Genomic DNA, 112,740 nt, shown 5'->3' on the forward strand with positions numbered 1-112,740 from the left:
GAAAGGCGGCAATAATGCAATTGAATTTGGCGATGGGTGCGGTGGCTCACGGGGACCGCGCACCGAAAGCATGCGATGCAGTTTGCAATGATGCGGCAGGAGACAAACCGGACATGAAGCACGACGCGCTGTTTGAACGTTTTAGCGCGCGGCTGAAGGCACAGGTCGGTCCGGAAGTTTACGCAAGCTGGTTCGCCCGGCTGAAGCTCCATTCGGTGTCGAAGAGCGTGGTGCGCTTTACGGTTCCGACGACGTTTCTGAAATCCTGGATCAACAACCGTTACATCGATCTCATCACGACGCTCGTACAGAGCGAGGATGCCGATGTTCTCAAGGTTGAGATACTTGTGCGTTCCGCAAGCCGCCCGGTTCGCCCGGTACAGTCGGAAGAGCGTGCGCAGCCGGTGAGCCAGGACAATGGCACATCCGCGCAAAGGGCAAAGCCGTTCCTCCCGCCGCAGCCCGCAACTGCCATGCAGACAGCGAGCGCGCCGGTCTCTGCATCATCGACACAGCGTCATTCCGGCTCCGGCCCGCTGTTCGGCTCTCCGCTCGACAGCCGCTTCACCTTTGACACCTTTGTCGAAGGCGCGTCCAACCGCGTAGCGCTCGCGGCTGCAAAGACCATTGCGGAGGCAGGTGCTGGCGCCGTGCGTTTCAACCCGCTCTTCATCCATGCGGGTGTAGGCCTCGGCAAGACGCATCTTCTGCAGGCGATTGCCAATGCGGCAATCGACAGCCCGCGCAACCCGCGTGTGGTTTACCTGACAGCTGAATATTTCATGTGGCGCTTCGCAACCGCGATCCGAGACAATGATGCGCTGACGCTGAAAGACACGCTACGCAACATCGACCTCCTGGTCATCGACGACATGCAGTTTCTGCAGGGCAAGATGATCCAGCATGAATTCTGCCATCTCCTGAACATGCTGCTCGACAGCGCAAAGCAGGTGGTCGTGGCCGCGGATCGTGCACCATGGGAACTGGAATCGCTCGACCCGCGCGTTCGTTCGCGTCTTCAGGGCGGCATGGCCATCGAAATCGAAGGCCCGGACTACGACATGCGCCACGAAATGCTGACCCAGCGCATCGCGACGGCCCGTCAGGAAGATCCGAGCTTCGAGATTTCCGAAGAGATCGTATCGCATGTTGCCCGCAGCATTACCGCCAGCGGTCGTGAACTTGAAGGTGCTTTCAACCAGCTGATCTTCCGCCGCTCCTTCGAGCCGAACCTCTCGGTCGAGCGCGTGGACGAGTTGCTGGCGCATCTCGTCGGTGCCGGTGAAGCAAAGCGCGTTCGCATCGAGGATATTCAGCGCATCGTCGCCAGACATTATAATGTCTCGCGCCAGGAACTGGTCTCCAACCGCCGCACCCGCGTCATCGTCAAGCCGCGCCAGGTGGCCATGTATCTCTCGAAGATGCTGACCCCACGCTCCTTCCCGGAAATCGGCCGCCGCTTCGGCGGGCGCGATCACACAACGGTATTGCATGCCGTGCGCAAGATCGAGGAACTGATCGGCGGCGACACGAAGCTCGGCCATGAGGTGGAGCTCTTGAAGCGCCTGATCAACGAGAATAATGCGTAAAAAAGAAAACGGTCAGGGCAACCTGACCGTTTTTTGATTGGGTAAGATGAAAGCGCTTGCCAGCCTCGTTGCAAGGTTTGCGCCTTCTATTGTGATTTCAATTCCACTTAAACGATCTCGTCGCCGCGCGGGCGCTTGCAGCTTTTTCATTTAAAAAGAAAACGCTTTAACGAACCGCGCGCCTCATGACCACATTATCCTCACCGTTGGCATGGTCGCGTCCAATCGTCTGCCACCCGAGTTTACGGTAATAGTCTTCCTGATCGGGTGTGTAGAGATGGAGTTCGGTAATGCCGATGGTGGAGGCATAGGCGATAGTGGCGTGCATCATCAACGTGCCGATACCTTTGCCTCGCTGGTCGGTGGCGACTATTACATCGCCGATCCAGAATCCCGCCTCTGGATAATCGGAAAGCTCGTTCAACGTGATACTGATGCTGCCCACAAGCCTGTTTCCATGTAAAGCGATAAGGGTGAGAGGCGGTGTACCCGTCTGCAATCGCGCGCTTATCTCTTTTGACAACGTAACCTGATCACTCCAAGCGGCAAGCGCTCCCCATTCAGCGTGTAGCATTTCGACCAAGTGTTCAACCTGGTGCGGATGCTCTGAAAGCGGCACTATTATGATGTCACCCATGGGCCTCATCCTGCTTGCGTGACTGAAGATTGACGATGGTTTGCCGGAGCTTCGCTATCAGTTCCACATACTCTTGGCTGGATGATTTGGGCGCGTCTCCCCAGGAATATCCCATGCAAGCAGGACGATGGCGCTTTTCCGCAGCTTCGGACGCGTATCTCGGCATGATGTGGGCGTGAAGGGCGGGCTCGGCATTCCCCCAGATTTCATAGTTCACACGGTCGCATCCGGTCACATCGAGAAGCGCATCACCCACGAGCGCCATGTCGGCGAGAAAGGCTACACGGCCCTGCGGTGTCAGATGGTTGAGGCTTGGAACAACCGGGTCTGCGAGCAACAGGCAATAGCCGGGGAGAGGCTGCACATCGCCGATCACGAGCCAACCGGAGGTCATGCGGGAGATGACAAACGGGTTCTTGCCTGCCCGCGCCATTTCTACGCGCTCTTCGATAAGATTCATGCTGGAATTCCACAATTTCGACGTCGTCTGTACTACGCTTTTTAATCTAGGAAGGCGTCAAACTAGCTTCGCCTGCCAAGGCCTCATTCCGCTGTCTGCGGATTGCAATCCACAGATGGGTAACTGGTATCAGAAGTGTACCGCCACCGATTGCCGCAAAGGGAAGACCTTGCCAACCAACGTCACTAACAGCAATTGCCCCCATGCAAATAGTGGTAAAAACGAGTGGGGCCAGGCCCCACATAAACCCTTTAACGAAATCCTTTCGATGCCTCGATAGCTCTTCTGGTCCTTTGAACAAATAAATGCGTGAGAGTTTTCCAAGTTTCCACAGCGCTACAGACCCACTTACTGAGAGTGCCGCAGCAAAAATAACCATGAAGCTTACAAGCAATACTGGCTCGATCTCGCCATTCGCATCAAGCAGATAAGCTGAAATCCAAACTGGACTCACCATAATCAACAAGCCTGCATAGGGAACGGCGATAAAGGCCAGCATACCGTAAGTCAGGTAGAAAGGGAGGGCGAAGACGAGGATTTCAAGAGCGTACAGCATTCGGCCAGCCTTCTGCGTAGATTGGGTCAGGTGCATGCTCAGGCCTCCTTGTTATGGGCGGAGGCATAGCCGAGTCGACGCCAGTTTCGTGAAGCATATCGATGGGCTTGCTTCAAAGCCAACCAAAGCGCCAGCGTCTTCATGAATGTAAACGGTCCGCGTGTGGAAAATGTGCTGTGTCGCTTCAAAATTGTGATATTTTCACCGGGCGGGACGAGAACAAATTCGTCCTCAAGATAGCCGATCCAGTTCTTGCACCAGACATTGCTATCTATCATCCTATAGCGGAGCCGCCGGTTGGATTGATAATCGAGAATAGTTTGATCGATCGTACCGCGATCGGTCGTACACTGGCGCGTGTTTCCGACCGCACCTTCCCCTTCAAGAACCTTGCAACTCACGGGTTTTGGAACGCCAAGACGAAACAGAAGCGGCTTCGACGTGTCCATTCTCGCGTGCAGGAAATGCGGCCAGATGTGATGTGGCGCACAATTGAATACCCATTTCGATTGAATGTTCATATCAAACCCCATTCCTCATTTATACATTTAGGTAATCAACGAATTGTATCGCTGTCAACAGTTAGTTGATTGTCTAAATGATTAATGGTAGAAAGTTCCATGTCCATTCAGTTGATCTTTGAGGCTTTGGCCTCTCCGGTACGTCGCAAGATTCTGGCCTATGTCGCCCACCAAGAAATGAACGCGGGTGATATTGCTGCACGTTTCGACATGTCCAAACCGTCTATATCCCAGCATCTGCAATTACTTGAGCATGCAGGTCTCGTCTCGTCGGAAAAACGAGGCAAGTACGTCTATTACCGACAGATTCCTGATACGCTGGCTAATAGCTTGACCGGTTTCGTGCAGGATATTTGTCCAATTGGGCGCCCGTTGCGCCAAGAGAGCGCCGAGAATGCAAGAAGGGCTAAGGAGCACGAGGAGTCAGCCGTCCCAGAGTAACTTTTGTCGTCGTCTGCGCGTTTCACGCCAGATCGGCAACCACCGAGTCCAATATCAACATACCCGATGGCGTGCAGCGCAGGCGGGAGTTTCCTAGTCGCTCGACGAAGCCGTGTTCCAGTAAAAAGGCTTCGCGGTCCGGGTCTAGATCGCGGCCGGAAAGGTTGCTCCAGCGGGCGAGGTCAACGCCTTCGCGAAGACGCAAGCCCATCAGCAGCAGTTCGTCTGCCTGTTCGTCCACGCCTAAAACTTCCTGATCCACCATGCCGTGGCCGTCACGCTCCACGGCTTGCAGCCATGTTTCCGGGTGGCGCTCGGTGGCGGTGGCGAGTTTTGAGCCGCCTTTGGTGATGCGGCCATGTGCTCCGGGGCCGATGCCTACGTAATCGCCATAACGCCAGTAGGTGAGGTTATGGCGGCTTTCTGCGCCGGGAACGGCGTGGTTGGAAACCTCGTAAGCGGGCATGCCGTGGCGCGCAGTGATGTCCTGCGTCGCCTCGTAAAGCACCGCTGACTGTTCGCCATCCGGCACGATCAGCTTGCCCGCCTTGTGCAGGCCGAAAAAGGCGGTGCCTTCCTCGATGGTCAGCTGATAGAGCGAGAGGTGATCGACCGCATAGGAAATCGCTTCCTCAAGCTCTTTTTCCCACTCCTCCACCGTCTGGTTCGGGCGGGCATAGATGAGGTCGAAGGACATGCGCGGGAATATTTCGCGGGCAAGCTTGATGGCTTTCAGCGCATCGGCCACATCATGCAGACGACCGAGGAACTTCAGGTCTTTGTCGTTGAGCGCCTGCACGCCCATCGACACGCGGTTGACGCCAGCGGCCCGGTAGCCACGAAAACGTGTCGCCTCGACGCTGGAAGGATTGGCTTCCATGGTGATTTCGATACCATCCGGCACATGCCAGAAGCGGGCAATGCCATCCAGAATGGCGCCGACTGTCTGCGGGTCCATCAATGATGGCGTGCCGCCGCCCATGAAGATGCTAGTGACGACCTTTGCGCCGGAGAGCTGCCGCATCGTTTCCATCTCCCGCAGGAAGGCGGCGACGAAACGGTCCTGATCCACCGGCTGGTGGCGGACATGGCTGTTGAAATCGCAATAGGGGCATTTGGCCGCGCAGAAGGGCCAATGCACATAAATGCCAAAACCCGGATCGCCCGTGTCCGGCAACATCGTGTCATTGGGGGCAGGGGAGAACCTGCTCCCAAGGTCGGTCATCATGGAGTAAGACAGGCTTCTACGAATTTCTTGAAGGCGCGGGCGCGGTGGGACAGAGCGAATGCGTCGCCGGGCTTCCAGCCATGCTTCTCGTCTGAGGTCATCTCGCCGAAGGTGGTTTCGTAACCTTCCGGCTGGAAGACGGGATCGTAACCGAAGCCGCTGGTGCCGCGTGGCGGCCATGCGACGGTGCCTTCGATTTCGCCCCGGAAAAATTCCGTATGACCATCCGGCCATGCAAGGCACAACACGCTGACGAAACGGGCGGTGCGGGCCTTGGGATCGGTCGCGCCGCGTTCCTGAAGCGCGTCTTCGACCTTCTTCATCGCCATGTCGAAATCGCGGGTGCCGTCTTCCGTTTCCGCCCAGTTGGCGGTGTAGACGCCGGGTGCGCCATCCAGCGCATCGATGACCAGACCGCTGTCGTCGGAGAGCGCGGGCAGACCGGAAGCCCTGGCCGAAGCCAGCGCCTTGATGGCCGCATTTTCCTCGAAGGTCGTGCCGGTTTCATCCGGCTCTTCGAAGTTCAGTTCGGCAGCCGACTTGGCGGAAAAGCCGAATGGGCTGATCAGATCGGCAATCTCGGCAATCTTGCCCTTGTTATGGCTGGCAACAACGATGGTTCTGGTATCGAGCTTGCGCATGGTGTCTATCCTCAGGCAATCGCCTGCTTCTGCATCTCGACCAGTTCTGCGCAGCCGGTCTTGGCAAGGCCGAGCAGCGTCAGGAATTCCTCTTCCGAGAACGGCTTGCCCTCGGCAGTTCCCTGAATTTCAACGATGCCGCCTGAGCCGGTGATGACGAAGTTGGCGTCGGTTTCTGCCGAGGAGTCTTCGAGGTAATCCAGGTCGATAACTGGCTGCGAAGCGAAAATGCCGCATGAAATCGCGGCGATGTGGTCTTTCAGAACCTTCTCGACCTTGATCATGTTGCGGCCTTCCATCCACTTCAGGCAATCGTGCAGGGCAATCCATGCGCCGGTAATGGAGGCGGTACGAGTGCCGCCGTCTGCCTGAATGACATCGCAGTCGATGCTGATCTGGCGTTCGCCCAGCGCCTGAAGATCGACGACCGCACGCAAAGAGCGGCCGATGAGACGCTGGATTTCCTGCGTGCGTCCACCCTGCTTGCCGGAAGACGCTTCGCGCTTCATACGCTCGTGGGTAGAGCGCGGCAACATGCCGTATTCGGCTGTCACCCAGCCCTTGCCGCTGTTACGCAACCATGGCGGCGTCTTTTCTTCAAGGCTTGCGGTGACGAGAACATGCGTATCCCCGAACTTTACCAGACAGGAGCCTTCGGCATGTTTGGAAAAATTGCGCTCGAAGGAAACCTTGCGCATCTGGTCGGTTTTTCTGCCTGAAGGCCGCATCTTGTTTGTCTCCGTGTTTATTCCTGCCTTCTAAGGTCCCGATGATGGTTTTGCAAAGGAAAAGCGGATTGAGCCACTGCCAAGGCGAATTTCCGTTTTTACTTGCAAACCGAAGTGATTATATTCGGTGTATTAAACAGGTTAGGAAGAACGGGCGGCATGAGCATCACTCCCCCCATCGGTAAAGAGCCGGGAGCGCTTCTGGATGATCGCTCACGTGAGATATTCCGGCGCATCGTGGAAGGTTATCTAGACAGGGGCGAACCGCTCGGTTCGCGCAATCTATCGCGTTTGCTGCCCATGTCTCTTTCGCCCGCTTCCGTGCGTAATGTGATGAGCGATCTGGAAGAGCTGGGGCTGATCTATTCGCCGCATGTGAGCGCCGGGCGCCTGCCCACGCAGACGGGCCTGCGCTTCTTCGTGGATGCCTTCATGCAGGTGGGCGAGCTGCCGGAAGCCGAGCGCGCCAACATCGACCGGCAGATTGCGCCGCTCCCGGGACGTGAGCAATCGCTGGAAGGCTTGCTCAACGAGGCAAGCAGCATGCTTTCGGGCATGTCGCGGGGAGCGGGGCTGGTGCTGACCGCCAAGAACGACACCGTGCTGAAGCATGTGGAATTCATTCGATTGGAGCCGACCAAGGGACTGGCCATTCTGGTCGGCGATCATAATCAGGTCGAAAACCGCATTATCGAATTGCCAGCCGGTATAACGTCCTCGCAGCTGACGGAAGCGGCGAATTTCATCAACGCGCATCTTTCCGGACAAACCCTGCCCGAACTGCGCAGCCAGATATCGCGCCAGAAGAGCGAGCTTCACAGCGCACTCAGCACGCTGGCGCAGGATCTGGTAGAGCGGGGTTTGGCTGTCTGGTCCGGCGATAACGAGGAAGGCAAGCTCGGTCGCCTGATAGTGCGCGGGCGGTCCAATCTTCTGGAGGGGCTGGCAGGCGAAGAAGATATCGACCGCGTTCGGCTGCTCTTCGACGATCTGGAGCGTAAGGAAAACCTCATCGAAATTCTCAATCTGGCAGAGACCGGATCGGGGGTCAGGATTTTCATCGGTTCGGAAAACAAGTTGTTTTCGCTGTCCGGCTCGTCGCTGATCGTGGCGCCTTACAAGGATGAAGAGAACCGTATCGTCGGTGCGGTCGGCGTCATAGGGCCAACTCGGCTTAACTACTCCCGTATAGTGCCGATGGTGGATTATACCGCGCAGATCATTGCCCGACTTTCTGGCAAGCGGCGTTAAACTTCTCATTATCGAAAAATCGCTGCTTTTGCCTGCAAGCCTTGATTTTTGTCTGGCAAAGCTCGATATCGGGCGCAACCCCGAACACAAGCTTAGCGATACATATAAATCTGGAGACAGTCATGACTGATGACACCAACAAGACCGGACCTGATGCGGGCGTTGCCGATGAGGCGATCGAGGCTGCGACGGCGGAAAATGCGGTGCCTGAGCAGGCCGAACCCGATCCGGTTGACGTACTGAAAGCCGAAAACGCCGATCTTCGCGATAAATTCCTGCGGCTTGCTGCCGAGATGGACAATTTGCGTCGCCGTACCGAACGCGATGTGAAGGACGCCAAGTCTTATTCCGTTGCAGGCTTCGCGCGCGACATGCTGGCCGTGTCCGACAATCTTCGCCGCGCACTGGAAACCATTCCCGAAGACGTCAAGGCGGGCGCTGAGGCCAATATCAAGGCCCTGATCGAAGGCGTGGACATGACCGAGCGCTCAATGCTGTCAGCGCTGGAGCGCCACGGCGTGCGCAAGATTGACGCCGAAGGCGAAAAGTTCGACCCGAACTTCCATCAGGCCATGTTCGAAATTCCGAATACGGCAGTGCCTAACAATACGGTCGTGCAGGTGGTTCAGGCCGGTTTCACCATCGGCGACCGCGTTCTGCGCCCTGCTATGGTCGGTGTTGCCAAGGGCGGCCCGAAAGCTGAAGCGCCTGCTGCCGCAGAGCCGGGCACAAGCGGCTTGAATGAGAAGGATGCTTGAGAGGTTAGTGGGCGGGTATCGGACCCCTCACTTGCAATTTTTAACACTTAGCTGACGCTAAGATGTTGAAATTGCTTTCTCTCCCACAGGGGGAGAGATAAACCCAGCCGCACCCTCACAGCTTTTTCTACAGTTATTTGGCATCGAAGCGGTGCGGTCTTTTCCTCTCCCCCTGCGGGAGAGGATAGAAAACCTCGATCTTCGCAACGCGAAGTCATAGGTTTTCTTGGTGAGGGGTAATGCTGCGTTTCGGATGCGCTCACCTCCCAAACCACCCATCCAGCCAGTCGAACGCATAATCCTGCTGCGCCGCCTCAAACACATGGCCACACGGCCAGAATTTGCTCTCGAAGCGATCAGCTGCACCCCACGCATTCCACACGCTCTGCATCTTGCCGAAAGCTTCCTCCACTGACGGCGCTGGAAAAAGCGCATCTTCGCTTCCCGCGAAAATCAGCATCGGATTGGGCGCTGCAAGGCTTGCAACATCGGGGTAGTCCATCACCTGAATGAGTCCGGGATGGATCATGTGCCATGCCGAGCCGCCGCGGAGCTGGTTGTTTCCCGGCACCATCAGACCGTTCGCGGTTGCCATCCAGTTGACGGCGACGGTTGCCTTGATGGCGTCGCTGAGCGCCGCTGCCTGCCAAGCCCGGAATGCGCCCATGGAAAAGCCGATGGCGGCGACGCGGGCAGGGTCCACCTGTGGCAACGTCGAAAGGAATGCGGCGGCGCGGGTGTCTTCGAGCGCCATTAGTCCGGCAAGTGAGCTTCCCATATTGGCGAAGTTTGCGGCGAGTGCTTGCTGGCCCTCGTAAGTCAGCGGGCCGCGATCTCCCCACCCGAGCGCATCCACCGCCAGCACCACGTAGCCACGCCGCGCAAGTTCATCGCCGGGGAAACGACCTGAGAAGAACTTGGCCGCCCATTCCTGCGATGATCGCAGCTTCGCATCGTCACCCCATGTCTCGATCAGCTTTTCCTTGCCGATGTCAAAGCGGGAGCCGTGATCGTGATAAAAGACAGCTGCCGGGAAAGGGCCGTCGCCTTTCGGAACCAGAACTAGCGCAAAAACACGGCTGTCCTGCGTGATGTTGAAAGCAACCTTGCGGGCGGTGTAGCTGCCGCGATCCATCTCATCGATGAGTTCAGGATTGAACGCGGTCTCATCGGGGCTCTGGAGCGTCAGTTCCCAGAACTTTGCCCGGGCTGTCTTCTTCCACGCGGAAAGGTTACCGGTCTGTCTCGACCAAGCCAAGGGAAAGGCAAGCCGCTGTTTCAGCGCGTCCGCGAAAACGGGGAGGTGATCGGCGGTCACGCCATGGGTCTGATGGGTTTCATCATCTGCCACGGCGACACCTTTGCCATGCAGCCATAATCAGGCCGCGTTTGCCTGTTCCTGATTGAGGAACGTATAAATCGCCGTGTCGGAATCCGTGGCGCGCAGCTTGGCTACCAACTCAGGATCGCGCAGGACGCGGGCAATTCTTGACAGTGCCTTCAGGTGGTCGGCTCCGGCACCTTCTGGTGCAAGCAGAAGAAAGACGAGATCGACGGGCTGGTCGTCCAGCGCTTCGAAATCGACGGGCGTTTCAAGGCGGGCGAAGACACCGGTGATGGTGGAAATGCTGCCAAGCTTTCCATGGGGAATGGCAATGCCGTGACCGACGCCGGTGGAACCGAGCCGTTCGCGCTGCAAGATGACGTCGAATACTTCGCGCTCAGGCACGCCGGTAATGCGGGATGCCTTGGCTGCCAGTTCCTGGAGGAGTTGCTTCTTGGAATTGACTTTTAGAGCGGGAATAATCGCATCCTGTTGCAGCAAATCTGCCAATGCCATTCTCTTTTTTCCTTCATGCCATCGAGACGAGCCGGAGAGCGCCCAACCGAGCGCTCTCCGGGTCTTTTCAGACGTTTCAGTTCTTGATCGTCGCCGCGTCGATCCAGCCGATGTTGCCATCGTTGCGACGATAGACGATGTTTAGTTCCTTCGATGGGCTGCGGAACACCAGGACAGGCTCATCTGTCATATCGAGAGCCATGACCGCGCTTGCAACCGTCATCGTTCTTACCTGCTTGGAAGTTTCGGCCACGATGGTGGGTGCGAAATCTTCCGGTACTTCATCTTCCTCATCGGGAACGGCACCCACCACCGCATAAGGAAACTCCTCGTTAATGCCGTTGGCGGAAGCGCCGTTATGATGATCCTTCAACTTCCGCTTATAACGGCGCAGACGCTTTTCGATGCGCTCTGCCGCTGCATCGAAACTTGCCTGCGGGTCATTCGCCTCGCCTGCCGCATGCAGAACGATCCCGGTATCGAGATGGATCTTGCAATCGGAAGCGTAACGTTGACTGGACTTGGTCACAGTCACCTGACCAGAATACCCTCCATCAAAGTATTTGGTAACAGCCAGGCTGATATTGTCCTCAATCTTTTGACGGAAAGACTCGCCCACATCCATATGTTTACCAGATACACGCACACTCATGGAATTTTTCCTTTTTCAGTGATTTGCGTATACCAGCTTACGTCAAGCTGCGCGCTCATCCAAGCATTTCGCGACCGCTTTCGGCATCATTGCCTTTTTGCGGGTCGAGCTCTTGAAAACGAACCCGTCCTCAGGCCCCCTGCCTGCTGTGCGGCGAGCTTCTAGCCTTGGTGCCGTTAAGAGTCAATTAGGAATATTAAGTATTTGGAAACTAAGATAAATTGCGTCAGCCAGCCGCAACCCGGGCGAGTGCTTTCTTCTCGCGGCGCCTTTGCACAGATGACGGAATGTTCATCGCTTCACGATATTTTGCGACGGTGCGCCGCGCCAGATCGACACCATTTTTCTTAAGAATTTCGACGATATCATCGTCTGAAAGTACCGCTTCAGGCGCTTCCAGCGCGATCATGGTGCGAATGCGATGGCGCACGGCTTCCGCCGAGTGATTGTCTCCGCCTTCAACCGAGCCGATGGAGACGCTGAAGAAATATTTCAGCTCGAAAACGCCACGCGGTGTCAGCATGTATTTCTTCGATGTGACACGGCTGACGGTCGATTCGTGCATCTTGATGGCGTCGGCAACCTGTTTGAGATTGAGCGGGCGCAGATGATCGACGCCGTGCAGCAGAAACGCATCCTGCTGGCGCACGATCTCGGTCGCCACCTTCATGATGGTCTTGGCCCGTTGGTCGAGGCTGCGGGTCAACCAGTTGGCCGTCTGCATGCATTCGGTGAGGAACTCGCCGTCCTCGCCCGCGCGGGTCTTCAATTTCGAAACCTCGGCGAAATAGGTCTGGTTCACCAGCACGCGCGGCAGTGTTTCCGGGTTGAGTTCGATCAGCCAGCCGCCATCGCTGGATGGCCGCACAATGATGTCCGGGACGATGGTTTCGGAAACGCCGCCTTCGAAGCCTGCACCGGGACGCGGGTTCAGAGTGCGGATTTCCGCCAGCATGTCGAGAAGGTCTTCCTCATCCACGCCACATAGCTTTTTAAGCGTTGCGAAGTCGCGCTTGGCCAAAAGCTCCAGATGGGCGACGAAGGCCTGCATGGCTGGGTCCAGACGGTCTTTCTGCGCAAGCTGGATGGACAGGCATTCGCTGAGCGAGCGGGCAAAGACACCGGGTGGATCAAAGCCCTGCAAAACGCATAGAATGCGTTCTGCATCCTGTTCGGCAACGGCCAGCCGCCCGGAGATATCGGACACGGCATGACAGTCGATGTAGCCGGTGTCGTCCAGATGATCGATCAATGCATCCGCAATCACCCTTTCCTGAGGGGAGGAAACGGCAAAGGGAAGCTGCTGGAGAATATGGTCACGCAACGACGGCTTGCCCGCCACGAAATCGTCCAGGTCATAGCCTTCCGAGGCGTCGCCGCCGGGCATGGACTTCCACTGACCAAGAAGCTCTGGAGCATCCGCCTTGCGCTCTGCGCCATCATCCTGAAACACATTTTCGAAATTCGTGTCCAGCCGCTCGTTCAAAGCAGGTGCATCGTCGCCGTACCAATCGTCACGCTCTGATGCTGGTATCGCAGGTAAAAGTTCTCCCGCAACGTCCGCGAGATCGCTGCTGCCTTCGCCTGACGGAACGGCGCCGCCTAATTCGCTGTCGTTTGCCGCTATTTCAAGCAGCGGGTTTTTTTCGACTTCCTGCGCGATGAATTGTGTCAGCTCGATATGCGTCATCTGAAGCAGCTGGATGGACTGCATCAGCTGTGGTGTCATCACAAGAGATTGGTTTTGACGCAGCAAAAGGCTGGCTGACAAGGCCATGGCGGACGCTAAACTCCCAAAAAATCCCTTCATCGCCGATTATTTTCACTTTTACGGCAGGATGAAGAGAACTTGGCCCAAAAATTGCTTTTTATTTTTGTTTGGTCAAGCGCAACAATGGCGCCAAGCGAAGAATCTTCGCTTTGGCACCCTCAGAAAGCGTGTTTCTGAGACGGATGAGCGTCACAGGCTGAAATTGTCACCCAAATAAAGACGGCGAACATCAGCATTATTGACGATTTCGTTCGCGCGACCATGGGTAAGAACTTCACCCGCGTGGATGATGTAGGCGCGGTCGATCAGGCCCAGCGTTTCACGCACATTGTGGTCGGTGATCAAAACGCCAATGCCGCGTGCCGTCAGATGGCGCACGAGGTTCTGGATATCGCTGACGGAAATCGGATCGACGCCCGCGAATGGTTCGTCGAGCAGCATGAATGTCGGGTCGGTTGCCAGGGCGCGGGCAATTTCCAGACGGCGGCGCTCACCACCGGACAGCGCAACGGCCGGAGACTTGCGCAGCTGGGAGATATGAAACTCTTCCAGAAGCTCGTCGAGCTTGCGGTTACGCTTCGCCTCATCCTTCTCATGAACTTCCAGAACGGCGCGGATATTCTCTTCCACCGTCAACCCGCGAAAAATAGACGCTTCCTGCGGAAGGTAACCGACGCCGAGGCGCGCACGGCGATACATGGGCATCCCGGTCACGTCATTGCCGTTGATGGCGATCTTTCCGCTATCGACCGGCACGAGGCCCGTGATCATGTAGAAACAGGTGGTCTTGCCCGCGCCATTCGGCCCGAGCAGGCCGACGGCCTCACCGCGGCGAACCACCAGCGACACGCCATTGACGACGCGGCGGGTGTTGTAGGTCTTCGTCAGGCCATGCGCAATCAGCGTGCCTTCGTAACGTGCCTTGTCCGCAAGCGCTGCATCGCTTTCAGCAACGCGCGGGGAGCCTGCGCCAATCAGCTTTGAGATAATGGGTATCGTCACGAGATGCGGCTTACTGCGTTTTCTGCGATTTTGGGTCGAGCATGATGCGCACCGGTCCGCCACAGCTTTCCAGCTTTGCCTCGCCTGTGTTCATCAGAACCGTCAGCTTGCAACCGGTAAACACGTTCTTGTCCTGCGACAAGACGACCTGCTTACCGGAAAGCGTGAAGGTCTGCGAGGTCATGTCGAACTCACCCTTGTCGGCGGTTGCCTTCTGCGTACCGGAAACCAGGTACACGGAATTGTCGACGAAAATCTTGTCGATATCGGCGTTGCCGCTGGTGATCGAGTTGCCTTGCCCTTCGGCGCCGCCCTTATAAAGCACCGTCATCTTGCCAGCCTGAAGTGTCGTCGTTCCCTGAACCACCTTCACGTTACCGGTAAAGTAGGCCTTCTTCTCCTGGTCGCGTACTTCCAGCTGGTCGCTTTCGATGGCGATCGGCTGGTCGTTGGAAAGCTTGAGACCTTCCATGCTGCTGGTTGTGTTCTGGGCGTTGGCGGGAGCGGCGAGACAGGCCAGAAGAATGGCGGCTGCGATGCCTGGGACAAAACGTTCGGGGCGCGTGATCTGCGTCATATGGTTCGGGCTCTCAATTGCCTGCGTTCTTGATGGTGGATGCAGCGATACGAGCTCGTACCTGCCCCGAGAATGTAATTGTGCGGCCATTATCCGCTATAGAAAGACTTTCTGCAACAATCGAACCTTCCTTGGTGGTGATGGAGACAGGGTCTTTGCTGTCCATCGTTCCTGCCTTCAGGTCGACATCGGCAGATTGAAACTGCGCTTTCAGGCCGTTACTCAGATTGATGTCAAAAGGCGCGGTCATTTTCAACCGATTTGTAGCACGGTCGAAAATACCTTCCTGCGCCACAACCTGCGCGACGATATCGTTCATCGGTACTGCGGCCAAGACTTTTTCCAGCGTCATCAGGTTGGGGCTGGTGATATCCTGCAACGCCCGCTCGGCATTCATGGAATAGTCGAAGCCCTTGTTGTTGCGTCCTGCGAGCGCGGGCTTCTCCATGACGATCTTGCCATCCTCGATGGTGGCGCTTTCGAGTGAAACCTCATCCGGCATCCATGTGCGGACCAGAGAAACGCCGATGAAGACGAAAGAGATCAGTGCGGCAGCAACAGGCAGCGCCACTTTCAGCTTTTTTACGCGCGCGGAATGCCGCCGTGCCAGATCATAGGCATTGGGCAATTTGTCCGGCAGCGGAAAGCCGGGCGCTGGTTGGCTAAATCTATCGAGCATTCGTCGGGTCCGGAGGCGTTGCGCACATCTTCAGGTCGTGCACGAAGGCCGCTACGTGTTCATCTCAAGTGTTTGGCACGATGGCCTTGCCCTGCCAATATGGTTTTTCTCTGAAAGAGCGCAAGAGCATCATTATTTTTAGCAAAACGGGTGTTTGGCCGTTCTTGTTCTTGCAGAAGCGCGCTACAACGCTCATATGCGCCAGGCAAAACCGGCAGGGCGAAGGATGATGCCCCCGACCTCTCAGCGTAGTTTGAACAAGGTAGACCCATGGATCAGATGGCAATCGCAGACCGCCGACAGTTGCGCCGCAAGCTTACCTTCTGGCGCGTGGCGGTGGTTCTTCTGCTGGTGGTGGGCCTGTTCGCGCTGTATCGCTTTGCCTTTTCCGCGCCTTCGCAGAGTGCGCTGCCGCACATCGCAAGGGTGGAAATCAGCGGTCTCATTCAGGAAGATACCGAGCTTCTGGAACGTTTGCAGAAGATAGCAGAGAGCGATGCCGCCAAGGGCGTGATCGTTTCCATTTCCTCGCCCGGCGGCACGACCTATGGCGGAGAGCGCATCTTCAAGGCGATCCGCACCATTGCTGAAAAGAAGCCGGTCGTTTCAGATGTACGCACGCTGGCTGCTTCCGCCGGTTACATGATTGCGGCCGCAGGCGATACCATCGTTGCGGGCGATACCTCGATTACCGGCTCCATCGGCGTCATTTTCCAGTATCCGCAGGTCGGTCCGCTTCTCGACAAGCTGGGCGTTTCCCTGCAGGAAATCAAATCCTCACCGATGAAGGCAGAGCCTTCGCCCTTCCACGAGCCGCCGGAAGAATCCAAGACCATGATCCGCAATATGGTCATGGACAGCTACAACTGGTTCGTCGACCTTGTAGCGGATCGTCGCAAACTTCCGCGCGAAGAGGTGCTGAAGCTCTCGGATGGATCGATCTTCACCGGCCGTCAGGCCGTCGCGGCAAAGCTGATAGATACACTTGGCGGCGAAAAGGAAATCCGCGCCTATTTCGAAACGCGCGGCGTGAATAAGGATCTGCCCATCGTCGAGTGGACGGCACCTTCGAAGCGCTCGCCCTTTTCGCTCTTTAGTGTTGCAGGAATCGCTAAAATACTCGGTTTCGATGAGTTTCTGCCGTTTGATGCCCCTCGCCAACTGGGAGCCGACAAGTTGTTTCTTGACGGTCTTGTTTCGGTTTGGCAGGTTGGTGAACAATAAAAGCCTAGTTTTTTCAGGGGGCAACTGTGATTAAGTCCGAACTGGTGCAGATCGTTGCTGCGCGTAATCCGCATCTTTACCACCGTGACGTGGAAAATATCGTCAACGCCGTTCTCGATGAGATCACGGATGCGCTGGCGGCGGGTAATCGCGTTGAGCTGCGCGGTTTCGGTGCGTTTTCGGTCAAGAACCGCCCCTCGCGTTCCGGACGGAACCCGCGCACGGGTGAGTCTGTTTTTGTCGAGGAAAAATGGGTCCCATTCTTCAAGACCGGCAAGGAACTTCGTGAGAGACTGAACCCCGGCATGGGTGACGAGGAAGACGAAGACTAAGCGCAGGGTTGAGCGAGAGCGTTCAATATCCATGTGACGTTCACGCTGGTTGTCTGAAGGCCCCTAAGACGGAGTATCGTTGAATGTCGAAGAAGATCGTCAACCTGTTGATTCTTGTGCCGCTGGCCATCGTCCTGATTATCCTGTGTGTGGCAAACCGGCAGTCGGTCACGCTGGCGCTCAATCCATTCGAGCCTTCCGACACGGTGATGGCTTTCACCGCACCGTTCTTCGTATTCCTGTTTCTCGCCGTCATCTTCGGCGTGTTTCTCGGCTCTTTCGCGACATGGGTTTCTCAAGGCAAGCATCGCAAGCGTGCGCGTACGGAAGCAAGGGAAGCCATTCGCTGGCATGATGAGGCTACGAAACAGAAAGCCGCTGCCAATGCGGTCACCGGCTCGCAGGCGTCAAACCAGATTGCTGCGCAATAAGCCACAAACTGTTCATCGCGCATTGCTCGCAGACCTTTGATAATCTTGTCGCTTGGTGATATGCGCTGATCGCAGAAGCATTGTTGCGCTCAGAAAGATTTCCGTTGAAGAAAAAAGATAGCCGTGTGGGGGGCAAGTCCCGCGCCGGACAGGATAACCGGCAAAAGACTACGGCGAGACCCGCTCGCCAAAAGGATGCAGCGCCGAAAAACCGCGCGCCGGATTACGTGCGCCCTGCCGCAAACGCGACGCCCAAGGAAAAGGTGAAGGCCAGTGCGCCCGCTATGGAGCAGGTGCCGCCACGCCCGCTGAAAACCCGAGAGGGTGCGCTGCCGACAGAACAGGTTCCGGTCATTCTGGAGTCGCTCGGTGCCGGAGATTTCCACCTGATCGACAGCGGCAATGGCTTGAAGCTGGAGCAGTACGGCGAATACCGGATCGTGCGGCCCGAGGCGCAGGCGCTGTGGCGTCCAAGTCTTGCCGAGCGGGTGTGGGAAAATGCCGACGCCCTTTTCACCGGTGATACTGACGAGGAGGGTAGTGGCCGCTGGCGCTTTCCCAAGCAGGCGCTCGGCGAAACATGGCCACTCTCGTTGCTCGGTGTCGATTTCCTTGGACGATTCACGTCCTTCCGACATGTCGGCGTGTTTCCTGAACAGATCGTTCATTGGGAATGGCTGAAGCAGACCATCGAGAAAGCTGATCGCCCCCTCAAGGTTCTCAATCTCTTCGGCTACACCGGCGTTGCCTCTCTGGTGGCCGCTGCGGCTGGTGCTGAAGTGACGCATGTGGATGCGTCCAAGAAAGCCATCGGCTGGGCGCGGGAAAACCAGCAGCTTGCCGGGCTTGACAGTGCGCCGATCCGCTGGATTTGCGAAGACGCGATGAAATTCATCCTGCGTGAAGAGCGGCGCGGCAATAGTTACGACATCGTCCTCACCGATCCGCCGAAGTTCGGTCGCGGTACCCACGGCGAGGTTTGGGATCTCTACGATCACCTACCGCTGATGCTGGACGTGTGCCGCGAAATTCTCTCTCCGAAAGCGCTCGGTTTCGTACTGACGGCCTATTCGATCCGCGCCAGCTTCTATTCGATGCATGAGCTGATGCGCGAAACCATGCGCGGGATGAGCGGCGAAGTCGCGTCCGGCGAACTGGTGATCCGCGAAGCGGGGCTCGATGGCAAAACGCCGGGCCGCGTGCTTTCAACCTCTCTCTTTTCCCGCTGGGTGCCGAAATGATCGATGATCGCCGCGAAAACAGACCGGGCCGGGTGGGGCAGGTCAAAGAGGTAACGAGCCTCGCAAACCCCATCATCAAGGACATCAAGAACCTGACGCAAAAGAAGGGCCGTGAAGAGAGCGGCACCTTCATGGCCGAAGGTCTGAAGCTCGTCATCGACGCTCTTGAACTGGGTTGGACGATCCGGACACTGGTCTATGCAAAAAGTGCCAAGGGCAAACCGCTGGTCGAACAGGTCGCGACAAAGACGGTCGCCTCCGGCGGCCTCGTGCTGGAAGTGACGGAGAAGGTTATTTCTTCCATCACCCGTCGCGATAATCCGCAGATGGTTGTCGGCATTTTCGAACAGAAATGGAAGCCGCTGAAGGATATCGTGCCGCAGGATGGCCAGACCTATATTGCGCTGGACCGGGTGCGCGACCCCGGCAATCTCGGTACCATCATTCGCACGGCAGATGCGGCGGGCGCTTCCGGCGTCATTCTGGTGGGCGATTGCACTGACCCGTTTTCGCTGGAAACCGTACGCGCCACCATGGGCTCGGTCTTTGCCATGCCGGTTGCGCGTGCATCGGTCGATGAATTTCTGAGCTGGAAGAAGAACGCGGGCGTCAGCGTCGTCGCCACCCATCTCGCCGGTTCGGTGGATTATCGCACGATCGACTACAAAAAGAAGCCGGTCGTGCTCCTGATGGGCAACGAGCAATCCGGCCTTCCGCCGGAACTGGCATCCAAGGCGGATCAGCTGGCCCGCATTCCGCAACAGGGCAGGGCGGATTCGCTCAATCTGGCGATTGCAAGCGCGGTGATGCTGTTTGAAGCGCGTCGTCACCTTCTCGAACTCGCACCGGTGAAATAATGGCCAAGGCTGCCCTGTTCTCCAAACCCGTTCCGGCCATCGCTTTCATTCTTCTGGCGCTTTTGACCGATCAGGTCGTCAAGCTTCTGGTGGAAGACTATCTGCCCCTGCAGGAAATGGTGCCGGTCGCGCCGTTTCTGGCGCTCTACCGCACCTATAATTTCGGTGTTGCCTTCTCCATGCTATCCGACATGGAGGGCTGGTTCATCGTCACCATGCGCCTCGTCATCGTCGGTTTCGTCATCTGGCTTTGGCGCAAGACGGATAAGGACCGTACCTTCGCCCATCTTGGCTTCGCGCTGATCATTGCCGGTGCCGCAGGTAATATCTTTGACCGTTTTCTCTATGGCCATGTCGTGGACTACATCCTGTTCCACACATCCACATGGTCGTTCGCCGTCTTCAATCTGGCGGATAGCTTCATAACCGTCGGCGCAGGTTGCGTCATTCTGGACGAGATATTGCAGGCAAGAGCTTCGCGCGGAAAGCCTCGGGCCGAGGAATAAAGCGAAACCGCTAAAATTCTAGCGTTTCAGCCAAGCCATTCAAAACCGCTGCCGTGGTAATGGTTATGGCATGAGCGATCTTGCGAGACTGAAAGACCAGCTTTCCGATGCCTTCGGTTCCACCGAGGCCGTTGACGAAGCTGTGGCTGCCGAGCACATCGACCAGACTTCCAAGCACCTCCCACCGCCGCTTCCATCGCGTCAGCCAGAACCCGCAACATCCAGTCTCCTGCATGGTTTCGCACTGCTTTCGGCTGGCGGCGCCGTCGCCTTTTTCTTTGCGAGCCTGTTGAACTACGATGCGGTCTTCGCGCTTTTATCCGCCTTTACCGGCCTGATCGGGCTGACCGGCTTTGCCCATGCCGCATGGCGCACCTCCGTTTCGCGCGGCAGGGACGTGCTTGAGGCAAAAACACAGGAAGAAAAGCAGAACCGCAACGCCGCCCTGATGGCCGAAATGCACGAGGCAATGGGCGATCTTGTTGTGACCCGTGACATGAACCGGCGCATTACTCACGCCAATGGCGTCTTTCGTGAGATGACGGGTTGTGCCGACCCCGAGGGCAAGGCTTGCGAGGATATCGGGATTGCCTTTCGCCCCGGAGGCAAACTGCATTGCTATGATTTGGAAATAGCCACACCCTTCGGGCAGCGCATTTTTAGCTGGCACGATGTCGTGACGCAGGATGTGTCCAGCAGCAAGCTGGTGATCAGCAGTATCGCGCGCGATGTGACAGACGAACGCGCAGCTCTCGTCAGCCGTGAGGAAGCGCGTGTCAAAGCGGAAAATGCCGATGCAGCCAAAGGGCGGCTTCTGGCGACGGTCAGCCACGAAATCCGTCTGCCGCTATCCGGCATTCTCGGCATGAACCACCTTCTGTCGCAGACCAGGCTCAATCAGGAACAGCGAAATTATCTCGATGGCATGCGCCAGTCGGGGCAGGCGCTGGTCCAGCTCGTCGAAGACCTGCTGGATTATTCGACTATGGAATCCGGACGTTTCCGGCTCAATCCACGTGCTGAGAACCTGCGGCAACTGATCGAGAGCGTCGTAGAGATGCTTGCGCACCGCGCCCATGAAAAAGGCGTCGAGATAGCGTCCTTCGTTTCGCCGGATGTGCCCGATTATCTGGACTTCGATCCCGCGCGGCTGCGGCAGGTGCTGTTCAACCTCATCGGCAATGCGGTGAAATTTACGGCGAATGGCGGTGTGCTGGTGCAGGCGGGAATGCGCGATGGTGAGATTTCCATTGCCGTCGAGGATACCGGCCCCGGCATGAACCGCGCTGAACAGGCCCGCATTTTCGGGGAGTTCGAGCAGGCGGGGTCGGCAAGCCAGCGCCGCGCAGGCACCGGTCTCGGTCTTGCCATTTCGGCCCGCATCGTGCGCGAATTCGGCGGCACACTGACCGTTGACAGCGAGCAGGGCAAGGGCAGCACCTTCGTTCTGAAATTTTGCCCCGAAGGCGCTGGACTGACCCAGCCAACGTCACGAACGGATACGCTGCGACAATCCCGAGTCCTGCTCCTCTCTCCGGCAGGTGTTGCTGCCAATGCGACGCTTAGCGCGATCCGGTCGCTGGGTGGTATCTGCCATCATTTTCCAGACGCGGCGGGTATCGAGCGACTTCTGGCCGAAGGCGCTCTTGCGGGATTGACCGATGTGATCGTGGACCATCGCGTCGCAACGGAGTTCAAGACGTTCCTGAAGGCATTGCCACCTTACCCGGCAACGCCGTTGCGGCGTATATTGCTCGTTAATCCCGAGGAGCGCGCTTCGCAGAAGCAGGACGATTTCGATGCATGGCTGATCCGGCCCTTGCGTGAGAAGTCGCTCGTGGATGTGCTGTGTGGTCGCCTGCGCGGCGTAGAACGGCGCGATGCGATCAACGACAATTATTCCGGTTTCGGATACTCCCCGCCGGTCGCTATACCCCATGATGGTTCAGGCGCCTGCCAACTCGATGTTCTGGTGGCGGAAGACGATCCGGTGAATGCTCGCATTATCCGTGCCGTTCTGGAGAGAGCGGGCTGCAAGGTCCGGCTGGTTTCGGATTTCAATGCGCTGTCGCAGGCGCTTTCGAATAGTGATGACCTCCCCGATCTCGTTATCTCCGACCTCAATATGCCGGGTGGTGAGGGGCTGGAGGTTCTGCCGGACATTTGCGCCTCACTAGCAAAATCCAAACCTGTGCCAGCCATCGTGCTCAGCGCAGATACGGCAGATGAAAGCCGCGCGACGTTGCTTGATTCGGGTATAGAGCTGGTATTGCCGAAGCCTGTAGAGCCGAAACGGCTTATCGAAGAAATATTGCGGCTGTTTCCGCAAAAACGCACGGGCCAGATTTAGCGTTACCCCAGGTCATCCAGGCGGCTAACTGTCACTGTTCTGTCGTCAAGAAGTGATTTATGACAGCCAGATTCAAACGGTGGCGGGGCGATTCTCCATGGTCACGGAAATTCTTGAGCGCGACGTTCGCGAACACACTCTCATCAATAAAGCTTTGCCGGCTGTCAAAAGGCGCGAAGACGACGTTTTCGGCCGCATTGGCTCGATGGAAACGCGTCTCGCCAAAAACGAGCGCGAAGTCGACGCTGCTCAGCAGTTGCGTTTCAAGGTGTTTGTCGAGGAAATGGGTGCAAGGCTGCCGGCAGACGCGATGTGGCGTGGACGGGATATCGATGCCTTCGATGCGATTTGCGATCATCTCCTCGTTCTGGACACCTCCATCGAAGGTGATCCGGAGGATCAGGTCGTCGGCACGTATCGCCTGCTTCGGCAGGACACGGCCTTTGCCAATAACGGTTTCTATTCTGCCAGCGAATTCGATATCGAAGGCCTGATAGCCCGCCATCCGGGCAAGCGCTTCATGGAGCTTGGCCGGTCTTGTGTGCTGCCGGAATACCGCACCAAGCGGACCATCGAGCTTCTCTGGCAAGGCAACTGGGCCTATGCCGTTAAACACAGAATGGACGCCATGATCGGCTGCGCTTCCTTTCCCGGTGTGCAGCCTGAACTCCACGCGCTCGCGCTTTCCTTCCTGCATCACAATTGCACGGTAAAGGGCGAGTGGTCGGCCAAGGCGATGCCGGAACTCTACCGCGAAATGGATTTGATGCCGGTCGAGGCCATCAATCCGCGCAGAGCGCTCAACGCCATGCCGCCGCTCATCAAGGCCTATATGCGCATTGGCGCCATGTTCGGTTCCGGCGCTGTGGTCGATCACGCGTTCAATACCACCGACGTACTGGTGGTGCTGCCGATTTCATCCATTGCCGGTCGCTACATCAATTATTACGGCGGCGAGGCAGAGCGCTTCAACGGGTGATAGTGCCCACGATTTCCGTCATGCTCGCGTTTGTATGGATGCAAAAGCCTTGGTGGACACTCAAACAAAAGCTTCCTGTGGGCAGGCGGGTTCCGTGTGTTGTCCTTATAAGGCAGGCTCTATAGTCTCTGCGCTCGTTTCCCGTAACGCAAAGCAGATACGATCAAGCCATTGACGGACGTTCATTCCACCGCCTCGCTGATTTCCGAAGAGAGCCGCGCATCGGCCACGCCGATGATGGAGCAGTATATCGAGATCAAGGCGAACAACCCCGGTTCGCTGCTGTTCTATCGCATGGGCGATTTCTACGAACTGTTCTTCGATGATGCGGTGGAGGCTTCGCGGGCGCTGGGCATTACGCTGACCAAGCGCGGCCAGCATATGGGGCAGGATATCGCCATGTGCGGTGTGCCGATCCATGCCGCAGATGATTATCTGCAAAAGCTGATCCAGCGCGGATATCGCGTCGCCGTCTGCGAGCAGATGGAGGACCCCTCCGAGGCGAAAAAGCGCGGCTCGAAGTCCGTGGTGCGGCGCGATGTTGTGCGGCTGGTGACGCCCGGCACGCTGACCGAGGAAAAGCTGCTTTCGCCGACGGAATCCAATTACCTCATGGCGCTTGCCCGCATTCGCGGCAGCGGCGATGCGCAATTCGCGCTGGCATGGATCGATATTTCCACCGGCGTTTTTCGCCTCGCCGAAACCACGCTGACGCGGTTGCTGGCCGATATCTGGCGCATCGATCCGCGTGAACTCATCGTTGCTGACAGCCTGTTTCACGATGATGAGTTGCGGCCCACATTCGATGTGCTTGGTCGTGTCGCCGTACCGCAGCCTGCCGTGCTGTTCGATAGCGCCACGGCTGAAGGGCGCATTGCACGCTATTTCAATGTCTCGACGCTGGATGGCTTCGGCACCTTCTCCCGCGTCGAGCTGGCCGCCGCCGCCGCAGCCGTCGCCTACGTGGAAAAGACCCAGATTGCCGAGCGACCGCCTTTGGGCGCGCCGGAGCGGGAAAGCTCCGCCTCCACTCTGTTCATCGACCCCGCCACCCGCGCCAATCTGGAACTGACGAAGACGCTTTCCGGGGAGCGCGATGGATCGCTGCTTCACGCTATCAATCGAACTGTGACAGGCGGCGGCGCACGGCTTCTGGCGGAGCGCTTGATGTCGCCGCTGACCGACCCGGAAAAGATCAATGCGCGGCTGGATGCGGTTGCCTATCTCATCGATGATGTCTCTTTGACCGATGGCCTGCGCGATGCACTGAAACATGTTGCGGACATGCCGCGGGCGCTGTCTCGTCTGGCGCTGGACCGGGGCGGCCCGCGTGATCTGGGTGCGATCCGTCAGGGACTGTCCGCCGCCGCGATGGTGGGCGATCTGCTGGATCAGGGGCTGTTGCCGGATGAACTGGCGAAAGCGCTGGCCGATTTGAAGGCGTTGCCCGTTTCGCTCGAAGCCACGCTGGCCGGGATGCTTGCCGATGAACTGCCTCTGCTGAAGCGCGATGGCGGTTTCGTGCGGGAAGGCTCGGATGCCGATCTGGACGAGGTGCGGGCGTTGCGTGACCAGTCGCGTCGCGTCATTGCCGGGCTGCAACTGCAATATTCCGAAGAGACCGGCATCAAATCGCTGAAGATCAAGCATAACAATGTGCTGGGATATTTCATCGAAGTGACGGCGGGTAATGCCGATGTGATGACGACGGGTGATGAGGCGAAGGCCCGCTTCATCCACCGCCAGACCATGGCGGGCGCGATGCGTTTCACGACGACCGAGCTTGCCGATCTGGAAAGCCGCATCGCCAATGCCGCATCGCAGGCGCTGACCATTGAGCTGCGTGCATTCGATGACATGGTGAAGGCCGTGGTGTCCCATGCGGAAGCCATCAAGGCAGGCGCACTGGCGCTTGCTGCGATCGATGTCGCAACCAGCCTTGCCTATCTCGCCGCCGAGCAGGCCTATTGCCGCCCAGCAGTGGATGGCTCGATGAGTTTCGCCATCAAGGGTGGACGGCACCCGGTGGTGGAACAGGCCCTGCGCCGCCAGTCCACCGGCCCGTTCATCGCCAATGATTGCAATCTATCCGCAGCGGGTGGCAACAAGAATGGCGCAATCTGGATGCTGACCGGCCCGAACATGGGTGGTAAATCGACCTTCCTGCGCCAGAACGCGCTGATCGCCATCCTTGCCCAGATCGGCTCGTTCGTGCCAGCTGAAACGGCGCATATCGGCATCGTGGACCGGCTGTTTTCCCGCGTCGGCGCGTCCGACGATCTGGCGCGCGGGCGCTCCACCTTCATGGTGGAGATGGTCGAGACGGCTGCGATCCTCAATCAGGCGACGGATCGCTCGCTCGTCATTCTGGACGAAATCGGCCGAGGCACGGCGACCTTCGATGGTCTTTCCATCGCTTGGGCAACGGTCGAACATCTGCATGAAGCGAACCGTTGCCGCGGTCTCTTCGCCACCCATTTCCACGAACTGACCGTGCTCTCCGAAAAGCTCGGGCGTCTTTCCAACGTCACCATGAAAGTGCGTGAATGGGAGGGAGACGTGATCTTCCTGCATGAAGTCGGTCCCGGTGCGGCCGATCGTTCCTACGGTATTCAGGTCGCGAAGCTCGCCGGTCTGCCTGCCGCCGTGGTGGAGCGGGCGCGTGAGGTTCTGAACCAGCTGGAAGATGCGGACCGGAAGAACCCGGCCAGCCAGTTGATCGACGATCTGCCTCTGTTTCAGGTGGCGGTGCGACGGGAAGAAGCGCGGTCTAACGGTAACTCAAAGGTAGATGAAGCACTAAAGGCGCTGAACCCGGACGAGATGACGCCACGTGAGGCGCTGGATGCGCTTTATGCGCTCAAGAAACAACTTGGCAACGCTTGAGCATTAGAGTTCTGTCCAGACCGCCTCAAAATCGCTATAGGGCTGTGACCAAGGCATGTTGCGCAAGGCCATATAACGGTTTTGCGATGAATACAGGCGGTTGGTTAGTGTAAAAGCCCGCACGGAATGGATATCGGCATCAATGGCTTCCAAGGATCTGAATTTTTCCGCACTCCTGAATGTCGCGGCATTGAAGCAGGAATGCGACCTTGTTTTTCAAGGTGACGGAAAGCGTGTCCTTGATGCGCGCTCGGAATTGTTGCCGATCTTCAAGAAGGCGAGTGCCCAAGGGCGTGAAAAGGCCCGCGAGCTGCTGGATTCCGAAGGTGGCGGCATCGACTGCGCGCGGCGGATTTCCTGGCTTCAAGATCGTCTGATAGAAGTTCTCTACGATCTTTCCTGCCAGCATGCCTATCCGAACGACGCGCCGCAGATCGCCATCACCGCTGTCGGCGGTTACGGTCGCGGGACGCTGGCTCCCGGTTCGGATATCGATCTTCTGTTCTTGCTGCCGGTGAAGAACACGCCGGAGATGCATAAGGCCATCGAATTCGTGCTTTATCTGTTGTGGGATGTCGGCTTCAAGGTCGGTCACGCCACCCGCACCGTGGATGAGTGCATAAAGCTTTCCAAGGCGGATATGACGATCCGCACCGCGATCCTCGAAATGCGCCACATTTGCGGCAAGCAGACCTTGGCGGACGAGCTGGAGCGCCGCTTCGAGGCAGAGGTCGTGACCAGCAGCAGCGGCCCGGAATTCATTGCCGCCAAGCTGGGCGAACGCGACCAGCGCCACCGCAAGGCGGGCGACACGCGCTATCTGGTGGAGCCGAACGTCAAGGAAGGCAAGGGCGGGCTTCGCGACCTGCACACGCTGTTCTGGATCGCCAAATATTATTACCATGTGCGCGATACCGCCGAACTGGTGAAGCTCGGCGTTCTGTCCCGCAGTGAATTGAAGCTATTCGAGAAGGCCGATGATTTTCTCTGGGCGGTACGCTGCCAGATGCATTTCATTACCGGCAAGGCGGAAGAGCGCCTGTCCTTCGATATCCAGCGGGAAATTGCCTCTGCCCTGAATTACCAGCCACGCCCCGGCCTTTCCGCCGTCGAGCGCTTCATGAAGCACTACTTCCTCGTCGCAAAGGACGTCGGCGATCTGACGCGCATTCTCTGCGCTGCACTCGAAGACCGGCAGGCGAAGGACGTGCCCGGCCTTTCCGGCGTACTCAGCCGCTTTGCCCACCGCCTGCGCAAAATCCCCGGTTCCTCGGAATTCGTGGAAGACCGTGGCCGCATCGCGCTTGCCAATGCCGATGTGTTCCGCAACGATCCCGTCAGCCTCATCCGCCTGTTCCATGTGGCCGATATCAACAATCTCGAACTGCACCCGGATGCACTGCGCGTCGTTACGCGGTCGCTGAGCCTGATCAATCACGAACTGCGCGAGAATGAGGAGGCCAACCGGCTTTTCATTGCCATCCTCACCTCCAAGCGCGATCCGGCGCTGACACTGCGGCGGATGAACGAGGCGGGTGTGCTTGGCAAGTTCATCCCCGATTTCGGCAAGATCGTCTCGATGATGCAGTTCAACATGTATCACCACTACACGGTGGATGAGCATCTGATCCGCTCCGTTGCGGTCCTTTCCGAGATCGAAAAGGGGCAGGCGGTCGACACACACCCGCTGGTCAATCAGCTGATGCCCGCCATCGAGGACCGGGAGGCGCTCTATGTGGCCGTGCTGCTGCACGATGTCGCCAAGGGCCGTCAGGAGGATCACTCCATTGCCGGTGCGCGTGTCGCGCGAAAGCTCTGCCAGCGTTTTCGCCTGTCCAGCAAGCAGACCGAGACGGTGATGTGGCTGATCGAGCAGCATCTCTTGATGTCGATGGTGGCACAGACCCGCGATCTGCACGACCGCAAGACGATCACGGACTTTGCCGACAAGGTACAGTCTATGGAGCGACTTAAGATGCTCCTGATCCTCACCGTCTGCGATATCCGCGCCGTTGGCCCGGATGTGTGGAACGGCTGGAAGGGGCAGTTGCTGCGCACGCTCTATTACGAAACCGAACTGCTGCTTTCCGGCGGTTTCTCGGAAAGCTCCCGCAAGGAGCGCGCCAAGATTGCCCGTCAGCGTCTCTATGATGCGCTTGAGGATTGGGGCCAGAAGGCACGGCGCAAGTACAGCAACCTGCATTACGATGCCTACCTCCTGTCGGTGGATTTGCAGGACCAGATCCGCCACACCCGTTTCCTGCGCGAAGCGGACAAGCAGGAAAAGGCGCTGGCGACCATGGTGCGCACGCATTCCTTCCACGCCATAACGGAGATTACCGTTCTCGCCCCGGACCATCCGCGCCTGCTGTCCATCATCACCGGCGCATGTTCTGCGGCGGGCGCGAACATTGCGGATGCGCAAATCTTCACCACGTCTGATGGGCGTGCGCTGGACACCATCCTCATCAACCGTGAATTCCCGATCGATGAGGATGAGACGCGCCGTGCCAACAACATCGGCAAGGTGATCGAGGAGGTTCTGGCGGGTAAGAAGCGGCTGCCGGAAATCATCGCCACGCGGACGAAAAGCCGCAAGAAGAGCAAGACCTTTAATATTCCGCCCTCCGTCACCATTTCCAACGGGCTGTCCAACAAGTTTACGGTTATCGAAGTGGAGTGCCTTGACCGGCCCGGGCTGCTCGCGGACATGACGGCGGTGCTGGCCGATCTGTCCCTGGACATCACGTCTGCCCGCATCACCACCTTCGGCGAGAAGGTGATCGATACCTTCTACGTGACCGACCTCTTCGGCCAGAAGGTGATGACCGAAAACCGCCAATCCAACATCGCCATGCGGCTAAAAGCGGTTATGGCAGAGCAGGAAGACGAACTGCGGGACCGTATGCCCTCTGGCATCATCGCGCATCCCGATGTTGCAGCACTTCCGGCTGCGCGTACCGCGAAGGCTTGAGAGCAGCATGGGTCTGATTGCAAAATTCGCAACCGTCGGCTCCGCGACGCTTGGAAGCCGCCTGTTCGGCTTCATGCGTGAAATGCTGATGGCCGCTGCCGTAGGCACAGGGCCGGTGGCGGATGCGTTCAACGCTGCCTTCCGCTTTCCCAATACCTTCCGCCGCCTGTTTGCCGAAGGGGCGTTCAACTCCGCCTTCGTGCCGCTATTTGCAAAGGAAATCGAGGCCAATGGCATGGAGGGCGCTCGCCGGTTCTCCGAGGAAGTTTTCGGCGTTCTCTTCACCGTGCTGATGGCGTTGACGATCCTGATGGAACTGTCGATGCCGTTTCTGGTGCGCACCGTGATTGCGCCCGGCTTCGTGGATGATCCGACCAAGTTTGAGAACACGGTTCACCTCGCCACCATCATGTTCCCTTATCTCGCATGTATGTCGCTGGCCGCGATGATGGGTGGCATGCTGAATTCACTTCACCGTTATTTTGCGGCGGCGATCGCGCCGGTGTTCCTGAACATCATCCTCATCGGCGTCCTGGGCTGGGCATGGTGGCAGAGCTACGATCCGCTTCAGGTCGGATACGCTCTGTCCTGGGGTGTCATGGCGGCAGGCTTCGTGCAGCTTGCCATCGTATGGGTCGCGGTGCGTCACGCAGGCATAAAGATCGGTTTTCGTCGCCCTAAATTGACGCCCAATGTCAAGCGGTTGCTGGTCCTTGCACTGCCTGCAGCCATCACCGGCGGCATCACGCAGATCAACCTCTTGATCAATACCAATATCGCTTCGGGCGGTGAGGGCGTCATTTCCTCGTTAGCCTATGCAGACCGTATCTATCAGCTACCCCTCGGTGTGGTGGGGATTGCGGTCGCCACTGTGCTGCTGCCGGAGTTGGCTCGCGCTTTGCGTGGTGGCCATCAGGTGGAAGCGGCAAATCTACAAAACCGCTCAGTAGAGTTTGTGTTATTCCTGACGCTGCCTGCCGCTGCGGCGTTGCTGGTGATGGCGGAGCCAATCGTCCGTTTTCTATACGAGCGGGGCAACTTTTCGCCGTCCGCGACGATCACCGTCGCACAAATCCTCGGCATTTACGGCCTTGGCCTTCCGGCGTTCGTGCTTATCAAGGCTTTTATTCCCGGCTTCTTTGCTCGGGAAGACACCCGCACGCCGATGATCTTCGCCGCGATTTCGGTCGTTGTGAATGTCACTTTGGCGCTCACCTTGTTTCCATCCTATGGCGGGCCGGGCATTGCAACAGCAGAAATCACAGCCGGTTGGGTCAACGCCGCCCTGCTATTCGGAATGCTTCTGTGGCGCGGTCACTGGACGATCGACATTCCGCTTTTAACACGCATTCCGCGCCTCATCCTGGCAGCAGGCATCATGGCGGTGGCGATCCACTATGCGCTTGGCTATCTGTCGCATGAACTCTCCTCCGCCTCCAATCTGGCGGTGCGCGCAGGCTCCATCCTAGGGCTCGTGTTCGGCGCGATGGTCATTTATTTTGGCGCAGCTTTTGCATCGGGAGGCGCAAGCCTCGGCATGGTCAAGCGCGGCTTGAAGCGTCGTGGAGCGAAAAAGGAAACTGAGGAAAGCCGTTCGGAAATCCCTTGATTGCAGTGGGTTCCGGGTGCATAAGCCCCTCCAAATCTGACACCCAATTCAACACGCGGGGCAAGGCCCTCCACAAGCCTTTTCGAGGATGATCATGAACGCATTCAAGCCGCTGGTTTTCTCCGGAGTCCAGCCGACCGGAAACCTGCATCTCGGCAACTATCTCGGTGCCATCCGCAAATTCGTGGCCTTGCAGGAAGACAACGACTGCATCTATTGCGTGGTCGATATGCACGCAATCACAGCACAGCTCGTCCATTCGGACCTGAAGGCGCAGACGCGGGCAATCGCCGCAGCCTTCATCGCGTCAGGCATCGATCCGGTCAAGCACATCGTCTTCAACCAGTCCGCCGTTCCGCAGCATGCCGAGCTTGCCTGGGTTTTCAACTGCGTCGCTCGCATCGGCTGGATGGAGCGCATGACCCAGTTCAAGGATAAGTCCGGCAAGAATGCCGAACAGGTTTCTCTGGGACTACTCGCCTATCCGAGCCTGATGGCGGCCGATATTCTTGTCTATCGCGCAACGCACGTACCCGTTGGAGACGACCAGAAGCAGCATCTGGAACTCGCGCGCGATATCGCCCAGAAGTTCAACATGGACTTCAGCGACCATATCCGCAAAGCAGGTCTTGGCCTCGACATCACTGTTGGCGACGAGCCGGTTCACGCCTATTTTCCGATGGTAGAGCCCCTGATCGGCGGCCCCGCACCACGCGTCATGTCGTTGAAGGACGGCACCAAGAAGATGTCGAAGTCCGATCCATCGGACCTGTCGCGCATCAATCTCATGGACGATGTCGATGCGATCTCCAAAAAGATCAAGAAGGCAAAGACCGATCCGGATGCGCTGCCGAGCGAGGTGGACGGCTTGAAAGGCCGCGCGGAAGCTGAAAACCTCGTCGGCATTTATGCTGCACTTTCAGACAAGACGAAAGCGGATGTACTGGCCGAATTCGGTGGCCAGCAGTTCTCCACGTTTAAGCCCGCGCTGGTAGACCTCGCCGTTAACGTACTGGCTCCCATCAACGGCGAAATGCGCCGTCTGCTCGACGATGTTTCTCACATTGACGCCATCCTGAAGGACGGCGGCGAGCGTGCGGGCGCCATCGCGCAAAAAACGATGGACGAAGTACGCGATATAATCGGCTTCCTGCGGTGATCTCTTGCCGCTCCTCCCATCAGAAGGGGCGGTTTTGCATTTCCCGAAATTGCTATAAGCTCCGCCGCGAACCGTCTGGCGCGGCGAAGCCGATCGCTCGAAAAATAGCGGAAACAGGGAGTATCGAATGGTCTCAAAACGGCTGTCGCGCATGGAAGGACACCGCCGGAAATTTCTGGCGGTCATCGATGGAACGCCGGAATGTGAAAAGGCCGTGCATTACGCTGGCCGTCGTGCGAAGAACTCCAATGGTGGTCTGGTCCTTCTGTTCGTGATCCCGGAAGGTGATTTCCAGCAATGGCTGGGCGTCGAGCAGATCATGCGCGCTGAGGCGCAGGAAGAGGCGGAAGCCTCGCTTGCCAAGGTGGCGCAGAAGGTCCGCGAGACGATGGGGATCGAGCCGGAGGCGGTGATCCGAGAAGGCAATGCCGCGGAGCAAATCCACGGCCTGATCGAAGAGGACCGCGATATCGCCATTCTGGTGCTGGCCGCCGGGTCCACCAAGGACGGGCCTGGACCGCTGGTGTCGTCGATTGCAGGTCGCGGTGCTGCCTTCCCTATCCCCGTAACCGTACTGCCGGATACGCTGACAGACGAAGAGATCGACGCACTTTGCTGACAGACCGCTTAGCCTTGTTGAAATTCATGTTCGGCACGGGCTTGGTGGATGAAAGGCAGAGTATCGGATTTCTTGAATGCGTTTATCATGTCAGGGCTTGAAGTCGTTCTTCGTCCGGCATATTTTGGAAGAATTCTAAATTACGAGGCGCCAGACTCTTGACCTCTGGTTAGAGCCTTGAAGGAGATCGAAATGTTCATTCAAACGGAATCCACGCCGAACCCATCGACGTTGAAGTTCCTGCCCGGCAAGGTGGTTCTGGAAAGCGGGACGGCGGAATTCCTGAATGCGCAGCAGGCGCAGGCTTCGCCGCTTGCTGCCGTGCTGTTCGAAATTCCCGGCGTCACCGGCGTCTATTACGGGTTCGATTTCATCACCGTCACCAAGGACGGTGCCGAGTGGCAGCACCTGAAGCCCGCAATCCTCGGCTCGATCATGGAACACTTCATGTCCGGCCGCCCGCTGATGGGCACCGCTGTTCATGCCGAAGTTTCGGATGAAGAAGAGGAGTTCTTCGAAGCAGGCGATGAAACAATCGTCGCGACGATCAAAGAGCTTCTCGAAACCCGCGTTCGTCCCGCCGTTGCGCAGGATGGCGGCGACATCACCTTCCGCGGTTTCCGCGATGGTACGGTGTTCCTCAACATGAAAGGCGCATGCTCCGGCTGCCCGTCTTCCACGGCGACGCTGAAGCACGGCGTGCAGAACCTGCTGCGCCATTTCGTGCCGGAAGTGCAAGAGGTCGAGGCTGTCTGATTTGGCGGGCGCGTTGGCAGTTTGAGCTGACGTATTACGTCGCCTTCGTCATGCTCGGGCTTGTCCCGAGCATCTGCTGCCGTAGCAACTGGCTCGACGTGGGCGGATCCTCGGGTCAAGCCCGAGGATGACGTGGAGTTTGGATTGGCGTTTATCCCTAATTTCCGGCCGCGTTGGCTGGATATGTCGATCCCGCCTCGCTTACATAGAACATGAATGAAATCCGGCTCTCCAAATGATCGTTCTTTCCCTTGATACCTCCGGCGTCGATTGCTCCGCCTGCATCTATGACAGCACGGCAGACACGGTGCTGGGCGAAGTCACCGAAAATATCGGCAAGGGCCATGCTGAACTGCTGATGGGCATCATCGACGGCGCACTTTCGCAAGCGGGGGTCGGGCTCGATGCTGTCGAGCGGATCGCTGTCACCATCGGTCCTGGTTCCTTCACCGGCATTCGCGTCGGCGTTGCTGCCGCCCGAGGCTTTGCGCTTTCTCTCGGCGTCGAGGCCGTGGGGATAACCACGCTGGAAACACTGGCGGCACATTATTTGCTGCAAAACCCCGGTAAAGCCGTAGCGGTTGGCCTCGATGCCAAGCGGGAGGAATGTTACCTCCAGAAATTCGCCGCGGACGGTTTACCTTTGAACGACGCGGCACTTGTTTCGCTGGAAGATGCAAAGTCCATGCTTTCCGGTTTCTATGGCGTAATAATCGGCTCCGCTGCGCCGCTTTTTGCCGGTGAAGAAACCGGCTCCGGCCCGGATCATTTTCCGATCGCCACGGTGGCTCGTGTCGGCGCGAAAAAGCAGACGGGACAGCCCAAGCCTGCCCCGCTTTATCTACGCGGGCCGGATGCCAAGCCGCAGCACGGATTTGCACTGGAACGCCGTCCAATGGCCTGATACGCCGGGTTGATATTCACGGCGGATGATTCCCTTAAAATGTTCGACGACTATCTGAGCTGGAAGCCTTATTTCGAAATCCTGCCCATGGCGCATGAGGATTGCTCGGATGTCTCGGAGCTTCACGGCAACCGCTTTCCACAGCCATGGAATGACGGCGAGTTTAGCGGGCTTCTTTCGCAAAATAGCGTCTTCGGTGCCGTCGCCCGCCAGACCAATGCCTTCTTCAGCAAACCGCTCGGCGGGTTCGTGCTTTCGCGTGAGGCGGGCGGTGAGGCAGAAATATTGACGATTGCGGTCAGCGAGAAATTTGGCCGCGCCGGGCTTGGCTGGCGGCTGATGCAGGCAGCCATGCGCGAAGCACTTATGCGCGGGGCGGAGACCATGTTTCTGGAGGTGGATGGCGCCAACGCATCCGCCATCGGGCTCTATAAGAAGCTGGGCTTCGGGACGGTGGCAGAACGCAAGGCCTATTACACAGCGAAAGATGGGACAAAGTCCACGGCGCTTGTCATGCGGCGCGATCTTCGCTAACTCCCCTATAGTGACAATATCCGGCGTTTAGCACGCCGAACCAACGAAGCATCTGAAGGCCTGATAACGTGGTAGACCTTTCGAAAACGCTTGAAGAATTATGTGCGGAGCGCGGCATGCGCATGACCGACCAGCGGCGCGTGATCGCCCGCGTTCTTCAGGAGTCCGAGGATCATCCTGACGTGGAGGAGCTTTATCGCCGTTCTTCCGCCGTCGATCCGAAAATATCGATTTCAACGGTTTACCGCACCGTCAAACTGTTCGAAGACACCGGTATCATTGAACGTCATGATTTCCGTGACGGTCGTTCGCGCTATGAGACCGTGCCGGAAGAGCACCACGATCACTTGATCGATCTCAAGAACGGCGTCGTCATCGAGTTTCGCTCCGCCGAGATCGAAGCGCTTCAGGAAAAGATCGCCCGCGAACACGGGTTCAGGCTGGTGGACCATAGGCTCGAACTTTACGGCGTTCCGCTGAAACCGGAAGAGCGCTGAAAAAGGCCGGGGTCACGGAGCGAATGATGCGATGATGTGGCTTCGGATCGCCTACCTGCTGCTGGTGCTTTCAGTGCTGACATTGGTGCTGTTGCCGGTGCAGCTTCTGGGTCTTTATTTCGACTGGCCGATCCGTCGCACCTTGCCACGTCTGTGGCACAGGGTCGCCTGCCACACGCTCGGCATCCGCGTGCATGTGCATGGCGAACCGGAGCGTGCCAAGCCGCTGATGCTGGTGTCCAACCACATTTCCTGGAAAGACATCATGGTGCTGGGCAGCGTCGCCGATGTCGCTTTCATTGCCAAGACGGAGGTGCGCGACTGGCCCGTCTTCGGCCTGCTGGCACGGCTTCAGAAGACGATTTTCGTGGCGCGGGAGCAGAGACGTAGTGCAGGGGCGCAGGTCAATGAAATTGCCGAGCGGATGGCGGGCGCTGAGATCGTCGTCCTGTTTCCCGAAGGCACCACCTCGGATGGCAACCGGCTGCTGCCGATGAAATCCTCGCTGTTCGGTGCGGCATCCAGCGCTGCAGATCAGGTGCCGGGCGGCCTTGTCTATGTCCAGCCGGTCGCCATCGCCTATACCGGCATCCACGGCACGGCCATGGGTCGCTTTCACCGGCCCGTGGTGGCATGGCCCGGCAGCATCGAACTGATCCCCTCCCTGATGGGTGTGATGAAGGCGGGCGCTATCGATGTGGACGTGACCTTCGGTGATGCGATCCCCTTCCATAAGGGCGATAATCGCAAGACGCTCAGCCTTGATACGACCATGGCTGTTCGCACCATGCTGAATTTCAGCCTGCGCGGCGGCTGGCGAAAGTCTCGATAAGCCCGCATTTCTCGCATTTTTCTATTTAACTGGGCCTAGAAAATCATTAGATAACGGCCATGACCGACACGATGACCCAAGCCACGCCCGGCCTCGATGCCGCACCGACCGCCGTTTCCCATGGAACGAACAGCCGCAAGGTTTTCATCAAAACCTATGGCTGTCAGATGAACGTCTATGATTCCGTTCGTATGAGCGATGCTCTGGCGAAGGATGGTTACGAGCAGACGGAAGAGATGAGCGAGGCCGATCTGGTTCTGCTCAACACCTGTCATATCCGTGAAAAGGCGGCGGAAAAGGTCTATTCCGCGCTCGGTCGCCTGCGTGACATGAAGAAATCCCGTGAGGAGCAGGGTCGTGAATTCGTGATCGGCGTTGCCGGTTGCGTGGCGCAGGCCGAGGGCGAGGAAATCCTGCGCCGTGCGCCCGCCGTCGATGTCGTCATCGGCCCGCAGACCTATCACCGTCTGCCGCAGGCGCTCGCACGCGTGCGCGGTGGTGAGCGGGTGATCGAGACGGAATATGCCGTCGAAGACAAGTTCGAGCATCTGCCGGTGGCGGAAAAGGCGAAGCTGCGCTCGCGTGGCGTCACCGCGTTTTTGACCGTGCAGGAAGGCTGCGACAAGTTCTGCACCTTCTGCGTGGTGCCTTACACACGCGGCTCCGAGGTGTCGCGTCCGGTTCACCAGATCGTGGACGAGGCAACGAAACTCGTTGATGCTGGTGTGCGGGAAATCACCTTGCTTGGCCAGAACGTCAACGCATGGCGCTCGACCGGCCCGAAAGGCGAACAGCTGGGTCTTGCCGAACTGCTTTACCGTCTGGCGGAAATTCCCGGTCTCGCACGGCTTCGCTACACCACCAGCCATCCGCGTGACATGGATGACAGGCTAATCGAGGCGCATCGTGACCTGCGCATTCTGATGCCGTACCTGCATCTGCCGGTGCAGTCCGGCTCGGATCGCATCCTCAAAGCCATGAACCGCCGCCATACGGGCGAGGAATATATTAGGCTGATCGAAAGAATCCGTGGCGCCCGCCCTGATATTGCCATGTCGGGAGACTTTATTGTCGGTTTCCCCGGCGAGACGGATCAGGATTTCGAAGATACACTCGCCATTGTGGAAACCGTGAAATACGCGCAGGCCTTTTCGTTCAAATATTCGACGCGTCCGGGAACGCCCGGAGCCGATCTGACCGATCAGGTGCCGGAAGACGTGAAGTCGGAACGGCTGGAAAGATTGCAGGCGCTGCTCTTAAAGCAGCAGCATGAATTTGCCGCTTCGCTGGTGGGCAAGACCATGGATGTATTGCTGGAAAAGCCGGGCCGGATGCCTGGACAGTTGATAGGTCGTTCTCCATGGCTGCAATCTGTGAATCTTGATGCAAAGAACATGAAAATCGGTGACATTGTTCATGTACGAATCACCGATACCGGTCCAAACAGCTTGTTTGCCGAGGTGGCATAGAGTTAGAGTTGGGAACCGGAACTGACCTGGGACAGGAGCCTGACCGCTTGAACGCACATGAATTGGTATCACCTTCATCGCGCCAGCCACGCTCAGCCGCGACCGACGCCAATCACTTCGTCCTCACGTTCGAGAATAACAGGATAGCGGGAGAGCTATTCGGTCAGTTCGATCAAAACCTGAAATTGCTGGAGCAGCGGCTCAATATCGACGCCCGCCCACGCGGCAATTCGGTTGCGATTACGGGCGAGCTGGTGGCCACAAATCAGGCTCGCCGCGCGCTGGATTTCCTCTATGAACGCCTGCTGAAAGGCGGCACGGTCGAGCTTTCCGATGTGGAAGGCGCAATCCGCATGGCCGTTGCTGCGGATGACCAGTTGACCCTGCCGACAATGGAGCGCAAAGCCAAAGTGTCGATGGCGCAAATTTCCACCCGCAAGAAAACGATCAATGCCCGCACGCCGACGCAGGACGTCTATATGCGGGCGCTGGAACAGTCGGAACTTGTCTTCGGTGTTGGCCCTGCCGGTACGGGCAAGACCTATCTGGCCGTTGCCCATGCCGCCCAGCTTCTGGAGCGCGGCGCTGTTGATCGCATCATCCTGTCTCGCCCCGCCGTCGAAGCGGGCGAGCGTCTCGGCTTCCTGCCAGGTGACATGAAGGAAAAGGTCGATCCTTACCTTCGTCCGCTTTATGACGCGCTTTACGACATGATGCCGGGTGACAAGGTGGAACGTGCCATTCAGGCAGGCGTCATCGAAATCGCGCCGCTTGCCTTTATGCGCGGACGCACGTTGGCCAACGCCGCCGTCATTCTGGACGAGGCGCAGAACACCACGACGATGCAGATGAAGATGTTTCTGACGCGTCTTGGCGAAAACGGCCGCATGATCGTGACCGGCGACCCAAGCCAGGTGGACTTGCCGCGTGGCGTGAAGTCCGGTCTGGTCGAAGCGTTGCAAATTCTGCCAGAGGTGGAGGGCGTCTCCGTCGTCCGCTTCAAGGACGTGGATGTGGTGCGCCATCCGATGGTTGCCCGCATCGTGCGTGCCTACGAGGCGCATACGGCGGTGCCGGATGAGAGCCTGCCAAGAGGCAATTGACGAGGGAAGTCCTTGGACTTCCGTCATCCTCGGGCTTGTCCCGAGGATCCAACCACGCCGAATAAAATCAAGCCGTTGCAGATCCCCGGAACAAGCCGAGGATGACGGAATACTGGAGAAGTCGTTCTCATCGGGACAGCGACTTCAGAGGAAACTAAAGTACAAGCATGACAGCGCTGGATATTCAGATCAGTGTCGAGGCCGAAAGTTGGCCCTCGGAGGAAGAACTTTTCGCTTTCAGTAGGAAAGTCGTGGATGCGGCGGTGAGCTTTCTCAAGACAGAGGAAGACCAGCCCTTCCCAAAAATGCCGGTGGAACTGTCTCTGGTCTTCACCGACGATGCGGCCATCCGGGAAATAAATGCGGAATGGCGCGATAAGGATAAGGCGACGAATGTCCTTTCTTTTCCGGCATTTCCACTGGAACCGGGCGGCATGCCGGGGCCGATGCTGGGCGATATCGTGATTGCGCGGGAGACAGTAGAGCGGGAAGCTCTTGATCTTGAGAGGAGTTTCGAGGATCATTTGACCCATCTTCTGGTGCATGGCTTCCTGCACCTCTTCGGTTACGACCATCTGGAAACCGATGAGGCGGAGGAAATGGAAGCGCTTGAGACTCGCATTTTGGCCACTCTTGGCCTATCTGATCCCTATGCGGATCAGGATCCGATTTGATCGAACTGTTTGGAACAATGAACGAAAATTCTTCACGACCGCCCCATGAGGGCAAAGACACCGGGGAACAGTCCTCATCGGAGGAGGGCAGTAGTCCGTTACGACAGGACTACAATGCCAAGCCCAAGGCTACCTTCTGGTCAAGGGTATCGCGGCTTTTGAAGCCGTCGCAAGGTGAGCGGCTCCGCGAAGAAATCACCGATGCGCTGATGACCGATACCGAAATCGGCGCGGCCTTTTCGCCCGAAGAACGGGTAATGCTCAACAACATCCTCCGTTTTCGCGAAGTCCGCGTTGAGGACATCATGATTCCCCGCGTCGATATCGAGGGTCTTGATGAAAGCATGACCATCGGCGAGGCGATGATCCTTTTCGAAGAAAGCGGTCGTTCCCGTATGCCGGTTTATGACGATACGCTGGATAATCCAAAGGGTATGATCCATATCCGCGATCTTCTCTCCTATGTGGGGCGGCAGGCCCTCAACAAACGTCGCAACGTCAGTCCGATCGTTGCTGGTGAGGATGGAAAGATGTCGCGTTCCGCACCGGTGAATTTTGATCTGGCGCGGGTCGATCTCGAGAAGACGCTCGCCGAGGCGGGCGTCGTGCGTAAAATCCTCTTCGTTCCCCCATCCATGCTGGCGTCCGACTTGCTCAAGAGCATGCAGGCGCAGCGCACGCAGCTTGCGCTGGTGATCGACGAATATGGCGGCACGGATGGTCTGGTCAGCCACGAGGACATCGTGGAAATGGTGATCGGCGATATCGATGACGAGCATGACAAGGACGAGGCGATGTTCTCGCGTCTCTCGCCCGATGTCGTTATAGCGGATGCGCGCGCGGAACTGGTCGATCTTACAGAGGCCATAGGCCCCGACTTCGACGTTCGTGAACACATCGAGGAAATCGATACTCTTGGCGGACTGATCTTCTTTGCTCTGGGCCGCATCCCGACCAAGGGCGAAGTTGTGCGTGCGGTTCCCGGTTTCGAGTTCCATATTCTCGACGCGGATTCCCGCCGTATCAAGGGCGTTCGGATCGAGCGCAGTCATGCTTCCGAAGGCGAGGACGATCAGGCCCCTGCCGATGCCCGTGCGAACGCACTGATGGCGTTGCCGACGCCTGCCCGCAGCACGGATGGCGCTTCTGTTTGATGGAAAATGATGCGACCGCGAGAGTTTATCTCGCGGTCGCTTTCTCTTCGCCTAGCGCCCTACGGTCGGCGCGGTGGACGCTGCTTTTCTTTTCCGTTAGAGCATTTGCTGTGTTTCGCAGCCTAACTGTGCCCGTCGAGGAGATCGAACATATATGGAGCGACTGGCAGGCAGGGTAATGTTGAGCAGCGGAGCGAGGCGCGCAGTCATCGCTGTTCTGGCTGGCGCAATCGGTGCTTTGGCATTGCCGCCCGTCGGCTTCTTCGCTGCATTGTTCGTCTCTTTTACCCTTCTGGTCTGGCTTCTGGACGGAACCACCGGTCACCCAGACGGGAAGGTTTTTTCGCGCTCAGCGAAAAGTTTCGCCCTTGGATGGCTGTTCGGCCTGGGATACTTCGTCGCCAGCCTGTGGTGGATGGGCAACGCGCTTCTGCTGGAGGCAGAGGAATTTGCGTGGGCCTTGCCGCTTGCAGTTCTAGGATTGCCAGCTTTTCTGGCACTGTTTTATGGCCTGGCCGTGATGCTGGCCAATATGATCTGGTCCGATGGCTGGGGCAGGATCGCAGCCCTTGCGGCAGCCTTCGGCCTTTGTGAGTGGCTGCGCAGTTTTGTTGCCACGGGCTTTCCATGGAACGCCGTCGGTTACGGCATCATGCCCATACCGCTGATGATGCAGACATCTGCCCTCATCGGCATTTTCGGCGTATCGATGCTGGCTGTCTTCGTCTTCTCAAGTCCGGCGCTGTTGGGAACCAAAAAGGGAATGGTGCCCGGCCTGCTGCTGGCCGCAGCCATGCTGTCCTTTCATCTGGGTTTTGGCGCCTACCGTCTGCATGGTGCTGTCGAACCGGCGGAAGGTGATATGTCGGTGCGCATCGTGCAGCCGGGCATCGACCAGTCCCGCAAGATGCTGAATGCGGACCGCGTCGAGATATTCAAAGAGCATCTTCGACTGACTGGCCTGCCGCCATCACCGGGGAAAAAGCGACCCGACATCATCGTCTGGCCGGAGACCTCCGTTCCTTTCATCCTGACGCAAAACCCGGATGCGCTGGCGGAAATTGCCAGCGTGCTGGAGGACGGTCAGATTTTGCTGACCGGCGCTGTGCGCATGGAAGATGCGGGGCCGGGCCATCCCGCACGCTATTATAATTCCGTTTATGCAGTCGACAGCCAGGGTCAGATCATTGGGGCGACGGACAAGGTCCATCTCGTGCCATTCGGCGAATATGTCCCTTTTGAAGACACCCTGCGGCAGTTCGGCATCGAAAACCTCGTCAGCCTTCCCGGCGGCTTTTCCGCTGCGCCGACACGAATCCCCATAACCCTGCCGTCCGGCAAGAAGCTCTTCTCCTTCATCTGCTACGAGATCATTTTCCCCGATGAAGTGCCGCAGGATATCGCTTCTGCGCAGGCCATCGTCAACGTTACCAATGATGGCTGGTTCGGCAATACACCGGGCCCTTACCAGCATTTTCAGCAGGCGCGGATACGCGCGGTCGAAACAGGCTTCCCGGTGATTCGCGCCGCCAATACGGGCATTTCAGCGGTTATCGATCCCCTGGGGCGAATTGCCGCAGGACTTGACTACGGTCAAATCGGTATAATCGATTCTACTTTGAGTGGTGCGCTGCAAGGGCTTGCGAGTGAAGGGAATCGGCAGAAGCACTTTTGGTTGTTGTTTATAACTTTTATTGGCGTCGCGCTGATTGCAGGAAATGGTTTGCTCCGGCGTCAGAATTGACCAAAAACCCCTAAAATTGCATAGTGCGAGAGTGAGATTGCGTGACGCACATGATCTTGGGGGCATGGCGCGTCGATTGACCTCGACGGTTTTACGCAAAAATGCAATATTGGCCGACAACAGGATGTCAGGACGAACGAATGACTGAAAATAAGAAGAAGCCTAACCCGATTGACATTCACGTCGGGAGCCGCATCCGCCTACGCCGCACCATGCTGGGAATGAGCCAGGAAAAGCTCGGTGAAAGCCTCGGCATCACCTTCCAGCAAATTCAGAAATATGAAAAAGGCACGAACCGCGTCGGCGCCAGCCGGTTGCAGAACATTTCTGCCATTTTGAACGTCCCGGTTTCTTTCTTCTTCGAAGACGCGCCGGGCGATCATCCTACGTCTGCGACGGGCATGGCGGAAGCGTCCAGCTCGAACTACGTGGTAGACTTCCTGTCGTCTTCGGAAGGGCTCCAGCTCAACCGCGCCTTTGTAAAGATCAGCGATCCGAAGGTCCGTCGTCGTATCGTCGATCTGGTGAAGGCTTTGGCGGCCGAAGCGGACGTCGAGTAAGCGCTTCCCTTATTGCAATGAGAATTGAAAACGGCTCTTCGGGGCCGTTTTTTATTGCCTAATCTTTCGGTAGGAATTCCGATATAAAGATATATTTATGTCGTTCTGTCCTTGTTTTTCTCGTCCAAGATGATAACCAAGCCGACAGACCTGTTCTTTGAGGGGAATCCCGCATGCGCGCCAATTACCTGTTCACCAGCGAATCCGTTGCTGAAGGTCATCCTGATAAGGTTTGTGACCGTATCTCCGATGAAATCGTGGATCTGATCTATCGCGAAGCCGCCAAGACCGGCGTCGATCCATGGACCGTGCGCATCGCCTGCGAAACGCTTGCCACCACCAACCGAGTCGTCATCGCTGGTGAAGTGCGCGTTCCCGATACGCTTCTGAAGAAGGACAAGGACGGCAATGTCGTGAAGGATGCTTCCGGCCATCCCGTCATCAATCCGTCGAAGTTCAAGTCTGCCGCCCGCAAGGCGATCCGCGACATCGGCTACGAGCAGGACGGTTTCCACTGGAAGACGGCGAAGATCGATGTGCTTCTGCACCCGCAGTCTGCCGATATCGCGCAAGGCGTCGATAACGCATCCGACAAGCAGGGTGACGAAGGCGCTGGCGACCAGGGTATCATGTTCGGTTACGCCTGCAAGGAAACGCCGGACCTGATGCCGGCACCGATCTATTATTCCCACCGCATTCTCCAGCTCCTCGCAGACGCTCGCAAGAGCGGCGAGGGTGAGGCTGCAAAGCTCGGCCCCGACGCCAAGAGCCAGGTGACGGTCCGTTACGTGGATGGCAAGGCTGCAGAAGCGGTCTCCATCGTGCTGTCCACCCAGCATCTCGACGCAAGCTGGGACTCCAAGAAAGTTCGCGCCGTCGTTGAGCCTTATATCCGCGAAGCTCTGGGCGACCTCAAGATCGCCGATGATTGCCAGTGGTACATCAACCCGACCGGCAAGTTCGTGATCGGCGGCCCGGATGGTGACGCTGGCCTGACGGGCCGCAAGATCATCGTGGACACCTATGGCGGTGCTGCCCCTCACGGTGGTGGTGCATTCTCCGGCAAGGATACGACCAAGGTCGACCGTTCGGCTGCATATGCTGCGCGCTACCTCGCCAAGAACGTTGTGGCTGCGGGTCTCGCAGAACGCTGCACGATCCAGCTTTCCTACGCCATCGGCGTCGCACAGCCGTTGTCGGTCTATGTCGACCTGCACCAGACGGGCAAGATCAGCGAAGATGAAGTCGAAGCCGCGATCCGCAAGGTCATGGACCTTTCGCCATCGGGCATCCGCCGCCACCTCGACCTCAACAAGCCGATCTACGCAAAGACCTCCTCCTACGGTCACTTCGGCCGCAAGGCTGGCCGCGACGGGTCCTTCTCCTGGGAGAAGATCGACCTTGTAAAGCCGCTCAAGGAAGCGTTGAAGGCCGCTTGAGGCTTGCTATCAACGGTCAATTAAGAGATACGGTCTCACGAACTTTGAAGCCCGCGCAGTGCCGATGAAACGGTAAGGCGCGGGTTCGTCTATTTTACTAAAGTGAGAGACAATGACGGAAGAGCGGCGTTCACGGTCGACGGAAGCGTTCTATGGAAGACGCAAGGGCAAGCCCTTGCGCAGCCAGCAGGTTGTGTCCATTGAGAACCTCCTGCCGCTCTTGAAGGTGGATCTCTCCACACCGCCGCCAACGCCGCTTGCCGCGCTTTTTCCCGCCGACGTGAAGTCGATCCGCCTCGAGATCGGCTTTGGTGGTGGTGAGCATCTGGTACACCGCGCCGCCGAAAATCCCGGCACGGGTTTCATCGGCGTCGAGCCTTTCGTCAATTCCATGGCGAAGCTGTTGGGCGCTGTGCAAGAAAAAGAATTGATGAATATCCGGCTCTATGACGACGATGCCACGCAACTGCTTGACTGGCTGCCGGATGCATCACTCGACCATATCGATCTGCTCTATCCAGATCCATGGCCGAAGAAGAAGCACTGGAAGCGTCGTTTCGTGTCGGACGTCAATCTTGCGCGCTTTCACCGGGTGCTGAAGCCTGGAGCGAAATTCTGCTTCGCCTCCGATATCGACACCTACATCAACTGGACGCTACAGCATTGTGTCCGCCACGGCGGGTTCGAGTGGCAGGCAAAGACCTCCGCCGACTGGCTGACGCCCTACGAAAACTGGCCCGGCACGCGTTACGAGAACAAGGCGAAACGCGAAGGCCGCAGTTCCGCCTATCTGACTTTCCTGAAGGTCTAAAAAGCCCGACAGTCGTCAGGCTTTTGCGTCAACTTCCGAAGCAACCGGAATAGATGGCTGTGCGCCTTCACGGGTACAGGCCAGCGAACCGGCAACGGCGGCGCGGCGGAGTGCTTTTTCGAAATCGAGACCGGCATCGAGACCAGCAGCGAGATAACCGCAGAAGGTGTCGCCTGCGCCCACCGTATCCACCGGCTCTATTTTCAGCCCGGTGGTTTTGAAGACCTTGCCATTGCGGATGGCGATGACGCCTTCCGCGCCCAGCGTCACGATCAGCGTCTGGCCGGTTTCACCGTGAAGCGCGACGAGTTCCTGTTCACGCGCAGCCGATGATAATTCGCTCTTGCCGATCAGCAGTTCGAATTCCGTTTCGTTGGCAATGAGGATATCGGCCAGTTTGGACAGGCGCGACGCATCGGCAGTCAGCGGCGCGGTGTTGAAGATCGTCGTCACGCGCTTAGCTTTGGCGGCGTTGAACGCTGCTTCGATCGCGTCTGCGGGAATCTCGATCTGGAGCATAAGAATATCGCCCGCGCTCATTTCCGAGACTGCCCGCTCCGCATCCGAAGGGGAGACGGTGCCATTGGCGGCGGGAATGACGGAGATCATATTCTCACCGCCCTCACCAATGAGGATGACAGCAGTTCCGGTCGGCTCCGCAACAGTTTTTACGAGCGAGAGGTCGGCCCTCGCATCTCGCAGCAGCGTCAGCGCAGGGGCTGCGAAACTGTCGTCACCGATGGCACCTGCCATCTTGACCTCTGCACCGGCGCGACGCGCGGCCAGCGCCTGATTGGCACCCTTGCCACCCGCCGCCGTCGAAAAGGCTTTACCGGTCACCGTTTCGCCTGGCTTAGGCAGGCGCTGCGAGATGGCGACGAGGTCCATGTTTATGGAGCCGAAAACAGTAATCATGCGGGCGAACTCATTGAACGACGGTTGAAAGACGGATGACATTGCTAGCGCATCATGAGCGAAATCGGAAATCGATTTTCGCGCGTCGTCGAGTGTGCAGCGATTGCGCTATTCGTCGTCCACGACTCGAAGCTTTGCTGCGCCTGAACGCGCATCCGCTATGCGCCGCAGGTTTTCCGCCTCAAGGTGCTGAATATCCTTGGGCGTGGGTGAAAAATCGAGGCTTTCGATTTTCGATCCACGCGCCAGAACCTTGTCGGACGAGGTCAGCATCATGTCGATGTCTTTTTGCGCCTGCCCGAAGTGGGTTTGCAGCTTGCGCGTCCGCTCATCGAGGCGCCGCACATCGTCCATCAGAAGCGCGACTTCGCCCTGAATGAGGTGGGCCTGCTCGCGCATCCGCTGGTCCTTCAGAACCGACTGGATGACCTGAACCGAGAGCATCAGCAGCGAGGGCGAGACGATGACGACACGAGCGCGGTGGGCACGCTGGACGAGATATTCGAAATGCTGATGTATATCGGCAAAGATCGATTCCGATGGCACGAATATGAAGGCCGTATCCTGCGTTTCGCCGGTGATCAGGTATTTTTCCGCGACATCGCGGATATGCACTTCCATATCGCGGCGAAACTGTTGGCTGGCGGCGCGCTTGGCGTCGGGCGATTCATCGGCCTTCAGTGCGTTCCAGGCTTCCAGAGGAAACTTGGCGTCGATCACCAACGGCGGCGCATTGTTGGGCATCTTGATGGTGCAGTCGGGCCGGAAGCCATTGGAAAGCGTGGGCTGCAACTGGAAAGCGCCTGCGGGCAGGGCATCTGCAATCAGCGCTTCCATGCGCGCCTGTCCGAAGGCACCACGGGTCTGCTTGTTGGAAAGGATCGCCTGAAGGCCGATCACATCCTTGGCAAGATCCTGGATATTGCCCTGCGCGGCATCGATGACGGCAAGGCGCTCCTGTAGTTTGCTGAGGTTCTCATGTGTCGAGCGCGTCTGTTCCGTCAGGGTCGTGCCAAGCCGCTGCGACATGCCATCGAGACGTTCGTTCAGCGTCTGGCTCATCTCGTTCTGGCGGGCCGAAAACGTATCGGCCATCGCGGCGATACGGCCCTGCAACTCCGCTTGGGTTTTCAGAAGTTCGGCCAAATCGTTCCGGGATTGATCCGGAACGGCTGGTTTCCGCATTATGAAGATGGCGACGACCAGCACGATCAACACCAGCGCCAGAATCAGCGCGCCGACCGATATGTGGACCGTTCCGAAACTGAAAGCCGTGCTGCCGAGCGCATTGAGATCGATGTTCATGAGCCAATCTAACAGATTAATTCTGATTCGTACAAAACAAGAACACGTCCACGGCGAAAATGAGTCCTCGTCACAGCCTTCGTGTTGAAAAGCGTCGTGTTTTTTGTTTCCTCCGCGTTTCAGATGCGTTATGGGAAGCCATGACCATCAAGCCTCTTATCATTTTGCCCGATCCGCTGCTGCGCCAGCAATCCAAGCCCATCGAGACGGTGGATTCCGAGATTGTGCGTCTGGCAGACGACATGCTGGAAACCATGTATGACGCGCCGGGCATCGGCTTGGCCGCGATCCAGATCGGCGTGCCGCGCCGCATGCTGGTGATCGATGTTTCGCGTGAGGACGAGGATAAAAAGCCGGTCGTCTTCATCAACCCGGAAATCCTCAAGGTTTCGGATGATGTCTCGACCTACGAAGAAGGCTGCCTTTCGATCCCGGATTACTACGCCGAAGTCGAACGCCCCGCTTCGCTGACGGTGGGTTACATCGACCGCGATGGCAAGCAGCAGACGGTTGAGGCCGACGGCCTTTTGGCAACATGTTTGCAGCACGAAATCGATCATCTGAACGGCGTCCTGTTCATCGACCATATTTCCCGCCTCAAGCGTGACATGGTCATCAAGAAATTCACCAAGGCAGCCCGCGCCAAGATCTGATCGGGTTGGCCGCAAGGCCGTCTAGACGAACCGGCAGGGCAGGGGGCGGACATGGCTCTTCGCATCATCTTCATGGGAACGCCGGACTTTTCCGTGCCGACACTGCGCGCGCTGGTCGATGCCGGTCATCAGGTCGTGGCAGTCTACACACAGCCGCCGCGCCCCGGCGGTCGTCGCGGGCTCGATTTGCAGAAGTCGCCCGTGCATCAGGCCGCCGAACTGCTCGGCATCCCGGTCCTGACGCCGCTGAATTTCAAGGCGCAAGAAGACCGCCAGCAGTTTATCGAATTCAACGCCGATGTGGCCGTGGTCGTCGCCTATGGCCTACTGTTGCCGGAAGCGATTTTGAACGGCACGCGGCTTGGCTGCTATAACGGCCACGCGTCGCTGCTGCCCCGCTGGCGCGGTGCGGCCCCCATTCAGCGCGCCATCATGGCGGGCGATGCCGAGACCGGCATCATGGTGATGAAGATGGAAAAGGGGCTGGACACCGGCCCTGTGGCGTTGACGGCGAAGATCACCATCACCGAAAACATGACGGCAGGCGAGCTGCACGACGGCTTGATGCTGGCGGGTAGCCGCCTGATGCGCGAGGGCATGCAGAAGCTGGAAGACAACGATCTGCCGCTTGAGGCTCAGGCCGAAGAGGGCGTGCTTTATGCCGCCAAGATCGACAAGGGCGAAACGCGCATCGGTTTCTCTAAGCCTTCTCAGGATGTGCACAACCACATTCGCGGCCTCTCGCCCTTTCCCGGCGCATGGTTTGAAATGGACATCAACGGCAAGCCGGAACGTGTGAAGGTGCTGGCGAGCGAGCTTGCCACCGGCATGGGCGAGGCGGGTTCCATTCTCGATGACGCTTTGACGGTTGCCTGCGGAAGCGGCGCGGTGCGTCTCGTTCGCTTGCAGAAGGCAGGCGGAAAGCCGATGCTGGCGGCAGATTTCCTGCGGGGAACGCCTGTGCCGCCCGGCACGAGGCTCGGCTGATGCCGCGTTTCCGCATGACCGTGGAATATGACGGCACGCCTTATTACGGCTGGCAGCGTCAGGCTGTCGGTCCCTCGGTTCAGGCCGCGCTCGAAACTGCTATTCTGTCCTTGACCAAGGAAACGGTCAGCATTCGCGGTGCGGGGCGAACGGATTCCGGCGTTCATGCCAGAGGGCAGGTGGCCCACGTCGATCTTTCGCGTGACTGGCAGCCCTATAAGCTGCGCAACGCCCTAAACGCCCATCTGGCGATGGCGGCTGAGGCTGTCTCGGTTCTGGATGTTGAAGCGGTTACCGAAGATTTCGATGCCCGCTTCTCGGCCACTCGTCGCCATTACCTCTACCGCATCATCTGCCGCCGCTCGCGCCTTGCGTTGGAACACAAACGCGCATGGTGGGTGGCGAAGGATCTGGACCATGAGGCCATGCATGCGGCAGCGCAGATGCTGGTGGGGCGGCATGATTTTACCACCTTCCGCTCCGCCCATTGTCAGGCGAACAGCCCGGTCAGAACGTTGGACAGGCTGGATGTGACGCGCGACGGCGATCTCATCGAAATCCGCGCGACCGCCCAGAGTTTTCTGCATAACCAGATTCGGTCTTTCGCCGGTACGCTGAAAATGGCAGGCGAGGGCGCAATGACGCCGGATGATGTGCGGGCCGCCCTCGAAGCTCGGGATCGCAAGGCTTGCGGCCCGGTCGCGCCGCCGGAAGGGCTCTATTTCATGCAGGTGGATTACCCGGACGTCATACCGCCATGGCTGCCGAGAACGGAGACAGTTAATGACGGTGACGATCTATCATAACCCGGCCTGCGGCACCTCCCGCAACACACTCGCCATGATCCGCCAATCGGGCGTGGAGCCGGTGGTCATCGAATATCTGAAGACGCCGCCATCTCGGCAGGAGATTGTCGATCTGGCCAAGCGGATCGGCGTGCCGCTACGCGCGCTTCTGCGGGAAAAGGGGACGCCCTATGCGGAACTGGGTCTTGCCGATGAAGCGTTGAGCGACGACGTACTTCTGGACGCCATCGAAGCCCACCCCATTCTCCTCAACCGGCCCATCGTGGTCACGGAAAAGGGTGCGCGGCTTTGCCGTCCCTCAGAAGTGGTGTTGGAGATATTGCCGAATGCGGATATCGGCAGCTTCACCAAGGAAGATGGTGAGGTCGTCTCTCGCTAATTTCTCCTCCCTCATCCCTGTGCCTGTCACAGGGATCCAGTCGTCGCGCGTCTGCGCAGCGCTAAGAGTCTTCCCGCCCAAAGACTTGGGCTGGCTGGATTCCTGTGACAAGCACAGGAATGAGGTGAGATGCGGAGGATTGCCGTGCAAAATCAGCTCGGATAAACACCCAGAAACCGCTGTAACACCTCTGACAAAATCATGCCGGGAACGAGCAGCGTCATCACCAGCGCGGTGACGAGCAGCGGCTGGTCGCGCACGAAGAATTTGACGATGCGCGAGAAGGTGAAGACCAGCGTCAGCAGCAGCGTGAACCACAGGATCGCCACCAGCCCCTGAAGTGCGGGCAGAAGCAGCGCAATCAGGATCAGTCCCGCATAGGCATAGGAAAATGGCAGCGACAGCCAGTTCGCCACGACAACGAGTGCCGGAAACTTTTCACGCGCGTTGAAGGCGGCAAGCAGCAGTCCGATCAGGACCAGCGGCACCATCCAGCAGATGGCCTCCACCAGCGCCAGCCGGAAAAAGAATATCCCGCCGGTGCGTGTTCCCTCGGGCAGCACGGAAACGTAGGCCTCGTGCCACCAGTACCAGGAAAGCGCCATGGACGGCAGGCACCAGAGTGCGGCATAAAACGACCGCGACATGCCGCGCGGGCTCAGATCCAGATGCTTCGCGCCTTCGGGATTGCCGAGAAACAGCAACCAAAGGCCACGCAGATAATAGGCGACCTCACTCCGTGGCGGCATGGGCGAACCAGCGGGTGATGAAGGTCTCATAGATGCGCGTCAGTGTTTCGAGGTCTGCGACCGATACTCGCTCGTCCACCATGTGCATGGTCTGGCCGACGAGGCCGAATTCCACCACCGGGCAGTAATCCTTGATGAAGCGGGCATCCGAGGTGCCGCCGGTTGTGGAGAGCTTCGGCTCCGTGCCCGTCACTTCTGCAACCGCGCCGGAGAGCGATGAGATCAGCGCATTGTTGCGCGTCAGGAAGACGTGGCTTGGGCGATCTGCCCAGACGATATCGTATTTCACCGGCGCGCGATCCGGGCGCAGCGCGCCGTTTGCGGCTGCCTCATCCAGACGGCGGATGATCTCGGCGCGGACGGTTTCGGCAGTCCATGTGTCGTTGAAACGAATGTTGAAGGCGGCGCTCGCCTTGGCCGGAATGACGTTGGTTGCGGCGTTGCCGGTATCCACGGTCGTCACTTCCAGATTGGAAGGCTGGAAGTTGTCCGTGCCATTGTCGAATGGCGGGTCCATCAGCGCATGGGTCAGCTGCAGCAGCCCGCGAATGGGGTTGTCTGCCAGATGCGGATAGGCTGCGTGGCCCTGCACGCCATGCACGGTGATACGGCCGGATTGCGATCCGCGACGACCGATCTTGATCATGTCGCCAAGCTGGTCCGGGTTTGTCGGTTCGCCCACAAGGCATGCGTCCCACGTCTCGCCTTTGGCGGCCGCCCATTCCAAGAGCTTGGAGGTGCCGTTGATCGAGGGGCCTTCCTCGTCGCCAGTGATGAGGAAGGAGACGGAGCCTTCGGGCGCGCCATGCTTTTCGATATGGCGGGCAATGGCGGCCACGAAACAGGCGATGCCGCCTTTCATGTCCACAGCACCGCGCCCAAACATCTCACCGCCGGAAATCTCGGCGGAAAAAGGCGGATGCGTCCACGCCGCTTCGTCACCCACGGGCACGACATCGGTATGGCCCGCAAACATCAGATGCGGACCATCGGTGCCAAGGCGGGCGTAGAGGTTCTCCACGTCCGGCGTCCCGTCTTCCGTCGCCGTCACGCGATCCACCGTGAAGCCGAGCGGCGACAGAAGCGTATCGAGCAGCGTCAGCGCGCCACCCTCCGCAGGCGTTACCGAAGGGCAACGGATGAGGGCGGCGAGATTGGCGACGGGATCGGTAGCAGTCATGGCTTTGGCCTAATGTTAGTCGCGGAGCAGCTCGTTGATGCCGGTCTTGGACCGGGTCTTCTCGTCGACGGTCTTGACGATGACGGCGCAGTAGAGGCTTGGACCCATCTCGCCGTTCGGGAACGGCTTGCCGGGCATAGCGCCTGCAACGACGACCGAGTAGGGGGGTACTTCGCCATAGGAGATTTCGCCGGTGGCGCGGTTCACGATCTTGGTGGACTTGCCGATATAGACGCCCATGCCAAGCACGGAGCCCTCGCGGATGATGCAGCCTTCAACGACTTCCGAACGCGCGCCGATGAAGCAGTTGTCTTCGATGATGGTCGGACCAGCCTGAAGCGGCTCCAGAACGCCGCCGATGCCAACGCCGCCGGAAAGGTGAACATGCTTGCCGATCTGCGCACAGGAGCCGACGGTCGCCCATGTATCGACCATGGTGCCTTCATCGACATAAGCGCCGAGATTGACGAAGGATGGCATCAGCACCACGTTCTTGGCAACATAGGCAGAGCGGCGCACGACGGCGTTCGGCACGGCGCGGAAACCTGCGGCGCGGAACTGGTTCTCGCCCCAGTTCTCGAACTTGGAAGGCACCTTGTCCCACCATGTGGATTCGCCCGGACCGCCTGTGACGATTTCCATGTCGTTGAGGCGGAAGGACAGCAGCACGGCCTTTTTCAGCCACTGGTTCACCGTCCAGTTCCCGTCAGCGCCCTTTTCAGCGACGCGGACCTGACCGGCGTCCAGAAGGTTCAGCGAGGTTTCGACTGCATCGCGGATTTCGCCCTTGGTGGAAAGGTTCACGCTGTCGCGATTTTCGAAGGCGGTTTCGATGATTTTTTCGAGGGAGCCAAGTTCCGAGCTGCTCATGAGAATTCCTTAAACTTCGCTGACTATCGTCAAATGCAGGGAAACATCCGCACCGCTGGCCGGACACGGCCAATTGCTCTAAGCGAGTGTTCCAAAGGCGTCAATGTGATTTGATGCGGGCGAATGAAAGGCATGGAAATGGCGAAACTTAAAAACGGCAAGCTGCGGCGCAAGGACGGCGTCTGGGACCCATTAAAGAGCAGCTCCGATGACAAGCAGCATGCCGAGGTCGTTCCGCAGACCCCGCAAACCGCCTCGCCATCCTACCGTCTCGCCTACACCGACACAGATTTCCTCTGCCGTGAAGAGCTGCGCCCTATCCGTCTCCAGCTGGAGCTTCTGAAAACGGAAATGGTGCTGTCCGAGCGCGGCATCAAATCGACAGTGGTTCTCTTCGGCGGCGCTCGTATTCCCGAACCGGGTGCGAGTGCCTGGGCGGCTCGCAACGACAGACAGAAGAAAAATCTCGAAGCCGCCTCGGTCTATTACGAGGAGGCGCGCAAATTTGCGAAAATCTGCGCTTTGGAAGCGGAAAAACACGATCACCGTGAGTATGTCGTCGTCACCGGCGGCGGGCCGGGCGTGATGGAGGCAGGAAATCGCGGCGCTTCGGAGGCGGGCGCACCCTCTATCGGCCTCAACATCGTGCTACCGCATGAACAGGCCCCCAATCCCTATGTGACGCCGGAACTTGCCTTCAACTTCCACTATTTTGCCATCCGCAAGATGCATTTCCTGATGCGCGCCAAAGCGGTTGTGGTGTTTCCCGGCGGCTTTGGCACGATGGACGAGCTTTTTGAAACGCTGACGCTCATCCAGACCAAGCGCATGGCCCCAATCCCGCTTATCCTGTTCGGAGAGGCGTTCTGGCATTCCATCGTCAACTTCAAGGCGCTTGCCGATTTCGGCACCATCGCCCCGGAAGACATGGAGCTGCTGCACTTCGTGGAAACCGCCGACGATGCTTGGAAGATCATTGCGGACTATTATGAGCATTGAGTTTTCTTGGGGAGGGGAGGGCAGTGCCATAGCTACACCCACCAACGTCATCCTCGGGCTTGACCCGAGGATCTACTACGATTGATTAAGGGGTTCGTTAGATCCTCGGCTCAAGGCCGAGGATGACGATGGAGAGGGTGTCCCGCATCAAGTGCGGGATGACGGCGTGGGTGAGGCGGCCTCTTAGGCCCACGTCAAATCCGGGCAAGCCGCTCCGTCAGCAGTTCGAAGAACCCGTCCGCGTCCACATCGCGCATCACCCGCGCATTGGCCGGGCGACCCGTGACCTTCCACCAGTCCACCACGGTCATGCCCATGGTAAGCTCGGAGTTCACCTCGATCTCGACATTGCAGTCACGGCCACCGAACAGTTCCGGTTTGATCAGATAGGCGATCACGCTCGGATCGTGCAGCGGCCCGCCATCGGAGCCATATTTTTCGATATCGAAGCGTTCGAAGAACTCGAGCATTTCGACCATGGCAATGGCGGCGGGCGTGCCGATCTCGCGGATGCGAGCGACGCGGGCCTTGGTCGTCAGAAGTTGATGGGTGACGTCGAGCGGCATCATGACGAGTGGAATACCGGAACGAAAGACGATGTCTGCTGCATGCGGATCGACATAGATGTTGAATTCCGCCGCAGGCGTGATGTTGCCTCCCTCGAAGAAGCCGCCGCCCATCAGCACCAGTTCCTTGACGCGGGGCGCTATATCCGGTGCCTTCTGAAGCGCGGTCGCAACATTGGTGAGCGCGCCGAGCGTGCAGAGCGTCACCGTGCCCGCTGGTTCGCGGCGCAGGGTCTCGATGATGAAGTCGATCGCGTTCTGCGACTGCGCTTCAAGCGTCGGCTCCGGCAGTGTCGGGCCATCAAGGCCGGTCGAACCGTGCACATGCTCGGCGGTAATCGGCGCGCGAACCAGCGGGCGCTCGCAGCCTTCGTAAACGGGAATTTCCGTGCGCTTGCACAGCTCCAGCATAATGCGGATGTTGCGGCTGGTCAGCTTCAGCGGCACGTTGCCTGCAACTGCGCAGAGGCCGAGGATTTCGATTTCCTCGGGGCTCGCCAACGCAAGCATGATGGCTGCTGCATCGTCCTGTCCCGGATCGGTGTCGATGATGATTTTTCTGCGCTCGGCCATAGATTGATCCTGTCTTGCTTTGGTGTGTCTTTTCTGGCGGCTTTGAAGGGCTTGTCAAGCTCAAGCGCATTTCGCTCTACCATCGCCTTGAGTTTCAAACACCATATTACCATATGCACAAAGGCCGCCGCTTAAGGGGCTGAACAAGGTCGCTTGGATACAAGGACAGGAAGATATGAGCCGCATGACGCCGTTCACGCACCCGCTGATGCTGGGGTTCGATGCCATGGAAAAAACGCTGGAGCGTATGGCGAAATCGAATGACGGCTATCCTCCCTACAATATCGAACGTCTTGCGGCGGAAGGCGGAAGCCCCGAACGTTTACGCATCACCATAGCCGTTGCCGGTTTTTCCGAAGACGATCTGGATGTAACGACAGCCGATAACCAGCTCATTATTCGCGGACGCCAGCAGGAGCAGGAAAAGCGGGATTACCTGCATCGTGGCATTGCTGCACGCCAGTTTCAACGGGTCTTCGTGCTAGCGGATGGCATGCAGGTAAACGACGCCCGGCTCAAAAACGGGCTTTTGTCGATCGAACTTATCCGTCCTGAAATGGCCAACATAGTGAAGAAAATTAACATTTCCGTCCCAGACTAGGATTCTGGACGCTCAGGCGACGCATATCGGCGCAGCGGTCCTGGAATATGGAGGCTGGAAAATGCTTTTGAAAGAAGCGCATGCGCGCCTGACGAGATCCCAGCTTGCTCACATTGGAGCAGGGGAAGTGGGATATATCCGCAAGATGCGCGCCGAGCAGGTCACGGAATGTTTCCCGGAAGCTCCTCAGATCGATCCCGGTCTCGACCTCTGGGCGCTGTTTGGCGCGGACGGCACACCGATTCTGCTAACGGACAATCGCTCCAGCACCTTCTTCAAGGCCGCCGAGGATGAGTTGCGCACCGTCAGCCTGCACTAGGCGCGCTTTAATTGTCCTCTGGTTCTGGCTACAGATGCATTGCTCTGCAAGTTGAAAGGCCCGCAAACTGCGGGCCTTGTCGTATATGATCTGACGCTTACAGGAATGGACGGTCCGGCATGTCATCGATGTTGATGGTGCCGTCATTGTTCTTGTCGAGGCGGGTGAACATCTTGTCTCCGGCCGCAGTGAATTCCGCCTTGCTGATCTGGCCATTGCCATCGGTGTCGGCCATGGCGAACATGCCGTTCATCCTGCCTTTGCCCTTGCCCCAACCCTTGCCCTCGGCGCGGGTTTCATGGCGCTTGCCTTCATGTTTACCTGCCTTGTCGCCCTCGGCCTTTGCATTTTCTTTTTCAGGGCGAGGGTTAGCTTCGCGCCAGGCTTCCATCTTGGTCTTGCGATAATCACGCATTTCCTTCGGCGTGATCGAACCGTCCTTGTCGGCGTCGATCTCGGTGAAGAGCGCGTCCTGACGGGTGGTGAATTCTTCCTTGGTCACCTTGCCGTCCTTGTTCGTGTCAGCCGTCTTCAGCAGATAAACGAACGCCATTTCCGGGCGCATGGGAGGTCCATGCCTGTCCGGGCCACCGCGTGGTGCGGCAAATGCCATTGGTGCCGCAGCGCTGAGCAACAGGGCGCCGCCAAGAGCAGTGAGGGCGATTTTTCGTTTCATCATCGTCGTTACCTTTCCTTTGGTGTCCCTTTAGAGAAAGGTATGGGCCTCGACGCCATGTCGCCACTTAAACATCCGTAAGGTGGATGAAGAATTGGTAATATATCCGCTAAGCTTTGTGACGCTCCTCGTTCAAAACATCGAGGAACGATGCAAGATCGTCGGTGATGTAGTCGATGTGGTCGTCTGTCTCGGCAGGGATTTCCCATCGCTCCATGACGATACCTTCAAGGTTGCGCGGCACCAGAAGAACGGTTTTCATGCCAAGTGTCTTGGGGGCAGTCAGGTTGCGCGGCAGGTCCTCGAACATCGCTGCCTTGGTCGTGTCGAGATTCTGCAGCGCCGCGAACTTTTCATATGTCTGGCTGGCAGGCTTGGGCAGGTATCCGGCAGCAACAATATCGAAGATATCCTCGAAATGATCGAGGATTCCGAGCGCACCGGCAGCCGCCTGCGCATGTTTGACGCTGCCATTGGTCAGAATGAACTTGCGACCGGGGAGGGCCTTGATCGCCTCACCCAGTTTTGGATCTGGAAGCAGCGCCGAATAGTCGATGGCATGCGCCTTTTCCAGAAAGTCGTTGGGGTCGATGCCGTAATGGATCATCAGCCCCTGAAGCGTCGTGCCGTGCTCATGGTAATAGCGCTTTTGCAGGCTACGAGCCTCGTCCGTCTCCATCTGCAACAGCTCGGCCACATAGGCGGTCATGTTGCTATCGATCTGTGAGAAGAGGTTGATGTGGTGCGGATAGAGCGTGTTGTCGAGGTCGAAGACCCATTCGCTCACATGACTGAAGTCCGCTGCGTCCGGGCTGTTTTTCGGCTTTGTGTTCATGGCAGGCTTTATGCCTGCTTCTGCCAGTAAAGAAAATCGAAAAGGCGACGGGTTCTGTGCTTTCCGAGCTTGGGTAGGAAAACATCTGCGTGGTAGCGATGGTGTATGGAACTCTGGATACCTATCACCATCGCGGCTGCCTTCATGCAGAACCTGCGCTCTGCCTTGCAGAAACACCTGCAAGGCTCGCTCGGCACACGTGGCGCGAGCTTCGTTCGCTTCGGCTACGGCTTTCCGCTGGCGGTACTTTATGTGCTTTTCCTCCGCTATGGCGCAGGTGAAATCTTTCCATCATTCGGCCTGTCGTTTTTTATATGGGCGGTGATCGGTGGGCTGGCGCAAATTTTTGCGACCATGATGCTTGTGTATCTGTTTTCGCTGCGAAACTTCGCGGTCGGCACGGCCTATTCGAAAACGGAGCCGGTGCAGGCGGCGCTGTTTGGCTTCCTCATCCTCGGTGAAAGACTGACGACCGGTTCAATCATCGCCATCAGTGTCGGCATCGTCGGCGTCATGATCATTTCCATGGCGCGCATGCCGCTGTCGTGGCGCAGTCTACTGGTGGCCATGACAAGCCGGACAGCCCTTATCGGCATCGCGTCCGGTGGCGTCTTCGGCATTTCGGCGGTTGCCTACCGCAGCGCTTCGCTATCACTGGAGGGGGCGGGGGCGATCATGTCCGCAGCCGCCACGCTTGCCTGCGTCACCACATTTCAGACAGTGTTCATGCTGGTGTGGATGTTCTGGAAAGACAAACGGGAAATCGTGCAGGTGCTGGTGACGTGGCGCTCATCTGCTTTGGTCGGTATCGCAGGCGTCCTGGGGTCTGCTTGCTGGTTCACCGCCATGACACTGCAACAGGTCGCTTACGTGCGGGCGCTCGGGCAGATCGAACTGGTGTTCACCTTCATGGCTTCCTACTTCCTGTTCCGGGAGCGGGCGAATGCCATGGAGATTGCAGGATGCCTGCTGATCGTCACAGGCATCCTGGGGCTGTTGTTCTTTTGATCAGGGAACGATCAACGTTCCTGCGCCTTCGGTGAAGATTTCCAAGAGGACGGAGTGCGGCGTCTTGCCGTTGAGGATGACGACGCCCTGAACACCGGCCTGAATGGCCTCGATGCAGGTTTCGACCTTCGGGATCATCCCTCCGGAAATCGTGCCGTCCTTGATCAGCGCGCGCGCCTGAGAGACGGTCAACTCCTTGATCAATTCCTTGTTCTTGTCGAGAACGCCTTCAACATCGGTCAGGAACAGCAGGCGGCTGGCGTGCAAAGCTCCGGCGATCGCACCTGCAAAGGTATCCGCGTTGATGTTGTAGGTCGCACCATCTCGGCCGGGCGCGACGGGAGCGATGACCGGGATCATTTCGGACTTGGCCAGAAGGTCGAGCAGCGTGCGGTCGACTTCCACGACTTCGCCCACGAAGCCAAGGTCGAGAACGCGTTCGATATTGCTGTCGGGATCGATCACGGTCTTGCGTGCCTTTTCGGCGAAGACCATGTTGCCGTCCTTGCCGCAAAGACCGATCGCCCATTCGCCCGTCTGGTTGATGAGTGCGACGATTTCCTTGTTGATTGAACCCGCCAGTACCATCTCGACGATTTCCACGGTCTTTGCGTCGGTCACGCGCAGGCCGCCTTCGAACTTCGATTCGATACCCATCTTGGAGAGCATAGCGCCGATTTGCGGGCCGCCGCCATGAACGACGATCGGGTTGATACCGGACTGTTTCAGCAGTGCGATGTCTTCGGCAAAGGCCTTTCCGAGTGCGTGATCCCCCATGGCATGGCCGCCGTATTTCACCACGATGGTCTTGTTTTCATATTTTTGCATGAAGGGAAGGGCCTGAGCCAGAAGCCGGGCCTGCATTTCGCTTTCGGAACTTGCCATCGAAAAAACCTCATCCTTGATTGCCGCGCTTTTAACCCATGTTTTTGACGGATGAAACAAGGATGCGGCCTACGCATCCAAGAAATTTCGAACACGTTTTTTCAAGGCCGCCCTATTTTCGTTGACATGGGGGTTCAATCGGAACAGCTTTGTAGCGGGAGATGCGCCGTTTCCAGTGAGGGTTGCACTGGAAAGCCGTTACGCGAACGGTGGCGCGATGGATGTAGGAGTTCGATAACGAATGACCTTGCCGGATCGGGAGAAAAAGAGCGGCTTGAAGGATGAGGTGCTTGCGGGCGAATATGTGCTCGGCGCGCTGCCGGACGATGTGCGCGTTGAACTTGCCAAGCGCGTGAAAAGAGATCGCCAGTTTGCGGCCATGGTGCGCCGTTGGCAGGAAAATCTCGGAGAAACAGAAAGCCGTGACCGCCGCACTTTTGCGTCCTATATGGATGCATCGATGGATCACGCCTTGCGCAGACCGGATGACAGGCTTCACCGCAGCATTTACGGACGTTTCTCTATCATTTCATCATTATGGAATTCGGCGCGCTTCTGGCGGCTGACGACACTTGCCGCGATCTTGTGGGCGATGGTGCTTCTTTTCACCATCGCCTAACGCATGTCTCGCAAACGTGTGCAGTGTTTTGCGTCGGAACGATGCGCTAAAACGATAAGTTGGAGCACCTTCGCATTTCGAGAAAATGCGAAGGCACTCTCAACCTCAGGTCTGAGCGTAGCCGACGGTCCTGCAAACCTCGGCGCGCAATTCGTCCAGACCAGCAGATTTCTCCGAAGATGTTGCCAGGACTTCCGGGTAGGCGGCGGGGCGCTTGCGTATTTTTTCCAGCGTTTCGCTCACGAGGCGCGGAACCGCTGGTTCCTTGATCTTGTCGGTCTTGGTTAGAACGATCTGGTAGGACACAGCCGCTTTGTCGAGAAGCTTCAACACGTCCTCGTCGTTCTGCTTGATGCCGTGGCGAGAATCGATCAGCACGTAAACGCGCTTCAGGGTCGCTCGACCGCGCAGATAGTCGAAAACCAGCTTCGTCCAGTCGTCCACCTTATCCTTGGGGGCCTGAGCGTAGCCGTAGCCCGGCATATCAACCAATGCCATCGGCGGAAGATCATCACCCGCACCAGAATAGCCATCCGGAACGAAATAGTTCAGTTCCTGTGTGCGTCCAGGCGTATTGGATGTGCGCGCCAGTCCTTTGTGGCCGACCAGCGCATTGATGAGCGACGACTTGCCGACGTTTGATCGTCCAGCGAAAGCGATTTCCGCCGGGCCTTCAGGTGGCAGGAACTTCATGGCGGGAACGCCGCGGATGAAAATCCACGGCCTTCCGAAGAGCGGCTTGTCCTGTGCGGGCTTGTCCGCCGTCATTTGGATTGCACCGGCTTTCGCTTGAACAGCCCTTTCAGGTTGTCGAACAGTTCGATCTTGGCGCCATGGCGCTTCATGATGACGGCCTGCTGCGAGATGGACAGCGTGTTGTTCCAAGCCCAGTAGATAACGAGACCGGCAGGGAACGAAGCCAGCATGAAGGTGAAGATCAGCGGCATCCAGGTGAAGATCATCGCCTGGGTCGGATCTGGCGGCGTCGGGTTCATGCGCATCTGCAGGAACATGGTGATGCCCATAATGATTGGCCAGACGCCGATCATCAGGAAGTGCGGAACGTCGTAAGGCAGAAGACCGAACAGGTTGAAGAGCGAGGTCGGGTCCGGCGCAGACAGGTCATGAATCCAGCCAAAGAACGGCGCGTGGCGCATTTCGATGGTGACATAGATGACCTTGTAGAGCGCAAAGAAGACGGGGATCTGCAGCAGCATCGGCCAGCAGCCGGCAACCGGGTTGATCTTCTCTTCCTTATAGAGCGCCATCATCGCCTGCTGCATAGCCATGCGGTCATCGCCATGCTTTGCCTTCAGCTCTTCCATCTTCGGCTGCACGCGCTTCATGTTGGCCATGGAGGCATATTGCTTGCTGGCCAGCGGGAAGAATAGAAGCTTGACGACGATGGTGGTGAGAAGGATCGCGACGCCGAAGTTGCCAACGTGACGGAAGAAGAAGTCCATCAGTTTGAACATCGGCTTGGTGATGAAGTAGAACCAGCCCCAGTCGATCAGAAGGTCGAACTTCGGAATGGCATACTGCGTCTCGTAGCGGTCCACCAGCGGCACTTCCTTGGCACCGGCGAAGACGAGGTTCTTCAGTTCGATGGATTGGCCGGGCGCAACGGTCACGGCGTCGCCGCGATAGTCGGCCTGGTAACGAGGCTGGCCATCGGTAAAGTGCGAGAAGGTGGTTTCGACAGGAACAGCCTGCGGCGGGACGATGGCCGCTGCCCAGTATTTGTCGGTGATGCCGAGCCAGCCGCCGGTTGCCTTCGGCAACTTCATCGGTGCTTCCTCGGCCTTCTTGTAGGTCTCTTCCGAAAGACCGCCATCCGTGCCGGAAACGCCCAGGAAGCCTTCGTGAATAACGAAGACGGCAGGAGTCGTCGGCTTGTTGTTGCGGGTGATGCGACCGTAGCTCGACAGAGAGATCGGCTCCTGGCCGGGGTTCTCGATCTTATCGGTGACCGTGATCATGTAATGATCGTCGATTGCAATCGTACGGTTGAAGACGACGCCCTTGTCGTTGGTAAAAGAGAGCGTGACCGGCGTGGATTCGGTCAGTTTCGCGCCGCTCTGAGCGGTCCAGACGGTGGTCGGGCCCGGAACGGTGCCGACGGTCTCGCTGCCGATATAGCCGAGCTCGGTGAAATAGCCGTCGCGCGACTGGGAGGGCGAAAGGAGCGTGATGATCGGGCTCGAGTCGTCCACGGTCTCGTGGTATTCCTTGAGGCGAATGTCATCGAGACGCGCACCCGTCAGGTTGATCGAACCAGCAACCGCATTGGTGTCGATTTCGACGCGTTCGGATTTCGCGAGTGCTTCCTCACGCGACGCGCTGGCGGCCTGCTGGCCTGTTGCACCCGGAAGTGCGCCGCTCGGAGCCGCTGCTCCCGTGCCGGTCGAAGGTGAGGAGGTTTGTGTCTGTTGCGTGGCCTGCTGCGCCTGACGTGCTTCTTCGGCGCGGCGCTGCTGCTCTATCCGAGGATTCATGTAGAGAAATTGCCAGGCAAGGACGATGACAACCGAAAGGCCGATCGCGATGAAGTAATTGCGGTTTTTTTCCATCATTCTTTCCTGGAGCGGGTCTCCCGGGAGCGTCCGGATTTCGCGCGTCCCTCGATCCGCTCTATGAGCAAGTTTTCCAGTACGGCGAATTCGGTGTTCAAGGCGTCCCTTCGGGCGACAATCACATAGTCATGTCCGGGTTTCATTGCAAACCCGGCGGAAAGCCTTACGGCCTCCCTTAAACGGCGGCGCATACGATTGCGCTCGACCGCATTTCCCTGGCGCTTGGTGACGGTAAAACCGACCCTTGGTTCGGTTTCGGGAGCCTGCCGGTCCAGCACCTCCAGAAGAAAAGTGCTGCCGCGTCTTTTCTCCCCCGCCTGCACGGCAAGGAATTCCGGCCGGTTTTTCAACCGACCGGGCATTTTCTTCTTATCTGTCATGTGCCGCGACTTTCATCGGGCAATAGCCTGATTAGGCCGACAGACGTGCACGACCGCGTGCGCGGCGAGCAGCCAGAACCTTGCGGCCACCAGCAGTAGCCATGCGGGCACGGAAGCCGTGACGACGCTTGCGAACAAGCTTGGACGGCTGAAAAGTACGCTTCGACATTTATTTAATACCGCGGGGTGCGGCCCTTCTTGGATCCGCCCTCAAAGGGGCAGGAGCGTTTCGATTATGTCCCGGCCAGCCGCGCAAGCGGCAAGATGCCCAGACGTGCGGGCTTATAAGGGCTTAAGGGCTGCAAAGTCAATTGCCGAACCATTTTCACAGCAGGCTACATCTGAACTGCGCGCCAGAGTGGTATAATTTGCTATTAATCAAGTTCAAACTACCTCTGGGCAAGAAGATATTTTTATTGATGACTAAAATCGGAAATTCTTTCTTAAGAGGATTTTTGTATTTGTTATAGCGACGAACGATCACATCGATTTCGTTTCTCGCTTTTTGCGAGATAAGGCGTTTTTGAGGGGAATACGCAGTGAAAATTCGAGGCAAAATCAATCTTCTCGTCGGTTTGCTCAGTCTGGTGGCATGCACGATCGGCGGATTATCAATTTATGCGGTGAACACCTATCACCAACAAACGCTCGCGCTGGACGCCGTCGCGGACCGGGCCAGACGGGGGGAAACGCTCAACCGGCTCGCCACGGCCGTCGTCATGGAATCGCGTGGCATCTATGCCTCGACAGATACGGCAGGGGCGGCGAAGTTTGCGGATGGTATTCTGAAAAACCTGAACGACATGGCTGCCCTGCTGGTGGAATGGAAACCACATGTTCCGGCCTCGCAAGCGGCGCTGTTCAGCAATCTTGAGAAACGTTTTGCGGAATTCCGCACATTCCGGATGGAAACGGCGCGGCTCGGCCGCGACGTCAGCCCCGGTGATGCCAATGCACAGGGAAACAACGAGGCAAACCGCGAAAACCGCAAGGCTTACCAGGCTGAGATCGACGCAATGGTGAAGGCTGATCTGGCAGAGCTTTCCGCGATCAAGGTGGGTATCGAGGATTTCGGCCAAACGATCTTCCTTGTCGTGCTTTTTGTAACAGCTGGCGGGGTGATCCTTGGTGCGGTCACCGGCCTCTACATGGGCTCGAAACAGTTGAGCGCGCCCATCCTCAATGTCTCCCGCGTCATGAACGCAGTGGCCGAGGGTAATCTTGAGGCGGACGTGCCGTACCTCGACCGCAAGGACGAGATCGGCGAAATGGCTGCTGCCGTCGAGGTCTTCAAGCGCAATGGTCTTGAAGTCCGCCGGATGAACGCGCAGGAAACGGCAATGCGCGCCAAGAGCGATGACCTTCAGGCTGGCATGGCCGAGGTCGTGAGTGCCGCCGCTGCGGGCGATTTCAGCCGCCGGATCACCAAGGATTACGGAGACGACAACCTCAACCGTTTTGCACAGAACATCAACGAACTGCTGGTCAGCGTGGACAGCGGCGTGTCCGAAACCGGCCGCGTCATGGGGAGCCTCGCCCACGGCGATCTGACGCAATCCATGAACGGCAGATATCAGGGCGTCTTTGCCGAGTTGCAGGCCAACGTCAACGAAACCCTGTCCAAGCTGAAGGATACGATGTCTGAAGTGCGTGGAAGCACGGAAAGCATCAATGGCAATGCCAACGAGCTACGCTCTGCCGCGGACGATCTCTCCAAGCGTACCGAGCAGCAGGCTGCGGCCCTTGAACAGACCTCGGCAGCTCTCGATGAAATTACCGCCGTGGTGAAGAATTCCACGGAACGCGCCCAGGAAGCCAGCACAATGGTGTCCGAAGCCAAGGAGAAAACGGCGGAATCCGCACGGGTCGTTCGCGACGCCGTATCGGCCATGGGCCGCATCGAACAGGCATCGCGTGAAATCAGCCAGATCATCAATGTTATCGATGAGATTGCCTTCCAGACCAACCTTCTGGCGCTGAACGCCGGCGTCGAGGCTGCGCGTGCCGGTGAGGCGGGCAAGGGCTTTGCCGTCGTGGCGCAGGAAGTGCGTGAACTGGCACAGCGTTCCGCGAATGCCGCCAAGGATATCAAGGCGCTGATCACCAAATCCGGCACCGAAGTCGGCAACGGTGTGACGCTGGTGCAGCAGACGGGTGTGGCTCTGGATGAAATCGAAACGCGCGTGCTGCGCATCAATGATCACATCCATTCGATTGCAACAGCGGCCAAAGAGCAGTCCACCGGTCTTACCGAGGTGAACACCGCCATCAACCAGATGGATCAGGTCACGCAGCGTAACGCGGCCATGGTGGAGGAAACCTCCGCTGCGACCCACAAGCTCAGCGGCGAGGCGACAAACCTTCTGTCGCTTGTGTCCCGCTTCCGCGTCGGTAGCGAAACGGCAACGGCGGTGGCTTATGCGGCACCCTCGCGTCCTGCCGCGGCATCGCCAAGGTCGGCTCCCGTCGCTTCCCCCGCCCGCAAGATGATGGGTAACGTCGCCCGCGCCTTTAACGGAAATGCGGCCGTCGCACAAAACAAGGATGACTGGGAAGAGTTCTGAGAACACGCCTCAATCGCGTATACAAACGCCGCCTTCGAGGGCGGCGTTTTCCGTTTCAGCGCATCAATTCTGCCGATTTTCCTGCATCCCTTTGAAAAACAGGGTTCAAAACCTTATTATGGCTTGGAATTCGCTGGTCCCACCGATATGAAACCAGAGGCCCAAGCATCGATAGGAAAAGGCCCGGTGTTCTCGACAGTCAAAAATGTGACCGACCGTCAGCATGCGGACCCGCAAAGCGAGGTGCCGAGCCTGACGAAGGGGCTGTCGGGCCGCCTGCTGTTACTGACGGTGATCTTCGTGATGATCGCCGAAGTGCTGATTTTCGTCCCCTCTGTCGCCAATATGCGCCTGTCATGGCTGCGCGACCGCCTGAATACAGCCGCTGCCGCCGGTGTCGTGATCGACGGGCTGCAAACCGAACTGCCCAGAACCGTCCAGAACGATACCTTGCTGGCCACGGGGGCCAAGCTCATCGCGCTGAAGAAAGATGGCACTTCGACCCTCCTTGCCGCAACCGAAGTGCCGCCCTCCGTCGATGAGCAATATGACCTCTCCGACGTCTCGCAGCTCAGCGCCGTCCGCGATGCCTTTTCCGTGATGCTGTCCGGCGGTGACCGTGTCATCCGCGTCTTCGATGTCATTGGCGATAGTGATATGATCATCGAAATCGTCATCGGCGAGCGCAAGCTCAAAGCCGCGATGATCGCCTATGCAGGCAACGTGCTGATGATTTCGATTGCCCTGTCGCTGATCACCGCCAGCCTGATTTTCGTGTCGATCAATCGCATCCTCATCCGGCCCATCCGTCGGCTGACGGTAGGCATGCAGACCTTTTCCGAACAGCCGGACGATCCTGCGCGCGTATTCAGGCCGGAAGACGGTAGCGACGAACTGGCCGTTGCAGGCCGCCATCTGGCGGACATGCAGGCCCAGCTACAGAAGACACTGCGCCAGCAGAAGAACCTTGCCGATCTGGGCCTTGCCGTGTCCAAGATCAACCACGACATGCGTAACATCCTGTCTTCGGCGCAATTGATGTCGGACCGGCTGGTGGATGTGGAAGATCCCATGGTGCGCAGTTTTGCGCCCAAGCTGCTCCGAACCATCGACCGCGCCGTTGGCTATACCAGCGAAGTCCTTGCTTACGGGCAGGCAACGGAAGGCGCACCAAAGCGGCGCATGATACTGCTCGACGAGCTGGTTCAGGACGTGAAAGACATCCTTGCGATCGACCCCGATGGCAGTGTCGAATTTGTGGATAGCGTACCGGCCGATCTCAGGGTGGACGCAGATGGCGAACAGATGTTCCGCGTCCTCTACAATCTCTGTCGAAACGCGGTGCAGGCTTTACAGCAGGCAAGCCCGGAGGATTATCCGGTAAAGCGACTGACGATTGCTGCACAGCGAAGCGGTGACGTGGTCAGCATCGTCATAGACGATAACGGTCCCGGCATGCCGCAAAAGGCACGCGAAAACCTCTTCTCCGCCTTCCGCGGTTCCGCCCGTTCCGGTGGCACCGGCCTTGGCCTGGTTATCGCACGCGAACTGGTGCTGTCCCACAAGGGAACCATTGCGCTGGTCGAGAAGTCGGATCGTGGCACGCAATTCCGCATCGAGATCACCGACCGTCCGTCGACCCAGTCCGGTGCAGCCGACATCTAATTTGTGACGGCCGATTTTGCGACGGCACTTCCGCACAGAATTCCGTCCACGCTTTTCGCTGTCATCGGCGCGTAAAATCATCGTTCTAATTTTTATATTTAAATCAATGGCTTACAAATTTCATTGCAGCAAAATGACAATTTTTCAGCGAAATCGCTTGCATTCGGAATGAGGACGTTTTAGAGGATCGCCACGCCAGCAGAACAGCTTCTGCGGCACGCACCCGTAGCTCAGCTGGATAGAGCACCAGACTACGAATCTGGGGGTCAGGAGTTCGAATCTCTTCGGGTGCGCCATTTCTTTCTGAATAAAATTAGCAAGTTAGGTGTCTCATTCGAGCGCGATGCGCGGCGCGAGTATTATGCGTCGATTTCGGATTTCTATCGCGCGCAGAGGCATTCTCGACACACCGATCTGGAAAAGCACTCACGGATAGTCGCATGGTGGCTGGTCTGCGCAGAACCATTCTGTAATAACCGGAAGAATTGATTGCTAAGGTTTGTTCGTCCGAGCGACGCAAGAGCCTTCGCCCTGTTCCTGGAGTATCGGAATGGCCGCAAGGCTTGTCGCGCTTGTCACCTTGCTTGCCTTCCTTGCCAGTTGCGGCGGGCGTCCGATCGGTGTCATGACCCCAACGGGGCAGGTCGTGCAGGGCACGACGCCGATCAGCCTGCTGGTTGCCACGACGCGGGCGCCATCCGATGATCGGGCCATTCTTTTCGGTGGGGAACGCGGTACGGGGCTGAAGGTCGATGCGGTCACCGTCTCCATTCCGCCGGATGCGAACCGCACGGTGGGGCAGGTTCAGTGGCCGAAGAAGCTGCCACCTAATCCGCTCAAGGACTTCTCGACCGTTTCGGTGGAGCCTATCACCAACGAGGTTGATACGCGTGGATGGATCAAGCGCCACAGCCCGAAGGACAAGCGCGTGCTGGTCTTCGTCCACGGCTTCAACAATCGCTACGAGGAATCGGTCTATCGCTTTGCGCAGATCGTTCACGATTCCCGCGCCAATGTCGTGCCGGTGGTTTTCACATGGCCGTCTCGCGCCAGCATCTTCGATTACAACTACGACAAGGAAAGCACCAACTATTCCCGCGACGCGCTGGAAGAAATGCTGACCCGTGTCGCCAAGGACAGTTCCGTCAGCGATGTGACCGTCATGGCGCACTCCATGGGCACGTGGCTGGCTGTCGAAGCGCTTCGTCAGATGGCCATCCGTAACGGGCGCGTTCTGCCGAAGATCAACAACGTCATTCTGGCGGCGCCCGATCTCGATGTCGACGTGTTCGGACGGCAATATGTAAGCCTTGGCAAGGATAGGCCCAAATTTACACTGTTCGTTTCGCAGGATGATCGTGCGCTCAGCCTTTCGCGCCGCATTTCCGGCAATGTAGACCGCCTGGGTCAGATCGACCCTTCTGCCGAGCCCTATCGCAGCGAGTTGGAAAAGGCTGGGATCACTGTTCTCGATCTCACCAAGCTGCAATCCGGCGACAACCTTAATCACGGCAAATTCGCCGAAAGCCCGGAAGTTGTGCGCCTGATCGGTGACCGGCTTATCGCGGGCCAGACTGTGACGGATTCCGATGTCGGTCTTGGTGAGGCTATCGGTGCTGTCGGTATCGGTGCGGCGCAGACCGTCGGCACTGCGGCAAGCGTTGCCATCAGCGCACCGATTGCCGTTTTTGATCCGCGTACGCGGGAGAATTACGGGCGTCAGGTGGAGCGTTTGGGTCGCTCGGTGGAGAACACCGTGGGCTCTGTCGGAGACACGGCATCCAGCGTCGTCGATCCACAGGCCGCCGATGCCACGGGCGGCCGAAGGGACGATTGCTCTCTTTCCGTAAATCGGGGCAACTCCGAGTGCCGTGATCGCTGACCGCATAATATACAAACAGTATTTTCTGGTCTAAGACAGGGAAAATCTCATTTCGGAGTAGTGTCCCATGCGCTGGAAACGCACCCTTCAGCTTCTCGACGTCCATTGCGAAGGCGAAATCGGTCGCGTTGCGACCGGTGGCGTTCCGAAGATACCGGGCGCTACCGTTGCAGAACAGTTGCATTGGCTAAACACCGATCCGAAAGGCGAGGAGCTTCGCCGCTTCCTGACGCTGGAGCCACGCGGCACGCCCATCGGTTCCGTCAACCTGCTTTTGCCGCCTAAGCACCCGGATGCGGATGCCGCCTTCGTCATTCTCCAGCCGGATCAGGCCCATGCCAGCTCCGGTTCCAACTCCATCTGCGCCACCACCGCCCTTCTGGAAAGCGGCATGGTGGAGATGAAGGAGCCGGAAACCATCGTGATGCTGGAAACGGCGGCAGGGCTGGTGAAAGCTACCGCAACCTGCCGAGACGGGCGCTGCGAAAAGGTGAAACTCACCATGGTCCCGTCCTTCGTGCATGAGCTGGATGTCGAGATCGACACGCCCGATTGGGGCCGCATCCGCATGGATATTTCCTATGGCGGCATTTTCTATGCGCTGGTGGATGTGGGTCAGATCGGGCTTACCATCGACAAGGCCAATGCCGCAAAGCTTGTGGCGGCAGGCATGGTGCTGAAGGATATCGTCAACCGCGATATCCCCGTGGTTCATCCGGAAATCCCGGCCATCTCAGGCGTTGCCTATGTCATGTTCCGCGATACGGAGGAAGATGGCACCATCCGCACCTGCACCACCATGTGGCCGGGCAGGGCGGATCGCTCTCCCTGCGGCACCGGCAATTCCGCCAATCTGGCCACGCTGCACGCACGCGGCAAGGTGAAGGTCGGCGACACCTACAAGTCGCGCTCCATCATCGGCACGGAATTCGAGGTCGGTCTTTCGGCTGTGACGGAAGTCGCAGGCAAGCCAGCCGTCATCCCCACCATTGCGGGGCGCGGCTTCACCTTCGGCCTGCACCAGATCGCGCTCGATCCGTTCGATCCGCTGGCTGATGGTTTCGCGATGACCGATGTCTGGGGTCCGCAGGCGGGCTCCATCGGGGATGCGAAAAAGTAGCGCCGGGCGCTGTTTTCTTTGTCGGAAAGGTGCTAAGCGGGCCGAACTCCAAAAAATCCGAGGCCCACGATGAAGACGATCACCCTTCGCCGCCCAGATGACTGGCACCTGCACCTGCGCGATGGCGCGATGTTGGAAGGCGTGATTGGTGATACGAGCCGCCACTTCGCGCGCGCCATCATCATGCCCAACCTCGTGCCGCCGGTCGTCACCACGGCAGATGCCCGCGCCTATAAGGACCGCATCGTCAAGGCCATCCCGGCCGGTGATCGCTTCGAGCCGCTGATGACGCTCTATCTCACCGAGCATACCAGTGCCGATGATGTGGAAGAGGGCAAGGCAAGCGGCCTCATCACCGCCGTGAAGCTCTACCCCGCAGGCGCCACCACCAATTCCCACGGTGGCGTGCGGGATATGGACAAGGCCATGCCGGTGCTGGAACGCATGGCGAAGATCGGCCTGCCGCTCTGCGTCCACGGCGAAGTTACCACGCCGGAAGTCGATATCTTCGACCGCGAAAAGGTCTTCATCGATACGGTTCTGGAGCCACTGCGCGCACGTTTGCCGGAACTGAAGGTGACGATGGAGCATGTGACGACGAAGGACGGCGTGGACTACATCAAGTCTTCCAAGGCCAATCTCGCAGGCACCATCACCACGCACCACCTCATCATCAACCGCAACGCTATTCTGGTCGGCGGTATCAAGCCGCACTATTACTGCCTGCCGGTCGCCAAGCGCGAAGAGCATCGCCTGGCGCTCCGCGCCGCCGCAACATCGGGCGACGCCCGCTTCTTCCTCGGCACAGATTCCGCCCCGCATGTGGACCCGCTCAAGGAATGCGCCTGCGGTTGCGCGGGCATCTACACCTCCATCAACACCATGAGTTGCCTTGCCCATGTCTTCGAACAGGATGATGCGATGGACAAGCTTGAGGCCTTCGCCTCGCTGAACGGCCCTGCCTGGTATGGCCTTGCGCCCAACGAAGACACGATCACGCTCATCAAGCGTGACGAGTTGGTGGCATTCCCGGAAAAGATCGAAACGGGCGCTGGCCCGGTTACGGTCTTCGACCCGATGTTCCCGCTGCATTGGGACGTTGCCTGATTGCTCGGTGGCTCAAGTCGCCACCGCCAGGTTGCTGATGAAAGTGCCGCCAAAACCACGACGTCATCCTCGGGCTTGACCCGAGGATCCATCACCGCCCGTCGAGGTCAATGGATCCTCGCCTCAAGGGCGAGGATGACGCCGAGAGTGTGGTGAGCTTTTGGTAGTAGATTTCAAACCGGTTCGCCCGGCCCGTTCTGTAGATGATCAAAAGAGGAAGATGCCGATGTCCCAGTTCACATTCACCGATCGCACTGTCGTGGCAGAGCTTGTCGCGAAGATGTTGTGGGAGATCAAGGCTGTCCACTTCAATTCGGAAACGCCCTATACCTTCGCGTCCGGCATGAAAAGCCCCGTTTATATCGACATGCGCAAGCTCATCTCCTATCCACGCATCCGCTCGGCAGTGATGGACTTCGCCGCCGCCAAGATCGTCGCGGATGCGGGCTTTGAAAAGTTCGATTGCGTTGCAGGTGGTGAAACGGCGGGCATTCCCTTCGCCGCCTTCCTCGCCGAACGTCTCGGCCTGCCGATGATCTATTGCCGCAAGAAGCCGAAGGGCCATGGCCGCAATGCGCAGATCGAAGGTCATATGCCGGAAGGTGCGCGCGTGCTGGTCATTGAGGATCTGACGACGGCAGGCGGCTCCATGTTCACCTTCGTCGATGCCATCCGTGCCGCAGGCGGCATCGTCGATCACGGCATCGCGCTCTTCTATTACGGCATCTTTCAGGAGGCCGAAGCACGTTTTGCCAACGGCAATGTGAAGCTGCATTACCTCAGCACATGGCGCAATGTGCTGGAAGCAGCGCGTAGCGAAAAGCTGTTCGATGACAAGACCTTGTCGGAAGTGGAAGCATTTCTGGACAACCCGCTGCCCTGGTCTGCCGCACGCGGCGGTGTCAGCGAATTGCCGCAATCGTAATTTTGGGTAAGGTCTGATTCTGACCCGCTTGACCGGCAGAGCGATCTGCCGCTAAGCATTCTAATCGATTAAATTCTGGAGGAGAACCGGATGATCCTGTGTTGTGGTGAAGCCCTTATCGACATGCTGCCCCGCGAAAGCACGAAGGGCGAGGCAGCTTTCGCGCCCTATGCGGGCGGAGCGGTCTTCAACACGGCGATAGCCCTGGGTCGCCTCGGCGTTCCCTCGGCTTTCTTCTCCGGCATTGCCGATGACATGATGGGCGAAATCCTGAAGGATACGCTCAAAGCCAGCAATGTGGACTACAGCCTCTGCGCCTTCTCCAACCGTCCATCCACCATCGCCTTCGTGAAGCTGGTCGATGGCCACGCGACCTATGCCTTTTACGACGAAGGCACCGCAGGCCGCATGCTTGCTGAAACCGACCTGCCGAACCTCGGTGGCGATTGTGAAGCCATGCATTTCGGCGCAATCAGCCTCATCCCGGAGCCATGCGGCAGCACCTATGAAGCGCTACTGATGCGCGAACACGAAAAACGCGTCATCTCGCTCGACCCCAACATCCGCCCGGGCTTCATCAAGGACAAGCAGAACCACCTCGACCGGATCAACCGCATGGCGGCCAAGTCGGATATCGTCAAATTCTCGGATGAAGACCTGACATGGTTCGGCCTCGAAGGCGATGAAGACACACTCGCCCGCCACTGGCTCCACCACGGCGCCAAACTCGTCGTCGTCACCCGCGGCTCGAAAGGTGCGGTCGGCTATACCCGGCAGCTTCGCGTCGAAGTTCCGAGCGAAAAGGTCGAGGTCGTCGACACCGTCGGCGCAGGCGACACTTTCGACGCAGGCATTCTGGCCTCGCTCAAACTCCAGGGCCTCCTCACCAAGCCTCTGGTTGCTTCGCTCACCGAAGACCAGATTGCCAAGGCGCTGGCGCTGGGTGCAAAAGCTGCGGCAGTGACGGTGTCACGGGCAGGGGCAAACCCGCCTTGGGCGAGTGAGATTGGGTTGTGAGATACGTGAATTCGATATACAATCAAGGGTAGTTTAAAATGAATCGGTTAGGTCCGCAAATTGACTGCAAAAACGAAGTCCGACCGCCTGCGGCGGCTGGTATCACACGGATATTTTGCTCCTGAGTTACCTCCGTGTTTTGTATCGGAAGATCTCGCCAAATTTAGAAAATTTATTTTGGGTGGTATTGACGCTCTTCCCACTGTCCAAAGTAAACCCGCATTTTACAAGTACATCACGGAACCTAGCTGGTTTTACTTTCCTAGGCATAAGAAGGATGATCGGCGGCACGGCGTTCCGAATCCGATATCATATCTTCTATTAGCGAGAACAATTGCTGAGAATTACGTTGATCTTCGCCGCAAGGCGAGGAGGTCAGGAATTTCTGCATCTCCACCGATATTTGATTGGACTGGTGCGAGGGCACTAATGCGCTCAAGCGTAGACCTTCGAGACGATTTTCGTATCGATCTGTCGTCTCGTCGTGAGGAGTATGTATCTGCGGATATTCGGGCGTTTTTTCATTCAATATATACTCACGCGATTCCATGGGCTATTTACGGTAAGAATTGGGCAAAAACTAACCGTGGTTATCAGCATTATGGCAATCTGATCGACTTGCTATTTCGGAACTGCCAAGATGGTCAAACTATAGGTCTGCCGGTAGGTCCAGATACATCAAGGTTAATCGCTGAAGTTATTGCTTCGGCGGTGGATCAAGCACTTCGAGAAAAGATAGCAATCTCATCTCAAGATGCCTCGCGCTACATCGATGATTATACGTTGAGCGCGCCTAATGGTGAGTCCGGGGATGCTCTTATTGCTGCTTTGAGACAAGCTGCATCATATTTTGAGTTAGAGCTAAATAACGACAAGTCCGCGGTATTTTCCACCTCGTCTAGGCAGCCAGTTGGGTGGAAGCAGTCAGTCAGAGCCTCTATTCCTAAAGGCAATCCTGACTACACAGAAATGCAGCGTTTCTTCTACGAGATAGGGCGTATGTGTGACGCGCATCCGGAGTTGAATATTGAGAAATTTGCGTTGCAGAATGCTCGCTCAGCACTTGTCCGATCAAGCGATTGGCGTCGAATTCAAAGCCATTTGGTCAACGGATATCGTCGAAACACGAGTTTAGTTTCGTTCTTGGTCGAAATATTCATTTTGAGGCAAATCGAAAAAGGTGATGTCGATCTCGAAAGTACCAGGGAGTTTATAGAGCATAGAATCCCAGTTTTGGCTCAGGCAAATCGTACTGGTGAAATTATTTGGCTTCTGTTCCTGAGTATTCGTCTACAAGTTACACTTTCAATTTCGTCAGTTGAACCTCTCTTCGAAATTGAAAACCCGATGATCGCTCTTCTAGTGTCCTATGCACAGTCTCGGGGGTTATTATCAGGCGCTGTCAACCATACGGTTTGGAACAGATCCCTCAACCAACTAGGTTTGCGGGGGTCGATGTGGCTGTACGCCTATGAGAGCATCGGCCTAGGCATAAATCCAAGCCAGAGTGCGACGTTTATCGAGCAAGATCAGTATTTTCGTTTCTTGCAGATGAAGAAGGTGAGATTCTTTGCAATTGAAAAGGGCTTCGCTTCAATGTCGACTACGCTTCGCAATTTAAGAGGCGAGAATAATAGGATGAGACAATTTAGGGACGATTTTTTCGACGACTTCGTGCTCGATATGGACGAATTAGAAGAACTAGACTTAGAGGATTTGACTATGGACGACGACCTCGACTACTGAGACAACAAATCAACAAACATCATATCCAGTATAGCGCTGACACTGAGTGGTGTAACCGTGTCTTCGTAGACGAAGCAGCGTAATGTGTTATTTTAAATATTGAAAATGCAATTATAATCGAGGTAGCAACTGCCCTTGATTGGAGTGAACCCGCTATTTGCGTAGCGGGTTCTGCAACTCAACAAGTTGTCGATGTTATCCCGCCAACCCCGCCAGTGCCTTCACCAGACCCTGCGTCGAGCTGTCATGGCCTGCCGCACTCTCCTTGCCTTCCACCACGGGCAGCAGGCCGGTCGCCAGTTCCTTGCCCAGTTCCACGCCCCATTGGTCGAAGGAGTTGATGCGGAAGAGGACGCCTTCGACGAAGACGCGGTGTTCGTAGAGCGCGATCAGGCGGCCGAGTGCGAAGGGGGTCAGCTTGTCGTAGACGAAGGTGATAGAGGGGCGGTTGCCGGTGAAGACGCGGTGGGGGGCGATGAAGTCGGCCTTTTTGTCGTCCATGCCCTTCGAGGTCAGCTGTTCTTTCGCTTCCGCCAGCGTGCGGCCCTTCATCAAGGCTTCGGATTGTGCAAGGCAATTGGCGATCAGCAGCTGGTGCTGGTGGCGCAGGTCAGGCTCGAAACCGTTTGCCGCGATCATGAATTCAGCCGGAATGATGCTCGTGCCCTGATGGATGAGTTGGTAGAAGGCGTGTTGGCCATTGGTGCCGGGCTCACCCCAGACAACCGGGCCTGAATTGCCTTCGACCGGCGTGCCATCGATGGTCACGCCCTTGCCGTTCGATTCCATATCCAGTTGCTGGAGATAGGCCGGGAAGCGCGAAAGGCGCTGGTCATAGGGCAGGATGGCGCGGGTCGGATAATCCAGCACGTTGCGATGATAAAAGCCGATCAGTCCAAGCAGCATCGGCAGGTTCTGGCGGAACGGCGCTTCGCGGAAGTGCGTGTCCATGGCATGTGCGCCATCCAGGAATTTGCCGAAATTCTCCGGGCCGATGGCGATCATCAGCGGCAGGCCGATGGCCGACCAGATGGAATAGCGCCCGCCGACCCAATCCCAGAAACCAAAAATGCGGTCGCTTTCGATGCCGAAGGCCGCCACCTTGTCGAGTGCGGTGGACACGGCGCAGAAGTGGTGCTTCACCGCCTCTTCGCCTAGCTTGTCGGCGATGAACTTGCGCGCTGTTGCCGCATTGGTCATCGTCTCGATGGTGGTGAAGGTCTTGGACGCGACGATGAAGAGCGAAGTTTCGGGATCGATCAGCTTCAGCGTGTCGGCAATATGGGCGCCATCGATGTTGGAAACGAAGTGCGCGCGCGGACCGTCATGGAAGGGCGCCAGCGCCAGCGTCGCCATGACGGGACCGAGGTCCGATCCGCCAATGCCGATATTGATAACATCGGTGATCTTTTTGCCCGTTGCACTCTTCAGCGAGCCTGAGCGGATCGCATCGGCAAACTTGCCCATGGCAGAAAGAACGCCGTTCACATCAGGCATTACGTCCTTGCCGTCCACAAGAACCGGCGTGTTGGAGCGGTTGCGCAGCGCGGTATGAAGCACGGCGCGACCTTCGGTGAAATTGATTTCCTTGCCGGAGAACATCTCGTCGCGCTTTTCCGCCACGCCGCCCTCAGAGGCAAGCTTTTCCAGAAGCGTCAGAATGTCGTCGTTCACAGCGCATTTGGAAAAGTCCATCAGCAGATCGTCGAACTGCGCGCTGAACCGCTCGAACCGTTTGTCGTCGCTGGTGAAGGCGGCGCGAATATCGGTTGCACTGGTTTTGGCAGCGGTTGATTTCAGGGTCTCGACGATGGCCTGCATGGAAAGCTCCTCATGCTCCGTTAAAGGATGAGGAAACTATTCTTTTTCATCGGGCTAAATCAAGGCAGCTTCTCTTAAATCGATTAGATTTTTCAAGGCTGCCAATCAGTTAGCCAGCTTTCGAAGTTCACGTCGCAGGATTTTGCCGACATTGGTCTTCGGCATTTCCTGAATGAACTCGATATGCTTGGGCCGTTTGTAGTTCGTCAGGCTCTTGGCGCAGAACGCTTTCAGTTCTTCCACCGTCAGCGACTGGTCCTTCTTGACCACATAGAGTTTGACGGCTTCGCCGGAATGCTCGTCCGTTACGCCAACCGCCGCGCATTCCTGAACACCCGGATGGCCGGCAGCCACCTCCTCGATTTCGTTCGGATAGACGTTGAAACCAGAAACGAGGATCATGTCCTTCTTGCGGTCTACGATCTTGGTGTAGCCCTTCTCGTCCATGAAGCCCATGTCACCGGAGCGGAAAAAGCCGTCCGATGTCATCACCTTGGCGGTTTCATCCGGCCGCTGCCAGTAACCCGGCATGACCTGTGGGCCGCGGATGCAGATTTCACCCACCTCGCCGAGGGCTAAGCTGTTGCCGTCATCGTCGCGTATATCGATCTCGGTCGATGGAAGAGGAATGCCGATATTGCCGGTGAACTCGGTGAGATCCAGCCTGTTGGCGGTCGCGACAGGCGAGGTTTCGGACAGCCCGTAGCCCTCACATATCTGGGTGCGGGTAACGGCAGCCCAACGTTCCGCAACGGGTCTTTGAACAGACATGCCGCCGCCCATCACCAGAATAAGAGAGGTCAGGTCGAGTTTTCGAAAATCCTCATTGTTCAAAAGCGCATTGAACAGAGTATTGATGGCCGGAAAGACATGGGGCGTGTAGCCGGAAAGCTCCTTGACGAAGCCCGGGATATCACGTGGGTTGGCGATCAACAGATTGTGGCCGCCAAGGGCAACACCCATGAGCGAATTCACCGTCAGGGCGAAGATATGATAAAGCGGCAGGGCGCACACGAAGTTTATCACCTCAGGGCGGGGCCTGTTTACAAAGGCGGCGTCGATCCAGAAAGACATCTGGGATTTGTTCGCCAAAAGATTGGCATGGGTCAGGACCGCGCCCTTGGAAATGCCGGTGGTGCCGCCGGTATATTGCAAAAAAGCGATATCACTGCGGGTAAGCGAGACAGGTTTGAGTGAAAGGCTATGAGCCTGTTTCAGCGCGTCCCTGAAGCTTACGGCCTGTGGCAGAGCGTAGGCCGGCACCATCTTCTTTACCTTGCGCACCACGAAGTTGACGACGTGTCCCTTGATGCCGAGAAGATCGCCCATCGTAGTGACGACGATGTGCTTTACATCGGTCTTCGGAACGGCCTGCTGAACAACATGCGCAAAATTTTCCAGCACGAAGATGGCTTTCGCACCTGAATCCTTAAGCTGGTGCTCGAGTTCGCGCGGGGTATAAAGTGGATTGACGTTGACGACGACAAAACCGGCGCGAAGAATGGCGTAGGTAGCGACCGGGTTTTGCAGAATGTTCGGCATCATCACGGCAACACGATCGCCCTTTTGCAGGCCAAGTTGTTGAAGCCATGCGCCGATCTTTCGCGTCTGTTCGTCAAGTTGACGGTAGGTCAGCGACTTGCCCATGCTGGAGAACGCCTTGCGATCCGCATACTGAGCACAGCTTTTTTCAACGAGTTCGGCCAGGGAGGCGTGGCCCGGATCGGGCAGTTCGGCAGGTACCCCTTGTGGGTATGATGCGAGCCAGGGCTTTTGTGCAACATGCACGCCTTGACGATCCATGTTCAGGTCACTCATTCAAATCCTCCCATGCGTGGCTCCTGCGACATGTGTTGCGTCTGTCATATCAGCAGGCTCCTCGTCCCCTATGATATTCGCAGTCTCACGTTGCAAGCGTAGATGAAGCCTCCAAAATCATCTACTCACTTCAGCGTATTTAACTCTAACGTAAACGTCAACTAAGCCTCTTCCAAATCGGTTTTCTTCGGCCGCGCTCTTTTTAATTCGCTTTTGACTTTAATCCTGATTTGGGCAATCAACAAACTTATGACATGAGATGGATTTTTTTGATGGCAGAGAACCCGGCCCTCCAACTAGAGAAAATCGGCAAGGCCTTTGCGGGCGTCAACGTGCTTGCCGATATCGATCTTGTGGTTGCACGCGGAGAGATCATCTGCCTCGTAGGGCGCTCCGGCTGCGGTAAATCCACGCTTTTGAGGATCATCGCGGGTGTAGAAATGCCCGATGCCGGTTCCGTTCGCATGAACGGCGCGGAAATCGCCGGCCCTTCCGGTTTCGTGGAGCCGGAAAAGCGCCGCATCGGCTTCGTCTTTCAGGATTACGCCCTGTTTCCGCATCTGACGGTCGAGCAGAATGTGATGTTCGGCCTCAAGGGCATGCCGAAGGAAAAGGCGAGATCACGCGTCGCTGAGATGATAACGCATGTACGGCTGACCGAGCTCGCGAAGCGGTATCCGCACACGCTGTCAGGCGGGGAGCAGCAGCGTGTAGCGCTTGCCCGTGCGCTCGCACCCAAGCCGGAGATTCTCTTGATGGACGAGCCGTTCTCCAATCTGGACAGAGGTCTGCGTGATAGCGTCCGCGAGGAGACGCTTGGCCTGCTGCGCGCGCTCAAAACCACCGCCATCATGGTCACGCACGATCCGGAAGAAGCGCTGTCTGCCGGGGATCGCGTGGTGCTGATGCAGAAGGGTCGCATCGTGCAGACCGGTACCGGCTATGAGCTTCACGACAACCCGGTCAGCCGTTATGCGGCGGATTTTTTCTGCGCCTTCAACAAGATCGAAGGCACGGTTCGCAACGGGCATGTGGAAACGCCGCTCGGTCATTTTCCGCATGATGGCACGTTAAGCGAAGGTGCTACCGCGCTTGCCTATATCCGCCCTGCCGCCATTGCCGTGACCAGCGGCATGGACAGCGGCGATGTTACCGGCATTTACGGCAAGGTTTCCAGCCGCACCTTCATGGGCGAGATCGAACAGCTGACGATCACGGTACCGGGCCTTGCCGAGGACGTGCGGGTGCGCAGCATGCGCCGGGCACCTTCAGGCATAGATAATGTACTCCTCAGCGTTGATAACAAAGGCGTCCTTGTATTTACCCAGAGTTGATCCTGAAGCCAGTTCTGACAATTCGTAGCCTGAATTCAACTCAAAGTGAGAGTTTGCAGCAAAATTCCCGATGCTTAAACTTGATTTCATTCGTCATGTATGCTGGATGCATCTCGATATCAATTTAAGTCATAGGGGATTTACATGTCATCATTGACCGCTACCAGAATGGCACTTCTCGCAGGCACGTTTATCCTGGCTGCAGGCGCAGCCGGTGCAACTGAGCTGAACATCTACACGACCCGCGAACCGGCCCTGATCCAGCCGCTGCTGGACGCCTTCACCAAGGAAAGCGGCACCAAGGTCAACACCGTGTTCCTCAAGGACGGTCTGGCCGAGCGCGTGTTGAGCGAAGGCGCAAGCTCCCCTGCCGACGTGCTTATGACTGTGGATGCCGGTAATCTGGTGGATCTGGTAGACAAGGGCGTTACCCAGCCGGTGTCGTCCGATGTGTTGACGAAGGCCATCCCCGCCGAACTGCGCGATGCAAACAACAACTGGTTCGCACTCTCCATGCGCGCACGCGTGATTTACGCTGCCAAGGACCTGGATCTTAGCACCTTCAACTACGAAGATCTGGCTGACGCCAAGTGGAAGGGCAAGGTCTGCATCCGTAGCGGTCAACACCCTTACAATACCGCTCTTTTTGCCGATTACGTCGCGCACTATGGCGCTGAAAAGACCGAGGAATGGCTGAAGGGCGTGAAGGACAATCTGGCCCGCAGGGCTGGCGGCGGCGACCGTGACGTTGCCAAGGATATTCTTGGCGGCATTTGCGATATCGGCATCGCCAATTCCTATTATGTCGGCCTGATGCGCTCCGGCAAGGGCGGCGAAGACCAGGTGAAGTGGGGCGAGGCCATCAAGGTTGTTCTGCCGACGTTCAAGGACGGTGGCACGCAGGTCAACGTCTCCGGCGCAGCCGTTGCCAAGAATGCGCCGAACAAGGCGGAAGCAGTCAAGCTGCTCGAATTCCTCGTTTCGGAAGAAGCACAGAAGATCTACGCCGAGGCAAACTTCGAATATCCGGTTCGCCAAGGTGCGGCACTCAATGAAATCGTTGCATCCTTCGGCGAGCTGAAGATCGACAACAAGCCGCTGACGGAGATCGTTTCTAACCGCAAGGAAGCCAGCGAGCTGGTCGACAAGGTCGGGTTCGACAACTAAGACGACAAGCCTGACGCGCCGGTCTTCAGGGCTGATGCGTCAAACTTGTGGACGAGGTAGGCGTTTCGCTCTGCCGTTATTCTCGGGTAAGCCCAAGAATGACATGAGGAAAAGACTTGGCCTTTCGTCTGTATTGGGCGCTCGTTTCCGACGAGCGCCTTGTCCGTTTCAAGCATTCGGTGTGCCGCGCGCACTGCTTAAGGCCAAACAACATCCGCATGGTTTCCGAGATCAGCAGCCACACGCCATCGAAGTCCAGACCACGCATCGCCTCGTCATTCTTGTGGCTGGTCGCGTCGTTCGGTGTGGCGGGTTTTGCCTTGCTGCCGGTCTTCGCGCTCCTGACCGAAGCGGTGCAGGGCTCCGAAGGTTTGTGGGGTCACCTGAAAAACACCGTTCTGGCGACGGCCTTGCCAGAAACGCTGATCCTGCTGGCGGGCGTCGGTCTTCTCGCCGGTGTACTGGGGACCGGGGCCGCATGGCTGGTTTCCGCCCATGATTTTCCGGGTAGGCGGGTGCTGGAGTGGGCGCTGCTGCTGCCGCTTGCCATGCCGACCTATATCATCGCCTATGCCTATCTGGATATTCTGCATCCGCTTGGTCCCGTGCAGGGCGCGGTGCGTTGGGTGCTCGGCTATTCCAGCCCGCGCGAATTCCGTCTGCCCGATATCCGCAACATGACCGGCTGTATTCTTCTGCTTGGCTTCGTGCTTTACCCCTACGTCTATATCCCCGTGCGGGCGATGTTTTTGACGCAGGCTGGAAATCTGCTGGAAGCGGCGCGAATGCTTGGCACATCTCGCAGAGCCCTGTTTTTCCGGGTCGCCGTGCCGCTTGCCCGCCCAGCTATCGCTGTCGGCGTCAGCCTGGCGCTGATGGAGGCGCTGAACGATATCGGCGCATCGGAATTCCTCGGCGTGCGCACGCTGACGGTTTCGATCTACACCACATGGGTCACAAAATCCGATCTTCCGGGGGCGGCGCAGATTGCGCTCTGGATGCTGCTGCTCGTCGTGGCGTTGGTCGCGCTGGAAAGATGGGCGCGTCGAAGACAGCGCTATTCGATCTCGGCACAGAAGGCAAAGGTGCTGGAGCCAATGCGTCTTCGTGGCATGAGCGCGTCTTTCGCACTGTTGCTCGGAAGCCTTCCCATCCTCATCGGCTTCATCGGACCGGCAATATACCTGCTGGTCGAAGCGTGGAAACGCTACCAGTTTAGCGGCTTGTCCTCGCGTTTTGCGACGGAAGCCGTCAACACTATCCTGTTTGCAGGCTTTGCCACATTGCTCACTCTCTGTTGCGGCCTCATCGTCGCCTATGCGGTGAGGCTTTGTCCGGGCAAGCGGTCGCTTTGGTCCTATCGTCTGGCAACTGTCGGCTACGCCGCGCCCGGCACGGTTATCGCCATCGGCATGCTGATTGCGCTCGGCAGCGTGGATCGTTTCATCGATCAGTCGGTGCGACATTGGTTCGGAGTGTCGACGGGCCTCATCTTCATCGGCAGCGGCGCAGCTTTGGTTCTGGCCTATACGTCCCGCTTCCTGACGATCGCCGCAGGCGGTATCGATGCGGGCTTGAGCCGTATTCCCGCCTCTTTCGATCATGCGTCCCGCACCCTTGGCAGAACACCGGGCGCGACCTTCCGCCACGTTCATCTACCGCTGTCCAAGGCGGCGATGGCTGCCGCCGGTCTGCTGGTCTTTGTGGACTGCGTCAAGGAACTGCCAGCAACGCTACTTCTGCGCCCGCTCAATTTCGAAACCTTCGCCACCCATCTGTACGGCGAAGCCGCCCGAGGGACCTACGAGGAGGCGTCAATTGCTGCGCTGGCCATCGTGGCTATTGGTATTTTGCCTGTCATTCTGCTGGCCCGTGTCGGGCGTGCAAAAGCCTGAATTTTCCGCCGACCCCTGTCGTTCTGACGTCGTATCTGAACCTTGGCTGGAATTGCTCCAAGGAACGATTTTGCCACCCATGGGTTTGGTAATCATGACGCCAAACAAAGAGAGGAGTTGCATCATGGTACATCATGAACCCCAGGCCGGACAGGATCCCTACGTCAAAGATACGCCTAGCTTCATTGCCAGCGATAAGGTCGAAGGCACGAATGTCTACGGTGCGGATGGCAAAAAGATAGGTTCGATCCAGCGCATCATCCTCGAAAAACTTGGCGGTCGCGTTGCCTACGCCGTTCTCAGCTTCGGCGGCTTCTTGGGTATCGGCGACGAATACTATCCCCTACCTTGGGAAAAGCTTCGCTATGACGAGGAGCTTGACGGCTACAGGGTAGATCTGACGAAGGAGCAGCTCGAAAACGCTCCGCGTTATACCGACCGTGAGGACGACACGTATTTTGGTCGAGATGACCGGAAGGTCTATGATTATTATGGCGTCCCGCCATACTGGATGTAGTCGAACAAAGGTGCGGCCCCGAAAGGGGCCGTTTCTTTATGTCGTGATTTAGAAGATTAGTGAGGTCTGTTGAGCCTGGCTTCGGATACCGCCTCCTCGAAGCACCGTCTGGCCTCTTCCGCACTTTTGCGGCCATCGAGCGCCGCGCGGCAGGCACTTCTAGCCCGAACAAAGTTTAGACCGCGTTGATGTGGCCAATTATCGGTGAGAAGGACCAAAGCATCGAAGGGCCCGGCGACTACATTGCTGGTATTTCTGTCGACATTTACTTCGACAGGCTCTGTCCATACAGTCTGTTTCATCGAATACCTCCCTGATAACCCATGTCAACGGACTGGCCATCGACATGGTTCCCGATCAGGGAGATTATTCGCAACATGCGGCCATTGCAACCTAAAAGTTTATCAGCGAAATCCAAAGAACGACAGAATTGCCAGCACGATGACGACGAGGCCGACGATGTAGATGATCTGGTTCATGGTTGTTCCCTCCATGTAGAGCGGCTTGCGGCCGCCCGATGTTGAAATCATCGATATTCACCGTAACGTGAACATGCTCACGAAGTTCCATGCCGCCCGGATTTTTCGTTGCGCGCAACGGGATTGCGCCCCCTTCGATCATACGGGTGAAAGGGTAAATTGCACGACATCTATCCGGTCAGTGCGAAAGCCCGCGGCGCAATAGTGCAGATAATACTGCCACATCCGGCGAAAACGCTCATCGAAACCCAGCGGCTCTATCCGTTCCCAGTTTGCGATAAAGGCGCGATCCCACAACATAAGCGTGCGGTCGTAATCTTTCCCGAAACGCAGTTCGTCCGTAACAGTCATGTTTGCCCTTAAGGCTGCTTCCCGGAAAGCGGTTATGGATGGCAACATCCCACCGGGGAAAATGTAGGTCTGGATGAAGTCGGCATTACGTCTGTACTCATCGAAACGCGCCTCATCGATGGTGATGACCTGGACGACCGCCTTGCCGTTTGGAGCAAGAAGCTCGCGCACGCGCTGGAAATAGGTCGGCCAGTTTTCTTCGCCCACGGCCTCGAACATCTCGATGGAAACAATCTTGGAGAATTGTCCCTTGCAGTCGCGGTAGTCTTCAAGGCGGATATCGGAGCGGGCCGAAAGATCAGCCTTGGCAAGCCTGTTGCGGGCAAAACTCGCCTGTTCGTGCGAAAGAGTGAGCCCGGTTACACGGCAGCCGGTCTTGGCCATGGCATATTCGGCAAAGCCGCCCCAGCCGCAGCCGATTTCCAACACATGGTCGTCAGGACCGATATTCAGTTCCTCAACGATCCGGTCGTACTTCGCGTTCTGCGCTTCAGCCAGCGTTTCTCCCGGACGCGTGAACAGCGCGGAGGAATAGGTCATCGTCTCGTCCAGCCACGCACGATAGAAGCTGTTGCCGAGATCGTAGTGGAAGGCGATGTTGCGGCGGCTTCCAGCCTTGGAGTTGCGGCGAAGACGGTGACGTAGATAGTCTATCGCTGCCAACAGGCGCGAGGGTTCTGAAAGCGAAAGCCAGTTGTGTTCGTTGGCAAGCGCGACTTCAATCAGCGTCGAAATATCCGGGCTGTCCCAATCGCCATCCATGTAGGCACGGGCAAATCCCATATTGCCGCCGGTCAGAAGACGCCGGACCAGACGCCCGCGATTGATCGAGATCACGCCGTGCGGTCCGGGCTCTGACCCCTGCAACACATATTCCTGACCGCCGGGAAATACGAGCGTAAGCCGCCCATGTGTCAGCCCGCTCAGGCGGCGGCAGATCATGCGTTGCCACAGAGGCGCACCGTGAAGGAGAAACGGACGCGTTTCCTGGTCAGCGTGGCTCATTGTGGATGCCTCCCATGGTTGTGGCGTTGGCCGGAACGGAACTCGCAATACGGCTCGTTGCTGCCTTGTGCCGGTAAAGTGGATTACCCTTCACCCAAAGAATAAGGGCTTCCCAGTGAATGGCGCCCATGATTTTAAGCGTCATCAGCGGGTGAGAAAGAAATGATTTGGCCAGCGCGCTGTCGGTCAGCGGGCTGCGTTTGCCAGAAAAGGATGCAAACAGAAGGTCGCCCTCCGCATCCCGCTCGTTGATGGCGATCTGCACTGCCTCGTCGGGCGGCTGGATGCGAAAATCATAGGTGCAGTCCATAGGCACGAAAGGAGAGACATACATCTCCTTGCCGCAGGAGTGGCGGACCGTCTTCGCCTCGGCATCCGGCGTTGGAATGATATAGGTGTGGCGTTCGTGGAAGGTGTTGCACACCTCGTAGAGAATGGCGACCAGCCGGTCGTCGTCCGTCCGGTCGTGGCAGAAGTAGACCGTCAGCGGATTGAACACATAGCCGAAAATGCGCGGATAACAGAGCATCTCCACCCGCAGGTCTTCGGTCTTGAGTTCGATACCCGCATCACGCAACCGTGTGCCGCACCAGTCCTTCAGTCCACCCTTTTCGCCGAGGCCATGGTCCTTGTCGTGAAAGCTGAAGACGGCAAAACGATTATGCGAAAACAGCCGCAGCGTCGCATCCATCAACGGCAATTCATCCAGATCGAGCAGGAGCGAGAAGACGCGATAGTTCAGTTTGTGCGCACGCGGGCGGTGGCGCGCATGCACCACCTTTCCGGCATAGATCGCGGAGCGCAACGTCATCAGACGCGCTCCTCTACCGGGGTCAGAAAAATGCGACCGGACTCGTCTTCAACATTCCAAGGCCGTTTCACGCCACCAAGCGCTTCGGCCACTGCCAGACCAGACTGAATGCCGTCCTCATGAAAGCCGCTGCCGAAATGCGCGCCGCAGAACCATGTATTGCGCCGTCCCTGTAATGACCAGAGGCTTTTCTGCGCCGCCACCGCCTTAGCGTCGAACAGCGGGTGGGCATAGTCGAACGTCTGGATCAGCTTGGCCGGATCAATGGGGCGCGATGGATTGAGTGTCACAAACAGCGGTGTGGTGGAATCTATGTGCTGTAGCCTGTTCATCCAATAGGTCACGCACAGCTGTTCACTACCCTTAGCATCAGGCTCGCTCAGGTAATTCCAGCTGGACCAGACGGCCTTGCGGTTCGGCATCAGTGTCTCGTCGCTGTGCAGAACGGCTGCGTTGCGGGTATAGCCGAAAGCACCGAGAAGCACGGCCTCCTGTTGATCCGCATCGGAAAGCAGCGCCAGTGCCTGATCGGCATGGGTTGCGATGACGATATCGTCGAACATCATGAGATGCCCGGCGCGATCCAGTACTTTGACGCCTTCGTCGGTCCGCTTTATGCCGGAAATGCGGCTGTTGAGAATAACGGTGCCGCGAAACCCTGTCATGATGCGGGAGATATATTCCCGGCTACCATTTTTGACGGTACGCCATTGCGGGCGGCCCGATAGCTGAACCAAACCGTGGTTGACGAAGAAGCGGATGAAGGCCTGCAACGGATAATCGCGCATGTCCTTGGCCGTCATCGACCAGATGGCAGCACCCATCGGCAACAGGTGATCATCCACGAAACCGGCGGAATATTGATTGCGATCCAGATAATCGCCAAGGCTTATCCCTTGCAGTGCCGGATCGGTGAGCAAATCCGGAGCGATCTTATAGAAGCGCATGATATCGCGCACCATCGACCAGAAGCGGGGGCGCAGCAGGTTTGATTTCTGGCCTAAAAGACCGCCAAGGCCCGAGCCCGAATATTCCAGCTTTCCGCCATGCAGCGAAGCGGCGAAGGACATCTCCGTTGCCAGCGTCGGCACGCCTAAGTGTTCGAAAAGCGCCACGAGGTTGGGATAGTTCTTTTCATTATAGACGATGAAGCCCGTATCGACGGCAATAGACTTGTGGCCCGGTCTTTCCACCGTCACCGTATTGGCGTGCCCCCCGAGGCGGCTGTCGGCTTCGAACAGCGTCACATCGGCGGACTTGTCCAGAAGCCAGGCGGCAGACAAACCCGAAATGCCGGAGCCGATGACGGCAACCTTGCGACGTGTCTGCTCCTGTTTTGTCCGCGCCGAAATATCCATGCCGTTAAGGTCCATCTTACTCATGTCGGACTTTACGCACCATAAAGCGAAACGGATTTCGCATCAGCGAAAATTTTGTCACTTGGCGGACTTTCGGTGATCCACTGGAAATATCGACGCGTAATCGAGGTCATGACGATAAACGTTTCCATAGCCACGGCGTCGTGCCACTATATGAGCAACAACGGTAAGAAGCCTGTTGCTCGGAAATCGCTTGGGAGCGAGGTAAAGCCTATCCGCATGGGTGAAACGGTCCAGAAGAATATCGAGGTCGAACTTCCCGACCTTCTGAAAGCCATTGCGTCGGAACGAAGCGTTGAGGCATTCGAGACGGTCTTCCGGCATTTCGGGCCACGCGTGCGGATCTATATGTTACGGCAGGTGCGCGATGCACAGGCCGCCGAGGAACTGATGCAGGAAACCATGATGACGGTCTGGAACAAGGCCGCCCTCTTCGATCCGGCCCGGGGCAATGTCTCGGCCTGGATTTTCAGAATAGCCCGAAACCTAAGAATCGATGCGCATCGCCGCGACAAGCGCCCGGAATTCGATATCAACGATCCGGCCTTCGTGGCCGATGATGCGCCGACCGCGGATGCACAGATGGAGGAGGTTCAGGATGCCGAGCGCCTGCACCGCGCACTGGCGGAATTGCCGCCCGAGCAGCGTGATCTGTTGAAGCGCTCCTTTTTCGAGGAAAAATCCCATAGCGTGATTGCGCAGCAGCTTGGCCTGCCCATCGGTACGGTCAAATCGCGCATCCGGTTGGCCTTTGCAAAACTCCGTACCGCTCTGGAGTCGCGCACATGAACATCCGCCACCACATGAGCGATGAATTGCTGCTGGATTATGCATCCGGTAGCCTGGCTGAAAGCTGGAGCTTGGCTGTCGCCACGCATCTGGCGCTGTGCCCGTCCTGCAGAAAGCGCCTCGCAGCCATGGAGATGGCGGGCGGCGCGCTTCTAAGCGAGATTGGCCCAGCCGAAGAGGTTTCCGACGATCAATGGCAATCGATGAAGGCGCGTCTTCGTGAAACGCCATCGCCGAAACCAGCAATTGCGCCGTCTTCTGACATCAGGACGTCCGTCCTGCCCGAACCGCTTCGTTCCTACGCGGGCGGCGACGTAGATAAACTGAAGTGGAAACCGCTCGGCCCCGGCGCCTACCATTTCCCCATTCCGACGCGCGATGGTGAAGCGCAGGTTCGCCTGCTCCGCATCCCGGCGGGCAAGCCGGTGCCGGAACACACCCATGGCGGCCGCGAACTCACCGTTGTCCTTTCCGGCTGCTTCCGCGATGGCGACGATGTTTTCCACCGCGGCGATTTCGAAGAGGCCGATGAGGACCTGACCCACCAGCCCGTGGCGGGTGAGGGGGAAGACTGCATCTGTCTCGCGGTCACGGACGCACCGCTCAAGTTCAAAAGCTGGATCGTGCGGCTGGTGCAGCCGGTTTTAGGGATTTGAGGGGCGATGTTCGTTCTCCACGCTCCCTCATTCCTGTCCTTGTGACAGGAATCCAGCCAGCCCAAGTCATTGGGCTAAAAAGACCAATTTTGCCTCGCAGACGCGAACCAGCTGGATTCCTGTGACAGGCACGGGGATGAAGGCGGTGAAGAAGGAAACACATATGATGCAACTCCTCATCGCCTACATCACCACAGCCATTGTCTTCTTCGGCATTGACTTCATCTGGCTGTCGAAACTCGCGGTCAACTTCTACAAGCGGGAGATCGGCGGCCTGATGCTGGCGAAGCCCAACTTCGTCGCAGCCGGTATCTTCTACCTCTTCTACATCGCCGGTATCGTCTATTTCGCCGTTGCGCCCGCTCTGCGGGATGGAAGTGCCGGTGAAGCACTCCTTTCCGGCGCCATCTTCGGTTTCCTCGCCTATGGCACCTACGACATGACCAACCTCTCGACCCTGAAAGGCTGGACATGGCGTCTTTGCGTGGTGGATATCATCTGGGGCACGGTGCTGACCGGCGGTGCCGCCATTGCTGGCTTCTTCCTCACTCAGGCCTTCATCTGAACGGCGTCAACCATGCCGCACCATTTTGCGTGATAGTCCGATAATCCCGCAAGCGGCTCTACCGGATGGTAAGACTGACGTGGTGCATGGCGGGTTGCGAGAAGCGCTGCGCCCAGCGCCGTGCCGGAAGGGCTTTTTCCATCCGCCACCAGAACCTCCGTACCCGTCACGGCAGCCAGTGCGCCCGCGTACACAAGGTTCCCCGCAAACGGCCCTTCGATGATGACAGGTCCGGAATTCCCTACCAGATCGAGGCATGTGGCCGTCATCATCGCCGCATAGAGGCAAGCCGCGACATACCGCTCTGCATCACCCCTCGGCGCATTCAGCCAGCGCCCGGCTTTCCCCGGAAAAGGCCCCGAACCATCGACTGCGCTCGGAAGATAGATGATCCCATCCGTCACGACACGCTCAAACGCCCGCTCAAGCGCATCCGGCGAGATCTGACCAATGCCAGCGGTCAATATTTCGAACTCGCGCCCGCCCATGAAGCGGGCCGAAGGCACCGGCTTGCCGAAAGCATCCACATTGACCAGCGTATCGCGTGCCGGGTCCAGCTTTTCCAGCGAAGCGCCAACCCCGAAACAGACGACCCATGTTCCGGTGGAAACGACGGCAAAGGAGCCTTCCCGCACCATCAGATGCGGCAGCAGCGATGCATTGGAATCATGCAGGCCGCAATAGACCGGCATATCGCTGCCAATCCCGATCCTCCCTGCAATCTCCGGCAAGACCGGCCCGAGCATATCGAAAGCCGACCGTACCTGCGGGAACAGCCCGTCGATGCCCAGCCGCTTCGGCAGGCTCGAAAACACGCCCGCATCCGGCCTCCAGAGATCCGTATGGCACCCGAGCGACGTGGCCTCAACGGCTTTGACGCCGGTTAGCCGATAGGCCCAATATTGCGGATAGGTGAGAATGGCTGAGACATGCGCAAAGGCATCGTGAAAAGCGTTCTTCTGATAATGCAACTGTGCGCCGAGATTGAGCCCGATGGGCAGACCCGGTGAATAGGTCTCGCGAAAGGCTGGCCGCAATTCGGCATAATTCTTCTGAATATCCAGCGGGTAGGCGTGCTCGTAATCCAGAACCGGCAGCGCCAGCGCGCCCGCAGCATCGATCAGCGCGGCACTCGCACCATGGGTCGTGATCGAAATCGCCTGATAGCCGGGCACTTTCGAGCAAGCAGTCAGCCCTTCCAGAATGAAATTCCAAAGAGCGTCTATATCGTAATGCGGGTAGGGCGGGTCGCTCAGGACCCGGTTGGCGGTTCTGCGGGATGCAAGCTCCTCGCCGCTTGCGCCATCCACCACGATCAGCTTGGCGTGCGTCTTGCCGATATCGATGACGGCGACATTATGGATTTGTGCATTCATGGCAGGTGAAACAGCGTGACGAGATCGGTCGCGACCGGGGAATTGTCCGGGTTGCTTTCCATGATGTCGGCCATGTGCGCCCACCAGCGTTTCATCACCGGATGCTCCGGCAGCGCCGCCATGCCGTGGTTCTTTGGGCGGGTCAGCACGCCGAAGAGAATATTGGTTTCCGGGTCCAGATGGATGGAATAATCGCTCACCCCCGCCTCATGGAGCAGCGCCACCAGTTCCGGCCAAATCTCGTCATGCCGCTTTTTGTACTCGGCCTGCCTGCCCGCAAAGAGCTTCATCTTGAAGGCATGTTTCTCAAGTTCCGGCATGATTTACCTCATGGCCCGCAGGCGGCGAACGACGATTGGAATGGCGATGGTGATGATCAGAAGCAGGCCGACGAAGATCGACATGACGATGCCCGGCACGTTGAGAAGCCCCAGCCCGAAGGTCACAAGCCCCATCACGAAGGCGGCAATCACCACGCCGCCAATGGTGCCGGAACCGCCAAGGATCGATACGCCCCCCAGCACCACCATCGTCACCACTTCCAGTTCCCACCCTTGCGCAATGGAAGGCCGGGTGGAGCCGAGGCGCGAGGTGAGGCAGACGGCGGCAATGCCGCTCATCAGACCCGTCAGCAAAAACAGGATGAACTTCACGCGCTCCACCGGAATGCCGGAAAAGCGGGCGGCAAACGGGTTGTTGCCGATGACATAGACCTGCCGCCCGAAATTCGTCACGTGCAGCATGATCGCGAATATTACGGCCATGACCACGAACAGAACGAATTCGAAGGAAATGACCCAGAACACATAACCCTGCCCGAAGTAAGCGAAATCCGCCGGATATTTCCCGTAAGCCTGATCGCCCAGCACCATATAGGAAATGCCGCGAAACAGGCTCATCGTGCCGATGGTGACAACGATGGAGGGCAGTTTCAGCCCGGCCACGAGAAAGCCGTTGAACGCACCACAGGCAAGCCCGACGCCTATGCCGATGGCGACCAGTCCCGGCGTTCCCACCCCCATCTGCACCGCATAGCCCATAGCGGTGGAGGCAAGCGCGATGATGGCCGCCACCGAAAGATCGATTTCCCCGGCGATGATCAAAAGTGCCATGGCAAAGGCGATCAACGCCTTTTCGGTAAAGTTGAAGGTCGCGTCGGAAAGATTGAAGGCGTTGAGAAAGTAAGGCGAGGCAAAGGAATTGACGATGAAGATCAGGATCGCGACGCCCAGCAACAGCACTTCCCAGCTTGCCATCACACGGCGGAAAGGCGTGCCGAGCTTGTCGGGAATGATGCGGGCGGTCGTCTGCGTTTCAGGGTGCACCATGCTCATGCCGCGGCCTCCTTCGTCTCTTCGGTGGCCGCTCTATCGCGCAGAATGATGCGGCCCTTCTTCGCTTCGGCCCGCGCATTGAACACCACGGCCAGCACGATGACGACGCCGGAAATCGCCATCTGCGCAAAGGGCGAAATGCCGATCACCGGCAGCGCATTCTTGATGACGCCGAGGAACAGCGCGCCCAGCACCGCCCCCAGAACCGAGCCGATGCCACCCGCAATCGAAATGCCGCCGATCACATTCGCCGCGACACTATCCAGCTCGAACCCGGCTGCGATATCCACATAGGCCACCGCATAGCGCGAAACCCAGAGATAGCTCGCAAGCCCGGCCAGCGCGCCAGACAGCACGAAGGCCAGAAAGCGCGTGCGCCCCACATCGATACCCGCATAAACAGCCGCACTCGGATTGCCGCCAGACGCATAGGCCGAGCGCCCGAAGGAGGTGCGGCTCAAAACCAGCCAGGCACCCGCAATGATGAGGATCGCGACCCAGGACAGCACCGGTATCCCAAGAATCGGCGTTCGCGGCACGTTGAGAAAGGTCGGCGACATCTGGTGTGCATTCACCCATGCCCCGCCGGAGAGAACGAAGGCCATGCCGCGATAGATCGTCAGCGTTCCCAACGTCACCACGATGGACGGCAGGCCAAGCCACCAGACGAGAATACCGTTGATGGACCCGAGAAGCGCGCCGATGGCAACCGCCATCACGATCAGGAAGGGCAGGGGAATGCCGGGAAAGGCGGCATTCGTCATCGCCACCGCTATGCCTGTAAAGGCGAGATTGGCGGCAACGGAAAGATCGATGGATTTCGTCAGGATCACCGTCATCTGGCCCAGCGCCAGAATGATGAGGATTGACGTATCGTTGAAGATATTGACGAGATTGGCCGGGCGCTCGAAGCCCGGAGAGCGCAGCGAAAAGCCGATGATCAAAAGGACGATGATGCCTGCCAGCAGCCATTCGCGGTTCTTCAAAAGTGTCTTCATGGCTAGACCTCCCTCACGCATTGCCCGTGGCGGCGCGCACCAGCTTTTCCGGTGAAAATTCCGCCCGCTCGAACGTGCCCGCCATCAGCCCTTCGCGCATAACGATGGCGCGGTCGGACATGCCGAGAATTTCCGGCAGTTCGGATGAAATCATGATGATCGACAGCCCCTCCGCCGCCAGTTCGCTGATGAAACCATGGACGGCAGCCTTGGAGCCAATATCGATACCCTTGGTCGGCTCGTCCAGAATGATCACCTTCGGCTGCGTTGCCAGCCATTTGCCGATCACCACCTTCTGCTGGTTGCCGCCAGACAGCGTGCCCACCGGCACGGAAAGCGCAGCGGCGCGAAGATCGAGCCGCGAGGCATATTTGCGCGCTAGCGCAAACTCATTGGCCGCTTTCAGAAAGCCTTTCCGCGATGTACGTGCCAGCGAAGGCAGCGACATGTTCTGATAAATAGGCATTTCCAGCGCCAGCCCATGACGCCCGCGCTCTTCCGGCACATAGACGATGCCCGCCCGGATCGCGTCTTCCGGCGAGCGGATGGAAATCGTCTGCCCGTCCAGCGTCAGCGTGCCGGAGGCTGGCCGGGTGATGCCGAACAGCGACTGGCAAAGCTCCGAGCGCCCCGCACCGATCAGCCCGTAAAGCCCCAGAATTTCCCCCTTGCGCAGATCGAGCGAAATGCCACGAAACTCGGTATCATGGCTGTAATCGCGGATCGAGAGCACAGTGCCGCCAATGTTCACGCTCTGCTTGGGGAAGGCATCCTTCACATCGCGGCCCACCATCAGCCGCACGATCTCGTCCTGCGGCGTGGCGGCAAGCTCGCCCGCACCGACCATGCGACCATCACGGAAGACGGCATAATTCTCGGCAATCTCATAAACTTCATCGAATTTGTGACTGATGAACAGGATCGCCTTGCCCTGTCGTTTCAGGTTTTCGACAATGCGGAACAGGTCATCGATTTCCTTGCGAGACAGCGCCGCCGTCGGCTCGTCCATGATGACGATGCGCGCTTCCACGGATAGCGCGCGCGCAATCGCCACCAGATGCCGCTGCGCAATCGACAGGTCTTTAAGCCGAATGGTCGGATCGATCTTGCTTTCCAGCCGCTCCAGCAACGACCGCGATTTCTCGTTGATCGTCTTCCAGTCGATCAGCCCGAGCCTGCCCTTCGGCGCATGGCCGAGGAATATGTTTTCGCCGACAGACAATTCATCGAACAGCACCGTCTCCTGATGGATCGCCGTCACACCTGCATCGATGGCATCCTGCGCGCTGTGAAAACTCACCGGCTGCCCGTCCAGCAGGATCTCGCCCTCATTGGGCCGGTAAATGCCCGTCAGGATTTTGACCAGAGTGGATTTTCCCGCGCCGTTTTCGCCGATCAAGGCGGTAACCTTGCCGGGATAAAGCCGGATGTCGACGCCATCCAGCGCCTTGACGCCGGGGAATATCTGGCTGATGCCGCGCATTTCCAGAATGGGAGCTGAACTTCCCATTGCCTGTGCGTAAGGCGCTGTCGCGTCGGTCATTTGTTCTACAGCCATCGTCATTTTCAGAAATCCAGAGGCTCACTTTGGAGTAGGTGAAGCCCACACACTCGACGTCATCCTCGGGCTTGACCCGAGGATCCATCCCCGTATCCACAGCTGCGACGTCAGTGGATCCTCGGGTCAAGCCCGAGGATGACGTCGAGTGTTGGGTGAAGGAGAGTGCCTCATCAACGCGGTCAGTGAGGCACTCGTTAGCAATCAGAAAATCTTCGAGAACTGATCGATGTTCTTCGCATCGTAAACGAACGGATCAGCCATGGCCGCTTCGCTGTTTTCACCGACCTTGATCTTGCCCATGCGACCGGCTTCGATTTCCGAGCCCGGCTTGCCATCGGCATCGCCCTTCACGAGATGATAGGCGATCTGGGTGGCGGAGTAGCCGAGGTCGATCGGGTTCCAGATGGCGAATTCCTTCGTCGCACCGGACTTGATCGCCCCCGCCATTTCGGAAGGAAGCCCCAGACCCGTCACGAAGACCTGACCGATCTTGCCCGCATCCTTAACTGCCTGAGAGGCGGCCAGAACGCCGACTGTGGTTGGTGCAACGATGACCTTCACATTCGGCTGCGAGGTGAGAAGACCCTGCGCTTCGCGGTAGCTCTTGTCGGCCAGATCGTCACCGTAAACCGTGGTCACCAAGTTGAGGCCGGGGAAGTCCTTCAACTGCTTCTTCATCTCATCGATCCAGATATTCTGGTTCGTAGACGTGGTGGTGGCAGACAGGATGGCGAAATCACCCTTGCCGCCTTCCAGATGGTCTGCTGCAAGCTGCAGGCACATCTTGCCGATCAGGGCATTGGAAGAAGGGTTGAGCTGAAGAATACGGCCCTCAGGCGCTACGCCCGAATCCCAGGAAATCACCTTGATGCCGCGCTGTGCGGCCTTCTTCAGGGCAGGCACCACCGCATCCGGGTCGTTGGCGGAAATGGCAATCGCATCCACACCTTGAGCGATCAGCGAATTGATCACTTCGATCTGGCCTTCGGCGGTGGTGGTGGTCGGGCCGGTATAGATGATTTCTACGCCGCCGAGCTCCTTCGCCGCTTCCTGCGCGCCCTTATTGGCCGCCTCGAAGAAGCCGTTGCCGAGCGATTTCACGACCAGAGCGATCTTGATGTCTTTGGCCTGCGCCACGCCGCCGAAACCGGCAACGCCCATGGCAACACTAAGGGCCAGCGCTTGTGTCAATTTTCTGCGTGTAAGTTTCATTCCCTTTTCCTCCCGTTTGAAACTTCACCGCCCGGCGCTCCTCATGCGACCGAAGCGGAATCCTCCTCTGTCGGCGGTCTTCCCGCCTGCGAAGCTGTCGCCCCGGCAATGACCAGCGTCACGCCAGCGGCCTCCACCATGCGCGCCGCCTCGTCTGAAATATCGTCATCGGTAATGATGGTCGAAACCGTTTCCAGTGGTGTCAGGATGAGGCTCGAGCGTTTGCGAAACTTGGAGCTGTCGATCATCACGATCAGCTCTTCCGCCTGCCGCATCAGTTTCTGTTCGCTCTGGATCACCAGCGCATCCGATTCCATGATGCCGAGCGCACCCACACCCTGCGCACCGATGAAGATGCGCCGCGCATAGAAATTGCGGATCGCGTCATTCTCGAAGGGTGAAAGGATCAGGCTCTGGTCGCGATAGATCGCCCCGCCCGGAACACTGACATTGCACTTGGAATGCTTCACCAGATGTTCGGCAATCGCAAAGGAATTGGTCATCACCTGCAAGCGCCGTGCAGACATGTAATGCACCATCTGGAACGTCGTCGTGCCGCCATTGATAATGATGGCGTCACCCTCTTCGCAAAGGTCAACCGCCTTGCGTGCAATTGCGCGTTTCTTGTCGATATTGACCGATTCCGACACGCGGAACGGGCGTGCCGCGAGATTTCCCAGTTGCGGCGGGTGCACCGCTTCGGCCCCACCACGCACGCGGCGCAGCTTTCCCTGAACGTGCAGAGACGCGATATCGCGCCGGATCGTCGCCTCGGACGCATCCGTCAATTCGGCAATATCCTGCACCGTCACCACAGGCTTTTCCTGTACGGCGCTTAGGATAATGCGATGGCGTTCACTCTCGTGCATGGGGTCCTCCTGCTCGCAATCTTTCGCAAACTTCTTATGTTGTCAATCAAGAACGAGCAAATTGTTTAATATTGCGCCGCACAATGAAAATTTATGATCGTTTATGATTGACATTGCGCTTTTGAATGCGCGATACCTGCACGCCAAGGGAGGCGGATTCATTCGAAATCCGCAGCAATCGATGTGGGAGGATATCGCGATGGGACAATCCCGTCTTCTCGAAAACCGCTGGGATGATGCTTACGCGGCAAAGCTGGATGAGCCGGGAAAGCTGCTCTATCGCTCCAACCTGCTGGGCGCGGACAAGCGCATCACCAATTACGGCGGCGGCAACACCTCGGCGAAAGTGCTGGAAACCGATCCGCTGACGGGCGAAAAAGTCCGCGTCATGTGGGTCAAGGGTTCCGGCGGCGATGTCGGCACCATCAAGCTGGATGGTTTCGCCACGCTCTACATGGAAAAGCTGGAAGCGCTGAAGGGCATCTACAAGGGTGTGGAAGATGAAGACCGCATGGTCGGTTTCCTGCCCCATTGCACCTTCAATCTCAATCCGCGCGCCGCCTCCATCGATACGCCTTTGCACGGTTTCGTGCCTTTCGATCATGTCGATCACATGCACCCGGACGCGATCATCGCAATCGCCGCCTCGAAGAATTCGAAGGAACTCACGCAACAGATTTTCGGTGACGACATCGGCTGGCTGCCCTGGCGTCGCCCCGGCTTCCAGCTGGGTCTCGATCTCGAAGCCTTCGTGAAAGCCAACCCCAACGCCAAGGGCGTCGTTCTGGAAAGCCACGGCCTCTTCACCTGGGATAATGACGCGAAAAAGTGCTACGAACTGACGCTCGCCATCATCAACAAGGCCATCGAGTGGTTCGCCCGGGAAACCGAAGGCAAAACCATCTTCGGCGGCGCAGTCGCCAAGACCCTGGCCGCTGAAGAACGCCGTGCCATCGCCGCCCGCCTGATGCCGGAAATCCGTGGCCGCATTGGCCGCGATGAGCGCAAGCTCGGCCATTTCGATGATCAGGATGCCGTGCTGGAATTCGTCAACTCCGCGCAGTTGAAACCGCTAGGTAGCCTCGGCACCTCCTGCCCGGACCACTTTCTGCGCACCAAAATCCGCCCGCTGATCCTCGATCTCAACACATCCAAGCCGGATGTGGACGCGCTGCTCGCCGGTCTGGACAAGGCGCTGGAGGATTACCGCGCCGATTACACCCGTTATTACGAGACCTGCAAACACGATAATTCGCCAAAAATCCGCGATCCTAATCCCGTCATCTTCCTCATCCCCGGCGTCGGCATGTTCTCCTTCGCCAAGGACAAGGCGACGGCCCGCATCGCTGGAGAATTTTACGTCAACGCCATCAACGTCATGCGCGGTGCCTCCACCGTGTCCGAATATCAGGGCCTTCCCGAACAGGAAGCTTTCGATATCGAATACTGGCTCCTGGAAGAAGCGAAGCTTCAGCGTATGCCGAAGCCCAAGAGCCTTGCAGGCCGTGTTGCCTTCATTACCGGCGGTGCCGGTGGCATCGGTCGCGCCACGGCGGAGCGCTTGGCAAGCGAAGGCGCCTGCGTCGTGCTGGCAGATATCGATGAGGGCGCTTTGGAAACGACGAAGGGCGATTTCGAGAAGCGTTTCAGCACCGATGCAGTCCGCACCGTGAAGCTGGACGTGACCAAGGAAGACGCGGTTCTTGTCGCATTCACCGAGGCCAGCGTCGAATTCGGCGGCGTCGATATCCTCGTCTCCAACGCAGGCATTGCCTCATCCGCGCCAGTGGAAGACACCACGCTTGCCATGTGGAACAAGAATATCGACATTCTGGCCACCGGCTATTTCCTCGTCTCGCGCGAAGCCTTTCGCCTGTTCCGCCGCCAGAAGCTCGGTGGCAACGTCGTCTTCGTCGCTTCCAAGAATGGCCTTGCCTCTTCGCCCAACGCATCGGCCTATTGCACGGCAAAGGCTGCGGAAATCCATCTTGCCCGCTGCCTCGCACTGGAAGGCGCAGACGCCGGCATCCGCGTCAACACGGTCAACCCTGATGCGGTTCTGCGTGGCTCGAAAATCTGGAATGGCGAGTGGCGCGAACAACGGGCGGCATCGTCCAAGATCGAGGTGGACGATCTCGAGGAACATTACCGCAAGCGCTCCATGCTGAAGCTGAACGTGTTCCCGGAGGATATAGCGGAGGCGATCTACTTCCTGGCCTCGGATGTCTCGGCGAAATCTACCGGCAATATTATCAATGTCGATGCGGGGAATGCGCAGAGCTTTACGCGGTGAGTAAAAGAGGGCGGAGACCATTCCTCCACCCGTCATCCTCGGGCTTGACCCGAGGATCCATCCGAGCCCACCCAATCCATCAGTAGTGGATCCTCGGGTCAAGCCCGAGGATGACGGCGGAGGGGAGTGAGTGTCTACTTACGCAGAATAACCCAAATCGCATGAATGATCCCCGGCAGATAACCGCACAGCGTCAAAAGAATATTGAGCCAGAAATGAAGACCGAGGCCCACCTGCAAAAACACGCCGACAGGCGGCAGGATGATGGCGAGAAGAATGCGAATGACGTCCACGATTGATAATCCCGTCTGATTGTTACCGTGCCAGTAACGTGAAGAGGGCGGGAATGGTTCAATGACAGCGTGGAGCAAAGGGAGGAAGAGATGACGGAATTGAGGATTGCGGCGGATATCGTCGCCCACGAAAACGAAAAGCGTGAAAAGGCCCACAGCGCGGATTACGCGGCGCTCGGCGAACACCTGTCCCGCCGCAACATCGATATCGATGCGATCACGCGCAAAGTCTCAGAATTCTTCGTCGCGGTCCCGTCCTGGGGTGTCGGTACCGGCGGCACGCGCTTTGCCCGCTTCCCCGGCAAGGGCGAACCGCGCGGCATTTTCGACAAGCTGGATGATTGCGCCGTCATCAACCAGCTAACCTCTGCCACGCCCACCGTCTCGCTCCATATTCCATGGGACAAGCAAGACCCGGCACGCCTCAAGTCGCACGCAAGCGCTCTCGGCCTCGGCTTCGACGCCATGAACTCCAATACCTTCTCGGACAGCGCAGACCAGAAGCATTCCTACAAATACGGCTCGCTCAGCCACACCGATGCTGCCACTCGTCAACAGGCCGTCGAACACAACATCGAATGCATCGAAATCGGGAATGCGTTGGGCTCGAAAGCGCTGACGGTATGGATCGGTGATGGCTCCAACTTCCCCGGCCAGAGCAATTTCACCAAAAGCTTCGAGCGCTACCTCGATGGCATGGCGCAAATCTACAAGGCCCTGCCGGATGATTGGCGCATCTTCTCTGAACACAAGATGTACGAGCCAGCCTTTTATTCGACCGTGGTGCAGGATTGGGGCACGAACTACCTCATCGCCAACACGCTCGGCGAAAAGGCTTTCTGCCTTGTCGATCTCGGCCACCACGCACCGAACACGAACATCGAAATGATCGTCGCCCGCCTCATCCAGTTCGGCAAACTAGGCGGCTTCCATTTCAACGACAGTAAATATGGTGACGACGATCTGGACGCGGGCGCCATCGAGCCCTACCGCCTCTTCCTCGTCTTCAACGAACTGGTAGATGCGGAGCATCGCGGCGTAAAGGGCTTCCACCCGGCCCACATGATCGACCAGTCTCATAATGTGACCGACCCTATCGAAAGCCTGATCTCCAGCGCCAACGAAATCCGCCGCGCCTACGCTCAAGCCCTGCTGGTGGACCGCACCGCGCTGGAAGGCTTCCAGCAGGAAAACGACGCCCTGATGGCATCCGACACGCTGAAGCGCGCTTACCGCACTGATGTAGAGCCCATCCTCGTTGAGGCCCGAAAACGCGCGGGCGCCGCCATCGACCCAATCGCCACCTACCGAGCCAGCGGCTACCGCGCCAAGGTCGCTTCGGAGCGCCCGGAATCCAAGGCTGGCGGCGGCGGCATCATCTGACGTTTGTGCTTGAAACGTTAACAAATGAAGGCGCATCCCATGCGCCTTCACCAATTTGTAACCAAATATATCCGCCAGTAAGATTGTGAGTTTCGCCCCACCATCTCCACATTCACGTCTATGTTAGCGGAGCATGAGAAAGCCGATAGACAAAGCCGGACTGATCTTCGTCGCACTCCTCTGCGTGCTGGTAGGCCTCGTCCTCTCCATCGTACTCTTCGACGATAAAATTCAGCTCGCGCCGCAGACTCAGGATGGCTCGCTGATACCGAGGACCACGGTTCAGCCGCAGCAATAATGCACCATTTTGCATTTATTTCGCGTGACGGCTCAGCCGATATTGTGGCTGTGGATTATCAGTTGGTATTGAGAACGACGACTGTGCGCCAAAGGATCGACTAAACATGCGAATGGTTTCTGCTGTAGCATTGTTTTTAAGCGCGACATTTTTTTATAGCGCGGCAGCGGCTGATGAAAGTTACCGAAAAGAGCGTGTAAACCGCACGGTCATGAGCGGTATCAGAACCAAAATCGGCCAGCATTATCATATCAATAACGACTGCACTCCAGCGCAGATGCCGCCGACTGTTGTCATTCAGTCCCCAGCCCATGGTAAAATAGAAATCGTGAAAGAAAAAATCTTTCCCAAATCGAATGGACCGCTTGCCCGATGCGGCTCCGTTAAGGTGCCGGGTCTGGCAGGTTATTACACGTCGAAGCCGGGGTTCGCTGGCAAGGACCAGTTTACCCTGCGCGCGCCTGTTGGTGATGGAAAGATCGCTGACACGACCATCATCGTCAACGTTTTGAAGTAGGTTCAAAGCCCGCAACAGCTGGGCACGTGCTTGCGTAGACTGGGAAAATGGTGCCGCTTACGTGACTCGAACACGTGACCCCGTCATTACGAATGACGTGCTCTACCAACTGAGCTAAAGCGGCCTGGCTGTTGCGCCGAATTAGGCTTCGGCGCGGCGTATGGCGGGCTGATACAGCCATTGACGGAGGATTTCAAGTGTTCAAAACGAGTTCTTGAAATTTTCCCCGTCTGCTGGCTCGTCCAGACACTTTACAGATTGAGCAGGCGGGCTTTTGCGCTTTGATATTCTGCAGCCAGTCTGTCCACAAGCGCAGAGACCGGCTCGACGGCCTTCACTGCGCCCACGCCCTGGCCTGCGCCCCAGATGTCCTTCCAGGCTTTTGCGCCGGTGGCCGCCGCTGTAAAATCCATCTTGGAGGGATCTGCAACGGGCAGGTTGTCCGGGTCCATGCCTGAGGCGGTGATGGAGGCTTTGAGGTAGTTGCCGTGGACACCGGTGAAATAGTTTGAATAAACGATGTCGCCCGCCTGTGCGTCAACGATGGCTTGCTTATAGGCCTCGGTCGCGCGTGCTTCCTTGGTGGCGATGAAGGGTGAGCCGATATAGGCCATGTCCGCGCCCATGGCCTGCGCCGCGAGGATCGATCCGCCATTGGCAATCGCACCTGCCAGAAGCAGCGGGCCGTCGAACCATTCGCGGATTTCCTGCACCAGCGCAAAAGGAGACAGCGTTCCCGCGTGGCCGCCAGCCCCGGTCGCAACCGCGATCAAGCCGTCTGCACCCTTGCGGATGGCGGAGTTGGCGTGGCGGTTGTTGATGACGTCATGCAGCACGATGCCGCCATAGGAGTGGATGGCCGCGTTGACTTCCGGCACCGCACCCAGCGATGAAATCACGATAGGCACCTTGTATTTCACGCAAAGACCGAGATCATGCTCCAGCCGCTTGTTGGACATATGCACGATCTGGTTTACGGCAAAGGGTGCAGCGGGACGATCCGGGTTTGCTGCACTATGCGCGGCCAGTTCTTCGGTCATCATCGCCAGCCATTCGTCCAGCTGGCTTTCCGGGCGTGCGTTGAGGGCAGGGAACGCGCCGACAACGCCCGCCTTGCACTGCGCCAGCGTCAATTCGGGGTGCGAAATGATGAACAGCGGTGATGCGATGACCGGCAGACGGAGATTGTCCTTGAGGATGGACGGCAGCATGGTTCCTCCCATGAAGTTTACGTTTACGCGCACGTAAGATGTAACGAAGCCCGCAACACTTGAAAAGGGAAAAGAGCGTTGATTCCGGTGGAGCGATCACGCAAACCCCTAACCCTTCGAAATGGCCTGCTTTTGCACGCTCGCGCCATAGTCGTGACGTTTTCCCCAAGCCAATCTGCGCTTTGAAAACAACGTGGCTTGCGGTTGATGCCCCAAGTCGTTACCGAATCGTAAATGGACTGGCGCCGAGAGGCAAGCTTTTGCTGGGAATGGAAAAGGACCGGGTGTGAGCGGACTGGAAACGGCAATCAGAAATGCCCTCGAAAAATCGGACAGATCGAATGCCGAAGTGCGCGCGCGCATCTATCAGTCCTCCCGACAGGCGCTGGAAGCGGGCCTGAGCAAGCAGGGGATAGATGATCCGGCTGTCGTTGGCCAGCAGCGGCAACGGCTTGAGACCCTCATTCACACCATCGAAACGGAGGAGCGAAACCGCCTGCTGGATGTTGTGGAAGACCACGTACGGCGGGAGGCGGCGAGGGCACCACAGGCCGCGCCGCTACCGCAACACGGCCAGCGTCCGGCTGATGTTGGAGTTGCCCCATCCGTTTCGGCCGATCCCCGTTTTGATGATGAAGACGCTTCCATTCCGGTCGAAGCAGAAGTGCGCGGCGAAATGCGCGGTAACGCCGCCGCTCTTCCCGATACAAAGGTTGCTCCGCCAGTAGGCGATTTGCGCGCTGAGCGCACCGGTGCGGGGGTGCGGGACCGGACCTCTTCCGCCGGTCCCTCCGTCGATGCCGCTTCGCTGGCCTTCAAGCCGGAACGCGCGGCCAAGGGCAGGCGCAAACGCGGCATTATAACCCGGCTATTCATGTGGTTCACGCTGCTGGCATTCGTCAGCGTCGGCGGTTGGTGGATCTACAGCTCCGGCATCCTGCTGTCCCCGGCTGAGCGTGATACCAGCGTGCCGAACCCGCCGCCACAGGTGCAGGCGGAAGATTTTACAGGCAATGAGCCAACCGTGGAGGCCGGTCGCGGCTTTTCCGACGCGTGGGAAGAGGTCTTCAATGCCGAAGCAGGGACTAACGGCCCTCAGCCGGGTTCTCTTGGCGGTTTGGAAGAAATCACTACGGCAGGCGGCAAGGGTGTGAAGATCACCTCACGCAGTGCCGAAGACGGCGGGAATGTCGCGATTGCGGTGCCGGTGGACGTGTTGCGTGAAATGGCAGGCAAATCCTCCACCATCTCGATTACCATGCAATCAGCCAGCGACCGACCCACGCAGGTCTCCGTTGCCTGCGATTTCGGAAGCCTTGGTGCCTGTGCCCGTCATCGCTTCACTGCCACGCAGGAACGCGCAGATATGCTGATCAACGTCTCTTTTGATCGGTCCATGGCGCCCAATGCGCCCGGACGCATCCTGATCAACAGCGATATCGATGGCACGGGCCGCCCGATCAATCTCTACTCGGTGCGCATTCTGCCGGGCGAGTGATCGTTTGCTCAAGGCGTTTCCGCTTTTTCTTGAAACGCGTCAGCGCTCTAAGACTTAAGCGTTTTCGCCGCCCAGCTCTCCACTGCGCTGTCGCGAAGCTCGCGGATATTCGCCACGCCGTCCCGCTCCAGAATGCGTGATAGACCGCGAACGATGGTGCCGGGCAGGCCGGGGCCTTCATAGACCATGCAGGAGTAGAGCTGCACGAGATCGGCACCGGCCTTGATCTTTTCCAGTGCCGTTTCCGCGGAAGACACGCCGCCGACGCCGATGATCGGCAGGTCGGGGCCGACGCGCTTGCGTATCTTCGCAAGCACCGTTGTCGACAGGTCGAACAAAGGCTTGCCGGAAAGCCCGCCGGTTTCATGGTTGCTTCGTCCAGGCCGCAACCCATCACGAGAGAGGGTGGTATTGGAGACGATCAGACCGTCCAGCCGGTGTAACAACACCTCCGCAGCGATGTCATCAAGGCCCTCTTCGGTAAGGTCGGGGGCGATCTTGAGAAAGACCGGAATATGCCGGTTCAGCTTTTCCGCCTCGCGGTCCCGTTGCGCAAGAGTGGCGCTCAAAAGTGCCGAAAGACTGTCACGCGCTTGCAGATCACGCAGGCCGGGCGTGTTCGGGGATGAGATATTGGCTGTGAAATAGGAGGCGACCGATGAGAATGTCTCGATACCCTTTACATAGTCGGCAATCCGGTCGTCACTATCCTTGTTCGCACCGATATTGACGCCGACGATGCCACGCAGACCAGCGGAGATGAGGCGTGAAAGTGCTGCCGCATGTCCTTCATTGTTGAAACCGAGACGGTTGATGACAGCCTCGTTTTCCACCAGCCGGAAAATGCGCGGCTTGGGATTGCCGGACTGGGCGCGTGGCGTCACCGTTCCGATTTCGGTAAATCCGAAACCAAGCTTCAGCAGCGGGCCGGGAACTTCCGCATTCTTGTCATAGCCTGCCGCCATGCCGAGTGGATTGGGAAAAACAAGACCGGCGACAGTCTGTTGCAGGCGCGGATCGTGCGGAACGTGACAGGTGGGAATGAAACCGCTGCGGAGCGCCGTGATCGACATGCCATGGGCGACTTCCGGGTCAAGAAGAAACAGGCCGCGTCGACCGAGGGAGGAAAAAATTCCGTTCATGTTCAAATCTCCGGAAACTGGTGCGCGCCGTCTTCATTCAGCGTCAGGGGCGTTTCCCAAAGCACGGCGTCGACTGGTAATTCGTCATAAAGGTGCGGGAAAAGGTCGCCGCCACGAGAGGGCTCGAACACCAGCTTATCGCTCAGGACGCTGCCATCGACTGCAATCAGCAGCAAATCTTCCTGGCCGGTGAAATGGCGCGCCGCCGTTTCCTTGACCTGATCGGCCGTCGAGAAGTGAATGTAGCCATCTGTCAGGTCGATTGCCGCACCTTTGAAGACGCCGGCGTCGCGCGCCTTCTGCCAAAGGGTACGAGGCACGATCTTGTATATGACGGGCGTTTCGTTGGCGGCTGGCGTTTCACTCATGCGGCGTCTCCTTCATGTGCGGGCGGTGTGCCGTAAATGGCCTTCATTGTCCATCGCTTCACACAGATTTTTGCGTCTAAACCCCCATCTCGGCGAGGCAAGAGCGATCTAGTGCTTGTATTGGGCGGGATTTAGAGCAATCTTTTGTTGAAGAAACGGCTTCGACGCCGTCATGACGATGAGGCATACATGAAATGCTCTTGGGAGGGGGCGCGGCATGTCAGAACTCACTATCATCATAGCAGATGACCATCCGCTGTTCCGCGGTGCGCTTAAACAAGCCGTCACACGGCTCGAAGGGCAGACCAGCATCATTGAAGCGGGAGATTTCGAAACGGCGCGAAATGCAGCGGTTGCGCAGCCTGACGCAGACCTGATGCTGCTTGATCTTGCGATGCCCGGCGTCAGCGGTTTTTCAGGACTGATGGCACTCAGGGCGGAATTTGCCAGCCTTCCCATTGTCATCGTTTCCGCAACGGATGATCCGGCAACCATGCGCCGTGCAATCGATCTGGGTGCCTCCGGCTTTATATCCAAGTCATCCGGGATAGAAGACATTCGCGCCGGAATAGAACGCGTTCTCGAAGGTGATGTGTGGATACCCGCCGCCTGTCAATCCAGCCGTGATCAGGATGCCGATGTGTCCGATCTCATCAGCAGGCTCAGAACGCTGACACCCCAGCAAAGCCGCGTGCTCGGCATGTTGGGCGAGGGGCTGCTAAATAAGCAGATCGCCTACGAATTGAATGTTTCGGAAGCCACCGTCAAGGCGCATGTGTCGGCCATTTTGCTGAAGCTGAACGTGGACAGCAGGACGCAGGCGGTGATCCAGCTTTCCAAACTCAATCTACCGGCGATGGTCGCATGAATTGAGCGACCCGTCACACTTGCGTACCTCACATTAACTTAAAAGAATAAGGATTTTATTCCTTTTTTGTTCTTTACTCCCGCAGGGAGTTTGTCTAAATTCAAGCATCTGCTGAAAGAGCTTGCAAAGGTTGCGGCTCCATCCGGACGTTAACCATGCTGTCACACGATAATATCTGGAGCGCAATCGACACGCTTGCAGACCGCAATCAGTTGACGCCTTCCGGGCTGGCGCGGAAAGCGGGGCTGGATCCGACCTCGTTCAACAAATCCAAGCGTCTGGGGCCGGATGGTCGCCAGCGCTGGCCTTCGACCGAATCCGTCGCAAAGGTGCTCGAGGCAACCGGCGCCACCGTCGATCAGTTTTTCGGTTACGCCATGGAGCGGGTAGGCAAAAGCACCTTGCCCGAGGGTAATTTTCCGCCGCAAGGCGGCTCCATACCTTTGCTCGGTTTTGCGCAGGCGGGTTCCGGCGGCTTTTTCGATGACGGTGGTTTTCCGGCGGGGCAGGGTTGGGACATCGTGGATTTTCCCGCCTCTCCCGCCAACAAGGTTGGCGTTTATGCGCTTGAAGTTCAGGGCGAGAGCATGATGCCGCTTTACAGGGATGGCGATGTGCTGATCGTGGAGCCGGGCGCTCAGGTGCGGCGCGGCGATCGTGTCGTCGTTAAAAGCCGCGATGGCGAGGTCATGGCGAAAGTGCTGGCTCGCCAGACGGCCAAGACCATCGAACTCTTTTCGCTCAACCCCGACCATCCCAACCGCAGTTTCGATCTCTCCGACGTCGAGTGGGTCGCCCGTATCATCTGGGCAAGCCAGTAATCGGTAATCTTTTCCGTCCGTGCTTTTTCCTTGTCAAAACAGTCCATAGGGGAAATAGCGCCGGTAAATCTCCTCAAGACGTCCATTGCGAGACAGGGCCGCAAGTGCCTGGTCGAAAGCCGGGACCAAGCGGTTTTCCGCATCTACGGTCATGATGGACAGGCCCTCACCGAGAAAACGGTCGGACATGTAGGGACCATCGAACATGGTGCAGCAATTATCGGATGCGGTTCCCGCGACCCAGAACGGAAGACGCAGCCCATCCGCAAAAACCGCATCGATCCTGCCGGATTTCAGCGCGTCGTACATCGGCTCATAACCATCGAAGCCGTTGATCGCTACGTTGGGGAAAAATGCCTTCAGCATTGCCTCATGGCGGGAGCGAGTGATCACACCGACTTTCCTGCCGGAAAGCACTGCGGCCGATTGTCCGTCCAGATTCGTCGATTTGTTGACCGCGAAACGCGCGGGCAAGAGCAGATAGGGGCGTGTGAAGCTGAAGCTTTTCCGCAAATCCGAACTTGACGCGATGCCAGACATGACAGCTTCGCCTTCACCCATTTCGAGCGCGCCTTCAAGCTCGTCGAATGGCAAAGCCTGCACCTGACATTTGCTCTCGATTTTCAGCTGTGCGCAAATTTCCCGTGCCAGATCGACATGGAATCCGACGAGACGGCCATCCTGATCGGTGAAGTTGAAAGGCGGGAAATCCACCGACATGAGAAAGCGCACGCGCGGCACAGACGATAAATCCGCGCCGGGCAACCGCTCCTGGGCATCGAAAAGAACAGGCAGCCGACCATTATCGACGGGCTGCTGAGCGCGTCCAGCCATGCTCCAAAAAAGTATTGTGCAAAATGTAGCTGTAAAAATACCCCAAATTTTAAGGGATGCAACTAAAGGGCGCATGTATATGATCCGGAACGGGGTCTTCATGGTCGCCACCGTCAGGTGGTTGGGGTCGGCATGTCTTTTGAAGAAGAGTATACACAAGATTCGTCCGATGCGACCCTTGTCACACATGAAATTGTTCCGTTCCGGCCACTCGCCGATGATCCATTTCTGATATGTCCGGATGAGCCTGAAGCGGACGATATATCCTTTCTCCAGACATTGGGCATCGGCAAGCCCTATATCGATGCCTGTCGCGAACGGGCCAAACTCTATGGCGCTACATTGGAGGCCGAGCTTCTGGCCAGCGGACTTGTTGCCGAGCAAGCCTATTTTGGTGCTTTCGCTCGATATCTTCGGCTGCCGTTTTTTGATGATCTCGATGCTTCCATCGTCGTAGATACCCCTTCGCTGGACATTCAGCTTCTCGAACAACGTATGCTTCGTCTTTCTCCCCGAGACGCCAAACCCTACATCGCAGTCGTGCCAGACATCGAAACCATTTCGCGGCTGAAGGCAGCGCTGGAAACAACGCCGGGCCTTCAGGCAGATATGGTCATCACAACGCCATCCGCCTTGAAAAGAGCAGTCTGGAATACAGGCGCGGAAAGGCGCACCCGGGAAACGATCAACACGCTGTTCGAAAACAAACCTCATTACTCATCGCGAATAACGCTCGAAGGCAAGCAGGGCTTCTGTCTCGGCATCGCCGTTACGATTCTTATCCTGTCGCTTTGCCTTGTAACCAACCTTACGCTCTATGCCCTTCACGCGGTAACCGCCTTTCTCTATCTGGCCGCAACGCTTTTCAGGTTGTCGCCGCTGCGCACGGCGCCACAGAGGCGAACTCTTCGACTGGCTGATACATCCAGGAACGAACCTCTGCCGGTCTACAGTGTCCTCGTTGCACTTTACCGGGAGGAGGCGGTCGTTAAACAGCTTGTCGCCGCACTGGATCGGCTGGACTGGCCCAAGTCGCGGCTGGATATCAAGCTGGTATGCGAGGCGGACGACGCCATGACGCTCGATGCGATAGGCGCACTCAGCCTTGGTCCTCAATTCGAGGTGGTCAAAGTCCCACCGTCTTTGCCTCGCACCAAACCGAAAGCACTTAATTACGCACTTCGGGGCGTCCGTGGGCAGCTTCTCGCGGTTTATGATGCGGAAGACAGACCGCATTCCAAGCAGCTCAAAGAGGCTTATGCGCGTTTTCAGGAGGCGCCTGATACTCTTGCCTGTCTTCAAGCCCCTTTGATCATCAGCAATGGCGACACGTCCTGGCTGACGTCTTCCTTCTCACTGGAATATTCCGCGCTATTCCGGCGCATGCTGCCGATGCTCGCGAAGAAGAAGATGCCGCTGCCGCTTGGCGGAACATCCAACCATTTCCGGACAGAGGTGCTGAGGGATGTCGGCGCTTGGGACCCTCATAACGTCACCGAAGATGCCGATCTCGGCATGCGGCTTTACCGGATGGGATATCGCTGCGATGTCATTCATTATCCCACGCTGGAAGATGCGCCAACGGATGTGTTGGTTTGGATGAAGCAGCGGACGCGATGGTTTAAAGGCTGGCTGCAAAGCTGGCTGGTGATGATGAGATCACCTTTGGCAACCGCTCGCCAGATGGGATGGCGAGCCTATCTGGTATTCCACCTGTTGATCGGCGGCATGCTGCTGTCGTCTCTCACGCATCCCCTGTTTCTCATCTACGTCGCCTATATCGTAAACATGCTTTGGACGGAGGGAACATCTTCGGTCGCCCCAGCACAGCTGGCGCTCTTCACCATCGACACGCTCAACGTCCTCGCCAGCTACACGATCTTTCTCATGATGGGCCTTCGCGGAATGATTCCTCACGAGCGCAAACTCATCAAGCGCCGGTGGCTGTTCACGCCCCTCTACTGGCTCATGCTGTCAGCGGCTGCATGGCACGCGGTTTACGAACTCCGCTACAAGCCATTTGTCTGGAACAAGACGCCTCATAAGCCAAGGGAACCGAAGCACTGACACCCGCAGTTTCGGTAGCCTTAGCTGAACTGGCCTGATCGATCACCTGATGATGCGGTTACTATTCTCACCGCGATGCCCATCGCCCTGACGAAAAGGATCGCCGTCCATAACCTGATCCATCCTCCACTCGTTACCGCGATAGGGGCTGTGCCAGGTTTGGCACCCGCTCAGCACGAGTGTCGAAATGAGCAAAGCACCACCAACGAAAATTTTTGCCATGGGAAACTCCTCGATTGCCAACTCATATGGAGGTGAACGACAGGGCATTCAACAGAGGGAGAATTTTGTGGGAGCTTTGTAAGAGGATTGTGATGGAGCGGGTGAAGGGAATCGAACCCTCGTATTCAGCTTGGGAAGCTGCTGCTCTACCATTGAGCTACACCCGCGCGCGCAAAAAACTTCCGATAGAACGGCGTTGCTGTCAAGCGTAGCCTACGCCTGCTCGGGGCGGAAGTGTTTGGAGAGTTTGAGGCCCTGGGCCTGATAGTTGGAGCCGAGACCGGTGCCGTAGAGACCGTCCGGTGTGTTCAGCATGTGCTCGTAAACCAGACGACCGACGATTTGGCCATGTTCGAGAATGAACGGCACCTCGTGGCTTCTCACTTCCAGCACAGCGCGGCTGCCGGTGCCGCCTGCACTTGCGTGGCCGAAGCCGGGGTCGAAGAAACCGGCGTAGTGGACGCGAAACTCACCCACCAGCGGATCGTATGGCGTCATTTCGGCGGCGTAAAGCGGGGGGACGTGAACTGCTTCACGCGACACGAGAATATAGAACTCATCCGGGTCGAGAATGAGCTCGGCGCGGCCTCTTGAGTAAAGCGGCTCCCAGAAATCCAGCACATCATGGGCGGCCTTCTGATCGACATCGACAACCGCCGTGTGGTGCTTGCCTCGGTAGCCGATCAGGCCGTATTCGCCAAAACCCTTGAGGTCGATGGAGAGCGCAATGCCGCCCCCTGAAACATTCGGGGTTTCGCTTGCGACGAGCGTTTCCATCTCATGCAGGTTTTGCAATTCGGCTTCGTTCAGCACCGAATGACCTATGCGGAAGCGGATTTGCGAAAGACGGGACCCTTGTCGTACGACGATCGGGAAGGTGCGCGGGCTGATTTCGAGATAGAGCGGACCATTATAGCCTGCTGGAATCTTGTCGAATTCCTGCGCGCAATCGGTGATGACGCGGGTGAAGATGTCGAGGCGACCCGTTGAGCTTTTGGGATTGGCAGAGGCCGACATATCGGCAGGCAGTGCCAGCTTTTCCATGAGCGGAACGATATAGACGCAGCCGGTTTCCAGCACGGCTCCTTCAGTAAGATCGATCTCATGCAGTCGCAGGCGGTCGAGCTTTTCGATGACCCTGGTCGTCGGGCCAGGCATGAAGGAGGCGCGGACGCGATAGGCTTTTGCGCCAAGACGCAGATCGAGGCTGGCGGGTTGGATCTGATCGACATCCAACGCACGTTCGCTCATCAGCTTACCTGAAGCGAATAGTTCCCGGATAGCACCATCGGCCAATATGCCAGTCGTTCTCGTCATTTTTTATCGTCCCGTTTCACCGCGACAAAACCAAAAGCAGGGCATTGACGCAAGTCGTTAACGGCGTTAAGCCAAGCTTATCCCGTGGTGATTTGGCCGGTCGGCTTGCAGCCACGTTAAACAAGTGGCTAAAAAGACCGGGTGCTTGTAACCGGTCTGCTTTTGCGGCCGGTTTTTTTGTTTTGAAGGTGATGACATGAGCAAGAAATGGCGCCCGGCAACCCAACTCGTTCACGGCGGAACGCAGCGCTCCCCTTACGGTGAAACGTCGGAAGCACTCTACCTGACGCAGGGTTTCGTCTACGAAAGCTCGGAGGCCGCTGAGGCGCGCTTCAAGGGTGAGACCGAAGGCTTTATCTACGCCCGCTACGCAGGTCCGACCAATGACATGTTCGAAAAGCGCATGTGCTTACTGGAAGGTGCCGAAGATGCCCGCGCAACGGCGTCCGGCATGGCCGCCGTCACCGCCGCCATTATGTGCCAGTTGAAGGCAGGCGATCATATCGTTGCGGCCCGTGCCCTGTTCGGCTCCTGCCGCTGGGTGGTCGAGACGCTCGCTCCGAAATATGGCATCGAATGCACGCTGGTCGATGGTCGCGATCTCGCCAACTGGGAGAAAGCGATCCAGCCAAACACCAAGCTGTTTTTCCTGGAAAGCCCGACCAATCCGACGCTTGAAATCGTGGATATTGCGGGCGTTGCCAAGCTTGCCAATCAGGTTGGAGCGAAGCTCGTTGTCGACAACGTATTTGCCACGCCTCTCTTCCAGAAGCCGCTGGAACTCGGTGCGCA

The 112,740-nt window shown here is 57.8% G+C and carries 111 protein-coding genes, 3 tRNA genes and 1 riboswitch (1 of these 115 running past the window's edge); of the genes, 64 read left to right on the plus strand and 50 right to left on the minus strand.

Annotated features, from left to right (window positions below; genetic code table 11):
• Positions 1-113: 113 nt before the first annotated feature.
• The gene (dnaA, locus tag G6L28_RS00965) at positions 114-1,589 is read left to right on the plus strand and encodes a chromosomal replication initiator protein DnaA (RefSeq protein WP_234902426.1); all 1,476 of its coding nucleotides are present in this window, start codon (positions 114-116) and stop codon (positions 1,587-1,589) included.
• Positions 1,590-1,755: 166 nt separating this feature from the next.
• Here dnaA and G6L28_RS00970 read toward each other — a convergent pair whose 3' ends face one another.
• Genes G6L28_RS00970 through G6L28_RS00985 form a run of 4 tightly spaced genes read right to left on the minus strand, consistent with a single transcriptional unit; the run spans position 1,756 to position 3,775 of the window.
• Positions 1,756-2,226 (minus strand): GNAT family N-acetyltransferase, encoded by a 471-nt coding sequence (locus tag G6L28_RS00970; protein WP_174061908.1) that lies wholly within the window; start codon positions 2,224-2,226, stop codon positions 1,756-1,758.
• Positions 2,219-2,686 carry an HIT family protein gene (locus tag G6L28_RS00975; RefSeq protein ID WP_174061909.1) on the minus strand — a complete coding sequence of 156 codons (468 nt, stop codon included), beginning with the start codon at positions 2,684-2,686 and terminating at the stop codon, positions 2,219-2,221. The genes G6L28_RS00970 and G6L28_RS00975 overlap by 8 nt, the downstream gene beginning before the upstream one ends.
• 46 nt (positions 2,687-2,732) lie before the next feature.
• Positions 2,733-3,278, minus strand: coding sequence for a hypothetical protein (locus G6L28_RS00980; RefSeq protein WP_174061910.1), 546 nt, complete (start codon positions 3,276-3,278; stop codon positions 2,733-2,735).
• A gap of 2 nt (positions 3,279-3,280) precedes the next feature.
• On the minus strand, positions 3,281-3,775 hold the full coding sequence (locus tag G6L28_RS00985; protein ID WP_202033481.1) for a hypothetical protein: 495 nt from the start codon (positions 3,773-3,775) through the stop codon (positions 3,281-3,283).
• 87 nt (positions 3,776-3,862) lie between these two features.
• Between G6L28_RS00985 and G6L28_RS00990 the strand changes: the two genes are divergently transcribed.
• Complete coding sequence (locus G6L28_RS00990) at positions 3,863-4,204, plus strand: metalloregulator ArsR/SmtB family transcription factor (protein ID WP_234902420.1); 342 nt, start codon at positions 3,863-3,865, stop codon at positions 4,202-4,204.
• A 22-nt stretch (positions 4,205-4,226) separates the two neighbouring features.
• Here the strand turns inward: G6L28_RS00990 and hemW are convergent, their stop codons facing one another.
• From hemW to rph, 3 genes are read right to left on the minus strand one after another with little or no spacing between them, the layout of a single operon-like run.
• Entirely contained in the window at positions 4,227-5,429 is a 1,203-nt protein-coding gene (hemW, locus tag G6L28_RS00995; protein ID WP_174062028.1) for a radical SAM family heme chaperone HemW, read from the minus strand.
• Positions 5,429-6,073 (minus strand): RdgB/HAM1 family non-canonical purine NTP pyrophosphatase, encoded by a 645-nt coding sequence (gene rdgB, locus G6L28_RS01000; RefSeq protein WP_174061911.1) that lies wholly within the window; start codon positions 6,071-6,073, stop codon positions 5,429-5,431. The genes hemW and rdgB overlap by 1 nt, the downstream gene beginning before the upstream one ends.
• Before the next feature lie 11 nt (positions 6,074-6,084).
• Entirely contained in the window at positions 6,085-6,801 is a 717-nt protein-coding gene (gene rph / locus G6L28_RS01005; RefSeq protein ID WP_174061912.1) for a ribonuclease PH, read from the minus strand.
• 159 nt (positions 6,802-6,960) lie between these two features.
• Here rph and hrcA point away from each other — a divergent pair, with 159 nt between their 5' ends.
• Both hrcA and grpE read left to right on the plus strand, forming a co-directional pair.
• Positions 6,961-8,052, plus strand: coding sequence for a heat-inducible transcriptional repressor HrcA (hrcA, locus tag G6L28_RS01010; protein WP_174061913.1), 1,092 nt, complete (start codon positions 6,961-6,963; stop codon positions 8,050-8,052).
• 122 nt (positions 8,053-8,174) lie between these two features.
• Positions 8,175-8,810, plus strand: coding sequence for a nucleotide exchange factor GrpE (gene grpE, locus G6L28_RS01015; RefSeq protein ID WP_174061914.1), 636 nt, complete (start codon positions 8,175-8,177; stop codon positions 8,808-8,810).
• A 259-nt stretch (positions 8,811-9,069) separates the two neighbouring features.
• Here the strand turns inward: grpE and G6L28_RS01020 are convergent, their stop codons facing one another.
• The 7 genes from G6L28_RS01020 to lptC form a co-directional block, all read right to left on the minus strand.
• On the minus strand, positions 9,070-10,161 hold the full coding sequence (locus G6L28_RS01020; RefSeq protein ID WP_202033483.1) for an alpha/beta hydrolase family protein: 1,092 nt from the start codon (positions 10,159-10,161) through the stop codon (positions 9,070-9,072).
• Between the two features lie 27 nt (positions 10,162-10,188).
• Positions 10,189-10,650, minus strand: coding sequence for a PTS IIA-like nitrogen regulatory protein PtsN (gene ptsN / locus G6L28_RS01025; protein WP_174061915.1), 462 nt, complete (start codon positions 10,648-10,650; stop codon positions 10,189-10,191).
• Positions 10,651-10,726: 76 nt separating this feature from the next.
• Entirely contained in the window at positions 10,727-11,302 is a 576-nt protein-coding gene (gene hpf, locus G6L28_RS01030) for a ribosome hibernation-promoting factor, HPF/YfiA family (protein WP_174061916.1), read from the minus strand.
• Positions 11,303-11,528: 226 nt separating this feature from the next.
• On the minus strand, positions 11,529-13,079 hold the full coding sequence (gene rpoN / locus G6L28_RS01035) for an RNA polymerase factor sigma-54 (protein ID WP_174061917.1): 1,551 nt from the start codon (positions 13,077-13,079) through the stop codon (positions 11,529-11,531).
• Between the two features lie 183 nt (positions 13,080-13,262).
• Positions 13,263-14,069 (minus strand): LPS export ABC transporter ATP-binding protein, encoded by an 807-nt coding sequence (gene lptB, locus G6L28_RS01040; protein ID WP_425292643.1) that lies wholly within the window; start codon positions 14,067-14,069, stop codon positions 13,263-13,265.
• 16 nt (positions 14,070-14,085) lie between these two features.
• Positions 14,086-14,652, minus strand: coding sequence for an LptA/OstA family protein (locus G6L28_RS01045; RefSeq protein WP_174061918.1), 567 nt, complete (start codon positions 14,650-14,652; stop codon positions 14,086-14,088).
• Between the two features lie 13 nt (positions 14,653-14,665).
• Entirely contained in the window at positions 14,666-15,331 is a 666-nt protein-coding gene (gene lptC, locus G6L28_RS01050; RefSeq protein WP_174061919.1) for an LPS export ABC transporter periplasmic protein LptC, read from the minus strand.
• A 270-nt stretch (positions 15,332-15,601) separates the two neighbouring features.
• Here lptC and sppA point away from each other — a divergent pair, with 270 nt between their 5' ends.
• From sppA to trmB, 26 genes are all read left to right on the plus strand, one after another.
• On the plus strand, positions 15,602-16,555 hold the full coding sequence (gene sppA / locus G6L28_RS01055) for a signal peptide peptidase SppA (protein ID WP_174061920.1): 954 nt from the start codon (positions 15,602-15,604) through the stop codon (positions 16,553-16,555).
• A 26-nt stretch (positions 16,556-16,581) separates the two neighbouring features.
• Complete coding sequence (locus G6L28_RS01060; RefSeq protein WP_174061921.1) at positions 16,582-16,887, plus strand: integration host factor subunit beta; 306 nt, start codon at positions 16,582-16,584, stop codon at positions 16,885-16,887.
• A gap of 83 nt (positions 16,888-16,970) precedes the next feature.
• A complete protein-coding gene (locus G6L28_RS01065; RefSeq protein ID WP_174061922.1) occupies positions 16,971-17,318 on the plus strand; it encodes a LapA family protein in 348 nt (115 codons plus the stop codon).
• Between the two features lie 104 nt (positions 17,319-17,422).
• On the plus strand, positions 17,423-18,559 hold the full coding sequence (locus tag G6L28_RS01070; protein ID WP_174061923.1) for a class I SAM-dependent methyltransferase: 1,137 nt from the start codon (positions 17,423-17,425) through the stop codon (positions 18,557-18,559).
• Entirely contained in the window at positions 18,556-19,416 is an 861-nt protein-coding gene (locus tag G6L28_RS01075) for a TrmH family RNA methyltransferase (RefSeq protein ID WP_174061924.1), read from the plus strand. The genes G6L28_RS01070 and G6L28_RS01075 overlap by 4 nt, the downstream gene beginning before the upstream one ends.
• Positions 19,416-19,922 (plus strand): signal peptidase II, encoded by a 507-nt coding sequence (gene lspA / locus G6L28_RS01080; protein WP_174061925.1) that lies wholly within the window; start codon positions 19,416-19,418, stop codon positions 19,920-19,922. Before G6L28_RS01075 ends, lspA begins: the two co-directional genes overlap by 1 nt.
• A 70-nt stretch (positions 19,923-19,992) precedes the next feature.
• Positions 19,993-22,272 carry a PAS domain-containing sensor histidine kinase gene (locus G6L28_RS01085; protein WP_174061926.1) on the plus strand — a complete coding sequence of 760 codons (2,280 nt, stop codon included), beginning with the start codon at positions 19,993-19,995 and terminating at the stop codon, positions 22,270-22,272.
• A gap of 97 nt (positions 22,273-22,369) precedes the next feature.
• On the plus strand, positions 22,370-23,251 hold the full coding sequence (locus G6L28_RS01090; protein ID WP_174061927.1) for a GNAT family N-acetyltransferase: 882 nt from the start codon (positions 22,370-22,372) through the stop codon (positions 23,249-23,251).
• Between the two features lie 234 nt (positions 23,252-23,485).
• The gene (mutS, locus tag G6L28_RS01095; RefSeq protein WP_174062031.1) at positions 23,486-26,137 is read left to right on the plus strand and encodes a DNA mismatch repair protein MutS; all 2,652 of its coding nucleotides are present in this window, start codon (positions 23,486-23,488) and stop codon (positions 26,135-26,137) included.
• A gap of 142 nt (positions 26,138-26,279) precedes the next feature.
• Positions 26,280-29,111 carry a [protein-PII] uridylyltransferase gene (locus G6L28_RS01100; RefSeq protein WP_174061928.1) on the plus strand — a complete coding sequence of 944 codons (2,832 nt, stop codon included), beginning with the start codon at positions 26,280-26,282 and terminating at the stop codon, positions 29,109-29,111.
• Between the two features lie 7 nt (positions 29,112-29,118).
• Positions 29,119-30,720, plus strand: coding sequence for a murein biosynthesis integral membrane protein MurJ (gene murJ, locus G6L28_RS01105; RefSeq protein ID WP_174061929.1), 1,602 nt, complete (start codon positions 29,119-29,121; stop codon positions 30,718-30,720).
• 94 nt (positions 30,721-30,814) lie between these two features.
• A complete protein-coding gene (gene trpS, locus G6L28_RS01110; protein ID WP_174061930.1) occupies positions 30,815-31,879 on the plus strand; it encodes a tryptophan--tRNA ligase in 1,065 nt (354 codons plus the stop codon).
• A 127-nt stretch (positions 31,880-32,006) separates the two neighbouring features.
• Positions 32,007-32,498, plus strand: a complete 492-nt coding sequence (locus G6L28_RS01115) for a universal stress protein (RefSeq protein ID WP_174061931.1) — start codon at positions 32,007-32,009, stop codon at positions 32,496-32,498.
• 192 nt (positions 32,499-32,690) lie between these two features.
• The gene (locus G6L28_RS01120) at positions 32,691-33,254 is read left to right on the plus strand and encodes a NifU family protein (protein ID WP_174061932.1); all 564 of its coding nucleotides are present in this window, start codon (positions 32,691-32,693) and stop codon (positions 33,252-33,254) included.
• 235 nt (positions 33,255-33,489) lie between these two features.
• Positions 33,490-34,158: a tRNA (adenosine(37)-N6)-threonylcarbamoyltransferase complex dimerization subunit type 1 TsaB gene (gene tsaB / locus G6L28_RS01125; protein ID WP_174061933.1), complete on the plus strand. Its 669-nt coding sequence runs from the start codon at positions 33,490-33,492 to the stop codon at positions 34,156-34,158.
• Between the two features lie 39 nt (positions 34,159-34,197).
• On the plus strand, positions 34,198-34,692 hold the full coding sequence (locus G6L28_RS01130; protein ID WP_174061934.1) for a GNAT family N-acetyltransferase: 495 nt from the start codon (positions 34,198-34,200) through the stop codon (positions 34,690-34,692).
• 68 nt (positions 34,693-34,760) lie between these two features.
• A complete protein-coding gene (locus G6L28_RS01135) occupies positions 34,761-35,189 on the plus strand; it encodes a transcriptional repressor (RefSeq protein WP_174061935.1) in 429 nt (142 codons plus the stop codon).
• Between the two features lie 31 nt (positions 35,190-35,220).
• On the plus strand, positions 35,221-36,021 hold the full coding sequence (locus tag G6L28_RS01140) for a lysophospholipid acyltransferase family protein (protein ID WP_174061936.1): 801 nt from the start codon (positions 35,221-35,223) through the stop codon (positions 36,019-36,021).
• Positions 36,022-36,092: 71 nt separating this feature from the next.
• Positions 36,093-37,490 carry a tRNA (N6-isopentenyl adenosine(37)-C2)-methylthiotransferase MiaB gene (miaB, locus tag G6L28_RS01145; RefSeq protein ID WP_174062032.1) on the plus strand — a complete coding sequence of 466 codons (1,398 nt, stop codon included), beginning with the start codon at positions 36,093-36,095 and terminating at the stop codon, positions 37,488-37,490.
• Positions 37,491-37,537: 47 nt separating this feature from the next.
• Positions 37,538-38,593 (plus strand): PhoH family protein, encoded by a 1,056-nt coding sequence (locus G6L28_RS01150; protein WP_174061937.1) that lies wholly within the window; start codon positions 37,538-37,540, stop codon positions 38,591-38,593.
• Between the two features lie 167 nt (positions 38,594-38,760).
• Entirely contained in the window at positions 38,761-39,267 is a 507-nt protein-coding gene (gene ybeY, locus G6L28_RS01155; protein WP_174061938.1) for an rRNA maturation RNase YbeY, read from the plus strand.
• 17 nt (positions 39,268-39,284) lie between these two features.
• The gene (locus G6L28_RS01160; protein WP_174061939.1) at positions 39,285-40,421 is read left to right on the plus strand and encodes a hemolysin family protein; all 1,137 of its coding nucleotides are present in this window, start codon (positions 39,285-39,287) and stop codon (positions 40,419-40,421) included.
• Between the two features lie 154 nt (positions 40,422-40,575).
• Positions 40,576-42,165, plus strand: a complete 1,590-nt coding sequence (gene lnt / locus G6L28_RS01165) for an apolipoprotein N-acyltransferase (RefSeq protein ID WP_174061940.1) — start codon at positions 40,576-40,578, stop codon at positions 42,163-42,165.
• 140 nt (positions 42,166-42,305) lie between these two features.
• On the plus strand, positions 42,306-42,725 hold the full coding sequence (locus G6L28_RS01170; protein ID WP_174061941.1) for a helix-turn-helix domain-containing protein: 420 nt from the start codon (positions 42,306-42,308) through the stop codon (positions 42,723-42,725).
• A gap of 173 nt (positions 42,726-42,898) precedes the next feature.
• Positions 42,899-44,164: a methionine adenosyltransferase gene (metK, locus tag G6L28_RS01175; protein WP_174061942.1), complete on the plus strand. Its 1,266-nt coding sequence runs from the start codon at positions 42,899-42,901 to the stop codon at positions 44,162-44,164.
• 112 nt (positions 44,165-44,276) lie between these two features.
• A complete protein-coding gene (gene trmB, locus G6L28_RS01180) occupies positions 44,277-44,975 on the plus strand; it encodes a tRNA (guanine(46)-N(7))-methyltransferase TrmB (protein ID WP_174061943.1) in 699 nt (232 codons plus the stop codon).
• A 15-nt stretch (positions 44,976-44,990) separates the two neighbouring features.
• Here the strand turns inward: trmB and G6L28_RS01185 are convergent, their stop codons facing one another.
• The gene (locus G6L28_RS01185) at positions 44,991-45,890 is read right to left on the minus strand and encodes a ribokinase (RefSeq protein WP_174061944.1); all 900 of its coding nucleotides are present in this window, start codon (positions 45,888-45,890) and stop codon (positions 44,991-44,993) included.
• Positions 45,891-45,998: 108 nt separating this feature from the next.
• Complete coding sequence (locus G6L28_RS01190; protein WP_174061945.1) at positions 45,999-47,195, minus strand: DNA recombination protein RmuC; 1,197 nt, start codon at positions 47,193-47,195, stop codon at positions 45,999-46,001.
• A 140-nt stretch (positions 47,196-47,335) separates the two neighbouring features.
• Here G6L28_RS01190 and def point away from each other — a divergent pair, with 140 nt between their 5' ends.
• The 4 genes from def to arsC are packed head-to-tail and all read left to right on the plus strand — an operon-like array spanning position 47,336 to position 50,020.
• Positions 47,336-47,848, plus strand: coding sequence for a peptide deformylase (gene def, locus G6L28_RS01195; RefSeq protein ID WP_174061946.1), 513 nt, complete (start codon positions 47,336-47,338; stop codon positions 47,846-47,848).
• A 51-nt stretch (positions 47,849-47,899) separates the two neighbouring features.
• Positions 47,900-48,835 carry a methionyl-tRNA formyltransferase gene (gene fmt, locus G6L28_RS01200; protein WP_174061947.1) on the plus strand — a complete coding sequence of 312 codons (936 nt, stop codon included), beginning with the start codon at positions 47,900-47,902 and terminating at the stop codon, positions 48,833-48,835.
• Positions 48,835-49,641, plus strand: a complete 807-nt coding sequence (gene truA / locus G6L28_RS01205; RefSeq protein ID WP_174061948.1) for a tRNA pseudouridine(38-40) synthase TruA — start codon at positions 48,835-48,837, stop codon at positions 49,639-49,641. The genes fmt and truA overlap by 1 nt, the downstream gene beginning before the upstream one ends.
• The gene (gene arsC, locus G6L28_RS01210; RefSeq protein ID WP_174061949.1) at positions 49,619-50,020 is read left to right on the plus strand and encodes an arsenate reductase (glutaredoxin); all 402 of its coding nucleotides are present in this window, start codon (positions 49,619-49,621) and stop codon (positions 50,018-50,020) included. The genes truA and arsC overlap by 23 nt, the downstream gene beginning before the upstream one ends.
• A 152-nt stretch (positions 50,021-50,172) precedes the next feature.
• On the opposite strand, the gene G6L28_RS01215 is transcribed toward arsC, so the two are convergent.
• The 3 genes from G6L28_RS01215 to dapD are packed head-to-tail and all read right to left on the minus strand — an operon-like array spanning position 50,173 to position 52,819.
• A complete protein-coding gene (locus G6L28_RS01215; RefSeq protein WP_174061950.1) occupies positions 50,173-50,769 on the minus strand; it encodes a hypothetical protein in 597 nt (198 codons plus the stop codon).
• The gene (gene dapE, locus G6L28_RS01220) at positions 50,753-51,949 is read right to left on the minus strand and encodes a succinyl-diaminopimelate desuccinylase (protein ID WP_174061951.1); all 1,197 of its coding nucleotides are present in this window, start codon (positions 51,947-51,949) and stop codon (positions 50,753-50,755) included. Before dapE ends, G6L28_RS01215 begins: the two co-directional genes overlap by 17 nt.
• A 15-nt stretch (positions 51,950-51,964) precedes the next feature.
• Complete coding sequence (gene dapD, locus G6L28_RS01225; protein WP_174061952.1) at positions 51,965-52,819, minus strand: 2,3,4,5-tetrahydropyridine-2,6-dicarboxylate N-succinyltransferase; 855 nt, start codon at positions 52,817-52,819, stop codon at positions 51,965-51,967.
• A gap of 138 nt (positions 52,820-52,957) precedes the next feature.
• On the opposite strand from dapD, the gene G6L28_RS01230 reads away from it, so the two are divergent.
• Entirely contained in the window at positions 52,958-53,818 is an 861-nt protein-coding gene (locus G6L28_RS01230) for an LOG family protein (RefSeq protein ID WP_174061953.1), read from the plus strand.
• A gap of 194 nt (positions 53,819-54,012) precedes the next feature.
• Here the strand turns inward: G6L28_RS01230 and G6L28_RS01235 are convergent, their stop codons facing one another.
• Positions 54,013-54,957 (minus strand): nucleoside hydrolase, encoded by a 945-nt coding sequence (locus G6L28_RS01235; RefSeq protein WP_174061954.1) that lies wholly within the window; start codon positions 54,955-54,957, stop codon positions 54,013-54,015.
• A 175-nt stretch (positions 54,958-55,132) separates the two neighbouring features.
• Here G6L28_RS01235 and G6L28_RS01240 point away from each other — a divergent pair, with 175 nt between their 5' ends.
• Together G6L28_RS01240 and G6L28_RS01245 are read left to right on the plus strand one after the other, a co-directional pair.
• Positions 55,133-55,558, plus strand: a complete 426-nt coding sequence (locus G6L28_RS01240; protein ID WP_174061955.1) for an Hsp20 family protein — start codon at positions 55,133-55,135, stop codon at positions 55,556-55,558.
• A 61-nt stretch (positions 55,559-55,619) separates the two neighbouring features.
• Positions 55,620-55,877, plus strand: a complete 258-nt coding sequence (locus G6L28_RS01245; protein WP_174061956.1) for a DUF1150 family protein — start codon at positions 55,620-55,622, stop codon at positions 55,875-55,877.
• A 97-nt stretch (positions 55,878-55,974) separates the two neighbouring features.
• On the opposite strand, the gene G6L28_RS01250 is transcribed toward G6L28_RS01245, so the two are convergent.
• Positions 55,975-56,556 carry an EF-hand domain-containing protein gene (locus G6L28_RS01250; RefSeq protein WP_174061957.1) on the minus strand — a complete coding sequence of 194 codons (582 nt, stop codon included), beginning with the start codon at positions 56,554-56,556 and terminating at the stop codon, positions 55,975-55,977.
• A gap of 106 nt (positions 56,557-56,662) precedes the next feature.
• Entirely contained in the window at positions 56,663-57,388 is a 726-nt protein-coding gene (locus G6L28_RS01255; protein WP_174061958.1) for a pyrimidine 5'-nucleotidase, read from the minus strand.
• A 105-nt stretch (positions 57,389-57,493) separates the two neighbouring features.
• On the opposite strand from G6L28_RS01255, the gene G6L28_RS01260 reads away from it, so the two are divergent.
• On the plus strand, positions 57,494-58,396 hold the full coding sequence (locus G6L28_RS01260; protein ID WP_174061959.1) for a DMT family transporter: 903 nt from the start codon (positions 57,494-57,496) through the stop codon (positions 58,394-58,396).
• Here the strand turns inward: G6L28_RS01260 and argB are convergent, their stop codons facing one another.
• On the minus strand, positions 58,397-59,281 hold the full coding sequence (argB, locus tag G6L28_RS01265; protein WP_174061960.1) for an acetylglutamate kinase: 885 nt from the start codon (positions 59,279-59,281) through the stop codon (positions 58,397-58,399). It abuts the gene before it with no gap.
• Between the two features lie 241 nt (positions 59,282-59,522).
• Between argB and G6L28_RS01270 the strand changes: the two genes are divergently transcribed.
• Complete coding sequence (locus tag G6L28_RS01270) at positions 59,523-59,900, plus strand: hypothetical protein (protein WP_174061961.1); 378 nt, start codon at positions 59,523-59,525, stop codon at positions 59,898-59,900.
• Positions 59,901-60,005: 105 nt separating this feature from the next.
• Here the strand turns inward: G6L28_RS01270 and yihA are convergent, their stop codons facing one another.
• The 4 genes from yihA to rpmH are packed head-to-tail and all read right to left on the minus strand — an operon-like array spanning position 60,006 to position 63,022.
• Complete coding sequence (gene yihA / locus G6L28_RS01275; protein ID WP_174061962.1) at positions 60,006-60,668, minus strand: ribosome biogenesis GTP-binding protein YihA/YsxC; 663 nt, start codon at positions 60,666-60,668, stop codon at positions 60,006-60,008.
• Positions 60,665-62,470 carry a membrane protein insertase YidC gene (gene yidC, locus G6L28_RS01280; protein WP_174061963.1) on the minus strand — a complete coding sequence of 602 codons (1,806 nt, stop codon included), beginning with the start codon at positions 62,468-62,470 and terminating at the stop codon, positions 60,665-60,667. The genes yihA and yidC overlap by 4 nt, the downstream gene beginning before the upstream one ends.
• The gene (rnpA, locus tag G6L28_RS01285; RefSeq protein WP_174061964.1) at positions 62,470-62,853 is read right to left on the minus strand and encodes a ribonuclease P protein component; all 384 of its coding nucleotides are present in this window, start codon (positions 62,851-62,853) and stop codon (positions 62,470-62,472) included. The genes yidC and rnpA overlap by 1 nt, the downstream gene beginning before the upstream one ends.
• A gap of 31 nt (positions 62,854-62,884) precedes the next feature.
• Positions 62,885-63,022 (minus strand): 50S ribosomal protein L34, encoded by a 138-nt coding sequence (gene rpmH / locus G6L28_RS01290; RefSeq protein WP_010972613.1) that lies wholly within the window; start codon positions 63,020-63,022, stop codon positions 62,885-62,887.
• Between the two features lie 370 nt (positions 63,023-63,392).
• Between rpmH and G6L28_RS01295 the strand changes: the two genes are divergently transcribed.
• The 9 genes from G6L28_RS01295 (at position 63,393) to G6L28_RS01335 (ending at position 74,879) form a co-directional block, all read left to right on the plus strand.
• The gene (locus G6L28_RS01295) at positions 63,393-65,417 is read left to right on the plus strand and encodes a methyl-accepting chemotaxis protein (RefSeq protein WP_174061965.1); all 2,025 of its coding nucleotides are present in this window, start codon (positions 63,393-63,395) and stop codon (positions 65,415-65,417) included.
• A gap of 303 nt (positions 65,418-65,720) precedes the next feature.
• The gene (locus G6L28_RS01300; RefSeq protein ID WP_234902429.1) at positions 65,721-67,082 is read left to right on the plus strand and encodes a sensor histidine kinase; all 1,362 of its coding nucleotides are present in this window, start codon (positions 65,721-65,723) and stop codon (positions 67,080-67,082) included.
• A gap of 219 nt (positions 67,083-67,301) precedes the next feature.
• Positions 67,302-67,378 (plus strand) — tRNA-Arg (locus G6L28_RS01305).
• Between the two features lie 254 nt (positions 67,379-67,632).
• On the plus strand, positions 67,633-68,964 hold the full coding sequence (locus G6L28_RS01310) for an alpha/beta hydrolase (protein ID WP_174061967.1): 1,332 nt from the start codon (positions 67,633-67,635) through the stop codon (positions 68,962-68,964).
• A gap of 67 nt (positions 68,965-69,031) precedes the next feature.
• Positions 69,032-70,084, plus strand: coding sequence for a 4-hydroxyproline epimerase (locus tag G6L28_RS01315; RefSeq protein ID WP_174061968.1), 1,053 nt, complete (start codon positions 69,032-69,034; stop codon positions 70,082-70,084).
• Between the two features lie 69 nt (positions 70,085-70,153).
• Positions 70,154-71,191 (plus strand): dihydroorotase, encoded by a 1,038-nt coding sequence (gene pyrC, locus G6L28_RS01320; RefSeq protein ID WP_174061969.1) that lies wholly within the window; start codon positions 70,154-70,156, stop codon positions 71,189-71,191.
• A 226-nt stretch (positions 71,192-71,417) separates the two neighbouring features.
• Positions 71,418-72,116 carry an orotate phosphoribosyltransferase gene (locus G6L28_RS01325; RefSeq protein ID WP_174061970.1) on the plus strand — a complete coding sequence of 233 codons (699 nt, stop codon included), beginning with the start codon at positions 71,418-71,420 and terminating at the stop codon, positions 72,114-72,116.
• Positions 72,117-72,206: 90 nt separating this feature from the next.
• Complete coding sequence (locus tag G6L28_RS01330) at positions 72,207-73,133, plus strand: carbohydrate kinase family protein (RefSeq protein WP_174061971.1); 927 nt, start codon at positions 72,207-72,209, stop codon at positions 73,131-73,133.
• A 60-nt stretch (positions 73,134-73,193) separates the two neighbouring features.
• Positions 73,194-74,879 carry an RNA-directed DNA polymerase gene (locus G6L28_RS01335; RefSeq protein WP_174061972.1) on the plus strand — a complete coding sequence of 562 codons (1,686 nt, stop codon included), beginning with the start codon at positions 73,194-73,196 and terminating at the stop codon, positions 74,877-74,879.
• A 195-nt stretch (positions 74,880-75,074) separates the two neighbouring features.
• Here G6L28_RS01335 and pgi read toward each other — a convergent pair whose 3' ends face one another.
• Positions 75,075-76,700: a glucose-6-phosphate isomerase gene (pgi, locus tag G6L28_RS01340; RefSeq protein WP_174061973.1), complete on the minus strand. Its 1,626-nt coding sequence runs from the start codon at positions 76,698-76,700 to the stop codon at positions 75,075-75,077.
• A 105-nt stretch (positions 76,701-76,805) separates the two neighbouring features.
• On the minus strand, positions 76,806-78,518 hold the full coding sequence (locus G6L28_RS01345) for a long-chain fatty acid--CoA ligase (protein WP_174061974.1): 1,713 nt from the start codon (positions 78,516-78,518) through the stop codon (positions 76,806-76,808).
• Between the two features lie 272 nt (positions 78,519-78,790).
• Between G6L28_RS01345 and G6L28_RS01350 the strand changes: the two genes are divergently transcribed.
• The 4 genes from G6L28_RS01350 (at position 78,791) to G6L28_RS01365 (ending at position 83,431) form a co-directional block, all read left to right on the plus strand.
• On the plus strand, positions 78,791-79,852 hold the full coding sequence (locus G6L28_RS01350; protein WP_174061975.1) for an ABC transporter ATP-binding protein: 1,062 nt from the start codon (positions 78,791-78,793) through the stop codon (positions 79,850-79,852).
• Positions 79,853-79,996: 144 nt separating this feature from the next.
• Positions 79,997-81,019: a Fe(3+) ABC transporter substrate-binding protein gene (locus G6L28_RS01355; protein WP_174061976.1), complete on the plus strand. Its 1,023-nt coding sequence runs from the start codon at positions 79,997-79,999 to the stop codon at positions 81,017-81,019.
• A 218-nt stretch (positions 81,020-81,237) separates the two neighbouring features.
• Positions 81,238-82,914 (plus strand): ABC transporter permease, encoded by a 1,677-nt coding sequence (locus G6L28_RS01360; protein ID WP_174062033.1) that lies wholly within the window; start codon positions 81,238-81,240, stop codon positions 82,912-82,914.
• 124 nt (positions 82,915-83,038) lie between these two features.
• Positions 83,039-83,431 carry a PRC-barrel domain-containing protein gene (locus G6L28_RS01365; RefSeq protein ID WP_174061977.1) on the plus strand — a complete coding sequence of 131 codons (393 nt, stop codon included), beginning with the start codon at positions 83,039-83,041 and terminating at the stop codon, positions 83,429-83,431.
• A gap of 56 nt (positions 83,432-83,487) precedes the next feature.
• Here G6L28_RS01365 and G6L28_RS01370 read toward each other — a convergent pair whose 3' ends face one another.
• The 5 genes from G6L28_RS01370 to G6L28_RS01385 form a co-directional block, all read right to left on the minus strand.
• Positions 83,488-83,733, minus strand: a complete 246-nt coding sequence (locus tag G6L28_RS01370; protein WP_174061978.1) for a DUF982 domain-containing protein — start codon at positions 83,731-83,733, stop codon at positions 83,488-83,490.
• A 102-nt stretch (positions 83,734-83,835) separates the two neighbouring features.
• Positions 83,836-83,961 (minus strand): hypothetical protein, encoded by a 126-nt coding sequence (locus tag G6L28_RS23025; protein ID WP_272955831.1) that lies wholly within the window; start codon positions 83,959-83,961, stop codon positions 83,836-83,838.
• 87 nt (positions 83,962-84,048) lie between these two features.
• Positions 84,049-85,266 carry an SAM-dependent methyltransferase gene (locus G6L28_RS01375; RefSeq protein WP_174061979.1) on the minus strand — a complete coding sequence of 406 codons (1,218 nt, stop codon included), beginning with the start codon at positions 85,264-85,266 and terminating at the stop codon, positions 84,049-84,051.
• Positions 85,253-86,077, minus strand: a complete 825-nt coding sequence (locus tag G6L28_RS01380; protein ID WP_174061980.1) for a DUF1365 domain-containing protein — start codon at positions 86,075-86,077, stop codon at positions 85,253-85,255. Before G6L28_RS01380 ends, G6L28_RS01375 begins: the two co-directional genes overlap by 14 nt.
• Positions 86,077-87,450, minus strand: a complete 1,374-nt coding sequence (locus G6L28_RS01385) for an NAD(P)/FAD-dependent oxidoreductase (RefSeq protein ID WP_234902431.1) — start codon at positions 87,448-87,450, stop codon at positions 86,077-86,079. Before G6L28_RS01385 ends, G6L28_RS01380 begins: the two co-directional genes overlap by 1 nt.
• Positions 87,451-87,531: 81 nt before the next feature.
• On the opposite strand from G6L28_RS01385, the gene G6L28_RS01390 reads away from it, so the two are divergent.
• The 3 genes from G6L28_RS01390 to G6L28_RS01400 all read left to right on the plus strand — a co-directional run bounded on the left by G6L28_RS01390 (position 87,532) and on the right by G6L28_RS01400 (position 89,466).
• Positions 87,532-88,245 (plus strand): sigma-70 family RNA polymerase sigma factor, encoded by a 714-nt coding sequence (locus G6L28_RS01390; protein ID WP_337795680.1) that lies wholly within the window; start codon positions 87,532-87,534, stop codon positions 88,243-88,245.
• The gene (locus tag G6L28_RS01395) at positions 88,242-88,901 is read left to right on the plus strand and encodes a ChrR family anti-sigma-E factor (RefSeq protein ID WP_174061981.1); all 660 of its coding nucleotides are present in this window, start codon (positions 88,242-88,244) and stop codon (positions 88,899-88,901) included. Before G6L28_RS01390 ends, G6L28_RS01395 begins: the two co-directional genes overlap by 4 nt.
• A 163-nt stretch (positions 88,902-89,064) precedes the next feature.
• On the plus strand, positions 89,065-89,466 hold the full coding sequence (locus tag G6L28_RS01400) for a DUF2177 family protein (protein ID WP_337795683.1): 402 nt from the start codon (positions 89,065-89,067) through the stop codon (positions 89,464-89,466).
• On the opposite strand, the gene G6L28_RS01405 is transcribed toward G6L28_RS01400, so the two are convergent.
• From G6L28_RS01405 to G6L28_RS01435, 7 genes are all read right to left on the minus strand, one after another.
• Positions 89,451-90,842, minus strand: coding sequence for an FGGY-family carbohydrate kinase (locus G6L28_RS01405; RefSeq protein ID WP_174061982.1), 1,392 nt, complete (start codon positions 90,840-90,842; stop codon positions 89,451-89,453). The genes G6L28_RS01400 and G6L28_RS01405 overlap by 16 nt on opposite strands.
• Positions 90,839-91,162 (minus strand): L-rhamnose mutarotase, encoded by a 324-nt coding sequence (gene rhaM, locus G6L28_RS01410; RefSeq protein WP_027675999.1) that lies wholly within the window; start codon positions 91,160-91,162, stop codon positions 90,839-90,841. The genes G6L28_RS01405 and rhaM overlap by 4 nt, the downstream gene beginning before the upstream one ends.
• 3 nt (positions 91,163-91,165) lie before the next feature.
• Positions 91,166-92,176, minus strand: coding sequence for an ABC transporter permease (locus G6L28_RS01415; RefSeq protein ID WP_425292641.1), 1,011 nt, complete (start codon positions 92,174-92,176; stop codon positions 91,166-91,168).
• The gene (locus G6L28_RS01420) at positions 92,173-93,174 is read right to left on the minus strand and encodes an ABC transporter permease (protein WP_174061983.1); all 1,002 of its coding nucleotides are present in this window, start codon (positions 93,172-93,174) and stop codon (positions 92,173-92,175) included. The genes G6L28_RS01415 and G6L28_RS01420 overlap by 4 nt, the downstream gene beginning before the upstream one ends.
• A gap of 13 nt (positions 93,175-93,187) precedes the next feature.
• The gene (locus G6L28_RS01425) at positions 93,188-94,717 is read right to left on the minus strand and encodes a sugar ABC transporter ATP-binding protein (RefSeq protein ID WP_174062038.1); all 1,530 of its coding nucleotides are present in this window, start codon (positions 94,715-94,717) and stop codon (positions 93,188-93,190) included.
• Positions 94,718-94,936: 219 nt separating this feature from the next.
• Positions 94,937-95,947 carry a rhamnose ABC transporter substrate-binding protein gene (rhaS, locus tag G6L28_RS01430; RefSeq protein ID WP_174061984.1) on the minus strand — a complete coding sequence of 337 codons (1,011 nt, stop codon included), beginning with the start codon at positions 95,945-95,947 and terminating at the stop codon, positions 94,937-94,939.
• Between the two features lie 41 nt (positions 95,948-95,988).
• On the minus strand, positions 95,989-96,816 hold the full coding sequence (locus G6L28_RS01435; RefSeq protein WP_174061985.1) for a DeoR/GlpR family DNA-binding transcription regulator: 828 nt from the start codon (positions 96,814-96,816) through the stop codon (positions 95,989-95,991).
• A 199-nt stretch (positions 96,817-97,015) separates the two neighbouring features.
• On the opposite strand from G6L28_RS01435, the gene G6L28_RS01440 reads away from it, so the two are divergent.
• Positions 97,016-99,109, plus strand: coding sequence for a bifunctional rhamnulose-1-phosphate aldolase/short-chain dehydrogenase (locus G6L28_RS01440; RefSeq protein ID WP_174061986.1), 2,094 nt, complete (start codon positions 97,016-97,018; stop codon positions 99,107-99,109).
• A gap of 134 nt (positions 99,110-99,243) precedes the next feature.
• Here the strand turns inward: G6L28_RS01440 and G6L28_RS01445 are convergent, their stop codons facing one another.
• Positions 99,244-99,402: a YqaE/Pmp3 family membrane protein gene (locus tag G6L28_RS01445; RefSeq protein WP_037171141.1), complete on the minus strand. Its 159-nt coding sequence runs from the start codon at positions 99,400-99,402 to the stop codon at positions 99,244-99,246.
• Positions 99,403-99,492: 90 nt separating this feature from the next.
• Between G6L28_RS01445 and rhaI the strand changes: the two genes are divergently transcribed.
• From rhaI to G6L28_RS01460, 3 genes are all read left to right on the plus strand, one after another.
• Entirely contained in the window at positions 99,493-100,785 is a 1,293-nt protein-coding gene (rhaI, locus tag G6L28_RS01450; protein WP_174061987.1) for an L-rhamnose catabolism isomerase, read from the plus strand.
• Positions 100,786-100,918: 133 nt separating this feature from the next.
• Complete coding sequence (locus G6L28_RS01455; RefSeq protein WP_174061988.1) at positions 100,919-101,083, plus strand: hypothetical protein; 165 nt, start codon at positions 100,919-100,921, stop codon at positions 101,081-101,083.
• A 106-nt stretch (positions 101,084-101,189) separates the two neighbouring features.
• Positions 101,190-101,600 carry a hypothetical protein gene (locus G6L28_RS01460; protein WP_234902421.1) on the plus strand — a complete coding sequence of 137 codons (411 nt, stop codon included), beginning with the start codon at positions 101,190-101,192 and terminating at the stop codon, positions 101,598-101,600.
• A 48-nt stretch (positions 101,601-101,648) separates the two neighbouring features.
• Here the strand turns inward: G6L28_RS01460 and G6L28_RS01465 are convergent.
• A tRNA-Thr gene (locus tag G6L28_RS01465) sits at positions 101,649-101,724 on the minus strand.
• A 127-nt stretch (positions 101,725-101,851) separates the two neighbouring features.
• On the minus strand, positions 101,852-102,811 hold the full coding sequence (locus G6L28_RS01470; protein WP_174061990.1) for an NAD(P)H-dependent flavin oxidoreductase: 960 nt from the start codon (positions 102,809-102,811) through the stop codon (positions 101,852-101,854).
• Positions 102,812-103,097: 286 nt separating this feature from the next.
• Between G6L28_RS01470 and G6L28_RS01475 the strand changes: the two genes are divergently transcribed.
• Positions 103,098-104,309: a hypothetical protein gene (locus G6L28_RS01475; RefSeq protein ID WP_174061991.1), complete on the plus strand. Its 1,212-nt coding sequence runs from the start codon at positions 103,098-103,100 to the stop codon at positions 104,307-104,309.
• Between the two features lie 47 nt (positions 104,310-104,356).
• On the opposite strand, the gene G6L28_RS01480 is transcribed toward G6L28_RS01475, so the two are convergent.
• Positions 104,357-105,451, minus strand: coding sequence for a quinone-dependent dihydroorotate dehydrogenase (locus G6L28_RS01480; RefSeq protein ID WP_174061992.1), 1,095 nt, complete (start codon positions 105,449-105,451; stop codon positions 104,357-104,359).
• 2 nt (positions 105,452-105,453) lie between these two features.
• Positions 105,454-105,819 (minus strand): DUF952 domain-containing protein, encoded by a 366-nt coding sequence (locus G6L28_RS01485; RefSeq protein WP_174061993.1) that lies wholly within the window; start codon positions 105,817-105,819, stop codon positions 105,454-105,456.
• 217 nt (positions 105,820-106,036) lie between these two features.
• On the opposite strand from G6L28_RS01485, the gene G6L28_RS01490 reads away from it, so the two are divergent.
• Both G6L28_RS01490 and G6L28_RS01495 read left to right on the plus strand, forming a co-directional pair.
• A complete protein-coding gene (locus G6L28_RS01490) occupies positions 106,037-106,687 on the plus strand; it encodes a response regulator (protein WP_174061994.1) in 651 nt (216 codons plus the stop codon).
• A 155-nt stretch (positions 106,688-106,842) separates the two neighbouring features.
• Complete coding sequence (locus tag G6L28_RS01495; RefSeq protein WP_174061995.1) at positions 106,843-107,508, plus strand: S24 family peptidase; 666 nt, start codon at positions 106,843-106,845, stop codon at positions 107,506-107,508.
• 33 nt (positions 107,509-107,541) lie between these two features.
• Here the strand turns inward: G6L28_RS01495 and G6L28_RS01500 are convergent, their stop codons facing one another.
• Positions 107,542-108,303: a transporter substrate-binding domain-containing protein gene (locus G6L28_RS01500; protein ID WP_174062039.1), complete on the minus strand. Its 762-nt coding sequence runs from the start codon at positions 108,301-108,303 to the stop codon at positions 107,542-107,544.
• A 171-nt stretch (positions 108,304-108,474) separates the two neighbouring features.
• On the opposite strand from G6L28_RS01500, the gene G6L28_RS01505 reads away from it, so the two are divergent.
• Positions 108,475-110,409: a glycosyltransferase family 2 protein gene (locus G6L28_RS01505; protein WP_174061996.1), complete on the plus strand. Its 1,935-nt coding sequence runs from the start codon at positions 108,475-108,477 to the stop codon at positions 110,407-110,409.
• A gap of 42 nt (positions 110,410-110,451) precedes the next feature.
• Here the strand turns inward: G6L28_RS01505 and G6L28_RS01510 are convergent, their stop codons facing one another.
• From G6L28_RS01510 to G6L28_RS01520, 3 genes are all read right to left on the minus strand, one after another.
• Positions 110,452-110,631, minus strand: coding sequence for a hypothetical protein (locus tag G6L28_RS01510; RefSeq protein WP_174061997.1), 180 nt, complete (start codon positions 110,629-110,631; stop codon positions 110,452-110,454).
• A gap of 93 nt (positions 110,632-110,724) precedes the next feature.
• Positions 110,725-110,798 (minus strand) — tRNA-Gly (locus tag G6L28_RS01515).
• A gap of 46 nt (positions 110,799-110,844) precedes the next feature.
• Complete coding sequence (locus tag G6L28_RS01520) at positions 110,845-111,948, minus strand: 2'-deoxycytidine 5'-triphosphate deaminase (RefSeq protein ID WP_174061998.1); 1,104 nt, start codon at positions 111,946-111,948, stop codon at positions 110,845-110,847.
• Positions 111,949-112,022: 74 nt separating this feature from the next.
• Positions 112,023-112,101: riboswitch (SAM riboswitch) on the plus strand.
• 43 nt (positions 112,102-112,144) lie between these two features.
• Between G6L28_RS01520 and G6L28_RS01525 the strand changes: the two genes are divergently transcribed.
• Positions 112,145-112,740 carry the 5' portion of an O-succinylhomoserine sulfhydrylase gene (locus G6L28_RS01525; protein WP_174061999.1) on the plus strand. Its footprint extends 589 nt past the window's final position, so only the first 596 of its 1,185 coding nucleotides appear in the window; the start codon lies at positions 112,145-112,147; the stop codon falls past the right edge of the window.

It is taken from the genome of Agrobacterium larrymoorei, assembly GCF_013322225.1.
GTDB lineage: Bacteria > Pseudomonadota > Alphaproteobacteria > Rhizobiales > Rhizobiaceae > Agrobacterium > Agrobacterium larrymoorei_A.

Excerpts from the sequence above, each read along its gene's own strand:
- G6L28_RS01240 (WP_174061955.1), top strand. The coding sequence starts at position 55,133 with ATGAGCCGCATGACGCCGTTCACGCACCCGCTGATGCTGGGGTTCGAT.
- G6L28_RS01400 (WP_337795683.1), top strand. The coding sequence starts at position 89,065 with ATGATGCAACTCCTCATCGCCTACATCACCACAGCCATTGTCTTCTTC.
- G6L28_RS00970 (WP_174061908.1), bottom strand. The coding sequence starts at position 2,226 with ATGGGTGACATCATAATAGTGCCGCTTTCAGAGCATCCGCACCAGGTT.
- pgi (WP_174061973.1), bottom strand. The coding sequence starts at position 76,700 with ATGCAGGCCATCGTCGAGACCCTGAAATCAACCGCTGCCAAAACCAGT.
- sppA (WP_174061920.1), top strand. The coding sequence starts at position 15,602 with ATGGATCAGATGGCAATCGCAGACCGCCGACAGTTGCGCCGCAAGCTT.
- G6L28_RS01230 (WP_174061953.1), top strand. The coding sequence starts at position 52,958 with ATGGCGAAACTTAAAAACGGCAAGCTGCGGCGCAAGGACGGCGTCTGG.
- G6L28_RS01520 (WP_174061998.1), bottom strand. The coding sequence starts at position 111,948 with ATGACGAGAACGACTGGCATATTGGCCGATGGTGCTATCCGGGAACTA.
- arsC (WP_174061949.1), top strand. The coding sequence starts at position 49,619 with ATGACGGTGACGATCTATCATAACCCGGCCTGCGGCACCTCCCGCAAC.
- G6L28_RS01245 (WP_174061956.1), top strand. The coding sequence starts at position 55,620 with ATGCTTTTGAAAGAAGCGCATGCGCGCCTGACGAGATCCCAGCTTGCT.
- G6L28_RS01115 (WP_174061931.1), top strand. The coding sequence starts at position 32,007 with ATGGTCTCAAAACGGCTGTCGCGCATGGAAGGACACCGCCGGAAATTT.
- G6L28_RS01330 (WP_174061971.1), top strand. The coding sequence starts at position 72,207 with ATGATCCTGTGTTGTGGTGAAGCCCTTATCGACATGCTGCCCCGCGAA.
- G6L28_RS00990 (WP_234902420.1), top strand. The coding sequence starts at position 3,863 with ATGTCCATTCAGTTGATCTTTGAGGCTTTGGCCTCTCCGGTACGTCGC.
- G6L28_RS01420 (WP_174061983.1), bottom strand. The coding sequence starts at position 93,174 with ATGAAGACACTTTTGAAGAACCGCGAATGGCTGCTGGCAGGCATCATC.
- metK (WP_174061942.1), top strand. The coding sequence starts at position 42,899 with ATGCGCGCCAATTACCTGTTCACCAGCGAATCCGTTGCTGAAGGTCAT.
- pyrC (WP_174061969.1), top strand. The coding sequence starts at position 70,154 with ATGAAGACGATCACCCTTCGCCGCCCAGATGACTGGCACCTGCACCTG.
- G6L28_RS01085 (WP_174061926.1), top strand. The coding sequence starts at position 19,993 with ATGAGCGATCTTGCGAGACTGAAAGACCAGCTTTCCGATGCCTTCGGT.
- G6L28_RS01510 (WP_174061997.1), bottom strand. The coding sequence starts at position 110,631 with ATGGCAAAAATTTTCGTTGGTGGTGCTTTGCTCATTTCGACACTCGTG.
- G6L28_RS23025 (WP_272955831.1), bottom strand. The coding sequence starts at position 83,961 with ATGATTTCAACATCGGGCGGCCGCAAGCCGCTCTACATGGAGGGAACA.
- G6L28_RS01190 (WP_174061945.1), bottom strand. The coding sequence starts at position 47,195 with ATGAACATCGATCTCAATGCGCTCGGCAGCACGGCTTTCAGTTTCGGA.
- trpS (WP_174061930.1), top strand. The coding sequence starts at position 30,815 with ATGAACGCATTCAAGCCGCTGGTTTTCTCCGGAGTCCAGCCGACCGGA.
- mutS (WP_174062031.1), top strand. The coding sequence starts at position 23,486 with ATGATGGAGCAGTATATCGAGATCAAGGCGAACAACCCCGGTTCGCTG.
- lspA (WP_174061925.1), top strand. The coding sequence starts at position 19,416 with ATGGCCAAGGCTGCCCTGTTCTCCAAACCCGTTCCGGCCATCGCTTTC.
- G6L28_RS01315 (WP_174061968.1), top strand. The coding sequence starts at position 69,032 with ATGCGCTGGAAACGCACCCTTCAGCTTCTCGACGTCCATTGCGAAGGC.
- G6L28_RS01235 (WP_174061954.1), bottom strand. The coding sequence starts at position 54,957 with ATGGCCGAGCGCAGAAAAATCATCATCGACACCGATCCGGGACAGGAC.
- G6L28_RS01470 (WP_174061990.1), bottom strand. The coding sequence starts at position 102,811 with ATGCTGCCGTCCATCCTCAAGGACAATCTCCGTCTGCCGGTCATCGCA.
- G6L28_RS01270 (WP_174061961.1), top strand. The coding sequence starts at position 59,523 with ATGACCTTGCCGGATCGGGAGAAAAAGAGCGGCTTGAAGGATGAGGTG.
- G6L28_RS00985 (WP_202033481.1), bottom strand. The coding sequence starts at position 3,775 with ATGGGGTTTGATATGAACATTCAATCGAAATGGGTATTCAATTGTGCG.
- hpf (WP_174061916.1), bottom strand. The coding sequence starts at position 11,302 with ATGAGTGTGCGTGTATCTGGTAAACATATGGATGTGGGCGAGTCTTTC.
- lnt (WP_174061940.1), top strand. The coding sequence starts at position 40,576 with ATGGAGCGACTGGCAGGCAGGGTAATGTTGAGCAGCGGAGCGAGGCGC.
- G6L28_RS01380 (WP_174061980.1), bottom strand. The coding sequence starts at position 86,077 with ATGACGTTGCGCTCCGCGATCTATGCCGGAAAGGTGGTGCATGCGCGC.
- G6L28_RS01250 (WP_174061957.1), bottom strand. The coding sequence starts at position 56,556 with ATGATGAAACGAAAAATCGCCCTCACTGCTCTTGGCGGCGCCCTGTTG.
- G6L28_RS01100 (WP_174061928.1), top strand. The coding sequence starts at position 26,280 with ATGGCTTCCAAGGATCTGAATTTTTCCGCACTCCTGAATGTCGCGGCA.
- G6L28_RS01355 (WP_174061976.1), top strand. The coding sequence starts at position 79,997 with ATGTCATCATTGACCGCTACCAGAATGGCACTTCTCGCAGGCACGTTT.
- rhaI (WP_174061987.1), top strand. The coding sequence starts at position 99,493 with ATGACGGAATTGAGGATTGCGGCGGATATCGTCGCCCACGAAAACGAA.
- G6L28_RS01360 (WP_174062033.1), top strand. The coding sequence starts at position 81,238 with ATGGTTTCCGAGATCAGCAGCCACACGCCATCGAAGTCCAGACCACGC.
- G6L28_RS00975 (WP_174061909.1), bottom strand. The coding sequence starts at position 2,686 with ATGAATCTTATCGAAGAGCGCGTAGAAATGGCGCGGGCAGGCAAGAAC.
- G6L28_RS01365 (WP_174061977.1), top strand. The coding sequence starts at position 83,039 with ATGGTACATCATGAACCCCAGGCCGGACAGGATCCCTACGTCAAAGAT.
- G6L28_RS01385 (WP_234902431.1), bottom strand. The coding sequence starts at position 87,450 with ATGGACCTTAACGGCATGGATATTTCGGCGCGGACAAAACAGGAGCAG.
- G6L28_RS01255 (WP_174061958.1), bottom strand. The coding sequence starts at position 57,388 with ATGAACACAAAGCCGAAAAACAGCCCGGACGCAGCGGACTTCAGTCAT.
- G6L28_RS01405 (WP_174061982.1), bottom strand. The coding sequence starts at position 90,842 with ATGAATGCACAAATCCATAATGTCGCCGTCATCGATATCGGCAAGACG.
- G6L28_RS01505 (WP_174061996.1), top strand. The coding sequence starts at position 108,475 with ATGTCTTTTGAAGAAGAGTATACACAAGATTCGTCCGATGCGACCCTT.
- truA (WP_174061948.1), top strand. The coding sequence starts at position 48,835 with ATGCCGCGTTTCCGCATGACCGTGGAATATGACGGCACGCCTTATTAC.
- tsaB (WP_174061933.1), top strand. The coding sequence starts at position 33,490 with ATGATCGTTCTTTCCCTTGATACCTCCGGCGTCGATTGCTCCGCCTGC.
- G6L28_RS01460 (WP_234902421.1), top strand. The coding sequence starts at position 101,190 with ATGCGAATGGTTTCTGCTGTAGCATTGTTTTTAAGCGCGACATTTTTT.
- grpE (WP_174061914.1), top strand. The coding sequence starts at position 8,175 with ATGACTGATGACACCAACAAGACCGGACCTGATGCGGGCGTTGCCGAT.
- G6L28_RS01045 (WP_174061918.1), bottom strand. The coding sequence starts at position 14,652 with ATGACGCAGATCACGCGCCCCGAACGTTTTGTCCCAGGCATCGCAGCC.
- dapE (WP_174061951.1), bottom strand. The coding sequence starts at position 51,949 with ATGACTGCTACCGATCCCGTCGCCAATCTCGCCGCCCTCATCCGTTGC.
- G6L28_RS01480 (WP_174061992.1), bottom strand. The coding sequence starts at position 105,451 with ATGAACGGAATTTTTTCCTCCCTCGGTCGACGCGGCCTGTTTCTTCTT.
- G6L28_RS01345 (WP_174061974.1), bottom strand. The coding sequence starts at position 78,518 with ATGAGTGACCTGAACATGGATCGTCAAGGCGTGCATGTTGCACAAAAG.
- G6L28_RS01455 (WP_174061988.1), top strand. The coding sequence starts at position 100,919 with ATGAGAAAGCCGATAGACAAAGCCGGACTGATCTTCGTCGCACTCCTC.
- G6L28_RS00980 (WP_174061910.1), bottom strand. The coding sequence starts at position 3,278 with ATGCACCTGACCCAATCTACGCAGAAGGCTGGCCGAATGCTGTACGCT.
- argB (WP_174061960.1), bottom strand. The coding sequence starts at position 59,281 with ATGGCAAGTTCCGAAAGCGAAATGCAGGCCCGGCTTCTGGCTCAGGCC.
- fmt (WP_174061947.1), top strand. The coding sequence starts at position 47,900 with ATGGCTCTTCGCATCATCTTCATGGGAACGCCGGACTTTTCCGTGCCG.
- G6L28_RS01065 (WP_174061922.1), top strand. The coding sequence starts at position 16,971 with ATGTCGAAGAAGATCGTCAACCTGTTGATTCTTGTGCCGCTGGCCATC.
- G6L28_RS01120 (WP_174061932.1), top strand. The coding sequence starts at position 32,691 with ATGTTCATTCAAACGGAATCCACGCCGAACCCATCGACGTTGAAGTTC.
- G6L28_RS01300 (WP_234902429.1), top strand. The coding sequence starts at position 65,721 with ATGATCGCCGAAGTGCTGATTTTCGTCCCCTCTGTCGCCAATATGCGC.
- miaB (WP_174062032.1), top strand. The coding sequence starts at position 36,093 with ATGACCCAAGCCACGCCCGGCCTCGATGCCGCACCGACCGCCGTTTCC.
- rhaM (WP_027675999.1), bottom strand. The coding sequence starts at position 91,162 with ATGCCGGAACTTGAGAAACATGCCTTCAAGATGAAGCTCTTTGCGGGC.
- G6L28_RS01350 (WP_174061975.1), top strand. The coding sequence starts at position 78,791 with ATGGCAGAGAACCCGGCCCTCCAACTAGAGAAAATCGGCAAGGCCTTT.
- G6L28_RS01375 (WP_174061979.1), bottom strand. The coding sequence starts at position 85,266 with ATGAGCCACGCTGACCAGGAAACGCGTCCGTTTCTCCTTCACGGTGCG.
- G6L28_RS01440 (WP_174061986.1), top strand. The coding sequence starts at position 97,016 with ATGGGACAATCCCGTCTTCTCGAAAACCGCTGGGATGATGCTTACGCG.
- G6L28_RS01325 (WP_174061970.1), top strand. The coding sequence starts at position 71,418 with ATGTCCCAGTTCACATTCACCGATCGCACTGTCGTGGCAGAGCTTGTC.
- rpmH (WP_010972613.1), bottom strand. The coding sequence starts at position 63,022 with ATGTCGAAGCGTACTTTTCAGCCGTCCAAGCTTGTTCGCAAGCGTCGT.
- dapD (WP_174061952.1), bottom strand. The coding sequence starts at position 52,819 with ATGAGCAGCTCGGAACTTGGCTCCCTCGAAAAAATCATCGAAACCGCC.
- G6L28_RS01435 (WP_174061985.1), bottom strand. The coding sequence starts at position 96,816 with ATGCACGAGAGTGAACGCCATCGCATTATCCTAAGCGCCGTACAGGAA.
- yihA (WP_174061962.1), bottom strand. The coding sequence starts at position 60,668 with ATGACGGCGGACAAGCCCGCACAGGACAAGCCGCTCTTCGGAAGGCCG.
- hemW (WP_174062028.1), bottom strand. The coding sequence starts at position 5,429 with ATGACCGACCTTGGGAGCAGGTTCTCCCCTGCCCCCAATGACACGATG.
- G6L28_RS01140 (WP_174061936.1), top strand. The coding sequence starts at position 35,221 with ATGATGTGGCTTCGGATCGCCTACCTGCTGCTGGTGCTTTCAGTGCTG.
- G6L28_RS01170 (WP_174061941.1), top strand. The coding sequence starts at position 42,306 with ATGACTGAAAATAAGAAGAAGCCTAACCCGATTGACATTCACGTCGGG.
- G6L28_RS01395 (WP_174061981.1), top strand. The coding sequence starts at position 88,242 with ATGAACATCCGCCACCACATGAGCGATGAATTGCTGCTGGATTATGCA.
- G6L28_RS01485 (WP_174061993.1), bottom strand. The coding sequence starts at position 105,819 with ATGAGTGAAACGCCAGCCGCCAACGAAACGCCCGTCATATACAAGATC.
- G6L28_RS01260 (WP_174061959.1), top strand. The coding sequence starts at position 57,494 with ATGGAACTCTGGATACCTATCACCATCGCGGCTGCCTTCATGCAGAAC.
- G6L28_RS01425 (WP_174062038.1), bottom strand. The coding sequence starts at position 94,717 with ATGACCGACGCGACAGCGCCTTACGCACAGGCAATGGGAAGTTCAGCT.
- rdgB (WP_174061911.1), bottom strand. The coding sequence starts at position 6,073 with ATGCGCAAGCTCGATACCAGAACCATCGTTGTTGCCAGCCATAACAAG.
- G6L28_RS01415 (WP_425292641.1), bottom strand. The coding sequence starts at position 92,176 with ATGAGCATGGTGCACCCTGAAACGCAGACGACCGCCCGCATCATTCCC.
- hrcA (WP_174061913.1), top strand. The coding sequence starts at position 6,961 with ATGAGCATCACTCCCCCCATCGGTAAAGAGCCGGGAGCGCTTCTGGAT.
- G6L28_RS01185 (WP_174061944.1), bottom strand. The coding sequence starts at position 45,890 with ATGATTACTGTTTTCGGCTCCATAAACATGGACCTCGTCGCCATCTCG.
- rhaS (WP_174061984.1), bottom strand. The coding sequence starts at position 95,947 with ATGAAACTTACACGCAGAAAATTGACACAAGCGCTGGCCCTTAGTGTT.
- rph (WP_174061912.1), bottom strand. The coding sequence starts at position 6,801 with ATGCGGCCTTCAGGCAGAAAAACCGACCAGATGCGCAAGGTTTCCTTC.
- trmB (WP_174061943.1), top strand. The coding sequence starts at position 44,277 with ATGACGGAAGAGCGGCGTTCACGGTCGACGGAAGCGTTCTATGGAAGA.
- G6L28_RS01215 (WP_174061950.1), bottom strand. The coding sequence starts at position 50,769 with ATGCCGCCACGGAGTGAGGTCGCCTATTATCTGCGTGGCCTTTGGTTG.
- G6L28_RS01310 (WP_174061967.1), top strand. The coding sequence starts at position 67,633 with ATGGCCGCAAGGCTTGTCGCGCTTGTCACCTTGCTTGCCTTCCTTGCC.
- lptC (WP_174061919.1), bottom strand. The coding sequence starts at position 15,331 with ATGCTCGATAGATTTAGCCAACCAGCGCCCGGCTTTCCGCTGCCGGAC.
- ptsN (WP_174061915.1), bottom strand. The coding sequence starts at position 10,650 with ATGGCATTGGCAGATTTGCTGCAACAGGATGCGATTATTCCCGCTCTA.
- G6L28_RS01130 (WP_174061934.1), top strand. The coding sequence starts at position 34,198 with ATGTTCGACGACTATCTGAGCTGGAAGCCTTATTTCGAAATCCTGCCC.
- def (WP_174061946.1), top strand. The coding sequence starts at position 47,336 with ATGACCATCAAGCCTCTTATCATTTTGCCCGATCCGCTGCTGCGCCAG.
- G6L28_RS01075 (WP_174061924.1), top strand. The coding sequence starts at position 18,556 with ATGATCGATGATCGCCGCGAAAACAGACCGGGCCGGGTGGGGCAGGTC.
- murJ (WP_174061929.1), top strand. The coding sequence starts at position 29,119 with ATGGGTCTGATTGCAAAATTCGCAACCGTCGGCTCCGCGACGCTTGGA.
- rpoN (WP_174061917.1), bottom strand. The coding sequence starts at position 13,079 with ATGGCCTTGTCAGCCAGCCTTTTGCTGCGTCAAAACCAATCTCTTGTG.
- G6L28_RS01495 (WP_174061995.1), top strand. The coding sequence starts at position 106,843 with ATGCTGTCACACGATAATATCTGGAGCGCAATCGACACGCTTGCAGAC.
- G6L28_RS01160 (WP_174061939.1), top strand. The coding sequence starts at position 39,285 with ATGAACGAAAATTCTTCACGACCGCCCCATGAGGGCAAAGACACCGGG.
- rnpA (WP_174061964.1), bottom strand. The coding sequence starts at position 62,853 with ATGACAGATAAGAAGAAAATGCCCGGTCGGTTGAAAAACCGGCCGGAA.
- G6L28_RS01490 (WP_174061994.1), top strand. The coding sequence starts at position 106,037 with ATGTCAGAACTCACTATCATCATAGCAGATGACCATCCGCTGTTCCGC.
- yidC (WP_174061963.1), bottom strand. The coding sequence starts at position 62,470 with ATGGAAAAAAACCGCAATTACTTCATCGCGATCGGCCTTTCGGTTGTC.
- G6L28_RS01090 (WP_174061927.1), top strand. The coding sequence starts at position 22,370 with ATGGTCACGGAAATTCTTGAGCGCGACGTTCGCGAACACACTCTCATC.
- G6L28_RS01370 (WP_174061978.1), bottom strand. The coding sequence starts at position 83,733 with ATGAAACAGACTGTATGGACAGAGCCTGTCGAAGTAAATGTCGACAGA.
- dnaA (WP_234902426.1), top strand. The coding sequence starts at position 114 with ATGAAGCACGACGCGCTGTTTGAACGTTTTAGCGCGCGGCTGAAGGCA.
- ybeY (WP_174061938.1), top strand. The coding sequence starts at position 38,761 with ATGACAGCGCTGGATATTCAGATCAGTGTCGAGGCCGAAAGTTGGCCC.